The organism is Lysobacter sp. GX 14042, from assembly GCF_021390425.1.
Classification (GTDB): domain Bacteria; phylum Pseudomonadota; class Gammaproteobacteria; order Xanthomonadales; family Xanthomonadaceae; genus Novilysobacter.
On sequence record NZ_JAJUWY010000007.1, the window covers coordinates 56,769 to 158,880 of the forward strand.

Below are 102,112 nucleotides of genomic sequence, written 5' to 3' on the forward strand. Positions count from 1 at the left end.
GAAGGCATGGTCGGTGCCGGTGTCGGGTTCGAAACTGGCCATCGGTTGGGGTGCGCTGGCAACAGGGTGTTCCAAGGTCGCGGCGACCCCGTGAACGCGCCGCTTAATGATCGGCAACCTGGAGGCCGCCGGTGGGCGCGCAGCGCTTGGATTGTGGCGGGCGGCGCATACCTCTGTGGACAGGAGCGGACCAGCCGCTCAAGACGATATGAGGAGAAAGGCATGAACCAGATCAACCGCCAGCGGGGCAACTGGCCCCGCAGCCAGGATCCGATGGGCCAGCTGTTCGACCGCCTGTTCGACGGCAGCCTGTTCAACGACAGCAGCAGCGACGAGTCTTCCGTGGTGACCAGCCAGTGGGTGCCGCGGGTGGACATCAAGGAGGAGACCGGCCGTTTCGTCCTGTACGCCGACATCCCCGGGGTGGACCCGGCCGACATCGAGGTACAGATGGACAAGGGCCTGCTCACCATCAAGGGCGAGCGGACCAGCGCCAGCAAGGAAGAGGGTGAGCGCTTCTCGCGCGTCGAGCGCCGGCATGGCGTGTTCCACCGCCGCTTCGCGTTGCCCGACAGCGCCGATCCCGAGGGCATCACCGCCCACGGTGAGCACGGGGTGCTGGAGATCGTGATCCCGAAGCGCCCGGAGACCACGCCGCGGCGGATCCAGGTCGGGAATCGCGGCTGATTCCCTCCGGAGTCCACCCGGGTGCGGCCAAGGGTCTTGCCCGGGCCAGGCTCGATACCGCTCGACCCGCCAGTTGCCAAGGGCAGCCGGCGGGTTTTTCCTGTGGGCTTTACGGAGTGGTCACCGGGGCGGGTCGAGCATGGGCGTCCACCGTACAGGACCAACGCCATGGCCACGCCCCCTCCCACGCCGGGTGATCCGAAGTCCCGGCTGACCCAGCACGCTCCCGACGTGCCGCCCAATGACGACCGTGCCGACACCGGCCGCGACACGGGGCTGGAGGGCGGGGCCGACGCGGCCAGCCACACACTCGGTAGCACCAGCGGGGGCGAGCGTGCATCGGCAGGCCAGGCCGATGAAAACCGCTCCTCGCGCGACCATGGCAACTCGTTGCAGGAACACGACCCGGGAGGACTGTGATGAACGATCCACGTGAGCAGGACCACGATGCCGGCGGGCCCGGCGCCAGTGACCGGAAGCGCGCCTTCGATGCCGATGGCGTGCGCGAGGACGAGCCCACCGCCGAGCGCCTGTTGCGCGAGGCCGGGCGCGACACGCTGGGCGGTGGGGCAATCGACACCCCGGACGGCGAGCGCACCGAAACGCGGGACCAGCTCGAGGGACTGGGCGGCAGCGGCATCCCTGCAGTGGACGATGTGCGCAGTGACGTGCCCGACGACGAGTTGAGGGAGAACCGCTGAGCCATGAAGACCGTCCTGATCACCGGTGCCAACCGCGGCATCGGGCTCGCCCTGGCCCGGCAGTACATCGAGCGTGGCGACCGGGTCATCGGCGTGTGCCGCCACTCCAGTGACGAGCTGGAAGCCACCGGCGCGCGGGTCGAAGCCGGCGTTGACGTGACCGATGGCGCGGCGGTTGCCCGACTGGCCTCGCGGCTGGAAGGCGAGTCGATCGACGTGCTGCTGCTCAATGCCGGCGTGCTGGTGCGCGACGCCTTGGGCAGCCTGGACGAGGACGCCTTCGAGGCGATGCGGCTGCAGTTCGAGGTGAACACCATCGGCCCGTTGCGGGTGGTGCAGGCCTTGCTGGACCGGCTGCACGACGGCTCCAGCGTGGCGATCATCACCAGCCGCATGGGCTCCATGGCCGACAACGGGTCGGGCGGGTCCTACGGCTACCGTGCTTCCAAGGCGGCGGTCAATGCGGTCGGCAAATCGCTGGCGGTCGACCTGGCGCCGCGCGGGATCGCGGTACTGCTGCTGCACCCGGGCTACGTGGCCACCGACATGGTGGGTGGCAAGGGCGACGTGCAGCCGGCGCAGGCCGCCGCCGGGCTCATCGAGCGCATCGACGAGCTCGGGCTGGACGACAGCGGCAGCTTCTGGCACGCGAAGGGGGACCCGCTCCCCTGGTAGCTGGAGGCGCTGGTGGAACACTGTGTTGCGTGACAATGGGTGATCGGGTCGTTAGGGTTGCGTGATTCGCCGCGCCCTGATGCCGATGCTGCCGCCAGGCAGTGACCGGGGCGCTTTTCCGGCGCAAGACGATCCACCTGCCTGCGGCGCCAATGCGCGCGCCGCGTCCGACGCCCTTTTCCTGCGTCCCGTCGACCCCTGCCGTCGACTCCGGTCGGTTCGCCTGCGCCCTGCAGGCACCCATGCCTGCCCTGACCGGAGGACCCACTGCCCGTGGATGGTTTCTCGTTCTACCAGCTCCAGACCTCGACCGTGCTGTTGCTGCTGCTTGCGTTCTACGGCGGCACCTTCCTGTTGTCGATGCGGATCGGGCGCAAGAGCGAGAACGTCGACGGGTACATGAATTCCACCGGCGCGGTCGGCTTCGGCATCTCCGCCGCCAGCATGACCGCGACCTGGATCTGGGCCGCCTCGTTCTATGCCGCCGCCACCTCCGGCTACAAGTACGGCATCTCCGGGCCGATCCACTACGGGCTGTGGGGGGCGCTGATGATCCTGTTCATCTATCCCTTCGGCATGCGCTTCCGCAAGCTGGCGCCCGAGGCGCACACCTTGGCGGAGATCATCCACGCCCGCCACGGACGTTCCAGCCAGCTGATCCTCGCCGGCTCGAACATCGTCGGCAGCCTGATCAGCCTGATGGCCAACTTCACCGCCGCCGGCGCGCTGGTGGCGATGCTCTCGCCGCTGGAGTTCGTGCACGGGGTACTGATCGCCGGCGTCGGCACGCTCGCGTACACGCTGTGGTCCGGGTTCCGGGCCTCGGTGCTGACCGACGTGGTGCAGGTGGCGGCGATGCTGGGCGCGGCCGCGATCATCATTCCGGCGGTGTTCTTCAGTGCCGGCGGCACCGAGGTGGTCAGCCAGGGCTGGGACCGCTTCACCGCCGAGCAGGCCAGCCTGTTCTCGAAGACCGCGTTCCTGGAGCAGGGCGCACCGTACTTCGCCGCGGTGCTCGCCTATGCGATCGGCAACCAGACCATTGCCCAGCGGCTGTTCGCGGTGCGCGAGGACATGATCAAGCCGACCTTCATCTCGGCCACCATCTCCTACGGGGCGACGGTGATCGGCCTGGGCATGCTCGGCGTGGTCGCCTTGATGGTGGGCCTGGAGCCGGCCGGGGGCGACCACAACAACCTGATCCCGCAGATGGCCTCGAACTATCTCAGCCCGGTGCTGATCGGGGTGTTCTTCGTCATGGTCATCGGCTCGCTGTCCTCGACCGCGGACTCGGACCTGGCGGCGCTGTCGTCGATCGTCATGGCCGACATCTACGGCCGCAACCTGGCCCGAGGCCGGGTCGATCCCAGGGTCATGCTGTGGGTCGGCCGCCTGACCATGATCGCGGCGACCACCGCGGGCCTGGTGTTCGCCAGCTACCGCATCGACATCCTCGCGCTGCTGGTGTTCGTCGGCGCGCTGTGGGGCTCGATCGTGTTCCCGGTGATCGCCAGCCTGTACTGGCCGAAGGTCGACAACCGGGCATTCACCGTCTCGGTGCTGGTCTCGCTGGTGGTGTTCTGCGCGGTGCGTTTCGGGCTGGTGCCGCTGGACGGGACGGGCGCGCTGCTGCTGGAGGCGTTCGCGACCATCGGTGCCGGCGTGGTGCTGGGGCTGATGGCCTTCGGCTTCTTCGGCATCAGGGCCGGGCTGTTGGTCGGCATCGGTGCCGCGCTGGGCCTCGCCCCGTTCACCCTGGGCTTTCTGCGTGACTACACGGTGTTGCTGAGCTCGCTCAACGCCTACGGCGTGAGCACCGTGGTCTGCACCCTGCTGAGCATTCGCAGCAACGAGGACTTCGACTTCGACCTGATCCGCCGGCGGGTCACCGCCTTCCACGAGCAAGACCACGGCGCCGTTGAGCCGGGCATGGACGTGGCGCATGGCGCCGGCCAGCCCGGCCGCGCCTGAACCACACGACGGAGGACGACGAAATGAATGACATCCTGATGACCGCCTACATCCTGGTCTGGCCGATCCTGGTCGCGATCATGATGTTCGTCATGGGCCGGGCCGTCGTGCGCGATTTCCTGCGCGCCCGGCGGAACGGCGAGGACATGGTCTGACCCGGTGATCGCGGTGAGCTAACGCCCCCGGTGCAAGTCTGGACGCGAACCCTGATTGGAGGATCACGATGACCGGCCATGACAACGACCGCGAACGACAGGTAGACCGTGGCCGCAGTGGCCAGCCCGGCGGTGCGTACGCCGGCGGCGAGGCCAGCGGACACAAGCAGGGGCTCCACCAGCCCGACGACGACAAGCGGGTGGAGGACGCACTCGACACCGTGCGCCTGCGCGACAGTGGCGCGGCCGTCGAGGATCAGGTCCGCGACAAGCGCGGGAAGGGCGTGCGTGGCGGCTACGACGACTCCGTCGATAGCCAGGCGGGCGACGGCCCGGTGAGTGACGAACAGGTCGCCCGTTCCCCCCGCAACACCTGAGGCCCCGACTCCCGGATCGGCCTCAAGACTTTGCGCCTCGTGCCGTTAGGGTCCCGGGGTGTTCCCGACCGGGAACCTGCAGGAGGCGGGCGTGCGGCCGGTAAGCGCGGAAGAGGTCGAAATCGGCAAGCCGCTGCCGTGGTCGGTGTACGACCGCGACGGTGCCCTGCTGTTCGGGCAGGGCATGGTGGTCGCGGGCGAGGCGCACCTGGGCATCGTGCTTGCGCGCGGCATGATCGTCCCGGAAACCGCCACCAGCGCCGGCCAGCTGGAGCCCCCGACGGAGGATCTGCCGGACCCGGCGGCCACCAGCGACGGGGACCCGGCTGCGGCCGGGGATGACGATCAGGATGCCGGAGCCGATCCCGGGCCGGAAGCGGAACCGGAGGGCCTTGGGCTCCCCGGGCTACCGGAAGAACCCCGGCCACCGGTCTTCGCCACCCTGCAGCGCATGCGCGTGGAGCTGGAGCACCTGCACGCCGCGATCGCCGAGGGCCGTGGCGAGGATCTCGCCCTGCAGGTCCTGGACCTGGCCATCCGGCTGCGCGCGCTGGTCGGCCGCGACGCCGACGCGGCACTGGCGGCGATGCAGCTGGAAGTGGCCGACGATGCCCACAGCGCCCGGCTGCTGCACGCGGCCACGCTGTGCCAGATGCTGGTGCAGGCGCTGGAATGGGACGAGGACGAGTCACTCTCGCTGGTCGCTGCCGCACTGACCTTCGATGTCGCGCTCACGCCCATGGCGGCCACCCTCAACCGCCAGGAGTCGGCGCTCACGCCGGACCAGCGGGCCATGGTCGACGCCCACCCGCAGTTCGGGGTGGAGCTGTTGCGGGTCGCGGGGGTGGACGACGCGGTATGGCTGGAAGCAATCGCCCACCACCATGAGCGCCTGGACGGCAGCGGCTATCCCGGCGGCCTGCGCGATACCGCGATCTGCCGCGGCGCGCGGTTGCTGGCGATCGTCGACATCTACTCGGCCATGGTGCGTCCGCGCGCCTGGCGCGAGGCGGTGCATGCCCGCCTCGCCCTGCGCAGCCTGTTCCTTGAGCGTGGCCGGCTGGTGGACGAGTCGCTTGCCGCCCGGCTGGTGCGCGAGATCGGCGTGTTTCCGCCCGGCACCCCGGTGATGCTGGCCAACGGCGAGGTCGGGGTGGTCTGGCGCCGTGGCAGCAACGCGACCCACCCGGTGGTCGCCCGGCTGGTGAATGCCAACGGCACCCTTGCGGCGATTCCCGTACGCCGCGACACGGCGCTGGAGGCGTTCGCGATCACCGCCACGGTGCCGCCGCACAAATACCAGCTGCTGGTCTCCGGCGCGGCCCGGCTGTGGGAGTGAGCATGCCCCGCCGGTACCGGCGCCGCGCCTGAACAGCCCGCGGCCGCGGCGCGGTCCTTCACTGTTGTTTGCCCGGGCACGCCGGAGACTCTCCCTTCCCATCGAGAGTCCGGAGAATCCCATGAAGACGACCACCGCCACCCTGCTGGCCCTGTCGCTGGCCGTCGGCACCGGCATCGGCGCCGCGCAGGCACAGGAGCCGATGAACGAACAGACCGTCCGTAGCACCCTGACCGCCCAGGGCTACACCGGGGTCCACGACATCGAGTACAAGGGCGGCCTGTGGAAGGCCGATGCGCGCAGCGCGGACGGCAAACGGCTCGAGGTGAGCATCGACCCGGCCACCGGCAAGCTCTACCCCAGCACCGCGGTCGCCACGCTGGGTGCCCAGGACATCCGCGCACGGCTCGACGCGGCCGGCTACACCCGGGTCCGCGACGTGGAGTTCGACGACGGGCTCTGGGAGGCCGAGGCAGTGGACCCGCAGGGCCGGAAGGTCGAGCTGAAGCTGGATCCCGAGAGTGGCGAGGTGATCGGGAGCAAGCGCGACTGAGTGCCCCCGCCACGGTCCTCTCCCGCCGCGAGCGGGAGAGGGGAACGGCTTACTCGGCGTCCGCGGTCCCGGCTGCGGGGGTCAGGAAATACGGTTCGACCTTGCCCTTGACCTTCATCGTCATCGGCTGGCCGCGGCGGTCCAGCGCGCGGCCGGCGGCGACCCGCACCCAGCCTTCGCTGATGCAGTATTCCTCGACGTTGGTGCGCTCCTGGCCATTGAAGCGGATGCCGATGCCGCGGGCGAGCAGCGCCGGGTCGTGGTGCGGGCTGCCGGGATCGTTGGACAGCCGGTCGGGCGGGGTGTCGTGCTGGGTGTCGGTCATGGTGCTGGAAAGGGCTGCGGCCGTGGCCGCCGATGGGGCCAAGAATAGCCGCACCGGCGCGGCCGGGCAGGGCGGGTTTGCTGAACGTCGTGCCGGGTGCCGGAACCCGGCACTTGCAGCCGCGGCGCGGCCGGCCTATTGTGCAGGCCGCTGCTTGCCAGGGTCACCGTGAATCGTGGCCCGATGCCGCAGATCCCACGATCCGCATCATCGTTGCACCTCGCTTGTTCCTTGCAACCAGCACCATCGCCGCAGAATGCGGCATTCGTTACCTGTTACAAGGATCAAAAAGATGTCCAATCGCGAAACCGGAACCGTCAAGTGGTTCAACGATGCCAAGGGCTTTGGCTTCATCAGCCGTGAGAATGGCGAGGACGTGTTCGTTCACTTCCGCGCCATCCAGGGCAATGGCTTCAAGTCGCTGCAGGAAGGCCAGAAGGTCAGCTTCACCGTGACCCAGGGCCAGAAGGGCCTGCAGGCTGACGCCGTCGAGGCGCTGTAAGACGACTTCCGCGCCGCTTCAGGCGGCGCATGAAGACAGGAAAAACCCGGCTCCGGCCGGGTTTTTCTTTTTCCGCTGTTCCTTTCCGCGGCCCCTGCCTGCCGCGCTCAGGGCGGGTCGAGGCGCTCGATCCGGGCGATCTCGTCCAGCCAGAACTCGCGCTGGCTGGCGCCCACCGGGTCCATCGCCGGTTCCACCAGGCGCACCACCGCATTGGTGCCTTCCGCGCCGTCGGGATCGAAGAACAACTGGGCCTGCGGCCGGGCGCTGACCGTGCCCTGCTGGATGTCGCCGTCCTTCGTGGTCAGGCGCACGTAGGCGCCCTCGCACAATTCACCGATCTGGGCCTGCAGGTGCTCGATGTCGCCGGGGGCGGTGAAGACGCGTTTGGCGGTGCGGGTCATGCGATGTCCTCGGGGGCGGGGCTGCGGCCATGCTGGGGGCGCCGGCGGCAACCCGCGGTGAAAGGTTCAACACCCGCATCACATGCCGCTTCCAATACTGGATCGCCCGCCGCGGCGTCCAGGAGCCCCCATGGCCCGTCCCATCTGGTCAGGAACCCTCACCTTCGGCCTGCTCAACATCCCGGTCTCGCTGATGGCCGGCGAGCGCAAGACCGACATCTCGTTCCGGATGCTCGACTCGCGCAACAACCGGCCCATCCGCTACGAGCGGGTCAACTCCGAGACCGGCGAGGAAGTGGCCTGGAAGGACATCGTCAAGGCCTTCGAATACGACAAGGGCAGCTACGTCGTGCTCGAGCCGGGCGACATCAAGTCGGCCGCCCCGGAAAGCCATGACGCGATCGAGGTCGAGGCCTTCGTCGACGTCGACCAGATCGGACCGCAGTACTTCGAGAAGCCCTACGTCCTGGTACCGGCCAAGAAGGCCGAGAAGGGCTATGTGCTGCTGCGCGAGGCGCTGGAGCGCACCGGCAAGATCGGCATCGCGCGGGTGGTCATCCGCACCCGCGAGCACCTGTGCGCGGTCATGCCGCAGGGCGACGCGCTGATGCTGATGATGATGCGCTACCCGCAGGAGCTGGTGGACGTGGGCGAGTACCGCCTGCCGGAAGGCGAGAGCCGCGACTACCGCATCACCGACAAGGAGCTCGCGTTCTCCGAGCAGCTGATCCAGACCATGGCCGGCGAATGGGCCCCGGACGAGTACCGCGACGAGTTCCGCGAGCGCCTGCAGGACGTGATCGGCAGGCGCATGAAGGAACACGGCGTGGTTTCCGCCGCCGACCAGGAGCCGGAGGTCCACGACCATGCGGCCACCAACGTGGTCGACTTCATGGAACTGCTGCAGCAGAGCATCCAGAAGAACCAGCGCACCCCGGCGAAGAAGGTGCCTGCCGACGCGCCCGCGGAAAAACCGAAGAAGGCGGCGAAAAAGGCCGCGAAGGGCGCGGCGAAGAAGGCTCCCGCCAAGAAGGCCGCCACGAAGGGCACCGCGGCAAAGAAGGCGGCCGGCAAGGCGGCCAAGAAGACCGCGGCCAGGAAGAAGGCGGCCTAGCCCCGGCAGCCACCCTCCGCCTTACGCCGCCAGGGGACCGCAATGAGCCTTCGCGAGTACGCCCGCAAGCGCCGCTTCGACAAGACGCCCGAGCCCGACGCCGAGGCCGGCCGCGGCAGCGGCAGCGGGCACCGGCCGATCTTCGTCATCCAGCTGCACCACGCCAGCGTGCGCCACTACGACTTCCGCCTGGAGGCCGACGGCGTGCTCAAGAGCTGGTCGGTGCCCAAGGGGCCGTCGCTGCGGCCGGGCGAGAGGCGGCTGGCAGTGGAGGTCGAGGACCACCCGCTGGCGTACGCGGATTTCACCGGTGACATTCCCGAAGGCCATTACGGCGCCGGCCATGTGGACCTGTTCGACCGCGGGGTGTGGAGCAGTGACGGCGATCCGCTGGAGGCGATCGCCGCCGGCAAGCTGGACTTCGTACTGCACGGCGAGCGCCTGGGCGGTGGCTGGAAGCTGGTGCGCACCGGTGGACGGGCGAATGAACGGCGCAGCGGCAAGCCGCAGTGGCTGCTGATCAAGCGCAGCGACGACTTCGCCGCCGACACCGAGGCGGACGAGATCAATGACGCGCCCACCCCGGAAGGCTGGAAGGGGCGTCGCCCGTCGGGCGAGCCGAAGCCGTCCAGCAAGGGCAAGGCCGCGCCCGCCGCGCGGGTCGCGGGAGGAAAGAAGGCCGCCGGCAAGACCGCGGCCCGGAAGAAACCCGCCAGGGCGGGCGGTGGAAAAGACGACTGGGAGAAGCGCGCACAGGCGGTCGGCGGTTCCCGCGCATTGCGCGGCGAGGAGTGGATCGAGCCGCAGCTGGCCAGCCTGGTCGAGGCGCCTCCCGCCGGCGAGGACTGGCTCAACGAACTCAAGTGGGACGGCTACCGGATGCTCGCCCGGTTGCAGGGGGGCAGCGCGCAGCTGCGCTCGCGCAACGGCCTGGACTGGACCGCCGACCATCCCGACATCGTGCGCGCGCTGGAAGGCCTCGGGGCCGCGCAGGCACAGCTGGACGGCGAGCTGATCGCACTCGACAGCAAGGGCCGCAACAGTTTTTCCGAACTGCAGCGCACCCTGGAGGGCAGCTCCAGCGCCACCCTGCGCTACGTGGTCTTCGACCTGCTGTCACTGGCAGGCGTCGACCTGACCGGAGCCCGCCAGGACGACCGCAAGGCGCTGCTGGCCGCGTTGCTGGAGGGCGCCGAGGCCAACGGCGTGCTCGCCCTGAGCCGGCATATCGAAGGCCACGGCGCGGAGGTGTTCGCCGCCAGCCGGGGACAGGAGATGGAAGGCATCATCAGCAAGGCCGCGGGCGCCCCGTATGTGCCCGGACGCACCCGTGCCTGGCTGAAGGTGAAGCACGCGCAGATCGACGAGTTCGTGGTGGTGGGCTACACCGCGCCCAGGCGCTCGCGCGTCGGCTTCGGTTCGCTGCTGGTGGCCACCCGCGAGGCCGGCCGGCTCCGCTACGCCGGACGGGTGGGCACCGGCTTCGACGACAGCATGCTCCGACGGCTGACCCCGTCGCTGGAAGCCATCGCCCGCAAGGGCGAGACCGTCGCCTTGCCGGCCCATGTGCCGTTCGCCAAGCGCGAGGTGACCTGGGTGGAGCCGCGGATGGTGGTGGAACTGGCCTTCCGGGGCCTGGGCAAGGAGGGCCTGCTGCGGCAGGCGAGTTTCCAGCGGTTACGCGAGGACAAGGAGGCGGCCGACGTGGGTGAACAGGCGACCAGCAAACTGACCAGCCCGGACAAGCTGATCTATCCGGGGAAGAAGATCACCAAACAGCAGGTGGCCGATTACTATCGCGCCATCGCCGGGCGGCTGTTGCCGGAGGTCGTCCGGCGCCCGCTGTCGATGCTGCGTTGCCCGGAGGGCGCGGCCGGCACCTGCTTCTTCCAGAAGCACCACGCCGACACCCTCGGCGGCGCGGTCCACGCGGTGCCGATCCGCGAAAAGGACGGCGGCCACGAGGACTACGTGTACATCGAGGACGCCAACGGCCTGCTCGACCTGGTGCAGATGAACGTGTTGGAGCTGCACCCCTGGGGCTCCACGATCGACGACGTCGAGCACCCCGACCGGCTGGTGTTCGACCTCGATCCCGGCGAGGGCGTGGACTGGCGCGCGATCAAGGCCGCCGCGCGCGACGTCCGCGACCGGCTTGCCGAGGTGGGGCTGGAAAGCTTCCTGCGCCTGTCCGGCGGCAAGGGCCTGCACGTGGTGGTGCCGATCGCGCCGGGGCCGGAGTGGAGCCGGGCCAAGGCCTTCTGCGAGGCCTTTGCCGATGCCATGGCCACGCGCGCTCCCGAGCGCTACGTCGCCACCGCCTCCAAGGCCAGGCGCAAGGGCGTGATCTTCATCGACTGGCTGCGCAATGGCCGCGGCGCCACCAGCGTGGCCAGCTGGTCGCTGCGGGCGCGCGAGGCGGCCGGGGTGGCGATGCCGCTGCGCTGGGATGAACTGGGACGGACGAAGTCCGGGGCGGACTACGACCTGGAGCGCGCCCTGCGCCGCGATGCCAGCCTGCGCAACGACCCGTGGACCGGCTGGGAGAAGGCGTGCCGGCAGACGCTGCCCGACCTGGGCCACGAACCCCCGGCAGGCAAAAAGCGCGCGGCCCGGAAATGAGAAGGCGCCCCTTGGGGGCGCCTTCTTTGCCGCGGAGCGGGGAGCTACTCCTCCTCTTCTTCCTCCAGGCTGCGGCCCATGTTGCGCTGGCCGGACTCGCGGCTCTGGTCCTGGCCCACGTTCTGCTTGCCCTGTTCGTACTGGCTGCGGGTCTGGCGGCCCTGTTGCTGGCCCTCGCCGAACTGGCCCTGGTCGCGGTTCTGGTCGTTGCGGTTGTTCGCCATGTCGTTCCTCCTCGGATCGGATCCTGGTTGGACAGCGCGCTCCGGTGCATTGCCGTCGCGTCGCAGGGCCAGCGTCGCGCACGCCGCGTAAGGCGTGCGCGAAATCCAGGTAAAGCCGGACAGCGGCGGCTGAACCGCTCAGGTGGCGGCTTCACGCACCCACGTCGCCGGGGCAGGGAGCATCCCCCGCAACACTGGATGCGGAGCCGCACATGACCCGACCCCACCTGCCCGCCGGATCGCTGGTACTGGCCGCCTGCGCGGCGCTCACCCTGGCGCTGGCGCCCCCGCCACTGGCTGCGAGCGGCATGCGGCAGGCAGACGAGCCGTCCCCGGCCGCCACCGGAGAGGCAGAGCCGCCGGTCGGGGGAGGGAAAAACCTGGCGCGCGAGACCAACCGCGCCGGCAGCGGGACGGCGGACGTGGACGCGGCGGCGCCGGTCGTGCTCCGGGCGCAGGTCCTGCTGGACCGCGCGAACTTCTCGCCCGGCGAGATCGACGGCGCCTGGGGCAGCAACACCACCCGCGCCATCGAGGGCTTCCAGCAGCGCCATGGCCTCGAGGTGACCGGGAAGGTCGGCGCCGACACCTGGGACAAGCTGGCCCTGGACGGCGCCGACCCGCTGGTCGCCTACACGCTCACCGCCGCGGACCTGGACGGCCCGTTCGTGGACATCCCCGCCGACATGGAGGAAAAGGCGGCGCTGGAGCGCCTTGGGTACTCGTCGGCGCTGGAGGCGCTGGGCGAGAAATTCCACGCCAGCCCCGGGCTGCTGCGGCGGCTCAATCCCGAAGCAAAGCTCCAGGTTGGCGCGCGCTGGTGGGTGCCCAACGTGGCCGACGCACGGTTGCCGGAGGGCGCGAAGGTGGTGGTCGACCGGTCCGATTCGGTGGTCCGCCTGCTCGATGCCGCGGATACCGTCATCGGCCAGTGGCCGGCCACCATGGGCAGCGAGCACGACCCGTTGCCGCTGGGCGAATGGACCATCGAGGGCGTGGCCGAGGACCCGGTGTTCCACTACAACCCGGAGCTGTTCTGGGACGCCGACCCCTCGCACGCCAAGGCCGAGGTGCCGGCGGGCCCCAACAGTCCGGTTGGCACGGTGTGGATCGACCTGTCCAAGGAGCATTACGGCATCCACGGTACGCCGGAGCCCGCGAAGGTCGGCAAGACCGCTTCCCACGGCTGCATCCGCATGACCAACTGGAGCGCACTGGCGCTGGCCCGGGCGGTCGGCCCGGGCACCGTCGCAGTGCTGCAGGAGTAGCCGGTGAATCGCGGAGGGCGGGTCCTGGCGGGCGTGCTGCTGTTCGCAGCCGGCGTACTGGCCGGTGCGAACGCGGTGTATTTCTGGACGACCCGCGACACCGCCGACCCGGGCGCCGCACTGGCCTTCGACCGCGACCGCACCCAGCACGGCACCGACGCCCCGTCCCCGCCCCGTGGCCCGGCCCAGACCGGCGCCCGCACCCTCCCGCCCCGTAGCCCGGGCAAGGCCAGCGGCCGCACCCGGGAGCCCGTCGCCACCGCCGCCGCGCCATCACCGCCCGCCAAGGCCGTCCACCCTCCCGGCCCCGGGCCGGAATCCCGCACCACCGCCCCGACCCCCGACGCCAACGGCCTGATCGTCCCGGTCCAGGGCGTCTCCCGCCAAGCCCTCCACGACACCTTCCAGGACGCCCGCGGCAGCGATCGCAGCCACGAGGCGCTCGACATCATGGCTGCGCGCGGCACGCCGGTCGTGGCCGCCATTGACGGCCGCATCGAGAAACTGTTCGACAGCGTGCCTGGCGGGCTGACGATCTACCAGTTCGACCAGGCCGGCCGCCACGCCTACTACTACGCCCACCTGGACCGCTACGCCGCGGGCCTGGAAGAGGGCGACACCGTGGTCCAGGGCCAAGTGATCGGATATGTGGGCAGCACCGGCAACGCCAGCGACGACGCCCCGCACCTGCACTTCGCGATCTTCGTTCTGGGCCCGGAGAAGCACTGGTGGGAGGGCACGGCGGTCAACCCGTATCCCCTGCTCGCCGGCCGCGAAGCTCCGTAGAAGCGGCTCCGGCCGCGGCCTGCCCGGGTGCGCTTCACTTGCCCGGGATTCAATCCAGCATCGGCTCCAGCGCTTCCCACACATGCTCCAGCAGCCGCGGCTGCACCGCCGCCAGCGGGTGCAGGTTGTCGGCCTGGTAGGCGTCGGGATCCAAGGCGATCGGCTCGAGCAGGAACGGCAGCAGGGCCACGTCGAAGCGGTCCGCCAGCGTGCGGTAGTTGCCGGCAAACGCCCGGGTGTATTCCGCGCCGAGGTTGGGTGGCATCTGCATGCCGACCAGCAGCACCTCGGCGTGGGCGCCGTGGGCGGCGCCGATCATCCAGGCGAGGTTGGCGGCGGTGGAGGCCGTGGGCAGCCCGCGCAGCCCGTCGTTGGCGCCCAGCGCGATCACCACCACCTGCGGCCGGTGGCGTGCCAGTGCATCGATGATCCGCGAGCGGCCGCCTGCGGTGGTCTCGCCGCTGATGCTGGCATTCACCACGTTCCAGCGTGGCGTCCGGGTGGCCAGCCGATCGGCCAGCAGGGCCACCCAGCCTTCGGCGGCGGTCATCCCGTAGCCGGCCGAGAGTGAATCGCCCATCACCAGCACCGTCGGCCCCGCGTCCGCGGACGTGCGATCCTGCGCAGCCGCGGATGGTGCCCACGCCAGCAGGGCGGTCAGCATCAAGCCGATGGCACATTGCGCGGACCAGCGGACGGCCGCATACCTGGACGCGACGGAATCCCGTTGCTGCATCACCACCTCCTCCTGCAAGCGCCCCATGATGACCGATCCCGCCGCCCCTTCCGTGTCGACGTCCGCAACCGCCCCCATGCTGCTGGTCGAGTCCCTGGGCAAGCAGGTGCCGCTGCCCGGCGGCCCGCTGACCATCCTCGAGGACGTCGGCTTCTCCATCTGCCGTGGCGAAACGGTGGCGGTCGTCGGCGCCTCGGGCTCGGGCAAGAGCACGCTGCTGTCGCTGATGGCCGGGCTGGACGTGCCGACCCGCGGCCGGGTGCTGCTCGACGGGCACGAGCTGTCCGCGCTGGACGAGGACGGCCGGGCGCGGGTGCGCGGGGAGAAGGTCGGCTTCGTGTTCCAGAACTTCCAGCTGCTGCCTTCCCTGACGGCGCTGGAGAACGTGATGCTGCCGCTGGAACTGCGCGGCGACGGCGAGGTGGAGGCCCCGGCCCGGCAGATCCTGGCCCGGGTCGGACTCGGCGAGCGGCTGGACCACTACCCGCGTCAGCTGTCCGGCGGCGAGCAGCAGCGCGTGGCGCTCGCGCGTGCCTTCGTGACCGCCCCGGCGCTGCTGTTCGCCGACGAGCCCACCGGCAACCTCGACAGCCACACCGGCGAGGCGATCATCGGGCTGCTGTTCGAACTCAATGCCGCCGCCGGCACGACCCTGGTGCTGGTCACCCACGACGAGCAGCTCGCCGCGCGCTGCCACCACCGGTTGCGGCTCGATGCCGGGCGGTTGATGGATGACCGGGTGGCGAGCGCATGAGCGGCACCGGCGCCTGGCACGGCCTGGGGGCCGCAGGCGTGCTGCGGGCCGCATGGCGGCAGATGCGCCGTGACCTGAAGGCGGGCGACGTGCGGATCCTGCTGGCGGCGCTCACGCTGGCGGTGCTGGCGGTGACCTCGATCGGCTTCATCACCGACCGCGCGCAGCGGGCCTTGGCCATGGAGGCCAACCAGCTGCTGGGCGGCGATGCGGTGGTGCGCTCGGCGATGCCGATCGAAGGTGCGATCGCCGAAGCGGCCGCCGCGGACGGCCTGCGGCAGGCCCGCACCGTCGAGATGAACAGCATGATCCGGGTCGGGCGGGGCGAGTCGGCCCGCCTGCAGCTGGGCGAGCTGGTGGCGCTGGGCCAGGGCTTCCCGCTGCGTGGTGCGTTCACCCTTGGCGATGGCGCTGGAGTGGAGACGGCCGCGCCGGCGGTGCCGGCCCCCGGGACCGCCTGGCTCAGCCGCGCCGGCGCACAGGCTCTGGGGGCGTCGGTCGGCGACACCCTGGCGATCGGCGAACTCGAACTGCGGCTGGTCGCGCTGGTGGCCGCCGAGCCGGACGCCGCGCTGGATTACTTCAACATCGCCCCGCGGGTGTTCCTCAGTCTCGACGACCTGCCGGCCACCGGCCTGGTGCAGGAGGGCAGCCGGATGCAGCACCGGCTGGTGGTGGCCGGCGATGCCGCCGCGGTGGAACGCTTCACCACGGCCGCCAAGGCGGCACTGGGGCCACGCCAGCGCATCGAGACGATTGCCGATGCGCGTCCGGAAGTGCGTTCCGCGCTCGACCGCGCCGGCCGCTTCCTGCGCCTGGCGGCGCTGGTTTCGGTGTTGTTGGCCGCGGTGGCGGTGGCGATGGCGGCACGCCAGCACAGCGAGCGGCATCTTTCGGGCGCGGCGGTGATGCGCTGCCTGGGTACCAGCCAGGCCACCCTGGCCGGCATCCACCTGGGCGAGCTGCTGATGCTGGGCCTGCTGGCCGGAACCGCCGGGGTGGGACTTGCCTTCGTGCTGCAGTGGGCGGTCGGATTGTGGCTGGCGCCGGTGCTCGGGCTGGAAATCCCGCCGGCGGGCTGGCAGCCGGCGTTGGCCGGCTACGGCGTCGGCTTGCTGGTGCTGTTGGCCTTTGCCGCGCCACCGGTGCTCGCGTTGCGCAAGGTGCCGGCGCTGCGGGTGATCCGCCGCGACCTGGACCGCTCCGAGCCTTCCGCCTGGCTGGTCGCGCTGGCCGGGCTCGGTGGGCTCGCCGCGCTGCTGTGGTGGCAGGCCGGCTCGGTGGTGGTGGGCAGCGCCATGCTGGGCGGGTTTGCTGTCGCGTCCGCGGTGCTGGCGCTGCTGGCGTGGGGGCTGGTGGTGCTGGTCCGCAGGCTGCGCTCGCGCCTGCGCGGGCCGCTGCGCTACGGCCTGGCCAACGTCGGCCGGCGACCGGCCACCAGCATCGCCCAGGTCGCCTCGCTGGGGCTGGGGTTGATGGCCCTGCTGCTGCTGACCTTCGTGCGCACCGACCTGCTCGACCGCTGGCAGCTGCAGCTGGCTGCGGAGGCGCCGAACCGCTTCATCATCAACGTGCAGGACGACCAGGTCGATGCCGTGCGCGGATTCATCGCCAGCCAGGGGCTCGGCGAACCGGTGCTGTTCCCGATGGTCCGCGCCCGCCTGGCCGCCCGCAACGGCGAGCCGGTGTCGGGCGAGGACTACGCCGCCGACGACAGCACCGACGACGACGCCCTGCGTGCCCGCCGGCGCGCCGAGCGCGAGTTCAACCTGTCCACCGCCGGCGCCCTGGGTGATGACAACCGGGTGGTTGCCGGCGAGTACTGGGGCGAGCGGGCGCCGCCGGCCCCGGAGCTCTCGGTGGAAAAGGGCTACGCGCGGTCGCTGGGGTGGGAGCTGGGCGACACCATCGGCTTCGACATCGCCGGCCAGCAGCTGGACGCACGGCTGACCAGCCTGCGCGAGGTCGACTGGGAGAGCTTCCGCCCGAACTTCTTCGTGCTGGTCTCGCCCGGCGCGCTCGAGGGCTACCCGGCCAGCCACATCACCGCGGTCAGCGTGCCGCCGGAGCAGGGCGGCTTCACCGCCGCGCTGGTGGAGCGCTTCCCGAACCTGACGGTGATCGACATCGGCGCGGTGCTCGACCAGGTGCGCAGCACCGCCGACCAGGTTTCGGCCGTGGTCGAGGTGGTGTTCTGGTTCTCGATCGCGGCCGGCGTGCTGGTGCTGATGGCGGCGGTGACCGCCAGCCAGGACGAGCGCCTGCGCGAGGGCGGGGTGATGCGCACCCTGGGTGGCAGCCGCCGGCAGCTGCGGCTGGCGCAGGCCTCCGAGTTCGCCGCGATCGGCCTGCTGTCGGGGACGGTCGCCGCGCTGGGTGCCTCGGTGCTGGCCGGCGTGCTGGCCACCCGGGCCTTCGATCTGCCCTGGTCGCCAGACTGGGGCATGGCCGTGGCCGGCGCGCTCGCCGGGCTGGTGGCCGCGCTGGCGGCGGGGCTGTTCGCGACCCGCCGGGTGCTCGACGCGCCGCCCTCGGTGGTGCTGCGCGAACTGGACGCCTGACCGGCGTCAGCGTGCGTCGATGCCGCTGACCACGTCCTCGGCGGAGAACCGGCGGGCATAGTCGCGTTCGCCGGCGATGCGCGCGGCCTCTTCTTCGGGCAGGCCGGGCGCCGCGTAGACCACGTAGGCGATTTCGCCGCCGCTGCGCCCCACCTGGTACAGCCGGTAGCGCGGCTGGCCGCCGCCGGTGTTCTCGGGATAGTGGATCGGCGGCTCGCCGTCCATGTCCAGCTCGCTGTTGTCGATGGTGCCGCCGACGAAAAGTGCGCGCATGGCGTCCTCCTGGGTGGGTACGGCTCCAGCGTGGCCGCGCCGGCGTTGCCGGCCGATGAAACCGGTGTAGGCGGAACGCGGGCGACTCAGGCGTACAGCTTCTGGCAGTGGCCGCAGAAAAAGGCCCGGCGCTGCTTCTTCCCCAGCTTGGCGCGGTATTCGAGCCTGCGCCCGCAGCGCGGGCATTCGGTCCGGGTGTGCACCTGGTAGTGCTTCTTGAGCACGTAGTCCTTCTTCCAGCGGTAGAAGTCGAAGCTGTACTCGCGCGCCTGCGTCACCAGCTCCCCCAGCTTGCGCGGCGACAGCGAGCCGAGGGTGGACTCGGGGTGCACCCGGATCCGGAACAGCACCTCGTTCTTGATGATGTTGCCGACGCCGGCGAACACGTCTTGGTCGAGCAGCGCGTCGGCAACCAGGGTGTCGGGCATCGCCCGCAGTTTCTTCTTCGCCGCCGCCGGGTCCCAGGCGTCGGACATCACGTCGGCGGCCCAGTCATATGCCTCGTCGAGGTCGCCCTCGATGTACTTCAACGAACTGGAGTAGAAGTTGAGCTCGCCGTTGTCGAAGCGCAGCGACAGCCGTTCCTTGCCGTCGCCACGGCGCTCGTCGATGCGGTAGCTGCCCCACAGCAGGAAATGCACCCGCAGGGTGAAGCCGTCGAACGGGACCAGGAAGTGCTTGCCCCAGCTGCGCAGCGTGCCGGCGCGCTGCCCGGCCATGCGCTGGATGTCCATGCGGCTGTTGCCGCCAACCTCCTCCACGACCTGGCCGCCGAACTTTTCCGCCTGCTCGCGCAGGATGACGATGGAGGGACCCTCGGGCATGCCCGGCAGACTGCGCGAGGCCCGGTCAGCGGCGCGTGCAGGCCCGGCGGCTACACTGCCGCTCCTCCCCGCCATCCATTGCCGACGTGGCCGATACCGACGCCCTGCTTGAGACCCTGATGCTGCCGTTCGAGCGCGGCGAACTCGCCTGGCCCGTGGAAGGCGGGGCCGCGTTCCTGCATGCGCGCGCGGGCGCCGCGCTGTCCCGCCATGCGCTGCCGGGGCTGGTCTGCGAACAGGACTTCAGGCCCGAAGCCGAGGCCCTGGAGCGCGCCGGTTTGCCGCTTGCCGCCGGTCACGATGGGCAACGTCATCCGCTGGTGCTGGTGCTGCCCCCGCGCCAGCGCGAGCAGGCACGCGCACTGTATGCCCGGGCGCTCGATCGGGTGGCGCCGGGCGGCCGGGTGCTCGCCTGCGCCGCGAACAACGAGGGCGCGCGCTCGGCCGAGGACGACCTGCGACGGCTGGCCGGGCCGCTTTCGACATTGAGCAAGAACAAGGCGCGGGTGTTCTGGACCCGGCCGTTGCGCCTGGCCGAGGCCGCCGACCGGGTGGACCACACGCTGCTGGACGCGTGGCGGGAGCTGGACGCGCCGCGGCCGGTGGCCGGCGGGCGTTTCCGCAGCCGCCCCGGGGTGTTCGCCTGGGACCGGATCGATCCGGCCTCGGCGCTGTTGGCCGCGCACCTGCCGGCGACCCTCGCCGGGCGCGCCGCCGACCTGGGCGCGGGCTTCGGCTATCTGGCGGTGGAGCTGCTGGAGCGCTGCCCGCGGATCACCGCGCTGGACCTGTACGAGGCCGACGCGCGCGCGCTGGAACTGGCCCGCGACAACCTTGCCCCGTTTGCCGGGCGCGCAGCGCTGGGCTTCCACTGGCACGACGTCACCGCCGGTCTTCCGGAGCGCTACGAGGTGATCATCAGCAACCCGCCATTCCACGCCCAGGGCCGTGCCGAGCGCCCCGACATCGGCCGCGCCTTCATCGCCGCCGCGGCGGCCGCGTTGCAGCCGGGCGGCTCGCTGTGGCTGGTCGCCAACCGCCACCTGCCCTACGAGGCAGCGCTGGGCAGCGGCTTCGCGCAGGTCGAGACCGTCGCCCAGCAGGGCGGGTTCAAGGTGGTCCATGCACGCAGGAGTGCGCGATGAAGCTGCTCAGGCTGCTGGCGAACCTGGGCTACGGCAGCCGCAAGGAGGTCGCCTGGCTGTTCCGCGAGGGCCGGGTCACCGACCTCGACGGCGAGGTCCTGTACGCCGATGACCGGGTGCCGCATGGGCAGGTGCGCCTGGATGGCGAGCCGCTGGACCCGGCGCCCGGCCTGGTGCTGATGCTGCACAAGCCGGTCGGCTATACCTGCTCTACCCGTGATCCGGGCCGGGTGATCTACGACCTGCTGCCGCCGCGCTTCCGCCTGCGCAGCCCGATCCTGTCCAGTGTCGGCCGGCTGGACCGCGAGACCAGCGGCCTGCTGCTGATGACCGACGATGGCCAGCTGCTGCACCGCATCGTGTCGCCGAAGGCCGCCGTGGCCAAGACCTACGCGGCGGCCTTGGCCGAGGACCTGCGCGGCGACGAGGCCGCGAGCTTCGCCAGCGGCACGCTGATGCTCGACGGCGAGGACACCCCGTTGGCACCCGCGCAACTGGAGGTCACCGGTCCCCGCAGCGCCCGGCTCACCCTGACCGAAGGCCGCTACCACCAGGTCCGCCGGATGTTCGCCGCGGTCGGCAACCACGTCGAGGCGCTGCACCGCCCGCAGGTCGGCGCCCTGACGCTGGGCGACCTTCCGGAAGGGGCGTGGCGCCTGCTCGGCGAGGCCGACCTGGCCCGCGTGTTTTCCGAAGCCTAGGGATCGTCGGCCGCGAGGAGGGCGCGGTAGCCCGCCTGGCCGAGGCGTTCCATCGTGGCGATGTTCCGCTCCACGATCACTTCCGGGTCCGGGTAGGCCGCCACCGCCCGGTCGATGCTTTCCTCGCGCAGCAGGTGCAGCATCGGGTGGGGCGAACGGTTGGTCAGGTTTCCGGGATCGTCCGCCGCGGTCCCGGCGAAGCGGTAGTCGGGGTGGAAGCTCGCCACCTGGATCTCGCCCTCCAGGCCGAGTGCGTCGATCGCCGCGTCGGCCTGGTCGAGGAAGTCGTTGTAGTCGCCGAAGTCGCCCAGCACCCGCGGATGGATCAGCAGGGTGGTGTCGACCACCGCCGGGTCGGTGTCGGCCAGCCAGGCGAGCTCGTCGGCCAGTTCCTGCAGCAGGGCGTCGGGCGTGTCCGCCTCGCTGAGCACGAAGCGGACCTGGTCCTTGACGTGCACCGCCTTGGCGAACGGACACAGGTTCAGTCCGATCACCGCCCGCTCCAGCCAGCGGCGGGTGGCGGCGATCGGATCTGCGTCGTGATTCATCGGAGCTCAGTCACGGCGGGCCACGCCCTGGCGGCGCTCAGTCACGGAAATTCTCGAACTGCAGCGGCAGCTCGAATTCCTGCCCGCGCAGCAGGGCGATCGCCGCCTGCAGGTCGTCGCGCTTCTTGCCGTTGACCCGCAGCTTGTCGCCGTTGATCTGGCTGTCGACCTTGAGCTTGGCGTCCTTGAGGGCGGACTGGATCTTCCTGGCCAGTTCGCGCTCGATGCCTTGCTTGACGGTGATCTTCTGCCGCGCACCGGCCACGTTGGTTTCCACGTCGCCGAACTCCAGGCAGCGCACGTCGATGCCGCGGGCGATCAGCCGGGCGCGCAGGATGTCGGTCATCTGCTGGAGCTGGAAGTCGCTGGGCGCGGACTGGGTGATGACCTGCTCCTCCAGTTCGAAGCGTGCATCGACGCCCTTGAAGTCGAAGCGGTTGCCGAGTTCGCGGTTGGCCTGGTCCACGGCGTTGGTCAGTTCGTAGCTGTCCACTTCGGAGACGATGTCGAAGGAAGGCATGGGGGTCCCTGTATCTGCAGCAATGGTCTGGTGGCAAGGTTAGCCCACTGTTCCACCTGTCGCCCTTATGCTGGCCGGCCACGCTCCGCCCCGATCCTGATGCCGCTCGCCCCGCAGACCCGTGCCGCCTTGACCATGCTGCTGGCCGTGGCGGCCTTCGCGCTGATGGATGCCGGGCTCAAGCACCTGGCCGCCAGCTATCCGCCGATGCAGGTGGCGGCGTTGCGAGGTACCGCCTCGCTGCCCTTCATCCTGGCCTGGGTGGCCGCGAGCGGTGCGCTGCCGTCCCTGTGGCGGGTGCGTTGGGGCCTGCAGGTGTTCCGCGGGCTGGTCTCGGTGGGAATGATCGCCTGCTTCGCCTATGGCCTGGCGCGCATGCCGATGTCCACGGCCTATACCCTGTTCTTCGTCGCGCCATTGCTGATCACCGCGCTGTCGGTGCCGATCCTGGGCGAGAAGGTCGGTCCGCGCCGCTGGACTGCGATCGTGGTCGGCATGGTCGGCGTGATCGTGGTCATGCGCCCCACGGGAGAGGGTGCGCTCAGCCTGGCCGCGCTGGCGGTGGTCATCGCGGCGATCGGCTATTCGGTCAGCGCGATCACCGTGCGGGTGCTGGCGCGGACCGATTCGACCGCCTCGATGATCGTCTGGCTGCTGTTCTTCCTCGCGCTGGGCGCCGGGATCCTGGCCTGGCCGGACTGGGTCCCGATCCGCCGCGCCGACCTGTGGGTGATCGTCGGACTGGGGCTCGCCGGCGCCATTGGCCAGTACGCGCTGACCGAAGCATTCCGGGTCGGCGAGGCCTCGCTGCTGGCGCCCCTGGAATACACCGGGCTGGTCTGGAGCGTGCTGCTGGACCTGATGGTCTGGGGGGTTCTGCCCGACCCGGCGACCTGGACCGGCGCCGGAATCATCGTCGCCAGCGGCCTGTACCTGCTGCGCCGCGAGCGGATCGTCCATGCCGGTGATCCGGACCCGCCACCACCGCCGGGGACGCTGGGCTGATTGTTCCCTTGGGGGCGCGCGCCCGGACATACCGATGAACCGGGAACGGGAGTCCTCCCGTTCCCGGCTACCGCTCTCTACCGCTTAGAACCTGGCGCCAACACCCAGGCCGACGATGACCGGGCTGGTGTCGGCCTTGCCGACCTTTTCGCCGTCGAGCGACAGGTCCGAATCGCCGTGCAGGTAGCGCACGTCGCCACGGACGAACCAGCGGTCGCTGAGCTTGACGTCGGCGCCGACGGTGGCCATGGCGCCCTTGGCGGTTTCCACGCCCAGGCGCTGTCCGGCCAGCGGACCGGTCGCCTCGACGGTCTCGCCGTCGTAGTTCATCTCGTAGTAGCCAAGGCCGACGTACGGACGCACGGTCTGTTCGCTGGTGCCGAAGTGGTACTGGCCACTGAGCGCGTAGGGCTGCGCGTCGACGCTGCCGGCCTTGCCGTTCGGCCCGTTGACCCGGTGGCCGAACTTGTCGGTCCCCCAGGCCTCGATGGCGATGTTGTCGGTGGCGTACCAGCTGGCGCTCAGGGTGGCGGCGCCCTCGCCGTCGAGATCGGCCTTGCCGCCGGCGATGCTGGCATCGCCCGTGGGCTCGCTCAGGGCGTAGCCGCCAACCACGGCAAAGCGGTGGTCGGGGGCCTCCTGGGCCATGGCGGCGGGGACGATGGCGATGGCACCCAGCAGGGCAAGAGTGAGGTTGATGCGTTTCATGGGGGACCTCCGGAGATCGTTGTTTCTACTCGTGGACCGGTCACGGGGGTGACCGGCGCGGCCAACCTATCCGGCGTCGCCTGAACCGCGCTTGCCCGCCCCGTCGCCGGTGGGGGGGGCGGGGTTCACCGATGTTTCCATCGCGTCAACACGCCCGGATGCATGCTTGGCGCTCCCGCGGGCGGCGGCCCACAATAGGGGCCTCTCGTGCAAGGCAGACCCCACATGGCTGAGTTGAAGGAAGCGCGCGTTCCCGACATCGGGGACTTCGATGGCGTGCCGGTGATCGAGGTGCTGGTGCAGGTCGGTGACACCGTCACCGTCGACCAGGGGCTGGTCACGCTGGAATCCGACAAGGCCACGATGGAAGTGCCCGCGCCGTTCGCCGGCGTGGTGCGCGAGATCAAGGTCAAGGAGGGCGACGAGGTGGCCGAGGGCGCCGTGGTCGCGATGATCGAGCCGGCCGGCGGAGAGGCTGGCGGGGCACAGGCGGGCGCCGCCGACACGGCCGGCAAGGATGAGGCGAAGGCCGCGAAGCCGGTCGAGGAGGGCATCGGCGAGGCCGCGCCTGAGTCGCGCACCACCGAGCCGGACACCGCCGTGGAACCGGCCAACGTCGGCGAGCGCGACAAGCTCGCCCAGCGCGAAGTCGCGGCGCACCGTACCGGTGATGCCGACGCCGGGACCGACGCGACCTCGCGCCGCTCGCCGCCGGTGGCCTTCGACGCCAACGAGCTGCTGCCCGACAAGGTCCCGTATGCCAGTCCGGCGGTGCGCCTGTTCGCCCGCGAGCTGGGCGTGGACCTGGGCCAGGTCGGCGGCAGCGAGCGCGGCGGCCGGATCACCCGCGAGGACGTGCAGAAGTTCGTCAAGGGCGTGATGTCGGGCGGTGGCGCATCCCCGCGCGCGGGCGGCGGTGGCGGCGGGCTGGACCTGCTGCCGTGGCCGAAGGTCGACTTCGCAAAGTTCGGCCCGGTCGAGACCCGCGAGCTGACCCGCATCCAGAAGATCTCCGGCGCCAACCTGGCCCGCAACTGGGCAATGATCCCGCACGTCACCCAGTTCGAGGATGCCGACATCACCGGGCTGGAGGAGCTGCGCGTCCAACTCAACAAGGAAAACGAGAAGGCGATCGCCAAGGGCAAGGCGACCAAGCTCACCGTGCTGGCGTTCCTGATCAAGGCCAGCGTCGCGGCGCTGAAGAAGTTCCCGGAGTTCAACGCCTCGCTGGATGCGGCCGGCGAGAACCTGGTGCTCAAGCAGTACTTCCACATCGGCTTCGCCGCCGACACGCCCAATGGCCTGGTGGTCCCGGTGATCCGCGACTGCGACAGCAAGGGGGTGATGGAGATCGCCGCCGAGGCCGGGGAGCTGGCCGGCAAGGCGCGCGAGGGCAAGCTCGGCCCGGCGCAGATGAGCGGTGGCTGTTTTTCGATCAGCTCGCTGGGCGGGATCGGCGGCACCCAGTTCACCCCGATCATCAACGCCCCGGAAGTGGCGATCCTGGGTGTGTCGCGCGCCGACACCCGGCCGGTCTGGAACGGCGAGAAGTTCAAGCCGCGCCTGGTCCTGCCGCTGTCGCTGAGCTATGACCACCGGGTGATCGACGGCGCCGCCGCGGCCCGCTTCACCAGCTACCTGTCCCAGGTGCTCGGCGACATGCGCCGGGTCCTGCTGTGACCGGCGCGGACCGCAACTGAGGAGGCTGCATGGCACAGATCGAGGTCAAGGTTCCCGACATCGGCGATTTCGACGCCGTCCCGGTGATCGAAGTGCTGGTGTCGGTGGGCGACCGGGTCGAAGTCGACCAGGGCCTGGCGACGCTGGAATCCGACAAGGCGACGATGGAGGTGCCCTCCAGCGCCGCCGGGGTGGTGAAGGAGCTCAGGGTCAAGGTCGGCGACGAGATTGCCGAAGGCGCCGTGCTGGCGGTCTTGGAGACGGAAGCCGAAGGCAAGGACGAAACGTCCGCCGATGCGCCGCTCCCGCCAGCGGCAGAGGTCGACGCGCGCCGCGCGCCGCGGGAGGGCAGCGGGGAACCCTCGCCGCAGCCCTCTGCCGCAGGCGGGAGCGGGGATGAAAAGCGCGGGGCGCCGAAGGCCGGGGAAGCCACCGGCCGGCAGGCGGACGTCGAATGCACCATGCTCGTCCTCGGCGCCGGACCCGGTGGCTACACCGCCGCGTTCCGCGCCGCCGACCTGGGCCTGGACACCGTCCTGGTCGAGCGCTACCCGGACCTGGGTGGCGTCTGCCTCAACGTCGGCTGCATCCCGTCCAAGGCACTGCTGCATGCCGCCGGCGTGATCGGCGAGGCGGCGCAGGCGGCCGAGTACGGCGTCGATTTCGGCGAGCCGAAGATCGACCTGGACAGGCTGCGCGCCTACAAGGACAAGGTCGTCGGCCAGCTCACCAAGGGCCTGGCCGGCATGTCGAAGCAGCGCAGGGTGCGGGTGGTCACCGGCAGCGGCCGCTTCGTCTCCGCCCATGAGCTGGAGGTGGAGGGCGAAGGCGGGAAGAAGCTCATCCGTTTCGAGCAGTGCATCATCGCCGCCGGTTCGCAGGCGGTGAAGCTGCCGGGCTTCCCCTGGGACGACCCACGGGTGATGGATTCCACCGACGCGCTGGAGCTGGCCGAGGTGCCGAAGAAGCTGCTGGTGGTCGGCGGCGGCATCATCGGCCTGGAAATGGCGACCGTGTACCGGGCGCTGGGCAGCGAAGTCACCGTGGTCGAGTTCATGGACCAGCTGGTGCCGGGCGCCGACCGCGACCTGGTCAGGCCGCTGGCCGACCGGCTGAAGAAGCTGGGCGTGACCGTCCACCTCAAGGTCAAGGCAGCCGGTGTCGAGGCGCGGGAGAAGGGCCTGGAGGTCGGTTTCGAGCCGGCCGAAGAGGGCGGCAGCGCGCCGGAGGCGGCGCTGTTCGACCGGGTCCTGGTCGCCGTGGGTCGGGCGCCCAACGGCGGCAGGCTGGATGCGGAGAAGGCCGGCGTGGAGGTCACCGGTCGCGGCTTCATTCCGGTCGACCGGCAGATGCGCACCACCGCCGGGCACATCTTCGCCATCGGCGACCTGGTCGGGCAGCCGATGCTGGCCCACAAGGCGACCCACGAAGGCAAGCTCGCCGCCGAGGTGGCCGCGGGACAGAAGCGTGAATGGGTGGCGCGGGTGATCCCGTCGGTCGCGTACACCGATCCGGAGATCGCCTGGGTCGGCCTGTCGGAGGCCGAGGCGAAGGAGAAGGGCCTGAAGGTCGGGGTCGGCAAGTTCCCGTGGGCCGCTTCCGGCCGCGCGATCGGCGTCGGCCGCACCGAGGGCTTCACCAAGCTGGTGTTCGACGAGGCGACCGGGCGCGTGCTCGGTGGCGGAATCGTCGGCCTGCATGCCGGCGAGCTGATCGCCGAGCTCGCGCTGGCGATCGAGATGGGCGCGGAGGCGGCCGACATCGGCCACACCATCCATCCGCATCCGACGCTCAGCGAATCGGTGGCGATGGCCGCCGAAGCCTACGAAGGCACCATCACCGACCTGTACCTGCCGAAGAAGAAGTAGTCGCGCAAAAGGAGAAGCCCCGGCGGATCAGGCCGGGGCTTCAGGGGCCCGTCGCTGCGCTGGTACCCTGACGAGGAGAGAGAGTGCGGCGGGCAGGACGTCAGACCGCCGCCGGGAGCGAAGGTTCCACTCCGGTGCCTGCTGTTTTCAGGGATTCAGCCTTGTCGAGGCGTCGCGCCTCGCGGCGCTTCCAGAATTTCTCGTGGAAGTAGTACGCCACCGTATTGCAGGCCGGTTCGACCAGCGCCAGCGTCCCGCCGACCCAAGGGTTTCCGGTGAGGGCGGTGCCGACGCAGAAGGCGACCGTGAAGTGCACGGCGGCAAAGCTCGCTGTCTTCACCATGTCAGTGTCCTGTAGGGGTTCGGAAGCCAGTATCCGCCCTCCGCACGCTTGCCTCAAGTGATAATCATTATCATTTAGCCACGGTTGAACCTGCCTCCCCGTGTCCGGTTGCCGCCGCTGCCGGGGACCTTTATAATTCTGCGGCTTCACCGGGCGAGCACCTCCTGCGCCCGGCTTCCCAGACGACGAGTCCAGCGTGCACGATCCGACGTTCGCAGGCCGCCGGCTGGCGTTGCGCGCGACCGCCTGGCAGGCGGGCGCGACGGCGCTGCTGGCCCTTGCATTCATCGCCTTCAGCGTGCCGCAGGCGCTGGGTGCGCTGCTGGGCGGCCTGGCGGTCGCGGCGGGCGGTTGGCTGTCGGGGCGGGTTTCGCTCGGCGGGGGCGTGGCTCCTGCGGCTGGCGCGCTGGCGCGGCTGCTTGCAGGGGCGATGCTGAAGTGGGTCCTGGTGTTCGGCGTGCTTGCGCTGGGCATCGGCCTCGGCGGCCTGCCGCCGCTGGGGGTTCTGTCGGGCGTGCTGGTTGCGCTCGTCGTCCAGGTGCTGGCGCTGGCCAGCCGGTAGCTTTCATGCAGGGATTCAGACAAATGGCGGCCGAGGAACTCACTCCCACCAGCTACATCCAGCACCACCTGCAGAACCTGACCAGCCAGGTCGGGGACGGCGGTCCGTTCTGGGCGATCCACGTGGACACCCTGGTCAGCTCGGTCCTGATGGGCCTGCTGATGGTGTTCATGTTCTGGATGGCGACCCGCAAGCCGACCGCCGGGGTGCCGGGCAAGTGGCAGGCGTTCGTCGAGATCCTGCTCGAGTTCATCGACCGCCAGGCCAAGGACACCTATCGCGGCCCGAGCAAGCTGGTGACGCCGATCGCGATCACCCTGTTCTTCTGGATCCTGCTGATGAACATGCTCAAGTTCATCCCGGCCGACTTCATTTCCAAGCCGCTCGAGCTGGTGGGCGTGCACAACTGGAAGCCGGTGCCGACCGCCGACGTGAACGCCACGCTCGGCATGTCGATCAGCGTGTTCTTCCTGATGCTGTTCTTCGCGATCAGGTCGCAGGGCTTCGGCGGCTTCACCAAGGGCTTTCTGACCGCGCCCTTCGGCAAGTGGATGATGCCGTTCAACCTGATCCTCAACGTCGTCGAGTGGGTCAGCAAGCCGGTTTCGCTGGCGATGCGACTGTTCGGCAACATGTTCGGCGGCGAGATCGTGTTCCTGCTGATCTGGGTGCTTGGCGGTGCCAGCATCCTGGGCATGCTCGGCGGCGCGGTGTTCGGCTTGGGCTGGATGATCTTCCACATCCTGGTCGTGCCGCTGCAGGCGTTCATCTTCATGATGCTGTCGATCGTCTACCTGAGTCTGGTCGAAGACTCGCACTGAGTACCTGCTTCACCCTCCAACCCTTCGTTCAACCATCAAGCACCATCGCTCGGAGATAACCATGGAAACCATCCTCGCCACCCTCGCCCAGGTCCAGGCTTCGACCGCCCTCGGTGTCGGCCTCATGATCGGCCTCGCCGCGCTGGGCGCCGGCCTCGGCCTGGCCATCATGTCCGGCAAGTTCCTGGAGTCGGCCGCGCGCCAGCCGGAGCTGATCCCGGTGCTGCAGGTCCGCATGTTCATCACCGCCGGCCTGATCGACGCCGCGTTCATCATCTCGGTCGCGATCGGCCTGCTGTTCGCCTTCGCCAGCCCGTTCATCACCCCGCTGCTGGCCCAGGCGGGCGTCTGATCCACGCGTGAGACCCGGCCGGCGGCGGATGCCCCGGCCGGCGACCCCGGGCCCATGCCCACCCCACGCGAGAGATAGCGAAAGCCGATGAGCATCAATCTGACCCTAATCGCACAGGCGCTGGCCTTCGCCGCGCTGATCTGGCTGATCGCCACCTTTATCTGGCCGCCGTTGCTCAATGCCATCGAGGAGCGCCAGAAGAAGATCGCCGAGGGCCTGGCAGCTGCCGAACGCAGCCAGAAGGACCTCGCGCAGGCGCAGGAGCAGGTCGACGCGGCGATGCGCGACGCGCGCACCAAGGCCAACGAGGTGATCGACCAGGCACACCAGCGTGCCAGCCAGATCATCGAGCAGGCCCGCAACGAAGCCGTCGCCGAGGCCACCCGGCAGAAGGAACTGGCCCAGGCCGAGATCGACGTCGCCGCCAACCGTGCGCGCGAGCAGCTGCGCCAGCAGGTTGCCGTGCTCGCCGTCACCGGTGCCGAGAAGGTCCTGCGTCGCGAGATCGACGCCGGTGCCCACAAGGCGCTGCTGGACGAGCTGGCAGCCGAGATCTGAGCATGAGCGAAGCCCTGACCCTCGCCCGCCCCTACGCCCGCGCCGCCCATGCGGTGGCGCGCGACGCCGGCCACGCCGAGGCCTGGTCGCAGTCGCTGGCACTGGCCGCCCGCATCGCCGCCGACCCCGGCGTCGCGGTGCTGCTGGGTGACCCGCGGCTGCGTCCCCGGGACGCCCGTACGCTGCTGGCCGATGGCGCCGACGAGGCGTTCGGCCGCTTCGTCGACGAACTGGCCGACAACGGCCGCCTGGCGCTGCTGCCGGAGATCTCCGGGCTGTACGAGCAGCTGCGCGCCGACGCCGAGCAGGTGGTCAAGGCGCGCATCACCTCGGCCGCGGCGCTGGCGCCGGCGGAGCTCGAGGGCCTGGTCGCCGCCCTGCGCCGGCGCTTCGGCCGGGAGGTCGAGGTGGAGACCGCGGTCGACCCCGGGTTGATCGGCGGCGCGGTGATCGACGCCGGCGATACCGTCATCGACGGCTCGCTGCGCGGCAAGCTCCAGCGCATGCAGAACGCGCTCGCAAACTGATTGGCACTCACCCGGCGGGCCCCGCGCCTGCCGACCGTGATGGCGGGTCGCGGCCCGCCCTACATTGGAAACGAACATGGCAACCACGCAGCTCAACCCGTCCGAAATCAGCGAACTGATCAAGACCCGCATCGAGAAGGTCGGCCTGTCCGCCGAGGCGCGCAACGAGGGCACGGTGACCTCGGTCGCCGACGGCATCGTGCGCATCCACGGCCTGGCCGACGTGATGCAGGGCGAGATGATCGAGCTGCCCGCCACCGCGCAGGGCCACCCGACCTACGCCCTGGCGCTCAACCTGGAGCGCGACTCGGTCGGCGCCGTGGTCCTGGGTGACTACGAGCACCTGGGCGAGGGCGACACCGCCCGCACCACCGGCCGCATCCTCGAGGTGCCGGTCGGTCCGGAGCTGCTGGGCCGCGTGGTCAACGCCCTGGGCGAGCCGATCGACGGCAAGGGCCCGATCGGCACCGAGCTGACCGCGCCGGTGGAGCGCGTGGCGCCGGGCGTGATCTGGCGCAAGTCGGTCGACCAGCCGGTGCAGACCGGCTACAAGTCGGTCGACTCGATGATCCCGATCGGCCGCGGCCAGCGCGAGCTGGTCATCGGCGACCGCCAGACCGGCAAGACCGCGATGGCGATCGACGCGGTGATCAACCAGAAGGGCACCGGCATCAAGTGCGTGTACGTGGCGATCGGCCAGAAGGCCTCGACCGTCGCCAACATCGTGCGCAAGCTGGAAGAGAACGGGGCGATGGCGCACACCATCGTGGTCGCCGCCACGGCGTCGGAGTCGGCCGCGATGCAGTACATCAGCGCCTACGCCGGCTGCACCATGGGCGAGTACTTCATGGACCGCGGCCAGGACGCGCTGATCGTCTACGACGACCTGTCCAAGCAGGCCGTGGCCTACCGCCAGATCTCGCTGCTGCTGCGCCGCCCGCCGGGCCGCGAGGCGTACCCGGGCGACGTGTTCTACCTGCACTCCCGCCTGCTCGAGCGCGCCGCGCGCGTGTCCGAGGAGTACGTCGAGAAGTTCACCAACGGCGAGGTCAAGGGCCAGACCGGTTCGCTGACCGCGCTGCCGATCATCGAGACCCAGGCCGGCGACGTCTCCGCGTTCGTTCCAACCAACGTGATTTCGATCACCGACGGGCAGATCTTCCTGGAAACCGACCTGTTCAACGCCGGCATCCGCCCGGCCGTGAACGCCGGCATCTCGGTGTCGCGCGTCGGTGGCGCGGCCCAGACCAAGATCATCAAGAAGCTGTCCGGCGGCATCCGCATCGCGCTCGCCCAGTACCGTGAGCTGGCGGCGTTCGCCCAGTTCGCGTCCGACCTGGACGAGGCCACCCGCAAGCAGCTCGAGCGCGGCCAGCGGGTCACCGAGCTGATGAAGCAGAAGCAGTACGCGCCGCTGCCGATCGCGCTGCAGGCGGTGTCGATCTACGCCGTCAACGAGGGCTACCTCGACGACGTGCCGGTGAACAAGATCGGCGCCTTCGAGGAGGGCCTGCACGCCCACTTCGCCAATACCCAGGGCGGGCTGCTGGAGAAGATCAACACCAGCGGCGCGTGGAACGACGAGATCGAGGCCAGCTTCAAGGCCGGGATCGAGGACTTCAAGAAGACCGGCACCTGGTAAGCAGCAGCTCGGGTAGACGGGAGGAATAACATGGCCGGTGGCCGCGAAATCAAGACGAAGATCAAGAGCGTGCAGAACACCCGCAAGGTGACGCGCGCGCTCGAGATGGTCTCCGCCTCCAAGATCCGCAAGGCTCAGGAGCGCATGAAGACCTCGCGCCCCTACGCGCGGGTCATGAAGCAGGTCATCGGCCACCTCGCCCAGGCGAACACCGACTACCGCCATCCGTACATGGTCGAGCGCGGCTCGGTGAAGCGGGTCGGCTACGTGATCATCTCCTCCGACCGCGGCCTGGCCGGCGGGCTGAACAACAACATGTTCCGCCGCCTGCTGGGCGAGTTCGCCAAGTGGCAGGAGCAGGGGGTCGAGGTCGACTTGGTGACCATCGGCCAGAAGGCCTCGGTGTTCTTCCGCCGGGTCAAGGTCAACATCCGCGCCTCGGTCACCCACCTGGGCGACACCCCGAAGCTGGAGCAGCTGATCGGCGTCATCGGCACCGTGCTCGACGGCTACACCAGGGGCGAGATCGACCGGGTCTACCTCTGCTACAACGACTTCATCAACGCGATGACCCAGCGGCCGACCTTCGACCAGCTGCTGCCGCTGCCGCCGTCGGATGAAGCCGTCGCCCCGCACGACTGGGACTACCTGTACGAGCCGGACCCGGCCACCGTGCTCGACCACGTGCTCACCCGCTACATCGAGTCGCTGGTCTACCAGGCGGTGCTCGAGAACGTGGCGTCCGAGCATGCCGCGCGCATGGTCGCCATGAAGGCCGCCTCGGACAACGCCAACAAGCTGATCGACAACCTGCAGCTGGTCTACAACAAGGCCCGCCAGGCGGCGATCACCCAGGAAATCTCCGAGATCGTCGGCGGCGCCGCCGCGGTCTGATCCACATTTCGAGGAAACCACAATGAGCCAGGGCAAGATCGTCCAGATCATCGGTGCCGTCGTCGACGTCGAGTTCCCGCGTGACGCGGTGCCCAACGTGTACGACGCGCTGAAGGTCGAGAACACCGAAATCACGCTGGAAGTCCAGCAGCAGCTCGGCGACGGCGTGGTCCGTTCGATCGCACTGGGCTCGACCGACGGCCTCAAGCGCAACCTGGTGGCCAACAACACCGGCCGCGGCATCTCGGTGCCGGTCGGCACCGGCACCCTGGGCCGGATCATGGACGTGTTGGGCCGCCCGATCGACGAGGCCGGCCCGGTCGACGCCTCGGCCGAATGGGAGATCCACCGCGACGCGCCGTCCTACGAGGACCAGTCCGCGGCCAACGAGCTGCTGGAGACCGGCATCAAGGTCATCGACCTGATGTGCCCGTTCGCCAAGGGCGGCAAGGTCGGCCTGTTCGGCGGCGCCGGCGTGGGCAAGACCGTCAACATGATGGAGCTGATCAACAACATCGCCAAGGCGCACGAGGGCCTGTCGGTGTTCGCCGGGGTGGGCGAGCGGACCCGCGAGGGCAACGACTTCTACCACGAGATGAAGGACTCCAACGTCCTCGACAAGGTGGCGATGGTCTACGGCCAGATGAACGAGCCGCCGGGCAACCGCCTGCGCGTCGCGCTGACCGGCCTGACCATGGCCGAGTACTTCCGCGACGAGAAGGACGCCTCCGGCAAGGGCCGCGACGTGCTGCTGTTCGTCGACAACATCTACCGCTACACCCTGGCCGGCACCGAGGTGTCCGCGCTGCTGGGCCGCATGCCGTCGGCGGTGGGCTACCAGCCGACCCTGGCCGAGGAAATGGGCGTGCTGCAGGAGCGCATCACCTCGACCAAGACCGGTTCGATCACCTCGATCCAGGCCGTGTACGTGCCTGCGGACGACCTGACCGACCCGTCGCCGGCGACCACCTTCGCCCACCTCGACGCCACCGTCGTGCTGAGCCGCAACATCGCCTCGCTGGGCATCTACCCGGCGGTCGACCCGCTGGACTCCACCTCGCGCCAGCTCGACCCGAACGTGATCGGCACCGAGCACTACGAGGTCGCGCGCAAGGTCCAGTCGATCCTGCAGAAGTACAAGGAGCTCAAGGACATCATCGCGATCCTGGGCATGGACGAGCTGTCGGAAGAGGACAAGCAGGCCGTGTCGCGGGCGCGCAAGATCGAGCGCTTCTTCAGCCAGCCGTTCCACGTCGCCGAGGTCTTCACCGGCTCGCCGGGCAAGTACGTGTCGCTCAAGGACACCATCCGCGGCTTCAAGGGCATCGTCGAGGGCGAGTACGACCACCTGCCGGAGCAGGCGTTCTACATGGTCGGCAGCATCGAGGAAGCCGTCGAGAAGGCCAACAAGATGACCGAGAAGGCGTGATTGACCTTCCTTCTCCCGCTCGCGGGAGAAGGGGAATTGGACAGGAAAGCACATGGCCAGCACCACATTCCGTTGCGACATCGTCAGTGCCGAGGACGAGATCTTCCGTGGCGACGCCGAAATGCTCGTCGCCACCGGCGAGCTGGGTGAGCTGGGCATCGTCGCCCGCCACGCGCCGCTGATCACCCGCCTGAAGCCGGGCAAGGTCGTGGTCACCCTGCCGGGTGGCGAGCAGATCGACATCGCCGTCAGCGGCGGCATCCTCGAGGTGCAGCCGCAGGTGGTGACGGTCCTGGCCGACACCGCGGTGCGCGCCGACGAAATCGACGAGGCCGCGGTCCGCGCCGCCAAGGAAGAGGCCGAGCGCATCCTGGCCGGGCGTCCGGAGCCGATGGAGGCCGCCGAGGCCCAGGCCCGCATGGCCGAGGTCATGGCCCAGCTGCAGGCACTGGAGCGGCTGCGCCGCAACATGAAGCACTGATCGCGGCGCCTCCCGCCGTGGTACCTCGACGCCGGCCTTGTGCCGGCGTCGTTGTTTCCGGCATTCATTCCGGGAGATCGCTTGCACAGGCAGGGCGTGGCGCCTAGTTTCGCGTTTCCAGGGCTTGGGAGCGGGGCGATGGGCAGGTGCGCGACAGTGGCGGTGGCAGCCGTGGTGCTGGCGATGCTGGTGCCGGTGGCGGCGGCACGGTCCCCGGCCGGGACGCAGCATAGGCTGGAAGGCGAACGGCCGCGGGCGCGCGAGGCCGGGATCGTGATCGGCAGCCTGCCCACCGGCCCGCTCAATGCCTTGGTCGACGTGCGCGGCGTGGCCGTCGGCCACACCACGGTCATCGACGGTGGCGACATCCGCACCGGCGTCACCGCGATCCTCCCGCACGGCGGCGACCCGTACCGCGAGCGCGTGCCGGCGGCGATCCACGTCGGCAACGGCTACGGCAAGCTGCTCGGCGTCACCCAGGTACGTGAACTGGGCGAACTGGAAACACCGGTCCTGCTCACCGGCACCCTCAGCGTCTGGCGCGCCGCCGATGCGCTGGTGGACTGGATGCTGGCGCGGCCCGGCATGGAACAGGTGCGCTCGCTCAACCCGGTGGTGGGCGAGACCAACGACGGCTATCTCAGCGACATCCGCGCCCGGCCGATCACTCCGGCGCATGTGGTCGCCGCGCTGGAGGGTGCCAGCACCTCGAACGTGGACGAAGGCGCGATCGGAGCCGGGACCGGCACCGTCGCGTTCGGCTGGAAGGGCGGCATCGGCACCAGCTCGAGGGTGGTCCCGGGCGGCCACACCGTCGGGGTGCTGGTGCAGAGCAACTTCGGTGGCGAGCTGGTGGTCGGCGGACGCCCCGCGCGTGGACTGCTGCCGGATCCGGCCACCTGCGACGCCGGCGGCTGCCCCCCGCACGCGGGCGACGGCAGCATCATGATCGTGGTCGCCACCGACGCGCCGCTCGATGCCCGGGGGCTGGAAAGGCTCGCCTCACGTGCGCTGGTCGGCCTGGGACGCACCGGCTCCACGATGTCCAACGGCTCCGGCGATTACGTCATCGCCTTCAGTACCGCCGAATCTGCCCGGCTGCCGCTGGACCGGGAGCGCCACGCGCTGGAGCGGCTGTCCAACGGGGCGATGAGCCCGCTGTTCCAGGCCGTCGCCGAAGCCACCGAGGAGGCGATCCTCAACTCCATGTTCCGCGCCCGCACCGTCCACGGCCACCGCGGCACCGTGCACGCCCTGCCACTGGAGCCACTGCTGGCCGCGCGGCTCAGCGCCGGTAGACCCAGTGCCGGGAAACCATGAAGCCGAGCAGCCCCAGCGCGACCTCGACCAGCGGCTTGGCCAGCCATGCCCACTTCAGCCCCAGGTAGTCGTCGACGTTGCCGACCAGCCACGTGCTCAGGAGTGTGGTCGCCAGCCACAGCAGCGCGAAGCGCACGAACTGCACCCGGCCCAGCGCGGTGTCCTCACCGGCGAAGGTCACCCGGCCGTTGAGCCAGAAGCCGATCAGCGCGCCGCACACCCGCCCGGCCACGTTGGCCTGGCGGACCGGAATGCCGACGTGGCTGAGCGTGACCATCACCGCCCAGTCCAGCAGCCACTGGATGCCGCCGAACAACAGGTAGTGGCGGCCCTGGCGACCGAGGCTCACTGCGTGCCTCCCGCCAGGGGCGGCAGGCGATCACACGGCGCGGAGCGGGCATTGGGCAGGGTGGACGGCACCGGCGCATCCTAGCAGGGGCGCAGCCGGTAGAATCCACCTCCCGTCCTGCTGTTCGCCAACGCCATGTCGCTGCCACTGCACGTTGTCATCCTCGCCGCCGGCGAGGGCAAGCGGATGAAGTCCGCCCTGCCCAAGGTCCTGCAGAAGGTGGCCGGCAAGCCGATGCTTGGCCACGTGGTCGATGCCGCGCGCGAGCTGCAGCCGGGTGCCATCCACATCGTCTACGGCCATGGCGGGGATGCCGTGCGCGAGGCGTTTGCCGACCAGCCGGACCTGCAGTGGGCCGAGCAGCGCGAGCGCCTGGGTACCGGCCACGCGGTGCGGCAGGCGATGCGCCAGGTGCCGCAGGACGCGCGGGTGCTGGTGCTGTACGGCGACGTGCCGCTGATCCGGGCCGATACCCTGCGCCGGATGCTCGACGTGCCGGGCCGGCTGACCGTTCTGGTCGCCGACCTGGACGACCCTGCCGGATACGGCCGGGTCCTGCGCAATGCCGAAGGCAATGTCGCCCGGATCATCGAGGAAAAGGACGCCAGCGACGAGCAGAAGTCCATCAACACCGTCAACACCGGCATCCTGGTCGCCGACAGCGAGCCGCTGCGCCGCTGGCTGGACCACCTGGGCAACGACAATGCACAGGGCGAGTACTACCTGACCGACGTGTTCGCGGCCGCCGCGGACGAGTTCAATGCCGCCGAGATGGTCCACATCGACGATCCGGTGGAAACCGAGGGCGCCAACGATCCCTGGCAACTGGCCCAGCTCGAGCGCGAATGCCAGCGCCGCCTCGCGCGCCGCCTGTGCCTGGCCGGCGCGCGGCTGGCCGATCCGGCGCGGCTGGACGTGCGCGGCGAGGTCCGCGTCACCGGTGGCGATGTCGAGATCGACGTCGACGTGGTGCTCGAAGGCCACGTGGAGCTGGCCGAGGGCGTGCGGATCGGCCCGTTCTGCCGGCTACGCAACGTGAAGCTGGGCGCGGGCACCGAGGTCCGTGCGCACTGCGACCTGGACGGGGTGGTGGTGGAGGGCGCGGCGACCGTGGGCCCATTCGCCCGCCTGCGCCCGGGCACCGTGCTGGCCGACGGCGCCCACGTCGGCAACTTCGTCGAGACCAAGAACACCACCCTGGGCGTGGCCAGCAAGGCCAACCACCTGACCTACCTGGGCGATGCGGTGGTCGGTGCCAAGGTCAACATCGGCGCCGGCACCATCACCTGCAACTACGACGGGGTGAACAAGTCGCGCACCACGATCGAGGATGGCGCCTTCATCGGCTCCAACTCCTCGCTGGTGGCGCCGTTGACCATCGGCAAGGACGCGACGGTGGCCGCCGGCTCGGTGGTGACCCGCCCGGCGCCCGCGGGCCAGCTCACCGTCGCCCGCTCGCGCCAGAGCGTCGTCGAGGGTTGGACGCGCCCGCGCAAAAAGTAGGGCACAATAGCCACAGGCGTATTGCACCGGATGTCCGGACCCCGACCCGCCCTCAATCCGGCAGCACCACCGATACGCACAGCCCGCCGCCCTGGCGGTTGACCAGGGCGATGCGACCATCGTGGGCTTCGGCGATCTCGCGCGCCAGCGCCAGGCCCAGTCCGGTGCCGCTGCGCTTGGTGGAATAGAACGGCAGCAGCGCGTTCGACAGCACCGCCTCGTTCATGCCCGGCCCGCGGTCGAGCACGTCGATGCGCCAGCCATCCGCCGTGCGGCGCAGCTGCAGGATCACCTCGTCGGCCGGGGATCCGGACTCGTGCGCGTTGCGCAGCAGGTTGATCAGGGCCTGCTCCAGTTGCGCGGCATCGAAGCGGCCCTGCTCTCCGGGGTCGGGCAGCTCGCCGGCGAACCCGACCTGGCTGCGCAACTGGCGCAGGAAGCGCTCCCAGCAGACCGGCTCGCGACGGGGGGCGGGGAGCTTGGCGAAGCGCGCATAGTCGCGGATGAAGCCTTCCAGATGGCGTGCGCGTTCCTCGATGGTGGCCAGGGCATCGGGCAGGCGGTCGAGCCGGCCGCGTCGCAGCAGCTCGCCGCCGGAATGGGCCAGCGAGGCGATCGGCGCCAGCGAGTTGTTGAGCTCGTGGCTGATCACCCGGATCACCTTCTTCCAGGTCTGGACTTCCTGGCGGCGCAGTTCGGCGGTCAGTGTCCTCAGCAGGAGCAGCTCGTGCGGCCGGCCATTGAGGCGGAAGCGCCGACGCGAGAGATGGTAGATGTCCTCCTCGTCACCGTAGGCAACGCTGAACATGCCGTCCCCGCCCCGGGCCAAGGCCTCGCGCAGGGCCTCCGGGGTCTGCGCGGCGAGCGCATCGAAGTCGTGGCCCTCCAGCCGGCGTCCCCCGCCGAGCAGGCGCCGCGCGGCGAGGTTGCCGAGCACCACGCGATGCTGGGGATCCAGCAGCACCATCGCCACCGGAGTGTTCTGGACCACCGTGTCCAGCAGCAGTTCGCGCTGGACCAGAGTGTTGCGCTGGGCGCGCAACACGGTGCCCAGTTCATTGTGGGCCTCGACCAGTTCGCGCAGCTCGCCGCGGCCTTCCCAGCGGATGCTGAAGCTGTAGTCGCCGTCGCGGTAGCTGGTGACGGTGCCGGCCAATGCACGAAGCAGCGCCCGGACACCGGCCAGCTGGCGTTGCAGCAGAACGCCCAGCGGTGGCAGCAGCAGCGCCGCGGCGACCAGAACCGCGGCCCATGGCAGCAGCCAGGTCGTCAGCCACGCGGCCAGCAGGGCGCAGGCGGCGACGAACCCGGCGACCAGCAGGATCAGGCGGGTTCCCAGCGACAGCGGTGCCAGGCGCATCAGCCGCGGCGCATGCCGAGCTTGTCCATGCGCCGGTACAGCGCCTGGCGCGACAGCCCCAGGTCGGCCGCGGCCTGGGCCAGCACGCCGTCATGGCGCGCGAGCGCCGCCTCGATCTGCGCCGGATCGGGTTCCGTTGCGGCGCTGGTGCGGGGCGCCCCGGGCAATCCCAGGGCCGCCGCCTCGACCACACTGCCCGGCGAGAGCAGGGCGGCACGCTGCACCGCGTTGCGCAGCTCGCGCACGTTGCCCGGCCATGGATGCCGCAGCAGGGCCTGTTCGGCAGCCGGGCCCAGGCGCTTGCCCGCGGGCAGGAAGTGGCGGGCCAGCGGCAGGATGTCATCGGGCCGTTCGGCCAGCGCCGGCAGTTTCAGCTCGACCGCATTGAGCCGGTAGTACAGGTCCTCGCGGAACCGGCCCGCGGCGATCAGTGCCGGCAGGTCGGCGTTGGTCGCACTGACCACGCGTACCCGCACCTGGCGCTCGCGGCTGGAGCCCAGCCGTTCGAAGCGCCCGGTCTCCAGCACGCGCAGCAGCTTGACCTGGCCGGCCAGCGGAAGGTTGCCGATCTCGTCCAGGAACAGGGTCCCGCCGTCGGCGGCCTCGAACCTGCCCTCGCGGGCCCGGTTGGCCCCGGTGTAGGCGCCGGCCTCGGCCCCGAACAGCTCGGCCTCGATCAGCTCGGCCGGCAGGGCGCCGCAGTTGAGCGCCACGAACGGGCCCGTGCGCACCGCCGAGTTGGCGTGCACGATGGCCGCGATCTTCTCCTTGCCCGCGCCGTTGGGGCCGGTCACCAGCACCGGCAGCTCCGAGCGCGCGACCTGGACCGCCAGGCTCAGCAGGCGCCCGCTGGCCGGGTCGGCCCAGACCATTCCGCACAGCTCGTGGTCCCGCTCCAGAGCCTGCCGCTCGCGGTCCTCGCGGGCCCTGCGCCGACCCAGTTCGCGCCGGCTGGCCGACAGCTCCAGCAGGTTGCCGACCGTGGCCATGAGCTTGGCGTCGTCCCAGGGCTTGGCGAGGTAGTCGCTGGCACCGGCCTTGATCAGCCCGACCGCCGATTCCAGGTGTGTCCACGCGGTCAGCAGCACCACCGGCAGGTCCGGGTGGCGTGCATGGATCCGGCCGAACAGCGCCACGCCCTCGTCGCCGGAGGTGGTGTCGGCGTGGAAGTTCATGTCCTGCACCACCAGGTCGACCGGCACGCGGGCGAGCAGCTCCAGGCCGGCATCCGGCGAGTCGGCATGCAGGGTCTCGATGTCGTGCAGCGAGAACAGCACCTCCAGCGCGGTGGCGACCGCCGGGTTGTCGTCGATGACGAGGATGGTGGGCATCCTGCCTATCCTAGGCGCTGCGCGTGGCCACCGCCGGCGGCACCGCCGCGGCGCGCCGGGCCGGCCCGAGCACCGCCAACTGGCCGAGCAGCCACAGGGCCACTGCCCCGGCCGGCAGGTACAGCATCGGCAGTCGCGCCAGCTCGTAGCGCTCCATCAGCGCCAGGTTGATGGCGTAGGCCAGCACCATCCCCAGCACGATGCCGATCGTCGCCAGCAGGAAGTTCTCGGTCTGGAAGTAGCGCAGGATCTGGCTGCGGGTGGCGCCGAGTGCGCGGCGGATGCCGATCTGCTTGCTGCGCTGCTGGACCCAGAAACTGGCCAGGCCGACGATGCCCAGCGCGGTCACCACCAGCAGCGCCACGCAGACGACCAGCAACAGGCCGATCATCTCCCGGTCGCTGCGGAAGAAGCGCTCGCGGATTTCGCTGTAGCTGCGCTGGTCCAGGACCAGGCGATTGGGGTCGACCTGCTCCAGCGCCGCGACGGCGGCCTTGAGCACCTCCGCGCGCCGTGCCGGGTCATCGACCCTGAGCATGTAGAAGCCGCCGTTGTTGTAGTTGGGGCGGATCGGCAGGACGAAGGAATAGCTCATGTTCCCGCCATTGACCCCGTTGGGCCGGGTCAGCGTTTCCGCCACCCCGACCACGGTCAGGGGAATCGGGCCGAGATAGACGGTCCTGCCCACGGCGTCCCCGCCGGGAAACATCTTTTCCGCCACCGCGGCGGAGATGATGGCCGGACTGCTCAGTGCGCTGTAGTCGGTGGCCTGCTCCATGACACTCCCGTCGACATATTCCCCGGGCAGGAAGTCGCGCCCGGCCGACAGGCGGATGCCCAGCGTGTCGAGCATGCCGTCGTAGGCCATGTACTGGGCGGCGTTGAGCGTTGCGCGCTCCTGGTCGGGGGTGAGCGTGAGGCCGGAGTTCGACGAGTTGTTGTAGAACGGCAGCTGGTTGACCAGGGTCACGCCGGCCACGCCGGGAACCGCGCGCAGCGCCGCAAGGTCCTCGCGGGTGCGTGCATCGGCGTTGTCGGCCGGACCGATGCCGCTGAGGCGGACCTGCAGCAGTTGCTGCTCGGCGATGCCGCTGGGCCGGGACACGTTCTCGATGCGCTCGGTGATCAGGAACAACGCGTTGCAGACGATGGCGCAGCTGAACGCGATCTCCAGCACGATCAGCGCGGCGGCCGTCTTGTGGCGCAGCAGGGTGGAGAGGATGGGGCGGATTTCCATGGTTGTCCTCCGATGGCCTTACTGCGACTTGAGCTGGACGGCGGGGGTGATCTGCATCGCCCGCCAGGCCGGCAGGAGCCCGGCGACCAGGCTTGCGAACAGGGCCAGCGCGAAGGTGAACAGCAGCATCGGACCGTCCAGCTGCGCAAGCTCGGCATAGCCGGCGGGACGTTGCCGCACCGCCCACAATCCCAGCAGCGCCAGGCCCAGGCCGAGCACGCCGCCGGCCAGCCCGACGGTGCCGGCCTCGACCAGGCACTGGGCGAAGATCGCCCGGCGCGAGGCGCCCAGCGCCCGGCGTACGCCGATCTCGCCGCCGCGGCGCAGGAACTTGGCCAACAGCAGGCCGACGGTGTTGACCAGGCACACCAGCAGGAAGCCCAGCGCCAGCCACAGCTGCAGGCGCACGTCGCCGGGCACGACGTTGCGATGGTCCAGCCACGCCATGACGTTGCGCAGGCGGGTGTTGGGCTCGCGCTCGAACCGCCCGCCCGCCTTCTGCTGCGCGGAGTAGTTGTCCAGGTAGGCCTTGTAGTCGCGTGCCTGTCCCGCGTCCGCGAGCTCGACCCAGTACTGGATCCAGGCACAGGGTGCGTTGAGGTCGGAGGAATCGTTGACCGGGCTGTTGCCGAAGCAGTTGGTCGTCCCGCTGGTACCCAGCTCCAGCTCCATCGCGGTGGAGAAGGGAATGAAGACCTGCTCGTCGCGGCCATAGGCCCCGGTGCTCAGGTCGTAGAACTTCGGGCTGGGCGACCACTCGTCCAGCACCCCCACCACCCGCAGCGCATTGCCGTCGATCCGGATGCTCCGGCCGGTGCTGTCGGCGCCACCGAACAGCTTGTCGTTGAGGGCCGCGGAGATCACCGCCACCCGGCCACGGCCCTCGTCCTCCGTGGCGGACCAGCCCTGGCCGTGGCGGAAGGGAACCTCGAACATCGGAAAGAAATCGGCGGAGGTGTAGCGCGCGGTATCGATGAACGGCTTCAGCGTGCTCGCCTCGGGCTCGATGATCACCCCGCCGCCGACCATCATCGCCTGCCGCTCGCCACGGCCCTGCCGCAGCAGTTCCTCGGCATCGAAGCGGGTCAGCTGCTGCTCCGGCTCCTCGCCTGGCGTGTAGTAGGCCGCCGGCTCGGGATCGAGCTGCACCGCGAACAGCCGTTCGCTCTTTTGCGGGATCGGGTCGCCGGAAAGCACCCGGAACACCGTCAGCGTGGTCATGCTGGCCCCGATGCCCAGTGCGATCGCCAGCACCATCAGCGCGGTCAGCACCCGATTGCGGCGGAAGCTGCGCAGGGCGAGGTTGAGGTAGTAAGTGAACATCGTCGGTGCTCTCCGTAACGTTCAGGCGCTGCGCGTTGCCACAGCCGGCGGGACTGCCGCCGCGCGGCGGGCGGGGCCCAGCACGGCGGCTTGTCCGAGCAGCCACAGCGCGGCTCCGCCGACGGGCAGGTAATACAACGGGAGCCGGGCCAGTTCGTACTGGCTCATCAGCCACTGGTTGACGCCGTAGGCCAACAGCATCCCGGCCACGATGCCGGCGGTACTGAGCAGGAAGTTCTCGGCCTGGAAGTACCGCAGGATCTGCCTCCGGGTTGCCCCCAGTGCCCGGCGGATGCCGATCTGCCGGGTGCGTTGCTGGACCCAGAAGCTGGCCAAGCCGACGATGCCGAACGCGGTCACCGCGAGCAGCGAGACGCAGACCGCCATCAGCAGCCATACGACCGCACGGTCCCGGCTGTGGAAGTTCCGGCGCATCTGTTCGATCGTTTCCTGCTTGTGGATGAGCCGATTGGGATTGACCGAGCTCAATGCCACGGCCGCGGCCTGCAGCACGTCCTCGCGTCGATCCGGATCGGTGCGCAGGACGTACTGGCCCATGGCGGGCCTGATGGGGACGATGAAGGCCTGGTGCGCTTGCCTCGCCGTCCTTCCGGTACCGGGCGCGATCAGCTCATCGATCACGCCGACCACGCGGCTGGGCTCCGGCCCCCAGGCGGAAACCGTGTTTCCGACTGCGGACTGGCCGGGAAACAGCTCGTCTGCGAGCGCCCGGGTCAGGACGACCGAAGGGGTGACTTCCGCATAGATCGCCGTCATGTCCTGGTATTCGCCGGGCTCGAATCCGCGGCCCTCTACCACCCGCAGGCCCAGTGTCGGGAACAGGTTCCCGTCATCCAGGTATCCGGTCGCACCCTCCACCGAAACCGGGGGATCCGAAGGCCGTGAAACGCCCAGCGACCAGGACATGTCGCCGTAGGGCACCTGGTTGATGCTGGACGCAGACTTCACGCCGGGAACCGCCGCCAGTGCGGTGAGGTCTTCGATACGTGCCGCGTGGCCGTCGCCATCGTGGTCGATGCTGCTCACGCTCAGGTAGACCAGCTCGTCCTCGACCACGCCACTGGAGCGTTGCATGTGTTCCACGCGGCCGACGATCAGGAACACCGCGTTGCAGATGATTGCGCAGCTCAGCGCGATCTCCAGGACGATCAGCGTGGCCGCGGTCTTGTGGCGCAGGAGGGAGGAAAGGATCGGGCGGATGTTCATGGCGTCACTGGGATTTGAGTTGCAGCGCAGGGGGAATCCGCATGGCCCGCCAAGCGGGCAGGAGGCCCGCGAACAGGCTGGCCGCCAGGGCGAACGCGAGGGTGAGCAGCAACAGCGAACCGTCGAGCTGCGCCAACCGGGCGTAGTCGTCGGGTTGCTGGCGGACGATCCACAGCCCCATCGCGGTGGACCCCAGGCCCAGCACGCCCCCCGCGATCCCGATCACGCCGGCCTCGACCAGGCATTGCCGGAAGATCTCCGCCCGGCTCGCCCCCAGTGCCCGGCGCACCCCGATCTCGCCACTGCGACGCAGGAACTTGGCCAGCAACAGGCCCACGGTATTGACCAGGCACACCAGCAGGAAACCGAACGCCAGCCACATCTGCAGCCGCACGTCATTGGGGACGATCCGCTTGTGGTCCAGCCAATCCATCACGTCGTGCAGGCGGACGTCGACCGGGCGCTCGAAGCGGCCGGCTTCGCGCTGCTGCTGCGAGTACCGCTCCAGGTATTCGCGGTAGGCCGCGGCCTTCTGCACCGAATCCAGTTCCACCCAATAGCTGACCCAGGCGCACGGCGCGTTGAGGGCATGGGAGCCCTCGGCGTGCTCCTTGGTGTCGCCCCAACACGTCATCTCGCCGTTGGTTCCCAGCCGCAGCTCGCGCGAGGTGGAGAACGGCAGGAATACATCCTCGCCCTCGCCGAAGCGCTCGCCGAGGGCATAGAAGCGTGGGCCCAGGCGCCAGTCGTCCAGCACGCCGATGATCTCGAGCGTTCCCTGGGGGAGTTGCAACGTGCGGCCGACCGCGTCGTCGTCGCCGAACAGCGTGTCCGCCAGGCTGATGCTGATGACGGCTACCCGCGCCCGGGCCGCATCCTCCGCGGCAGTCCAGGCGCGGCCCTGGAGCAGGGGCGCGTCGAGCATGGGGAAGAAATCCGCAGAGGTGTACCGGGCTCCCATGAGGACCGGCAGGGCCAGCCGGTCGGACGGGAGGACCGTGACGCTGCCGCCCGCCATCAGTGCCTGGCGGTCGCCCCGCTTGTGTTCCAGCAGGGCTTCGGCGTCGAAACGGGTCAACTGGTCCGGCAATTCCACCCCGGCATCGGGGTTTTCGCGTTCGGGCAGCGGATCCATCCGTGGATGGAACAGCTGGCCGCTCTTGTGCGGGATCGGATCGCCGGAGAGCACGAAATAGACGCTGAGGGTGGTCATCGTCGCGCCGATCCCGACGGCGATGGTCAACACCATCAACGCAGTGAGCACCTTGTTGCGGCGGAAGCTGCGCAGGGCAAGGTTGAGGTAATAGCCCAGCACGTCGCGGCCCGTCTCAGGCGGTGGCGGCGGTCGGCGCGCCGCCCAGCGCGGACCCGCGCACCACGTCGGTGGCCATCCCGTCCACGATGTGCACGTTGCGCTGCGCGCGAGCGGCCAGCTCCGGGTCGTGCGTCACCATGACGATGGTGCTGCCCTGCTCGTGGATGGACTCCAGCAGTTCCATCACGCTGCGGGCCATCTGCGAGTCGAGGTTGCCGGTGGGCTCGTCGGCCAGCAGCAGCCGCGGGCTGCCGGCCAGCGCCCGGGCGATCGCCGCGCGCTGCTGCTGGCCGCCGGACAGTTCGGCCGGGAAGTGCTTGATGCGCGAACCCAGGCCTACCATGCCCAGCGCGTCCTCGATCCGCAGCTTGCGCTCGCTTGCCGGCATCCCGCGGTAACGCAGCGGCACGTCGCAGTTGTCGAACAGGTTCAGGTCCGGGATCAGGTTGAAGCTCTGGAAGATGAAACCGATCTTCTGGTTGCGCAGCCTGCTGCGCTGGTTGTCAGACAGGCCCTTGACGTTCTCGCCGTCGAGGGTGAACTCGCCATCGGTAAAGGTCTCCAGCAGGCCGGCGATGTTGAGGAAGGTGGTCTTGCCCGAACCCGACGGGCCGGTGACGGCGACGAACTCGCCTTCCTTCACGTGCAGGTCGAGCGAGCGCAGGGCATGGGTCTCGACCAGCTCGGTGCGGTAGACCTTGGAAACGGCTTGCATGTGCAGCATGGGAGGGCTCCGGAAAGGAAGGTTCAGGTGGGAAGCGGAAGGCGTGGGGCGGCGGTATGAAAGCGGCGGCAACCGGAGTCAGTCGCCCGAGACGCGGATGCGATCGGCGTTGTCGAACAGCTCGGAGCCGGCGACCACCACGCGCTCGCCAGGCTCCAGTCCGCTGATGACCTCGACCGAGCGAAGGCTGGTGGCGCCGGTCTGGATCGGGCGGCGCAGCGCGCTGCCGTCACGGACCACGTAGGCGTGGCGGCCACCGGACTGTTCGAGGAACGGGCCGCGCTCGACCATCACCACGTCGCGCCGGGTGTCGAGCAGGATCCGCGCGGACAGGCGCTGGTTCTGGCGCAGGCCGGGTGGCTGCTCGTCGCTGAAGCGCACGCGCGCGGCGACCTCGCCGTTGACCACTTCCGGCGACACCGCCGACACCTCGGCCGGGAACACCTCGTTGCCGCTGCGGATCTCCGCCGGCATGCCGATCGCCAGGTCGCGGGCGAAGCTCTCCGGGACCCGGATCTCCACCTCGAACACCGACAGGTCGACGACCGAGAGGATCGGCGAGTTGGCGGCGACATTGGTCGCCTGGGCCACCTGCACCTGGCCGACCTGGCCGTCGAACGGGGCACGCAGGGTCAGCGCCCCGACCTGGCGTTGCGCCTCGGCGACCACCGCGCGCTGGCGCTCGCTCAGCAACTGCTTGTTGCGCGCATCCAGTCCGGCGCCCTGGCCCTGCAGGCCGGCGTCCTCGCGCGCGGCGGCCAGGCCGATCTCGGCCTTCTTCAGGGTGTCCTCGGCCTTGGCCAGCTCCACCTGCGCCAGCACGCCGGCATCGTAGGCGCGCTGGTAGCGCTGCAGGTCGCGCTGGGCGGCGGTGCGCTCGATCTCGGCCTGGTCCACCAGCTTGCGCGCCTCGGCGCGTGCCATGCGGGCATCCAGGCCGGCACGGTCGGCCTCGGCCTGCAGGCTGGCCAGGGTCGACTCCTCCTGCACCAGCGTGCTGCGCAGTTCCGGGCTGTCGATCTCGGCCAGTACCTGGCCCTGCTTCACCACGTCGCCGGCGACCACCTGCAGCCGGACGGTGCCACCGGCGATCGCATACAGGGTGGGGCTGTTGGCGGCGATCACCCGGCCCTCGGCACTGATGTCGCGGACCAGGTCGCCACGGGTCACCTCGGCGATCCGCAGGCGGCCGGCATCAAAGGACCGGGCGCCCGCGCCCCAGCCGGCGACCACCCAGCCGATCGCCGCCATCAGAGCGACGCCGCCGACGGCCGGCAGCAGCCAGCGGCGAAGGCGACGGGTCGGTGACGGCGTGCGGCGCACGGCATCTTGGGCGGAGGTGTCTCGGATCGGGGCGGGGCGCGGCATCGGACGTGTTTATCGGGTGTGTGGCCAAGGTGAAGCAGGATGCGTGCCAACCTACAACTTGTTGATTTTAAATTGGAATTCTTCATCGGCCACCGTCCGCGGACACCGGGCGGACACCCGGTGGTGTCCGCCGCCCGCCATCACGGAGCGCGCCCGCGGCCGCGGGCCAACCGGCTAAACTGCACGGCTACCCAAACGAGCGTGCTGCCATGTGCGGAATCGTCGGTGCGATCGCCGATCGCGATGTCGTCCCGGTCCTGATCGAGGGCCTGAAGCGGCTGGAGTACCGCGGCTACGACTCGGCGGGCATCGCCGTGCTCGACGGCCGCGAGGTGCGCCGCGTGCGCCGCACCGGCCGGGTGCAGGAGCTGGAAACGGCGGCCGCGCAGGAGGATTTCCAGGCGGCGATCGGCATCGGCCACACCCGCTGGGCGACCCACGGCGGGGTGACCGAGGCCAATGCCCACCCGCACGCCAGCCATGGCGTGGCGCTGGTGCACAACGGCATCATCGAGAACCACGAGGCCCAGCGCGAGCGCCTGGAAGCGGCCGGCTACACCTTCGAGTCGCAGACCGACACCGAGGTCATCGCCCACCTCATCCACCACCACCTCAAGCAGGGCGCGGACCCCGGATCAAGTCCGGGGCAGGCTCTGCTGGGCGCGGTGCAGGCCTGCGTGCGCGAGCTCACCGGCGCGTATGCGATCGCGGTGGTCAGCCGGCAGGAGCCGGAGCGGCTGGTGGTGGCGCGCATGGGCTGCCCGCTGCTGGTCGGCCTGGGCGAAGGCGAGAACTTCGTCGCCAGCGACGTCTCGGCGATCATCCAGGCCACCCGCCGGGTGATCTTCCTGGAGGACGGCGACACTGCCGAGCTGACCCGCGACGCGGTGCGGGTGTTCGACGGACAGGGGCAGCCGGTCGAACGCGAGGTGCACCTGTCGGATGTCTCGCTGGCCTCGCTGGAACTGGGACCGTACAGCCACTTCATGCAGAAGGAGATCCATGAGCAGCCGCGGGCGATCTCCGACACCATCGAGGCGCTGATCGACAACGGCGTGTTCGGCCCGGAACTGTTCGGCGTCGATGCCGGCCCGGTGCTGGCGCAGGTCGAGGGCGTGAAGATCCTCGCCTGCGGCACCAGCTACTACGCCGGGCTGGTCGCCGGCTACTGGATCGAGTCGATCGCCGGTCTGCCGTGTTCGGTGGAGATCGCCAGCGAGTACCGCTACCGCGACGTGGTCCCGAACCCCAGGCACCTGGTGGTGACCATCTCCCAGTCCGGCGAGACCCTGGACACCATGGAGGCGCTCAAGTACGCCAAGTCACTGGGCCACGAGGCGACGCTGTCGATCTGCAACGTGCCCGAGAGCGCGATCCCGCGCGCCAGCCGGCTGGTCTACTACACCCGCGCCGGCGCCGAGATCGGCGTCGCCTCGACCAAGGCCTTCACCACCCAGCTGGTAGCGCTGTTCACCCTGGCCTGCACCCTGGCCAAGCTGCACGGCCGGCTGGACGAGGCGACCGAGGCCGAACACATCGAGGCGCTGCGCCACCTGCCCGGCAGCGTCCAGCATGCGCTGAACCTGGAGCCGCAGATCACCGCCTGGTCGGAGCGCTTCGCGCCCAAGGCCAACGCCCTGTTCCTCGGCCGCGGCGTGCACTATCCGATCGCCCTGGAAGGGGCGCTCAAGCTCAAGGAAATCTCCTACATCCACGCCGAGGCCTACCCGGCCGGCGAGCTCAAGCACGGCCCCTTGGCCCTGGTCGATGCCGACATGCCGGTGGTTGTGATCGCCCCCAACGACCGGCTGCTGGAGAAGGTGAAGTCCAACATGCAGGAGGTCCGCGCCCGCGGCGGCGAGCTGTACGTGTTCACCGACGAGGACAGCGAGTTCGGCCCGTCCGAGGGCGTGCACGTGATCCGCGCCCCACGCAACGTGGGCGTGCTCAGCCCGATCGTCCACACCATCCCGGTCCAGCTGCTGGCCTACCACGTGGCGCTGGCGCGCGGGACGGACGTGGACAAGCCGCGGAACCTGGCGAAGAGCGTGACCGTCGAGTAGCTAAATGGACTATCAGCTCGTGATCAAGTTCTGGAGGAAGTCGCTGGACAGCGAGGCCTTCCTGGAAACCCTGGAAGGCAAGCTCAGGGATGCCCTGGGTACCGCCGCGGTGCCCGACGGTTATGACGTCAGCCCCAGGGAGATCAACCTGTTCGTGCTGACGTCCGATCCGCGGCCTGCGTTCCGGCGTGCCAAGGACGTCCTGGAAAGCCTTGGGGTGCTGCACAGCGTCTCGGCCGGGTTCCGCCTGGTGGGTGGCGCGGGCTTCACCTCCATCTGGCCGCTGCGCACCACCCGCAAGTTCAGGCTCCCGTAGCCGGGCGCGCCGACCTCCCTTGTTCATCCGCGGACAAGTGCAACCAGCGCCAACAGCAGGAGGCTTTCCATCACCTCCGTGCTCGCGCCGAGGCAATCACCGGAAATGCCACCGAGGCGGCGGCGCCAGTAAAGGGCGATGAGCGGTGCCAGAGGTAACGCGAGCAACAGTGGGGGTGCCAGCCAGAGGGTGGGTAGGGCAAGGACAACGGCCCAGAGCCAGACGCCGGGCATGCCCAACTGCCATGAAAAACGCTCGGCCAGCCCGGGTTGCAGCGGTGGCAGGTGTCGGCTCCACCATAGCGTTGCCCAGCGTGCCCAAGCGGGCACTAGCACGATGCCCCAAGCCCATCGCCCGCCAGCCAGTTCGGACAGCAGGACCAGCTTCAACAGCAGTTGCATGACGATGGCCACGACGCCGAATACCCCGGTGTGCGGGTCCCTGAGGACCTCCATGAAACGTTCGGGATTACGGTGGGCTGCGCCGAATGCGTCGGCAACATCGGCCAGCCCGTCCAGGTGCAGGGCGCCGGTAACCCACACCCAAGCCAGCAGCGCCAGTACGGCCGCCAACCAGGGGCGGTGTTCGACACCCAGTAGGGGCAGTGCCAGCAGCGTTCCGATAAACGCGCCGACGAACGGGAAATAGACGGCGCACCGGTTCAGTTCCTGCGGCTGGAATTCGCCTACCTGCGGCGTGGGCAGACGGGTCAGGAACTGCGTTGCCAGGATCAGCCGGCGCAGGCTCATGGTTGCCGGAGCTCAATGAGCTCGCCCCACAGACCGTCACCGCCGAGCTCCACGCGCAGGCGCAGACGGGTGCCGTAATCGATGCGCAACGCCCATAGGGAGGGCAGGGCGAAGCCGCAGGTCAAGGACAGGGCCATCCGCAGCACGCCGGCGTGACTGACCACCAGCACCGGAGCGGCACCCGCAGGGGCGGCGTCGCAGTCTCGGGCGAGTGCCGCCAACGCGCTGCCGATCCGCGCCTGGAATGCCGGCCACGGTTCGCCGTCCGGTGGCGGGTGGCGTACCGGGTCACGATGAAAGGCAGCCAGGGCAGCCGGGTCAATGTCACTGCCGCGCAGGCCATCCCAGTCACCGAAGTCCAGTTCGGCCCAGTCGGAGTCCATCTCGATCGGCAGGTCGCGGGGAGTCGCCAGGGCTCTTGCGGTGCCCAAGGCGCGGATGCGGGGCGAGGTGATCGCCCGCGACCATGCCAAGGCGTGGCATGCCCCGCCGAGTGCGTCCGTGGCCTGTGCCAACAGCGGCGGATCGCCCCGTCCGTCCAGGTGGCCGGCCCGGCCGGTGGAGGCATGTCTCACCAGGTCCAGGATCATGCCGGCCGGGCGTCGTCGTTTACGGACACAGCGGCCTGTTCGAAGGTGGCCATGTCGTTGTGCAGTGCGCACGCAAGGCGCAGCAAAGGAATGGCCAAGGCCGCTCCGCTGCCTTCGCCCAGTCGCAGGTCCAGTTGCAGCAGGGTGTCGGCTCCCAACACGTCCAGCACACAGGCGTGGCCGCGTTCGGCAGATCGGTGTGAGAACAACAACCAGGGCCGTGCACCAGGGTTCAGCCGTACTGCCACCATTGCGGCCACCGAGACGATGAACCCGTCTACCAGAACCGGCACGCCACGCTGCGCGGCGGCGATGATCGCTCCGGCCAACGCGGCGATTTCCAGGCCGCCCACCCGACCCAGTGCCTCCAGGGCTGGCGTCGGGGATCGGGAGATCGCGCCGCCATGCAGTGCCAGTGCGCGTTCGACTACGTCTTGCTTGTGGCGGATGCGTACAGCGTCCAGCCCGGTACCGGCACCGACCAGGGCAGTGCTGGCCAGTCCGGCGAGCGCGCAGGCGAGGGTGCTGGCAGCAGCGGTGTTGCCGATTCCCATCTCGCCCAGCACCAGTACGTCCACCCCCGGCCGTGTCGTCTTTTCCACGGCACGCCGGCCAGCTTCCAGAGCGTGGTCGCGCTCGTTCGCAGTCATGGCCGGCGCGACGCTGAAGTCGGCGGTACCAAGGCAAGGCTTGTCGGTGCGCACGCCGGGGATCGGGCGGGTGGCGAGGGTGCCGGCATCGACCACGTACAGGGGTGATCCGAGTTCGCGGGCGAGTACCGAAATCGCCGCGCCCCCGCCCCCGAAGTTGTGCAGCATCTGTACCGTGACCTCCGTCGGGTAAGCCGACACACCCCGGACCGAAACGCCGTGGTCGCCTGCAAACACGATCACCGGCACGCGAGCGGCCTGCGGGCGGTCGCGGCCCTGCAGCGCGGCCAGCTCCGCGGCCAGGGTTTCCAGCCGTCCCAGCGCTCCCCGCGGCTTGGTTAGCTGTTGCTGGCGCAGCCAGGCACGCTGCCCGTGCTGTAGCGACGGGGCGCGGCACGGCCGTGCGGTCCAATGTGGGGTCACTCGCTGGCTGTCCGTGGGCGGTGCGGCCGCTCATTCTACTTGGCCCGCCCCACGGTGCCGGCACGCTGCTGGGCGGAGCGCTGTGGCTTTGCCGGCACCCCCGCCATGGCGTAGAATTCGCGGGCTTTCAGGTGACCTTTGGGCGCTCCCGCCCAAGGTTGAAACGGGAAGCCGGTGACCTCCCTTCGGGATATGGGGGAGCATTCCGGCGCTGCCCCCGCAACGGTAAGCGAGAAGAGTCGAGGCACATCGCCACTGTGCGCTGCATGGGAAGGCGCCTCGACGGCAACACGGCCCAGGTCGTGTTGCACTGCGAGCCCGGAGACCGGCCTGGAAGTCGACTGGTTGCGACGCGGTGGGCGTGGCGGCGGCATGCCGTCGTCTGTACGGCATTTCGCGGCCTTCTGCTTCGTCCAGCTCCCCCTTCCAGCCTGCGCGGGCGCGCGCTGGCCCCAGGAGTTTGATGACATGCCGCAGTTCCGAATCCTTTCCCTGGCCATCGCACTGGCGATGCCGGGTGCCGCCCTCGCCCAGAGCACCGGTATCGACTCTGCGACCGACCTGGACGAAGTCGTGGTCACCGCTACCCGCACCCCGATCGCACTCGGCGAGGCGATCGCACCGACCCAGGTCGTCGATCGCGAGATGATCGAGCGCAGCCAGGCCACCTCGCTGCAGGACCTGCTGCGCGGCCGCGCCGGCATCAACCTGGGCAACTCCGGCGGCCCGGGCAAGCAGACTTCGCTGTTCATGCGGGGCACCAACTCCAGCCACACGCTGGTGCTGATCGATGGTGTGCGGGTCAACTCGGCCGACTTCGCCGCTGCCGCATTCCAGGACATTCCGGTCGAGCAGATCGAACGCATCGAGATCGTGCGCGGCCCGGCGTCCAGCCTGTACGGCTCGGAGGCGATCGGCGGGGTGATCCAGATCTTCACCCGCCGCGACAAGGGAGGCTTCGCGCCGCACTTCCAACTGGGCGGCGGCAGCAACGGTCTGCGCGAAGCCAGCGGCGGCTTTGGCGGCAATGGCGAGCGCGGCTGGTTCGGCACCGACATCGCCTACCAGCGCACCGACGGCATCAACGCCTGCCGCGGCTCGGAGGCGCTGGGGCAGGGCTGCTACGCCGACGAACCCGACCGCGACGGTTACCGCAACCTCTCCCTCAGCCTGCGCGGCGGCTACGAGCTCGCCGACACGCTGAGCGTGGAAGGCAGCGCGCTGCGCGCCGAGGCCGAGAACGAGTACGACGGCTTCTACAACTATTCCGAAACCGTGCAGCAGGTCATCAATGGGAAGTTGCGCTATGCGCCGAACCAGCGCGTGGCGGTGACCATCGATGCCGGCCGCAGCGACAGCGAGTCGGACAACTACAGTGATGGGGTCTACGCCAGCACCAGCAACAGCCATCGCGACACCGCCTCCGTGCAGGCCGATATCGCCGTTGCCGCCGGCCAGGTGCTCACCGCCGGCGCGGACTGGTACCAGGACCACCTCGACAGCAGCACCGAGTATCTGGTGGACAGCCGCGACAACACCGCGGTGTTCGTCCAGTACCAGGGCGCGTTCGGCGGGCACCAACTGCAGGCCGGCCTGCGCAATGACGACAATGAGCAGTTCGGCAACCACACCACCGGCACGCTCGGCTGGGGCATGGCGCTGGGCAACGGGCTCAAGTTCTCGGCGACCTACGGCACTGCCTTCAAGGCGCCGACCTTCAGCGACCTTTACGACCCGTGGAGCGGCGTGCCCGACCTGCGGCCGGAGGAGTCGGAGAGCCTGAACCTCGGCATCGCCCAGGCGGCGGCACACTGGAACTGGGCGCTGGACATGTACGAGACGCGCATCGACGACCTGATCACCTACGACTCGACCACCTGGATGATGAGCCAAGTCGAGCGGGCGCGGATCCGGGGTGCGGAGTTCACCTTCGCCACCGCCGTAGCCGGCTGGGACCTGTCGACGCAGTTCAGCCACGTCGATCCACGCAACCATTCCCCGGGCGCGCAGTACGACAACCAGCTGGCACGGCGCGCGCGCAACACCGCCCGGGTCGACCTGGACCGCGGCTTCGGCGACTGGCGCATCGGCAGCACGCTCAATGCGGCGGGCGAACGCTTCGACGACGCGGCCAACGACCTGCGGCTGGGTGGGTACGCGACGCTGGACCTGCGGTTGGAATACGCGTTCGGCCCCGAATGGTCACTGCAGGCACGTGCCACCAACGTGTTCGACCGCGACTACGAAACCGTGGCCTGGTACAACCAGCCCGGCCGGGAATATGGCCTGCGCCTGAAGTACCAGCCAGCGGTACGCTGAGCGGGATCGCCGGTGCCGCCACGACCCGCAGTGCGGGAGCGTGGCGGCACCGGTTTACTTCTCCGGCGTACCGGCGGGCTGCGGCTGCGGCTGCGGTGCGACGGTGTCGGCCACGTGCACGGTGGTGTGCACCGGGCCGGCGAGCTGCGGATCGGAAGGGTCCACCGGACCCTGGCTGGCATGCTCCACGTCCGCTGCCAGCTCTTCGCGCCGCTCGCGCGGCAGTGACTGCCAGTGCCGGTCCTGCAACGCGCCTTCCAGCGCGTACAGCAGGTTGAGGGTCGGCTTGAAGCCGGCGCGGCGCACGCGCATGAAGGCTTCGACCGCCCCGGCCTGGCGCAGGTCGTCGTGGCTGCGCAACCCGACCTGGCGCAGCCAGGCGGCCGACTTGGGGCCGATGTTGCGCAGACCGGAGGTCACCGCAGCGAGTCCAGGAAGATGCCCGCGATGGTTTCCAGCCCCTGCTGGTCGTCGGCGTCGAAACGGCCCGGGCGCGGACTGTCGATGTCGAACACACCCAGCAACTGGCCGTCCAGTTCCAGCGGCACCACCAGCTCCGAGCGCGAGGCCGAGTCGCAGGCGATGTGGCCGGGGAACGCGTCCACGTCCTCCACCCGCTGGGTCTGTCGGCTGCTGGCGGCGGCACCGCATACCCCGCGGTCGAGCGGAATGCGTACGCAGGCGGGCAGGCCCTGGAAGGGCCCGACCACCAGTTCGGTGCCGTCGAAGAAGTAGAACCCGACCCAATTGAGGTCGGGCAGGGCGTGATGGACGAGGGCGGACAGGTTGGCCGCGTTGGCGATGCGGTCGCGCTCGCCGGCGAGCAGGGCGCGCGCCTGTTCGGCGAGTTGGGCGTACTGCTCGGGCTTGCTGCCGCTGAGTGACGATGTGGTGAACATTGCGGCAGTCTAGCAGCGGCGCGGGGCCTGGCCCGGGTACGCGAAGCGCACCCGGGTCGGACCTCAGTGTTCCGCACCCTCCGCCATGAAGCGCGGGTCCTCGAACAGCTTCGTGTAATCCTCCACCGCCGCCCGCATGTCCGCCACCGGCGCCACGGCCGACGGATCCGCCTCCAGGTCGCGGGTGCCGGCCATCAGCCGTGCCAGCAGGCCGTGCAGGGCGATGTCGGGTTCCGGCTCCAGGCTGCAGTTGGCGAACATGTAGGCGATCGCCTCGTCGACCTCGCCGGCCAGTGTCAGCACCTGCTCGTCCGCCAGGTGGCCCATCTCGTGGTGGCGGAGGGTGTCGACCGCCGTGCCGACCCGGCGCATGCCGGCCATCAGCGGGGCGTCCGGCTCCCACCGGACGTGGTCGGCCGGGATCTCCATCGCACCGTGGTGCGCGGCGTGGTGCTCCGGATCGTGCTGGTCGGCACCGTGCGCGGCGTGGGCCTGGTGCGCGGCATGGTCCGCCGGGGCGGAATGCGCGGCGTGCGCATCGTGGTCGCCATGGCCGTGGCCGTCCTGGGCCAGGGCGTTGCCTCCGCCAAGGACCAGGGCCAGGGCGGCGATGAGGGGCAGGGTCTTCATTCGGGTTCCTTGGTGGCGGATGTCAGGGGCGGGCGAAGATCACCGTGGCATTGGTGCCGCCGAAGCCGAAGCTGTTGGACATCACCGTGTCCAGCCTGGCCTCCCGGCTCTCGCGCAGGATCGGGAAGCCCTCGGCCTTCGGGTCCAGCTGCTGGATGTTGGCCGAGCCGGCGACGAAGCCGTCCTGCATCATCAGCAGGCAGTAGATCGCCTCGTGCACGCTGGCCGCGCCGAGCGAGTGGCCGGTCAGGGCCTTGGTCGAGGACAGCGGTGGCACGTCGTTGCCGAACACCTCGCGCACTGCCTGCAACTCGACCACGTCGCCGACCGGGGTCGAGGTGCCGTGGGTGTTGAGGTAGTCCACGGACCCGACCGACCGGCCGTCCACACCGGCCAGCGCCATCTGCATGCAGCGCACCGCGCCTTCGCCGGAAGGGGCGACCATGTCGACGCCGTCGCTGGTCACGCCATAGCCGACCAGCTCGGCGATGATGTTGGCGCCGCGCGCCCTGGCATGCCCGTATTCCTCCAGCACCAGCATCCCGCCGCCGCCGGCGATGACGAAGCCGTCGCGTCCGGCGTCGTAGGGGCGCGAGGCGGTTTCCGGGGTGTCGTTGTACTTCGTCGACAGCGCGCCCATGGCGTCGAACTGCGAGCTCATGCCCCAGTGCAGTTCCTCGCCGCCGCCGGCCAGCATCACGTCCTGGGCGCCGTGGCGGATCAGGTCGGCGGCCGCGCCGATGCAGTGGGCGGAGGTCGCGCAGGCGGCGGAGATCGAGTAGCTCAGGCCGCGGATGCCGAAGGCGGTCGACAGCGCCGCCGAGACCGTCGAGCCCATCGTGCGCGGGACCATGTAGGGCCCGACCTTGCGCACGCCCTTGTTGCGCAGCAGGTCGCCGGTCTCGATCTGCCATTGCGGCGAGCCGCCGCCGGAGCCGGCGATCAGCCCGGTGCGGACACTGTGGACGGTGTCCTCGTCTAGCCCGGCATCGGCGATCGCCTCGCGCATGGCGACCCAGGCGTAGCCGGCGGCATCGCCCATGAAGCGCTTGAGCTTGCGGTCGATCTCCGCGGTGAGGTCGATGTCCGGCGCGCCGGCGACCTGGCTGCGCAGGCCCAGCTCGGCGTATTCGGGGATGAAGCGGATGCCCGGGCGCAGTTCACGCAGCGAGGCGCCGACCGCGGCGCGGTCGTTGCCGATGCACGAGACCACGCCCAGGCCGGTGACGACCACGCGCCGGTCAGCGGCGGAGCCGCCGGAAGCCGCAACCATCTCAGAAGCCCTCGGTGGAGGTGAACAGTCCGACCCGCAGGTCGGAGGCGGTGTAGATCTCGCGCCCGTCGACCAGGGTGCGTCCATCGCCGATGACCAGGGCCAGCTTGCCGCGCATCACCCGGCGGATGTCGATCTCATAGGTGACCAGTTTCGCGCCGGGGAGTATCTGCCCGGTGAACTTGACCTGCCCCACCCCGAGCGCACGGCCCCGGCCGGGCTCGCCCAGCCACGGCAGGTAGAAGCCGCACAGCTGCCACATCGCGTCCACGCCCAGGCAGCCGGGCATCACCGGGTCGCCCTCGAAGTGGCACTCGAAGAACCACAGGTCCGGGCGGATGTCGAGCTCGGCGCGGATGACGCCCTTGCCGTACTTGCCGCCTTCGGTGGAGATCTCGGTGATCCGGTCGAACATCAGCATCGGCGGCGCGGGCAGGCGGGCGTTGCCGGGGCCGAACATCTCGCCGCGGGCACAGGCCAGCAGCTGGTCGCGATCAAAGGAGGACGGTCGGGTCATCACGGAGGTACTGGGGGACATGAGCCCACCATTCTGCCGTTTTTCGCCAGCGGGGGACGTTGACGTCCGTCAAGCGCCACCGGCAGCACAGCAGCGGCACCGCTGAACGCGCCTTCACATTGGCCATCGGGAATGGAAGGCAGGCTCGTCGTCCCGACCACCCTGGCCGGCGCGCGCCGGCCTCCACGACAGCGGAGTGCCGATGAGAATCATCACCGGGTACCTCTTTGCCGCGCTCGCGGCCACTGCCCTGATGCTGGCCGGCTGCAATGCCGAACGGACCGGCGATGGACGTTCGTCCGCCAGCGACCGCGACAGCGCCGACAGCGCCCGTGGCAGCACCGGCGGCTCGCGCCGCGGGGATTTCGGCCCGCCCCAGGGCAAGCCGGTGCGTGCGGTGACCACCTCGCCGCCCAACGTGCCCCCGGCGACCGGTCGTGACTACCCGGCCAAGGTGGTGGTGGAAATGGACGTGGTGGAGAAGGTGATGCCGATCTCCGAAGGCGTGGACTACACCTTCTGGACCTTCGACGGCACGGTGCCGGGCAGCTTCATCCGGGTGCGCCAGGGCGACACCATCGAGTTCCACCTGCGCAACATGCCCGACAGCAAGATGCCCCACAACATCGACCTGCACGGGGTCACCGGGCCGGGTGGCGGCGCCAGCAGCAGCTTCACCGCGCCGGGGCACGTGACCCGCTTCAGCTTCAAGGCCCTCAATGCCGGGTTGTACATCTATCACTGCGCCACCGCCCCGGTGACCATGCACGTGGCCAACGGCATGTACGGGCTGATCCTGGTCGAACCGCCGGAGGGCCTGCCGGAGGTCGACAAGGAGTACTACGTGGTGCAGGGCGACTTCTACACCACCGGCAAGTACCGCGAGAAGGGCCTGCAGAATTTCGATTTCGACAAGGCCATCGACGAGCGTGCGACCTACGTGGTGTTCAACGGCATGGAGGGCTCGCTGACCGGCGACAACGCGCTGACCGCCAGCGTCGGCGAAACCGTGCGCCTGTACGTGGGCAATGCCGGCCCGAACCTGGTGTCCAGCTTCCACGTGATCGGCGAGATCTTCGACAAGGTCTGGTACGAGGGCGGCACCAATTACCAGGAGAACGTGCAGACCACGCTCATTCCCGCCGGTGGCGCGGCGATGATGGAGTTCCACATGGAGGTGCCGGGCAGCTACGTGCTGGTCGACCACGCGCTGGCGCGGTCCTTCAACAAGGGCGCGCTGGGGATCCTGCTGGCGGACGGCCCGGAGAACCCCGCGATCTACTCCGGCCAGGAGGTCGATGCGGTCTACTTGGGCGACCGCGCGCAACCGAACATGGACGCGGTCAGCGCCGCCGCCGAGTCCGCCAGCACCGGTGACCTGACCCTGGAGCAGCAGGTCGCCGCGGGCGAGGCGCTGTTCATGGGCACCTGCTCGACCTGCCACCAGGCCAATGGCGCCGGGCTGGAGGGCGTGTTCCCGCCGCTGGCGGCTTCGGACTACGTCGCCGCGCACCCCGAACTGCTTCCGCAGATCATCCTCCACGGCATCCAGGGTCCGGTCACCGTGAACGGCGTGGACTACAACTCGATCATGCCGCCGATGACCCAGTTGACCGACGACGAGGTCGCCAACATCGCCACCTACGTGCTCAACAGCTGGGGCAATCCGGGTGGCCGGGTGACCAAGGCGGAGGCCGCGGCGGCACGTGCCACCAACCCCGCCTTTGCCTCCCAGGGCCACTGAGGTGCGGACGCTGTTGATGGCCGTCGGCGTGCTCGCCGCTTCCGCCGCGCCGGCGGCGGAAGCGGAGTACGTGCGCATCCCGGCGGGCAGCTTCGCCAGCGCGCTGGCCTACGAGGACGTACCGGGCGAGGTGGAGGTCGCGGCCTTCGAGCTGATGGAGCGGCCGGTGACCAATGCCGAGTTCCTGGCTTTCGTCCGCGAGCACCCGCAATGGCGCCGCGACCGGGTGCCGCAGGTGATGGCCGAGCCGCGCTACCTCTCGCACTGGCCGGGACCGCTGGACACGGGCGGGGCCCCCGCCGATGCGCGCCCGGTGGTGCAGGTCAGCTGGTTCGCCGCCGACGCCTATTGCCGCGCCCAGGACGCGCGGCTGCCGGGCTGGAACGAGTGGGAGTACGTGGCGGCTGCCGACGAGACCCGGCAGGACGCCCGCGCCGACCCGGTCTGGCGCGAACGCATCCTGGGCTGGTACTCGCGCCCCTCCGACCAGCCGCTGGTCAGGGCCGGTGCACAGGTGGCCAACGTCTATGGGGTGCGCGACATGCACGGGCTGGTATGGGAATGGACGGAGGATTTCTCCTCGCTGCTGGTGGACGCCGACGACCGCCTGCAGGGCGACCCGGACGGCGCGCGCTTCTGCGGCGCCGGGGCGCTGTCGATGGACGACCGCGAGAACTACGCCGTGCTGATGCGGGTGGCGATGCTGTCCTCGCTGCAGGCCGGCCACACCACCGGGAACCTCGGTTTCCGCTGTGCCAGGAGCCTGCCATGAAGATCCTGATGTCCCTGCTGCTGGCCGCCGCGCTGGTCCCCGCCGTCGCCGTGGCAGCCGATGACGCGGAGTTGCCGCGCGATTCGCTCTACCGGCTCCCGGTGGGCCTGGTCGACCAGGACGGCCGCGAGCTGGAGTGGTCCGCGCTGCGGGGAAGGCCGCAGGTGGTGGGCATGTTCTATACCTCCTGCCAGTTCATCTGCCCGTTGATCGTCGACAGCGGCAAGGCGCTGGAACGCCAGCTCGGTGCCGATGCCGCGGGCTTGGGCGTGCTCCTGGTCAGCATCGACCCGGAGCGCGATGATCCGGCCGCGCTGCGCAAGGTCGTCGACCAGCGCGGGCTCGACACCACGCGCTGGACGCTGGCCGCGCCACCCGCCGGGCAGGTGCGGGCGGTGGCCGGGGCACTCGGGGTGCGCTACCGCCGCCTGGCCGACGGAGAGTTCAACCACAACAGCCCGCTGGTCCTGCTGGATGCGCAGGGGCGGGAGCTGGCCCGGACCGAGAAGATCGGCAGCCGGCTGGATCCGGAATTCGTCGAGGCAGTGCGCCAGGCGCTGCGGTGAAGGAGGCCCGGCCCGCCGGAGTCGTGCCGCCGCATCGCCCCTCGGCTGTCCAATGGCTGAACGCGGGACCCGCGGGACAGGCGTGGAGACCCGGCTTCCCATGCCGGAAACGGTGCCGTGGTTTATGCTGGCGGGTGCGCGGTCGTGGCACCTTTGTGCCGCGGCGGTTGCATCGACCGGGCCCAGTCAGCGCCTGCCCCACGTTCCATCCCGCCCCGTGGCCTGGCCCCCGGCAGGGACGATTTGATCCAGATCAAGCGGACCGGTCGTGCCGGCCCGGACAATAACCCGCAACTATCCTGAAGGTCTGCCCATGACTGTCCAAGATGCCGCCGTGGCGGCCGGTTCCGTGCCCGCCGGGCGTGGATCGGGGGTCGCTGCCGCCGACACCGGCTTCTACAACGACAAGATCGTCCACTGGTTCACCATCGCCACGGTGTTCTGGGGGATCGTCGGCATGGGCGTGGGCGTGCTGATCGCCGCCCAGCTGTACTGGCCGGCGCTCAACTTCGACACCCCCTGGCTGAGCTACGGACGGCTGCGCCCGCTGCACACCAACGGCGTGGTGTTCGCCTTCGGCGCGACCTCGCTGATCGCCACCAGCCTGTACGTGGTCCAGCGCACCTGCCACACCCGGCTGATCTCCGACAAGCTGGCGACCTTCGTCTTCTGCGGCTGGAACCTGGCCATGGTCGGCGCGGTGATCACCCTGCCGCTGGGCATCACCCAGGGCAAGGAATACGCCGAGCTGGAGTGGCCGATCGACCTGCTGATCCTGGTCACCTGGGTGGCCTACGGCGTGCTGTTCTTCGGCACCGTGGCCAAGCGCAAGGTGCAGCACATCTACGTCGCCAACTGGTTCTATGCCGCGTTCATCATCGGCGTGGGCCTGCTGCACATCGTCAACAACCTGGCCATCCCGGCCGGCATGTGGAAGTCCTACCCGGTCTACAGCGGCGCCGTGGATGCGATGGCCCAGTGGTGGTACGGCCACAACGCGGTGGCGTTCCTGCTGACCGTCGGCTTCCTGGCGATGATGTACTACTACGTGCCCAAGCAGGCGCAGCGCCCGATCTACTCCTACCGGCTGTCGATCGTGCACTTCTGGGCGCTGATCTCGCTGTACATGTGGGCCGGCCCGCACCACCTGCACTACACCGCGCTGCCGGACTGGGCGCAGTCGGTGGGCATGGTGTTCTCGGTGGTGCTGCTGGCGCCGTCCTGGGGTGGCGCGATGAACGGCATCCTCACCCTGTCGGGGGTGTGGCACAAGCTGCGCACCGACCCGATCCTGAAGTTCCTGATCGTAGCCATCAGCTTCTACATGATCGCCACCTTCGAAGGCCCGCTGCTGTCGATCAAGACGGTCAACTCGCTGTCGCACTACACCGACTGGACCGTGGGCCACGTCCACGCCGGCACCCTGGGCTGGGTGGCGATGATCGTGGTCGGCTCGATCTACTCGATGTACCCGCGCCTGATAGGCGCCGCCGGGATGTACTCGACGAAGCTGATCGACGTGCACTTCTGGATGCACACCCTGGGCGTGGTGTTCTACATCGTCTCGATGTGGATCGCCGGTATCTCGCAGGGCCTGATGTGGCGCGCCACCAACGCCGACGGCACGCTGACCTACAGCTTCGTCGAGGGCCTGGTGGTCACCTATCCGTACTACCTGGGGCGCCTGCTGGGCGGGGTGCTGATCCTCGGCGGCATGGTGCTGATGGCCTGGCACGTGTGGAAGACGTACAAGTCGGTCGAGGCGCCGGCGGCCAACCCGGTGCTGGCCCCGCATCCCGACACCGCCCGCGCCTGAGGACCGGAAGGAAGCATCGATGAGCATTGCACACGAGAAACTCGAGAAGAACATCGGCATCCTCGCTGTCCTGGTCGCCATCGCGGTGTCGCTGGGCGGTCTGGCCGAGATCGTGCCGCTGATGTACCAGGCCGAGGCGATCAAGCCGCTGCCGGGCATGAAGCCGTACCCGGCGCTGGAGCTGGCCGGCCGTGACATCTACGTGCGCGAGGGCTGCTACAACTGCCACTCGCAGATGGTCCGCACGCTGCGTTTCGAGACCGAGCGCTACGGTCATTACTCGCTGGCCGGCGAGTCGGTCTATGACCGGCCGTTCCAGTGGGGCTCCAAACGCACCGGGCCGGACCTGGCGCGCGTGGGTGGCCGCTACTCCGACGACTGGCACCGGGTGCACCTGACCGACCCGCGCGCGGTGGTCCCGGAGTCGAACATGCCGGCCTTCCCCTGGCTGCAGGAGAACACGGTGGACGGACCGACGGTACAGCTGCGCATGAGCCGCCTGCAGAAGCTCGGCGACCCGTACAGCGACGAGGAGATCGAGGCCGCCGCGGCCGAGGTCGAGGGCAGGAGCGAGCTGGACGCGGTGGTGGCCTACCTGCAGGGCCTGGGTCGTTACGCGCCACGCGGGAGCTGAGCCATGCTGTCGGGAATCATCACCACTTTCATGCTGCTGCTGTTCCTGGCCATCGTGGCCTGGGCCTGGCAGCCGCGGAACAGGAAGAGCTTCGACGCCACCGCCCGGCTGGCGGTCGAGGAGCCGGAAGAAAACCAGGGCCGGAACGCCGGCGGCGCGAAGCGCGAGACCAAGAAGGGGACGCGGGCATGAGCATGGGCTGGAACTGGTACATCATCGCCCTGACCGCGCTGAACCTGCTCGGCGTGGCCTGGCTGCTGTGGTGGACGTCCAAGCGGCGTCCCGGTGATCCGCGCCCGGAAGAGACCAGCCACTACTGGGACGAGGACATCACCGAGTACAACAAGCCGATGCCGCGCTGGTGGATCACCGGCTTCTTCATCGCGATCGCTTTCGGCATCGGCTACCTGGTCTGGTTCGGCGGCATGGGCTCGATCCCGGGCACCAGCGGCTGGAGCTCGCAGCAGGAGCACGCGCTGGCCAAGTCGGCGGCCGACGCCCGGCTCGAGGAGACCTTCCGCCCGTACCAGAACGTCCCGCTGCCCGCGCTGGCCGGTGATCCGGTGGCCATGCAGCTGGGCCGCTCGATCTTCGCCAACACCTGCGCCACCTGCCATGGCTCCTCGGCCCAGGGCGCGATCGGCTACCCGAACCTGACCGACGACATCTGGCACTGGGGCGGCGAGCCCGAGCAGGTCCTGCAGACCGTGCTCGACGGCCGCGAAGGCATCATGCCCGAGTGGGGCACCGTGCTCACCGGCATGGGTGGCGAGAACGCGGTCGATTACGTGATCGCCTACGTGCGCACCCTCTCGCATCCCGAGCTGGGCGTCGGCAGCGACTTCCTCGCCGCCCGCGGCAAGAAGCTCTACGAGGGCGTGTGCGTGGCCTGCCACGGCATCGACGGCAAGGGCAACCAGGCAATGGGTGCGCCCGACCTGACCGATGACTACTGGATGTACGGCGACAGCAAGGAAAGCCTGTACGAAACCATTGCCCACGGCCGCCACGGCATCATGCCGGCGCACCGCGAGCTGCTGGGCGAAACCCGCGCCCGGCTGGTCGCCGCCTGGGTCTGGTCGCTGTCCAACCGGTCCGGCGGCGATGGCGCCGCCGGGGGGGCGCAGTGACGCGCACTCCCGCCTCGCAACGGCTGGACCACCCGCCCCGACCGCTCGCGCAGCGGATCGGGGCGATCGCGTGGCCGAGCTTCTTCGCCGCGGGCGTGGCGACGATGGTGTTCTTCGCCTTCGTCGACCCGCTGGAGCTGCGGGACCTGACCTTCCCGGGCGTGGAGATCACCCGCTCGATGGGCTACACGATCGCGTTCTTCATGTTCTGGCTGGCGACCGCGTCGTCGAGCCTGTTCACCTGGTGGCTGCTGCGTCCCGCCAGCCGCTTCAACCGCACGCTGCCCCGCGAGGGTGGCAAGTAAGGAAAAAGTGAGCAAGAAGATCGACATCGACCTGCTCGACGGCGGCGGCGACTCGCTGTACGTCAAGGAGCGCAAGGTCTATCCCCGCGACGTCCATGGAAAACTGGATCGCCTGCGCCGCCTCGCCGTGTGGTGGCTGCTGGGCATGTTCTACGTCTTCCCGTGGCTGCGCTGGGACGACCGCCAGGCGGTGTTGTTTGACCTGCCCGCGCGCCAGTTCCATGTCTTCGGGCTGACCTTCTGGCCGCAGGACTTCAGCTTCCTGGCGCTGCTGCTGATCATCTTGGCGCTGACCCTGTTCTTCGTCACCGCCGTGGCCGGGCGCCTGTGGTGCGGCTTCGCCTGCCCGCAGACGGTCTGGACCGAGGTGTTCCTGTGGATGGAGCGCTGGACCGAGGGCGACCGCGCCAAGCGGATGAAGCTCGACGCCGGTCCCTGGAACCGCGAGAAGCTCCTGCGCAAGGGCGCCAAGCACCTGCTGTGGGTGGTGTTCGCGCTGTGGACCGGCTTCACCTTCGTCGGCTTCTTCACCCCGATCACCGGCCTGGCGGCACGGGTGTGGCCGTTCGCCTGGAACGGCTGGGAAACCTTCTGGGTGCTGTTCTACGGCCTGGCGACCCTGGGCAACGCCGGTTTCCTGCGCGAGCAGGTGTGCAAGTACATGTGCCCGTATGCGCGCTTCCAGAGCGCGATGTTCGACCGCGACACCCTGATCATCGCCTACGACCCGATGCGCGGCGAGCCGCGTGGCCCGCGTCGCCGCGGCGTGGGCAGCGTGGCCCAGCGCGGCCGCGCGCTGCTCGAGAAGTTCACCGCCTACGACTACGTGTTCCGTGCCGCCAAGCATCCCAGCGCGGCCGACTCGCGGGCCCAGGCGCGCGGCACCATCACCTTCGACGTCGCCTCCGAGGAGGCCGCGCCGCTGCCCAGGTTCGCGCCCGAGGAGCTGGGCGACTGCATCGACTGCACCATGTGCGTGCAGGTCTGCCCGGTCGGCATCGACATCCGCAACGGCCTGCAGTACGAGTGCATCGCCTGTGGCCTGTGCGTGGACGCCTGCAACGACGTCATGGACAAGATGGGCTACGAGCGCGGCCTGATCCGCTACACCTCGCAGAACGCGATCGACGGCGAGCCGACCCGGGTGCTGCGCCCGCGCATCCTGGTCTACGGCGCCCTGCTGCTGGCGCTGATCGTCGCCTTCGCCTGGGGGATCGGCACCCGCAGCACGCTGATCGCCGACGTGCTGCGCGATCGCAACGCGCTGTACCGGGTGGTCGGCGACAGCGTGGACAACGTCTATACCCTCAAGCTCGTAAACAAGACCGATGCCGCCCGGCAGTACCGGGTCACGGTCGAATCGGCCAATGCGGCGATCACCCTGCGTGGCGGGGACAGCCAGCAGGTGCAGGCCGGGCCGTCGCAGGTGCTGTCGGTACCGCTCGAGCTGACCGCCCCGGGTGACACCCGCGGCCGCCATGACGTGACCTTCGTGATCGAGAGCGCCGATGGCAGCGCCCGCGAGACGGTCGACAGCAGCTTCTTCGGACCGATGTGATGATTGACAACAACGACCAGGCTCCAGAGCAGAAATCCTCCCCGTGGCGCCAGCCGGTGATGTGGCTGGTGATCGGGCTGCCGATGGCGGTGGTGATCGCGGGCATCGTGATGATCATCCTTGCCGGCGGGCAGGGGGCGACCGATGTCGTGCCCGACGACGTCCGCCGCACGGCGCAGATCCAGACCGCCGACCTGGGGCCCGACCAGCGCGCCCACGACCTGCGCCTGAGCGCGATCGCCCGCATCGACCTGGAGGGCGGCTTCGTCGAGGTGCTGCCGGTCAATGGCGACTTCGACCGCGGGGCGCCGCTGCGCCTGCAGCTGCTGCACCCGGCACTGGAGGACGGCGACCTCGGCTTCGAGTTGCAGCCGACCGACACCGGCTGGCGCGCCGATGCCGCCCCGGGCGTGGACCACGCCTGGCGGGTACGGCTGGAACCGCTCGACGGCCAGTGGCGCCTGCAGGGCCGGATGCCGGCCGGGCAGCAGGCGGTGAGCCTGCGGCCGACGATGGACCTGGGCGCCCCGGAAGGCGCCACCGGCGAGCCGCCCGTGCCCGGACAGGCGCAGTAGGCGCATGCGATGTCGGCAACGCTGCTACAGGCTGACCGGGGGGCCGCCGCCGCGGTGACCGCCGCCATGGCCTGCCACCACTGTGGCGAGCCGCTGCCGGCCAGCCCCTCGCTGCACCGCATCGACGGCGTCGAGCAGCGCTTCTGCTGCGAAGGCTGCGCGGCGGCGGCGCAGTGGATCGACGAGGCCGGGCTGGACGACTATTACCGGCTGCGCAGCGAGCATGCCGGGCGCGTCGGCACCGAGGCGGTCGACCTGTCGGTCTGGGACCGCAGCGAGATCCATGCCGAGCACGCCCGCGAGATTCCCGGCGGCCGCGAGATCACCCTGCTGACCGACGGCATGCGCTGCGCCGCCTGCGCCTGGCTGATCGACCGCGCGCTGGTGCGCGAGCCGGGCGTGATCGAGGCCAGCGCCAATGCGGTCACCGGGCGCATCCGGCTGGCTTGGGACCCCGGGAAGACGGTCCTGTCGCGCCCGCTGCAACGCCTGCTGGCACTGGGCTACAAGCCCTGGCTGGCGGGTGGCGAAGAGCGCGAGAAGGCCCGCCGCGCCGACCGCAACCGCGACCTGGTCCGCATCGGCATCGCCGGGCTGGCCTCGATGCAGGCGATGATGGTCGCCGAGGCGCTGTACTTGGACTTCGGCAACACCATGTCGGTGCCGGCGCGCGACTTCCTGCGCTGGATCACCTTCCTGCTCTCGACCCCGGTGGTGTTCTGGTCCGGCTGGCCGTTCCTGTCCGGCGCCTGGCGCGAACTGCGCCACCGCCAGCTGGGCATGGATACGCTGATCGCCAGCTCGACCCTGCTGGCCTACTTCGCCAGCGTCGTCGCCACCATCCAGGGCCTCGCGCACGTGTGGTACGACGCGGCGGTGATGTTCGTGTTCCTGCTGCTGGCGGCGCGGATGCTGGAAAAGCGTGCCCGCGCGACCGCCTCGGCGCAGGTCGATGCCCTGGCCCGCGCGCGGCCGGCTTTCGCCACCCGGGAACGTGCCGATGGCAGCCGCGAGTCGGTGCCGCTGGCGGCGCTGGAGGTCGGCGACGTGGCCTGCGTGGCGGTCGGCGAGGTGGTGCCCGCCGATGGCCGGCTGCTCGAGCCGGCGCGGCTGGAGGAGGCGCTGCTGACCGGCGAGTCGGCCCCCGTCGAACGCGCGGCCGGCGAGACCGCCTATGCCGGCACCGTCTGCCGCGAACGCCCGACCCGGCTGCGGGTCCTGGCCACCGGTGCCGGCACCCGCTTGGCCGAGCTGTCGCACCTGGTCGAGCAGGCGCAGTCGCAGCGCCCGGCGCTGGCACGCACCGCCGGGCGGATCGCCCACCACTTCGTCGCCGGCCTGCTGGTCGCGACCCTGCTGGTGTACCTGGGCTGGCGCCTGTACGACCCTTCGCGCGCCTTCGAGGTCACCCTTTCGCTGCTGGTGATCAGCTGCCCCTGCGCGCTGTCGCTGGCGGTTCCCTCGGCGCTGGCCTCGGCGCATGGCGCGCTGGCCCGGCTGGGGGTGCTGGCGGTACGCGGCAATGCGATGGAGACCCTGGCCGGCGCCACCGACATCATCTTCGACAAGACCGGCACGCTCAGCGACGGGCACCCGGAACTGGTCGAGGTCGAGCTGCTGGATGCCGGGCTGGACCGCGAGGCGGTGCTGCGGATCGCCGCGGCGCTGGAGCGCGACAGCGGCCACCCGATCGCCGCGGCCTTCGCCCGGGTCACCGGGGCGCCGGAGGCCAGCGGGGTCGAGGCGGTGCCGGGGCACGGCATCGGTGGCACGGTGGACGGCGTCGGCTGGCGCCTGGGGCGTGCCGGGTTCGCGACCGGCGGACGCGCGCAGGACGATGCGCGCATCTGGCTGGGTGACGGCGGTCGCGCGGTGGCGCGCTTCCGCCTGGCCGAGGCGGAGCGCCCGGATGCCGCCGCCGCGGTCGCCGCGCTGCGTGCGTTGGGGCTGCGGGTGCACCTGGCCAGCGGCGATGCCGCCGAGCCGGTGGCACGCTTTGCCGCCCGGGTCGGGATCGACGACCCGCGTGCCCGGCAGACGCCGGAGGACAAGCTTGCCCTGGCCCGCAGCCTGCAGGCGCAGGGGCGAGTGGTGGCGATGGTCGGCGACGGCCTCAACGACGCCCCGGTGCTGGCCGGCGCGGACGTGTCGATCGCCATCGGCGAGGGCGCCGCGCTTGCCCAGCGGGCCGCCGACCTGGTGCTGACCGGGTCGTCGCTGTCGCGCATCCCGCAGGCGGTCGCGGTGTCCCGCGATACCCAGCGGATCATCCGCCAGAACCTGGCCTGGGCCACCGGCTACAACGTCCTGGCCATCCCGCTGGCCGCCGCCGGCCTGGTCACGCCGTGGCTGGCGGCGCTGGGCATGGCGCTGTCCTCGCTGGTGGTGACCGTCAACGCGCTGCGCCTGAGCCGGGCCGGCAGAGGGCCGGGCAGCGCATCCGTGGGGGCGACCGCATGAACATCCTGCTGTTCATGATCCCGCTGGCCCTGGTGCTGCTGGTGGTGGCGATCTGGGCTTTCGTCTGGGCGGTGCGCCGTGGCCAGTTCGAGGACCTGGACACCCCGGCGATCGACATCCTGCGCGAGGACGCCACCGAGCGCGCGACCCGTGCCCGCGTGGAGCGCCGGCGGCAGGCGGCCGCCGGAGGCTCCGCTGCGGAGGAAACCGGCAGGCCCCGGCAGGACCACGATGCCGATTGACTGGCTCACCCTGGGCGCCGCGCTGCTGACCGGCCTGCTGGGGGGGGTGCACTGCGTGGCCATGTGCGGCGGCATCGCCACCGGCTTCTCGGCCATGGCGCCGCGGGGTGGCTGGTGGGTCGCGCTGCAGCCGAACCTGGGGCGGGTCGGGGGCTACGCGCTCGCCGGGCTGGTCGCCGGTGGCATCGGCCGCGGCATCGTCGAGGTCGCCCGGCTCGACGTGCTGGGCTGGGGCCTGCGGATGGCGGTCGGCCTGGTCCTGGTGGTCGCCGCGCTGCGGCTGCTCGACCGCAAGGGCCGGCTCGGCTTCCTGCCGCGCCCCGGCGCGGGGCTCTGGCAGTGGCTGCGGCCCTTGCAGCGGCGGATGCTGCCGGCCAACACGCCCGCGCGGCGGATCGGCCTGGGGATGCTGTGGGGCTGGATGCCCTGCGGCCTGAGCACGACGATGCTGGCGGCCGCCTGGCTGCAGGCCGATGCCCGCAACGGCGCGCTGACCATGGCGGCCTTCGGACTGGGGACGCTGCCGGTGATGCTGCCGCTCACATGGGCCGGCGCGCGGCTGGGCCAGCGCCTGCAGCGTGGCGGCCTGCGTACCGCGGCCGGCATGCTGATCCTGCTGGCCGGCGTGCTGACGATCCTCTCGCCGTGGCTGATGCAGGTTCCCGGGCTGCACGGGCTGCTGGCCGCCCTGGGCTGCCTGCCGCCCCAGCCGGGCTGAGGCTCAGGCGATGTCGCGGCGCCGTGCCGGCGCGGCCTCGCTCCCGTGGGCCAGTCGTTCCAGGGCGGACGCGTCCAGGATCTCGACGCGCCGTCCGGACACCCGGATCACCCCTTCTTCCTGCAAGCGGCTGAAGCCACGGCTGACCGTCTCCAGCGCCAGGCCGAGGAAACGGGCGATGTCGTCGCGGCTCATCGGCAGCACCAGGGAGGTGTCCGAGCCGCCGGCCTGCGCCACCCGGTGCGAGACCCCGTGCAGGAACAGCGCGATGCGCTCGCCCGCCTGGCGCCGCACCAGCATGCCGACGTGGTCCTGCTCGCGTTCCAGGCGCTGGCCGATGACCCGCAGCAGGTGCTGCTGCAACTGCGGCAGCTGCGCCGCGACCGAGGCCAGGCGCTCGTACGGGACTTCGCAGACGCTGGCCTCGGTGAGTGCCACCGCTTCGCAGCGGTGCTGGCCGCTGCCCAGCGCATCCAGGCCGATCAGCTCGCCGGGCAGGTGGAAGCCGAGTACCTGCTCGTCGCCGTCCTCGGTCACCAGCACCGTCTTGAACGCGCCCTCGCGGCCCACGTACAGCGACCCGAGCGCATCGCCGGCGTGGAACAGCCGCTCGCCGCGGGCGACCGGGCGGCGCCGGCGGACCACGTCCTCCAGCCGCGCGAGTTCGTCGGCGCCGATACCGGCGGGCCGGCACAGCTCCTGTAGCGAGCAGCGCGCACAGCTGCGCCGCAGGCGCTCCAGGTCGAGGCGCCTGGGATCGTTGGAGGGGAGCGTGTCCATCACCGGCCATGGTGCCATGCGCGGCCAGCGGACACATGTGCGGGAGCAGCCGATGGCGGCGATACAATGCGCCGGATGGAAATCTTCAAGACATTCACCCTCGAGGCCGCGCACCGCCTGCCGAACGTCCCGGAGGGGCACAAGTGCGCCCGGCTGCACGGCCACTCGTTCCGGATTGAGGTCCACGTCGCCGGCGAGCCGGGCCCGGACACCGGGTGGGTGATGGACTTCGCTGACCTCAAGCGTGCCTTCCAGCCGCTCTACGACCGCCTCGACCACCACTACCTGAACGAGATCGAAGGCCTGGAGAACCCCACCAGCGAACGCCTGGCGATGTGGATCTGGGAGCGGCTGAAACCGGTCCTGCCGGAGCTGTCGGAGATCGCGGTGCACGAGACCTGCACCTCCGGGTGCCGCTACCGCGGCTGAGCGGGGCCGCATTCCGGCGGGCGTTGACCTGGGTCAGGGCACCGTACGGCGCCGGGACCGATCATGGTGTTCCCTGGGAAGCGCCGACGGTGGCCACGTGTGGCAGCGACATGCACTGGCAGGCGTGCGGACCGCCATTGACCGGATCGATGCCGCGCAGCTGGCGTTGCTGGCTGCCCGCGGCCGCCTGGCCGGGTACGCGGGCCGCCTGAAGCGGCAGCTGGGCCTGCCGGTGCGGGATCCGGCCCGCGAACGCCGGGTCCATGCGCGGAGCCGGGAACTGGCCGTGCAGTTCGGATTGGCACCCGACACTGCGCGCAGGGCGACCGCGCTGGCGGTCGAGGACGCATGCCGGCGCCAGCAACTGCCGCCGGGACCCGCGCATGATCTGGATCAAGGCCGCACCGGCGCAGTTGGCGGGATCATCGCGTCCACCATGCACACCGTCCCGGACTCACCTCATCCGCATCCTGGCCGTCCCGGGATCCACGCCGCCCTGCGCCTGCTCCCGCCGCCGGCGAGGTGGGCGCCGCTGCTGCGGGCGATGCCGGCCGGGGTGCACCACCGCCTGCTCTCGGCGGCGATGGCCCGGGTGCTCTCGGCGCCGCTGGCCGACGGCACGCTGGACTTCATGCGCGGCCGGCGACTGCGCATCCGGGTCACCGACCTCGGGCTGCAGTGGGTGGTCGAAATGCGCGACGGCGTGCTCGCGGTGGTCGACGGCGAAGCCGAGGCCAGCGTGCGTGGCACCGCGACCGACCTGCTGCTGATGGCCAGCCGGCTGGAAGACGCCGACACGCTGTTCTTCCAGCGGCGTCTGGAGCTGACCGGTGACACCGAGCTGGGACTGACGGTGCGCAACCTGCTCGACCGCCTGCCGTGGGAGTCGATCCCGCTGGGGCTGCGGATCGGCTTGAACCGGGGAGCGCGGCTGGCGCGGGCGGCACGGACGGCGTATCAGGGTTCCATGCCCGGCTCGCCGTGCCAGTAGCCGTTGCGCGCGCCGATCCGCGGCGGCGGCGTGGGTGAATGACGCGCCAGGTCGAAGTGCTCGACCACTTCGCGGCAGCCGGTGGCCTGCGGGTAGATCCGCAGCACGTCGACGCCCAACGCGCGCAGCTCCGGCAGCTCCGGCCCCAGGTCGGTGACTTCCCCGCCCTGCACCTGGATGCCGTTGATGCGCAGGAACGACCTGCCCTCGCGGGTCGCCAGCGGCAGGCCGTCGGGGTAGTCGATGCAGCGGAAGCCGCACTGGTCCTTGGGCACGTCGAGCGCGCGGGCGGTGAAGCAGCGTGCCGAGAACGACAGCGGCAGCCGGCCCCAGGCGATCACCTCCAGTTCGGGCATGGACGCGCCGCCGGCGAGCATCGCCCCGCGCAGTTCGGTGATCAGCGTGCGGCCCTGCTCGACGCCCGGTACCCAGCGCCGCAGCCCGTCCTGCACCAGCATCGCCAGCGCGTGGTGGTTGTAGATGTTGAGGGTCGGCCCGGCGACGAAGGGCAGGCCGGCGGTGCGGCAGGCCTGCACCGCGGACAGGTCGTTGGCTTCCAGCCAGAACTGGCCGTCGGCGACCAGCCGCTCAAGCACGCCGAGCTCGGATTCGGCCTCGATCAGCGCCAGGCTCGAGAGCACCACCTGCTTGCCGCCGGCGGCCAGTTCGCGGGCCAGCTCCAGCCAGTCGGCGGTGCCCAGCTCGCGGCGCTTGCTGCACACCGTTTCCCCCAGGTAGACGATGTCCAGCGGCCAGCCCGCGGCCTCGCGATAGAACGCCAGCGTGCGCTCGCGTGGCCAGAAGTACTGCAGCGGGCCGAGGGCCAGCTTCATCGATGCGCGCATGTCGGGCCTCAGTGCCAGGCGCGGTGGTAGGGACCGAGGGTGGTCTGGTGGCCCTCGGCGTGAGCCGACAGCGACTGCTGCCATTCCGGCCTTGGCTGCCAGGCGGCCGCGTCGGGGCGCAGGCTGTCGATCGCCGCGCGCCAGGTCCGGGCCACCCCGCGCACGTAGGCCAGGCCACGCTGGCGGCCCTCGATCTTCACCGCGGCCACGCCGGCCTGCGCCAGGCGTGGCAGCAGCTCCAGGGTATTCAGGCTGGTCGGCTCCTCCAGTGCGTGGAAGACCTCGCCCCCGACCTCGAAGCGGCCCTTGCAGACCGTCGGGTAGCCCGCCGGCTCGGCCGGCTGGAAGCGGTCGATCAGCACCTCGTTGAGCCGCGCGGTGCGGCTGCCGTCGTCGAACTCGTCCCAGCGCACGAACTTCGCCGGCGAGCACACCCCGTGGCGGTTGGGCGAGGCACCGGTGACGTAGCTGGAGAGCTGGCAGCGGCCCTCGACCATGATGCACAGGCTGCCGAAGGCGAACACTTCGATCGCGACCGGCGAGCGCTCGCACAGCCGCTCCACCTGCTGGATCGACAGCACCCGCGGCAGTACCGCGCGGGCGATGCCGAAGCGCTCGAAGGCGTAGCGCAGGGCCGGCTCGGTGGTCGCCGACCCCTGCACCGACAGGTGCCGCGGCAGCGAGGGATGGGTGCGGGCGGCGTAGTCGAGCACCGCCATCTCGGCGGCGATGATCGCGTCGGCGCCCAGCTCCGCGGCCTTGTCCACCGCGGCATGCCACAACGCCAGCCGCGCGCTGTCGGGATAGGTGTTGAGCGCCAGGTAGACCCTGGCCCCCTTGGCGTGTGCGTAGCGGATGCCGGCGCGCAGTTCCGCGTCGGAGAAGTTCAGCCCCGGGAACGCGCGTGCATTGGTCTGGTCGCGGAAGCCCGCGTAGACCGCGTCGGCCCCGGCGTCGACCGCGGCCTGCAGGGCCGGCAGGTTGCCGGCGGGACATACCAGTTGCATGTGCTTCCCCAATGGAACGACCGGCGAATGCTCGCCCCCGCCCGCCGTGGCCGTCGTTGACCTGGGTCATGCCGGGGCCGCTCCGGCCGGTGCGGCACCGGGCATGGCACCCCCGCAAGCGGCTCAGTAGGCGTATTGCAGCTGCAGCCAGAGCTTCCGGGTGTCCACCGTCAGCGCGCGGTCGCCGCTGTCGTAGCGGGCGTACTTGAGCAGCGCGTCCAGTCCCTTCACCGCGGGAATGGCACGTGCGTACCAGAGGTCCAGCTCGGTGCCATAGGATGCACCGCCGCGTTCGGCGCGGAAGTCGTGGTACCAGCCCTGCAGGGTGCCGCCGGCGAGTGGCACGACCGCGCCGGCATAGCGGTCGTCGATGCCGCCGGCCGGCGTGGTGCCGAACAGATCGGCCCAGCCCTGGAACTGGTGCTTGGTGGCGAGCGGTGTCTGGAACGCGCGGTTGCCCGGTCCGCCGGCCCCGCCGAGCACCTCCCGGCCGGCCTTGAACTGGACCGCCCCGGCGCGGTATCCCAGTTCGACCAGGCGGTAGCGGCTGTCCAGCTCCCACGGGTTGCCGCCGCGATCGCCTTGGCGGGCGTACTCGAGCGCGTAGCCGAAGCGGTCGAGCGCGCCGTCCAGGCGCAGGCCGGTGGTGGTGCTCGACAGCGTGCCGGGCGGCGCGGTGGGGGTGACCGCCAGATCGCCCAGGTCCAGCCGGTACTGGTAGGCGGTGGCCACCAACTGCGGTGCGAGCGTGTAGCGCAGGTTGAGCAGGTGGCTGTCGCCCTCGGCATTCGCCCGGTTCGCGGCGTTGGCGTGCGGGCCGTCTTCCGGACCGAACACGGTGTTGACCTGGCCCAGCCAGGCCCACGTCAGCCCCAGTGACTCCGTCGGGGTGAGCCGCAGCGCCACGCCATCGTAGGTCTGCTCGTTCTGCCGCCAGCCGACCCCGCCGACGAAACGCTGGTTGTCCAGGTTGAGACGCTGGCGGCCGGCGGTCACTTCGCCATGCGCGGTGCTGTAGCGCAGCAGCGCCTGGTTGACCTCGCTGTAGGCGGGATCGGCGACCAGCGCGTGGCTGTTGCGACCGTTGCGGGTGTCGTTGTAGGTCCCGCCCAGGCGGGTGACGTTGTCCACTTCGACCAGGGCCGACCAGCCGTTCCAGCTGCCGGTGCGATAACCCAGGCGGGTGCGCAGGGTGTTGGCGTTGGCGTCGTGCAGCGCGTTGTCCTGCTCGACGTGTTCATGGCGGTAGCGCAGGTCAAGGATGGGGGTGCCGTCGGCGAACAGGGCGCCGACGCCGGGATCGGCCAGGGCGAGGGCAGGCAGCATCAGCAGTGGCAGCGCGGACCAGCGCACACGGAGGGCTTGCATCGGGATTTCCCGGGTCGTTGAAGATGCGCCGACGATAGGAGCGCGGCCCGCCGCGCGCGTTGATGGGCGTCAAGCCGGGGCCGGAAACAGCGTGGTCCACAGCGCATCGACGCGGCGCTCGACGTCCGGGTCGGGCTGGATCGGCCGGCTCCAGCTGCGGCTGGTCTCGCCGGGCCACTTGTTGGTGGCGTCGATGCCGAGCTTGGAGCCGAGGCCGGCCACCGGAGTGGCGAAGTCCAGGTAGTCGATCGGGGTGTTCTCCACCAGCAGGGTGTCGCGTGCCGGATCGACCCGGGTGGACAGCGCCCAGATCACTTGCGGCCAGTCGCGCACGTCGATGTCGTCATCGGTGACGATCACGAACTTGGTGTAGGTGAACTGCCGCAGGTAGGACCACACCGCCATCATGATCCGCCGGGCGTGGCCGGCGTACTGCTTGCGGATCGACACCACCGCGATGCGGTAGGAGCACGCCTCCGGCGGCAAGTGGAAGTCGGCGATCTCCGGGAAGACCTTCTGCAGGATCGGCACGAACACGTCGTTGAGCGCCATCGCCAGCACCGAGGGCTCGTCGAAAGGCGCCCGCCCCATGTAGCTGCCCTGGTAGATCGCGCCATGTCGCATGCGCAGGCGCTCGATGCTGAGCACCGGAAAGTGGTCGGCCGCGTTGTAGTAGCCGGTGTGGTCGCCGAACGGCCCCTCCAGCGCCGTGTCGCCGGGGTGGATCACGCCCTCGATCAGCATCTCCGCGCCGGCCGGCGCGTCCAGCCCGGTGCGCGCGCTGTGCCAGGTGCGGGTGCGCTGGCCACGCAGCAAGCCGGCGAACTCGAACTCCGACAGCGTGTCCGGCACCGGCGCGACCGCCGCCAGGGTGGTCGCCGGATCGGCGCCGATCGCCACCAGCACCGGGAACGGCTCGCCGGGATGCGCGGCCTGCCAGTCGGCGAAATCCAGCGCGCCGCCGCGGTGCGGCAGCCAGCGCATGATCACCCGGTCCGCGCCGATCACCTGCATGCGGTAGATGCCGATGTTCTGCCGCGGCTTGCGGGTGCCGCGGGTGACCACCAGGCCCAGGGTGATCAGCCGGCCGGCATCCCCCGGCCAGCAGCGCTGGACCGGCAGCCGCGCCAGGTCGATGTCGCCCGGGCCCAGCACCTCCTCGTTGAAGGCGGCATCGGCGACCCGGCGCGGCGCGACATGGGCCAGCTGCGCCAGTTCCGGCCAGCTGGCCAGCGCCTGGCGCAGGTTCGAAGGCCAGCGTGGCTCCTTGATCGCCGCCAGCAGCGCGCCCAGCTCGCGCAGGCTCGACAGCGGCCGTCCGGCCAAGGCCGCCTCGATCCGATCGCGGTGGCCGAACAGGTTGCCCAGCATCGCGTGCGGCGAGTCGCCCACCTGCTCCATCAGCAGCGCCGGCCCGCCTTCGCGCAGGGCGCGCAGGCACAGCGCGGTGGTTTCCAGGTCCGGGTCGACGCGTTCGCCGACGCGCCGTAGCCGGCCATCTTGCTCGAGCCGGCACAGGAACGAGCGCAGGTCGTGGAAGCTCAAGGCGGGCACCGGTGGAGGCGGGGCCGTCAGCGTCGCGGCTGTAACGCGGGAGGGTCTTGATGCCGGTCAAGTCAGGCGCCTTGTCGGCGCCGGACCACTAATGCCTGAGCTTTCGCGCGCTGCAGTCAGCGCGAAGGCAGCGCCTGCCACTCTCCGCTGGCCAGCGTCCCGCGCAGCGCGGCCTCCGCCGGTGCCGGGTCCAGGCCGTTGCGGCGCAGCCAGTCCGGGCAGTACAGGGTCTGGTCGTAGCGCTCGCCGGGGTCGCACAGCAGGCTGACGATGCTGCCTTCCTCGCCGCGCTCGCGCATGCGGGTGGCCAGTTGCAGGCAGGCCACCAGGTTGGTGCCGGAGGAACCGCCGTAGCGCCGGCCCAGCTGCTCTTCCAGCAGCTTCATCGCCGCGATCGAGGCCACGTCGGGCACCTCGATGACCTCGTCGACGACCTCGAACAGGAAGCCGGGCTCGACCCGGCAGCGGCCGATGCCCTCGATGATCGCCGGGCGCTCGACGGTGGCACTGCGGTCGCGCGTGCGCCAGCCCACGGCGAAAGCGGCGCCTTCCGGCTCGGCCACGCACAGCCGGGTCTGCAGGCCGCGGTAGCGCAGGTAGCGGCCGATGGTGGCCGAGGTGCCGCCGGTGCCCGCGCCGCAGACGATCCAGGCCGGATCCGGATGCGGCTCGGCGGCGAGCTGGCCGATGATCGACTCGGCGATGTTGTTGTTGCCGCGCCAGTCGGTGGCGCGCTCGGCCTGGCCGAACTGGTCCAGGTGGCAGGCGCCCTGCGCGGCGTGCCAGGCGGCGCGCTCGTAGACCTCACCCGGGTTGTCGACCAGGTCGACATGGCCGCCGAGGTCTTCCACGTCGGTGATCTTGCGCGGCGCGGTGGCCCGCGGCATCACCGCGGTGAACCGCAGCCCCAGCAGGCGCGCGAACCAGGCCTCGGAGATCGCCGTGCTGCCCGAGGAAGCATCGACCACGGGCTGGCCCGGGCGCAGCTTGCCGTTGCACAGCGCATACAGGTACAGCGAGCGCGCCAGCCGGTGCTTGAGGCTGCCGGTCGGGTGCGCGGCCTCGTCCTTGAAATAGAACTCGATGCCCGGGAAGCCGGGCAGGTCGATGCGCAGCAGGTGGGTGTCGGCGGAACGGGCGGCCTCGCGGCGCAGCTTGCCCAATGCGTCGGCCACCCATGCGCGCAGGGCGGTATCGTCGGCGGGCGTCATGCCGGCAGCGCGCGGATGCGCTGGCCGAGGAACTCCAGGTAACGGTCGATGTAGCTGATGCCGTTGGCGTGGTCGACGAGGTAGGGGTTCATGAGCGTGTGGCGGAGGATCAGCAGATGATCATCATCGCCCTCGCCGTTGGCGTCCAGTGTCGAAGGGTCCAGGCCGCCGGTAGGGTGGCGGTGGCAGCGGCTCAGCCAAGGGCCCCATACAGGATCCCCAGCGGGTGATGGGCGCGGGCGATGGTGTAGACGAAGCCGAACACCGCCAGCGCGCCGATGTAGCAGCCGATGCGCACCGCGCGCGGGCGACCGCGGCGCATCGCGAAGACGCCCAGCCCGACGTAGACCACCAGCAGCACCAGCTTGGTGGTCAGCCAGCCGTTGGCGAAGAACGCCCCCGGCAGGATGCTCAGCAGCATCAGCGCCGCCGTCAGCAACCCGGTGTCGATGATGTAGCTGGTGATGCGCACCGCGGTCCAGTGCGGCCAGCGCATGCCGGCGATCGCCGACAGCCCGCGGATCGCGAATACCGTGCCGCTCAGGAGCGCCAAGGCGATGTGGGCGTGCTTGATCTGGGGGTAGAACTCGATCATGGGGGCGAGAAGCGAGGAACGAGTGGAGAGGAGTGAGGAACGAGAGAAAAGCGAAAGCAAAGCCAGCAGCCCGTACCGAACGGTTCCGGGCTATCCCGGCCGGCCGTCCGCGCGCGGGCTGAGGTAGATCCGTCCCAGCCGGACCACCCAGGGCAGGAAGGCCACCAGCCAGCCCAGCGCGGCCACTGCGTGCCAGGCCATCATGTCCGGGAGGGCCTCGGCGAGCACCCGGGTGGCGGCGACCACCTGGATCGCCACGAACGCGAACCAGGCGGCCGCCGGCATGTACAGCTCCTGCCCGGCATGGCCCTGGGTGACCCGGGTGACCATGGCCACCAGCACGCTGCCGAAGAAGCCGATGAACAGTGCGTGGGCCGGTCCGCGGCCCAGCCAGTACACCCCGGTCGCCTCGTAGGCGACCGACTGCGCGGTGTACAGGGCGAACGCCAGCGGCAGCCAGGCCATGCCGATGAACAGCACGGTCAGCAGGCCGGGCTTGTCGCCGCGTGGCCACCAACGCCACAGCATGGTGGCGGTGAGCAGCAGCAGTGGCAGGTCGACCAGCCACAACCAGCCGTAGGCATGGAACAGCTCCAGCACCAGGTGCGCGAGCACCAGCGGCCACATCGCCGCCAGCAGCCAGAACGGGCGCCAGGTGGCATAGCCGGGCACCACCCGGCTGGCGAAGAACGGGAACATGCGGTGGGCGACGGTGAAGTACACCGGCAGCAGCAGCCCGAAGGTGCCGATCTTGATGCTCGCCATCACCCACATGGGACTGGCTCCCAGCATCGCCGTGAGCCAGGCCAGCAGCCCCAGCACGCCCAGGACCAGTGCCGCCAGGCAGGAGCGTGCATGCCAAGTGGTGCCGGCCTCGCGCCAGGTCAGCGGGGCCAGCGTGGCGACCCCGGCGACCCAGCCGGCGAGGGTCATCCACAGGCCCACGGTCAGGCCGGCTTCCCAGCCGACCGCGCCCAGCAGCGTGGCCAGCTGGCCGCCGAGCAGGCCCAGTCCGACCGGCGCATAGCGCCAGCGCTCGAACTCGGGCTGCCCCATCCACTTCGGGAAGGTGGTCAACAGGAAGCCGAAGATGAAGCTGGGCAACATCTGGTACTGCATCACGAAGGCGTGCAGCCAGCCGGCGTAGGGCTGCGGCTGGTGCATCTGCAGCACCGCCGGCCAGCGTGCCGACACCAGCCAGGCGGCCCACCAGGCCATGGCCAGCAGGAGGTTGCTGGCACCGACGAAGAACATCAGCCGGTGCGGGGCCGCGCCCAGCAGGCGGGGCGATGGACGTCCATGCGGAAGGGCGCTGTTCATGCGGGGCAGTGTCGCAACGCAGGGGTGACCACGGCATTGATCCAGGTCAGGGCAGGGGCCGGGGGTGGCAACGAAAAGGGGCGGCCCGAAGGCCGCCCCCGCATCATCCGGGGTGGCGTGCCACCCCGCGTCCCGTGCCGGCCCGTGGGCCTCAGCCCGGCTCCTGGCCGCGCCGGCGCGCCAGGTTGCGCTGCTGCGCCGAGGATTCGCTGACCGGGCGCGGGCCCAGCCACAGCGAGACCACGAACAGCGCCACCAGGAAGGCACCGATCGCCAGCACCGAATCACCCGGTACCCGCAGCCACACCAGCACGTCGATGATCGGCCGGCCCATGAACTCGGCCGAACGTGCGTACCAGTAACCGTGGGTCAGGTTCGCCTCCAGCTGCAGCACGCCCATCGGCAGCAGCGTGAGCACGGTCATCAGCGCCAGGCCGATGTTGAAGCTCCAGAACGCGCCGCTGAGCAGGCCGTTGATCCAGCGCCGTTCCGGGCGCATGCCGCGCAGGCAGTACAGCATCAGGCCGATGCCGAGCATGCCGTACACGCCGAACAGCGCGGTGTGGCCGTGGGCCGCGGTCAGGTTGGTGCCCTGCATGTAGAACAGCGCCAGCGGGGTGTTGATCAGGAAGCCGAGCAGGCCGGCGCCCACCAGGTTCCAGAAGCTGACCGCCAGGAAGAACAGGATCGGCCACTTGTAGCGCTGCATCCACGGCGTGGCGCGGCCGTTGCTCCAGGTGTCGTACGCCTCCAGGCCGATCAGCGCCAGCGGCACCACCTCCAGCGCCGAGATGCTCGCACCCAGGGCGATGACGCCCGTGGTGACGCCGGCGAAGTACAGGTGGTGGAACATGCCCAGCACGCCGCCGGCCATGAACACGATGGTGGCGAACAGCACGTTGATGGTGGCCGACTTGCCGCGCACCAGGCCCAGCTTGACGAAGATGAAGCTGATCACCGCGACCGCGAAGACCTCGAAGAAGCCCTCCACCCACAGGTGCACGATCCAGAAGCGCCAGTAGGTGATGATCGAGATGTGGGTGTGCTCGCTCCACATCAGGCCGGCGCCGAACAGCAGCGCGATGGCCACCGTGGACAGGAAGAACAGCGCGGCGATCGAGGTGATCTGGTCGCGGCGCTTGAGCGCCGGCCACAGCGCGCGCCCCATCAGCAGCAGCCACAGCAGCAGGCCGATGAACAGGAAGATCTGCCAGAAGCGGCCGATGTCGGTGTATTCCCAGCCCTGGTGCCCGAACCAGAAGTTGTTGGCCAGGCCCAGCTTCTGCATCACCGCGAACCATTGGCCGGTGAATGCACCCACCACGATGATGATCAGGCAGGCGAACAGGAAGTTGACCCCGAGCCGCTGGAACTTCGGTTCATGCCCGGAGATCGCCGGCGCCAGGTACAGGCCGGTGGCCAGCCAGGCGACCGCGATCCACAGGATCGCCAGCTGGGTGTGCCAGGTGCGGGTGATCGCGTAGGGCAGCACCTCGGCCAGCGCCAGGCCGTAGGCCTCCTGTCCCTCGACCTGGTAATGGGCGGTGGTCGCGCCCAGAAGGATCTGGGTCAGGAACAGCGCCATCACCAGCCAGAAGTACTTGCCGATCGCGCGCATCGAAGGCGTCACCACGATGCTCAGCGAGGGGTCTTCCAGCGGCGGCTCGATGCGGGGTTCCTTGCCGTGCCAGACCGCGTAGTGCCAGGTCAGCAGGCCGATGCCGGCGATCATGAACAGGATCGAGAACATCGACCACATGAAGCTGCTGGCGCTGGGCGTGTTGCCGATCAGCGGCTCGTGCGGGAAGTTGTGGGTGTAGGTCAGGCCGGTGCCGTCGCCACGATCGGTTCCGGTCGCCCAGGCGGCCCAGAAGAAGAATGCGGTCATCGCCCGGCGGTGTTCCATGTCCGGCACCGGGTTCTCGCGCAGGGCATAGGCTTCGCGCAGCTCGGCGGTCGCCGGGTCGTTGGAGAACACGCTCATGTAGTGCGCGGCGACCTGGTCGATCGCAACCCCGCGCTCGTCGGACACGGTGATGGTGCCGGTGGACGGATCGTAGGTGTTGGTGCGGAAGGTCGAGCGCAGCTGGGTTTCCAGGCGTGCCTTCTCCGCATCGTCCAGGTCCTCGTAGGCGCTGCCGTACTGCTCACGCGCGCGGATGTCGAGGATCGCCACCAGTTCGCGGTGCAGCCACTCCGCCGACCAGTCCGGGGCGAGCAGTGCGCCATGGCCCCAGATCGAACCGTTGTGGTGGCCGCCGATGCTCTGCCAGACCTGCCGCCCGGTGTCGATGTCCGCGCGGGTATAGACCACCACGCCGCTCTCGGTCACCACCTGCTCGGGAACCGGCGGGGCCGTCTGGTAGAGGTCCCGGCCGATCCACAACATGATGCCGAAACTGACTACCAGCAGGGCCGCCAGCCCTATCCACAACCGCTTCGTCGTATCCATGGGTGAGGCATTCTCCTGGAGGGTGCGGGAAGTCTGGGCGGACGCGCGCGCAGCAATGCTGACCTGGGTCAAGTCAGTCTGCGTTTAGGGTTTGCGACGGTCCCCGCAAGCGCCGCGCGATGCGGAGTCAGGGTGTGTTCGCCTACGTGGACACCACGTGAAACACGGCTCGACCGGGACCGGCAGGTCGGCCTCAGCTGCGCAGCACCGGCCCGGCCAGTTCCTCAACCCGCTCGCGGTCCAGCAGCTCGAGATCGCGCCGGTCCACCGCGACCAGCCCGTCGCGCTGGAAGCGCTTGAGCACCCGGCTGACGGTCTCCGGGGCCAGCCGCAGGTAGTTGGCGATGTCGGTGCGCGGCATGGTCAACTGGAAGCGGTTGGGGGAGAAGCCGCGGGCGGCGAGCCGGCGCGAGAGGCCGATCAGGAACGCCGCCATCCGCTGGTCGGCGCTCCAGTCCCCGGCCAGCAGGGCGGCCCGGCCGATGTCGCGGCTCAGCAGCCGGAACAGGTGCCGCTGCAGGCCCGGCAGCTGGGTGGCCAGCACCGAGATCTTCGGGAACGAGAACCGGCACAGCATGGTCGTGTCCAGCGCGACGGCATTGACCGGGTAGCGGTCGCCGTCGATCCCGTCCAGGCCGATCACCTCGCCGGGCAGGAAGAAGCCGAGCACGTGCTCGCGGCCGTCGCGGTCGACCATGTAGGTCTTGACCGTGCCGGCGCGGACCGCGGCGATCGCCTCGAACGGGTCGCCCTCGCGGAAGATGTGGTCGCCGGCATGGAACGGGCCGGTGTGCTCGACCAGCATGTGCAGGTCGCGCAGCCCGCTCTTGTCCATGCCTTCGTCCAGGCAGGCCTGGGAGAAGGCGCAGGTCGAGCAGAAGCGGAACTCGTCGCCGTCGTCGGCGAGCGTGGTCGCGTCCTGGCGCGGGAACGGGGTCAGACCCACGGGCGGGCTCCCGGCGGACTCAGATCGAGCGCGAGAAACGTGGGGTCGGATCCGCTGCGGGCGGTGCAAGGTAGGCGTCGAAGCACATCGCAATGTTACGCAGTAACAGCCGCCCGCGCGAGGAGGCGCGGATGGCACCGCCCTCGAACCGGACCAGCCCGTCGTCCACCAGTGGCTGCAGCCGGGAAAGGGCATCGGCGAAGTAGTCGTTGAAGTCGACCAGGTAGCGCCGCTCCAGTGCCGACACCGGGATCTCGCCCTGGCACATCAGCCGCTGGATCAGGTCGGCGCGCAGCTGGTCGTCCTCGCTCAGGCGCATGCCGCGGAACACCGGCAGCCGGCCCTCGTCCAGGGCGATCTGCCAGCTGGGCAGGTCGCGCGGGTTCTGGCTGAAGCTGTCGCCGATGTGGCTGATCGCGCTCACCCCCATGCCCACCAGGTCGGTGTCGGCGTGGGTGGTGTAGCCCATGAAGTTGCGGTGCAGCCCGCCCCGTTCCTGGGCCCGGGCCAGGTCGTCGTCGGGCAGGGCGAAGTGGTCCATGCCGATGTAGACGTAGCCGGCGTCGGTCAGCTTTTCGATCGCCAGCTGCAGCAGGCCGAGCTTCTCGACCGCGCTCGGCAGTTCCGCTTCGTTGATCTGGCGCTGGGCCTTGAACATGTGTGGCAGGTGGGCGTAGCTGTAGACCGCCAGCCGGTCCGGGCGGGCCTCCAGAACGGTGTCCAGGGTGCGGGCGAAGCCATCGCGGGTCTGCCGCGGCAGGCCGTAGATCAGGTCGACGTTGATCGAGCGGAAGCCGCCCTCGCGGCAGGCGCGGAGCACGTCCAGGGTCTGCTCGACCGACTGGATGCGGTTGACCGCCTCCTGCACCGCCGGGTCGAAGTCCTGCACCCCGAGGCTGGCGCGGTTGAAGCCGATCGCCCCCAGTTCGGCCACCTCGTCCGGGTTGACGAAGCGCGGGTCCAGCTCGATCGAGATGTCGCGGTCCGACGAGCCGGAGAAATTGAAGTTGTGCCGCAGGCTGTCGACCAGTTCACCAAGCTGGGCCGGCGAGAGGAAGTTCGGCGTGCCCCCGCCGAAGTGCAGCTGGATCACCTCGCGGTCGCGGTCGAACAGCGGCGCGGTCAGCGCGATCTCCCGGTACAGGCGCAGCAGGTAGGTCTCCCCGCGCGACAGGTCGCGGGTGATGATCCGGTTGCAGCCGCAGTAGAAGCACGGGCTCATGCAGAACGGCACGTGCAGGTACAGCGACAGCCGGCGCGGGATCGGGTCGCCGTTGCTGGCCGCGGCGGCCTGGCGCAGCGCCTCCTCGCCGAAGTCCGCATTGAACTGCGGGGCGGTGGGGTAGGAGGTGTAGCGCGGACCGGGGCGGTCGTAGCGCTGCAGCAGCTCGGCGTCGAAGGCGGGTTGGCTGGGCATGGCGTGCAAGGTACGGCGTGCCTGCGGCCAGCGCCTTGACCCGGATCAACACGGCCCTGGTGCGGGATCGGCGGCCGCCTTTTCCTGCCGGGCGTGCTCGGCCACCTGCTCGGCGGCGGACGCCTCGCGGGTGCCGACGACCATCTCGGTCAACCAGTTCACCAGCACGTCGGTATAGGCCTGCTGCGCGGTGCGCCCGGTCAGCGCGTGGTCGGCCCGCGGCAGCACGCGCGAGGTCAGCGAACGCGCCCCGGCCAGCGCCCGGCGGTAGTTCTCCAGCACCGCGTGGGGGACGATACGGTCGTTCTCCGCCTCCACCACCAGCGCATGCCCGCGGTAGTCCGCGCATGCGGCCAGGGCGCGGTTGCTGGACGGCTCCGCCGCGGCGGAGCGGAATGCGGCGATGTCGTGGATGCGGTGCAGCTCGACCTTGGGCAGGTCCCAGCCGGTGTCCGGATACAGCGCCGGCGAGCGCAGCGCCAGCCAGCGTACCGGCCGCAGGGCACTGAGCACAGCGGCCAGATAGCCGCCGTAGCTGATGCCGACCACCGCGATCGAACCGGGGTCCACTTCCGGGTGGGCGGCGAGCCAGTCGTAGGCCACCAGCAGGTCTTGCAGGTTGTCCCCGCGGGTGACGGTTTCCTTCTGCGCCTCGTTGGCCTCGTGGCCGCGCAGGTCGAAGGTCAGGCAGACGGCGCCAAGGCCGGCGACCTCCCGCGCACGCACCAGGTCGTGGCGCTGGGTACCGTTCCAGCCGTGCACGAACAGCACCCCCGGCAGGCGGGTCGCGGGTGACAGCGCCGTGGCGCAGATGGCGTCTCCGTCGACCTGCAGTTCGAACGAATCAAGACGCGTGTCCATTCCCCTCCACCATGGCGTACTTCACCAGTCGGCCCACCCGCGGGTCCTCCTCGTCGTAGTGCACCACGGCGCCCGGTGGCGGCCGTCCGCCGTAGGACTCGTGGCACGAGACCCGGATGCGCTGCAGCGACCGGTCCGCGGCGAAGTGCTCCATGGCCAGGATCTCCGCCGGGCTGGCGCCGCCGATTCGCCAGGACTGCTCCAGCACGCCTGAGCACGGGCGTCCGGCGGCGTCCACTCCGGCCACCACGTCGTAGTTCCGGCGCGAGGCGTGGAAGCCCTCGAAGGCCTCGTCCATCCTGGCATCGTAGCGCCGCACCTGGTCCAGGATCGGGGCGAGCTCCGCAGGCAGGCCGGCCACGCCGAGGGCATCGAAGCCGCCGCGCACGACCTCCAGCGTGGAGCCTCCGTAGGCCTCGGCGCCGTCGTGGCGGCGCGTGGTGCGCTGGACGCCGGTGTAGGCGATCGCGTGGCGCCCGCACTCGGCCGTGCCGATGCTGTAGGTCGTCGCCTGCTCCAGGTTCTGCTCCAGGCTGGCGCCGTGGGCCGCCAGCTCGCCCGCGGGCAGCGCGCCCAGCACCCGCTCCAGGGTGGCAGCGTCATGCACCACCCACTGGCCATCGCCGCCGATGCCGCGCGCCAGCTTCAGGCGCACCGGTCCCAGCGGCACCAGCTGCTGGAACGCCGCGTGGGCCTCGTCGGCGCCGAAGACCGAGAAACCCGGCAGCACGGTGCCTTCCAGCGCCGCGCCCAGCCCATGCACCCAGCCCCCGGGAACCGCGGCGTGCCGGCCTACCGCCGGATGGCTGACCAGCTTGGTGCCCACGAAGGCATGGGGTACCACGCCGCCGAACAGGTCGTCCGGGTGCTCCACGCCGGCGGCGCGGGCCTCTTCGCGCTCAAGGGTGCACTGCGGCACCAGGTAGGGCCGCAGGCCAGCCTCCCCGCCAGGCGACTCGCCGCCCCACGCCCATCCGTTGAGTTCCGCCAGGCGCCGCGCCAGCGCGAGCAACGTGCCGTGTTCGTGTCCGCCGCGGCGCATCCGGGGTCCACCCCAGGCGCGTACCCGCCGGGCCGGGAGGTCCCCGCCGCGCCGTTTCAGATCCTGTGCCAGTGCCGCCATGCCGCTGTTCCGATCCGCGAACGGACAGGGTCGCGGAGTGCGTGGCAGGCGGCCGTGAATCCGGACGCGACACGGCGCCGGGGCGTTCAGCGTAGAACCGGTCAGCGCGGGACCAGGGTGTCCCCGGGTACGCGCACGTGCCCTTCCATCAGTACCCGTGCGCTGCGGCTCATCACCGCTTTCGTCACCGTCCAGCGCCCGTCAACCTGCCGGGCCTCGGCCCCGACCCGCAGCGTGCCGGAGGGATGGCCGAAGGTGACCGCATTGCGCTCGCCACCGCCGGCGGCCAGGTTGACCAGGGTGCCCGGCACCGCGGCTGCGGTGGCGATCGCGACCGCGCAAGTGCCCATCATGGCGTGGTGCAGCTTGCCCATGGACATGGCGCGTACGTTGAGGTCGATGTCCCCGGCGGCGACGGTCTTGCCGCTGGAGGCGACGTAGCCCTCCGGCGCTGCGACGAAGGCGACCTTGGGCGTGTGCTGGCGGCTGGCGGCCTCATCGGGAGTGTTGATCAGGCCCATGCGCAGGGCGCCGGCCACCCGGGTCGCCTCCAGCCGGGCCAGCGCATCCGGGTCGGCATTGATGGCCGGCTGCAGCTCGGTGCCGGTGTAGCCGATGTCGGCGGCGTTGACGAACACCGTCGGGATGCCGGCGGAGACCATCGTCGCCGGCAGCGTGCCCACGCCGGGCACCTCCAGCGCGTCAACCAGGTTTCCGGTGGGAAACATCGCACCGCCGTCCCCGCCGTCGTCGGAGGGCTCCATGAACTCGACCACGAGCTCGGCCGCCGGGAAAGCCACCCCGTCGAGTTCGAAATCGCCGGTCTCCTGCACCTCGCCGCCGGTGACCGGCACGTGCACTACGATGGTCTTGCCGATGTTGGCCTGCCACACCCGCACCGCGACCGTGCCGTCGCGCGGGATGCGCGCGGGGTCGATGAAGCCGTTGGCCACCGCGAACGGGCCCACCGCGGTGCTGAGGTTGCCGCAGTTGCCCGACCAGTCCACGAAGGCGCTGTCGATCGATACCTGCCCGTAGAGATAGTCGACGTCGTGGCCGGGCTTTGATGACTTCGAAATGATCACGCACTTGCTGGTCGATGAGGTCGCCCCGCCCATGCCGTCGGTGTGCTTGCCGTAGGGGTCGGGCGAGCCGATCACCCGCATCAGCAGCGCGTCGCGCGTCGGGCCGGGGACCTGCGCGGCCTCGGGCAGGTCCTGCAGCCGGAAGAACACGCCCTTGGAGGTGCCGCCGCGCATGTAGGTGGCGGGAATGCGGAGCTGGGGAAGGTGGGACATCGGATGATCCTGCTTTTTGCTCCCTCTCCCGCTTGCGGGAGAGGGCTGGGGTGAGGGCCGCGAGGGATGGGTTGAGAGCCTGCCTCAGAACAGGCTGGCCTGCGAAGCCCGCGCCGCCGCCGGCCCCAGTGGCCAGCGGCCAAGGGTTTCGTAGTGGTACGGGGCACCGCCGCCAACAACCAGTTCAAGGCTGTCGACAGCCCAGTCCACCCGCCTCATCGGTTGCCGCGGCGGGAGCTCCCCGTGGAAGCCGTAGCTGAGCGTGACGTGTGGTGTGTGCCCACCACCCGGCGGAAGACCCTGCTCTTCCACGGAGGCATTGACCGACGCGATCAGCAGATCCAGTTCCCCGGAACCACGACGCTCCCGGGCATCGACATTGAAGCTCCCGCGCCTGTTCCTTGCCGCCCTGACCTGGTCCAGTTCAAGCGTGAAGCCGCGTGCCTGGATCCCCGCCCCGGCCGCCAGCAGGCGCTCGCGGATGTCCGGTCGATCGGCGTAGCGATCCGATACCGACTGGTGCCAGAGCCCGGGCGGAAACGCGCTGTTGCCCAGTGCCGCGGTTACACCCGCGGCCGCGACCGCGTCCGCCAGCGCCGCCCGCACCTGTGCGCTGGGCCGGAGGATGAAGAGCAGGCGGTTGCCGTGGCCCGGCCACCCTGCATCTTCAATCGGTGCCAGTGATGGCTTCTGGATGGTGCCGGTCATGGCGCGCGTTCTCATCCACGGGCCGTGCCTTCCACGAAATCCTGCGCGAACCGCTGCAGGATGCCGCCGGCGGAATAGACCGACAGTTCCTCGGCGGTATCCAGCCGGCAGGTCACCGGGACTTCCAGGCGCTCGCCGTCGCGGCGGTGGATCACCAGCGTCAGGGTCGCGCCGGGGGCCGGCTCGCCGAGCACGTCGAAGCTCTCGCTGCCGTCGATGCCCAGGGTCCGGCGGGTGATGCCGGTTTCGAACTGCAGTGGCAGCACGCCCATGCCGACCAGGTTGGTGCGGTGGATGCGTTCGAAGCCTTCGGCGACGATCGCCTCCACGCCGGCCAGGCGCACGCCCTTGGCGGCCCAGTCGCGCGAGCTGCCCTGGCCGTAGTCGGCGCCGGCGATGATGATCAGCGGCTGGCGGCGCTGCATGTAGGTCTCGATCGCGTCCCACATGCGCATGACCTCGCCCTCCGGCTCCAGCCGGGTGAGCGAGCCCTGCTTCACCTCGTCGTCGACCACCGCCATCTCGTTGACCAGCTTCGGGTTGGCGAAGGTCGCGCGCTGCGCGGTGAGGTGGTCGCCGCGGTGGGTGGCGTAGGAGTTGAAGTCCTCCTCGGGCACGTCCATCGAGGCCAGGTACTCGCCGGCGGCGCTGGAGGCCATGATCGCGTTGGACGGCGAGATGTGGTCGGTGGTGATGTTGTCGCCCAGCACCGCCAGCGGGCGCATGCCGGTGAGCGCGGGCTGGCCGGCCAGCGCACCCTCCCAGTAGGGCGGGCGGCGGATGTAGGTGCTCGTCGGGCGCCAGTCGTACAGCGGGTCGACCTTCGGCCCGCGCAGTCCGGCCGGGAGGAACATCGGCTCGTAGACCTGGCGGAAGTGCTCGGGCTTCACGTGCGCGGCGACCATCGCGTCGATCTCCCCGTCGTCCGGCCACAGGTCCCTGAGGGTCACCTCGTTGCCCTCGGCGTCGACCCCCAGCACGTCCTTCTCGATGTCGAAGCGCACGGTGCCGGCGATCGCATAGGCGATCACCAGCGGCGGCGAGGCCAGGAAGGCCTGCTTGGCGTAGGGATGGATGCGGCCGTCGAAGTTGCGGTTGCCGCTGAGCACCGCGACCGCGTACAGGTCGCGGTCGATGACCTCCTGCTGGATGGCCGGGTCGAGCGCGCCGCTCATGCCGTTGCAGGTGGTGCAGGCGAAACCGACGATGCCGAAGCCGAGCTTTTCCAGCTCGTCCAGCAGCCCGGCGTCCTGCAGGTACAGCTCGACCGCCCTGGAGCCCGGTGCCAGCGAGGACTTCACCCACGGCTTGCGCATCAGCCCGCGGGCGTTGGCGTTGCGCGCCATCAGTCCGGCGGCGATCACGTTGCGCGGGTTGGAGGTGTTGGTGCAGCTGGTGATGGCGGCGATGATCACCGCGCCATCGGGCATCAGGCCCTCGGCTTCCTGGGCGCGCGCGGCGGCGAGGTCGCCGGCGATCCCGCGCTCGGCCAGGTCGGCGGTGCCGACCCGGCGATGCGGGTTGGAGGGGCCGGCCATGTTGCGGCCCACCGAGGACAGGTCGAAGTGCAGGGTGCGCTCGTACTCGGCCGTGGCCAGTGCATCGGCCCACAGGCCGGTGTGCTTCGCGTAGGTCTCCACCAGCGCGATCTGCCCTTCCTCGCGGCCGGTCAGGCGCAGGTAGTCCAGGGTGTTGTCGTCGATGAAGAACATCGCTGCGGTGGCGCCGTACTCCGGGGCCATGTTGGAGATGGTGGCGCGGTCGCCGAGGGTCAGCGCCGCTGCGCCGGGGCCGCGGAATTCCAGGTAGGCGCCGACCACCCGCTGCTGGCGCAGGAACTCGGTCAGTGCCAGCACGATGTCGGTCGCGGTGATGCCCGGTTGCGGCCTGCCGGACAGCTCGACGGCGACGATGTCGGGCAGGCGCATCCACGAGGCGCGGCCCAGCATCACGCTCTCGGCTTCCAGCCCGCCCACGCCGATGGCGATCACGCCCAGCGCGTCCACGTGCGGGGTGTGGCTGTCGGTGCCCACGCAGGTATCGGGGAAGGCCACCCCGCCGTCGACGTAGACCACCGGCGACATCTTCTCCAGGTTGATCTGGTGCATGATCCCGTTGCCCGGCGGGATCACCTCGACGTTCTCGAAGGCCTTCGCGGTCCAGTTGATGAAGTCGAAGCGGTCGGCGTTGCGGCGCTCCTCGACCTCGCGGTTGCGGTTGAACGCCGCCGGGTCCGAGCCGTCGTACTCCACCGCCAGCGAGTGGTCGACGATCAGCTGCACCGGGACCACCGGGTTGACCCTCGCCGGGTCGCCGCCCTGTTCGGCGATGGCATCGCGCAGGCCGGCCAGGTCGACCAGCGCGGTCTGGCCGAGGATGTCGTGGCAGACCACCCGCGCCGGGAACCACGGGAAGTCCAGGTCGCGGCGACGCTCGACCAGCTGGCCCAGGTAGGCCTCGACCATCGACGGCTCGGCGCGGCGAACGATGTTCTCGGCATGCACCCGCGCGGTGTAGGGCAGGCGGTCCCAGGCGCCGGGTTGCAGGCGGTCGACCGCCTCGCGGGCATCGAAGTAGTCGAGCGGGGTGCCGGGGAGCGGCTTGCGGTACTGGCTGTTCATGGCGGACCTGGACGCGTTGCGGGTGGACCCCGCGGGCGCCGGGCGCGCCGCGGATCAGCCGGCCATTCTACCGGCTGGCGTCGCGGCGGCCGCCCGGTGCCAGCGCCAGGCACTGGCGAGGATTGGTTCCAGCTCCGGATGGGCCGGGGTCCAGCCCAGGTCGCGCCGCCCCCGTTCGCTGGAGGCGACCAGCACCGAGGGGTCCCCCGGCCGCCGCGCCTCCACCGTGTGCGCGATCCGCTGCCCGCACACCCGCTCCGCCGCGGCGATCACCTCGCGCACGGAGAACCCGGCGCCATTCCCGAGGTTGAAGGCGTGGGCGCCCGGGTGGTCCTCCATGTAGTCCAGCGCCAGGCGGTGCGCCTGCGCCAGGTCGTCGACGTGCACGTAGTCGCGGATGCAGGTGCCGTCAGGGGTCGGGTAATCGTCGCCGAACACCCGCAACGCCGGCCCCAGGCCGAGGGCGGCGCGCAGCACGTTCGGGATCAGGTGGGTCTCCGGCTCGTGGCACTCGCCCACAGTGCCGTCGGGCGCTGCGCCAGCGGCATTGAAGTAGCGCAGCGCCACCGAACGCAGGCCGCAGGCGCCCGCCGCGTCAGCCAGGATGCGCTCGACCATCAGCTTGCTGGCGCCATAGGGATTGATCGGCTGCCGCGGGTGGTCCTCGTCGATCCGTGCCGCCACTGGCTGGCCGAACACCGCCGCGGTCGACGAGAACACCAGACGCTCCACGCCGTGGCGCTGCATCGCCTGCAGCAGGTTGAGGGTGCCGGCCACGTTGTTGGCGTAATAGTCGTAAGGCTGGTGCACCGACTCGCCGACCAGCGAACGCGCGCAGAAATGCATCACCGCATCGAAGCGCCGTCCGTGGAACGCTGCCTCGAGCGCCCGCGCATCGAGCACATCGGCGACCACCAGCTCGCCCCAGCGAACCGCCTCGCGGTGCCCGGTCGAGAGGTTGTCGAGCACCGTCACCTTGTCGCCGCCGAGCGCCAGTTGCCGGGCCATGTGGCTGCCGATGTAGCCGGCGCCGCCGCAGACGAGCACGTGCATCACCACTCCTCCATGGCGGACCGGGGCCGCCCGTGGAGCGACGTTCATGCCGTCGTGGTGCAGCCGGGGTGATATCCGGCCATCGCCTTGTTCATCGGACTGAACGAAGGCTGAGCACTTCTTCACCTTGTCGGAAGGTCGCGACCGGGAACACTCGAGGCCCGTGACGAGTTGGATGGCCGAGATGGCAGGTGCAATGGAAGGGCCGCGTGTACGCGTGCAGGGCAGGCTGGACTCCTCGGCAGGCGCAGGCCTGCATGCCCCCGCGGGACGCGGAGGAGGCGCCGCGCGGCGTTCCCGGGTGCCCGGGCCGGCCCCCGGGGGTGCGGAACTCCGCTTTCCCCTCATCGTGCACTGCCACCTGCGCTGGGATTTCGTCTGGCAGCGGCCGCAGCAGATCTTCTCGCGGCTGGCGGCCGACCACCCGGTGCTGTTCGTCGAGGACCCGGTCGCCGGCGATGGCGAACCGCAGCTGGAGTTGTCGGAGCCGTTCGCCAACGTGGTGCGGATGGTCCCGCGCCTGCCGCACGGCGCCCCGGCGGATGTCGACGACCAGTGGCGCCTGCTGCTCCCGCTGATGGAGCAGGCGCTGCAAAACCACCCCCTGCTCGCCGGCAGGTTCCACGCCCCGGTGCAGTGGTTCTACTCGCCCATGAGCGCCCCGGTGCTGCTCGGCCGCTTCGGCGCCCGCGGCACGGTGTACGACTGCATGGACGAGTTGGCCAACTTCCGCTTCGCTCCCTCCGACATCACCGACCGCGAGCGCTTCCTGCTCTCGCGCGCCGACGTGGTGTTCACCGGTGGCTACCAGCTCTACGAGTCCAAGTCGCGCCACCACCCGACCGTGCACTTCCATGGCTGCGGGGTGGACGTGGGCCATTTCGGCCGCGCGCGCCTGGCCTCGACGGTGGTGCCGGCGCGGGTGGCGGAACTGCCCGGGCCGGTGTTCGGCTATGTCGGGGTGGTGGACGAGCGGCTCGACTACCCGCTGGTCGAGGCCCTGGCGCGGGAGTTCCCCGACGCCTCGGTGGTGATGGCCGGGCCGCTGGCCAAGGTCGAGCAGGCGGACCTGCCGGACCTGCCCAACCTCCATTGGCTGGGCCAGCAGTCCTACGAGTCACTGCCGGCGCTGGTGAAGGGCTTCGATGTCTGCCTGATGCCGTTCGCGCTCAACGACGCCACCCGCTACATCAACCCGACCAAGACCCTGGAGTACATGGCCGCCGGCAAGCCGGTGGTGTCCACCGCGGTGGCCGACGTGGTGCGCAACTTCACCCCGGTGGTGGAGGTGGCGCGGACCACCGGCGAGTTCCTGGACGCGGTGGCGCACGCCGCGCGCGAGCCCGACCCGGCGCTGCTGCGCGAAGGCATCGCGCGGGCCATGGAGGCGTCCTGGGAATCCACCGTCGCGACGATGCGCGGCGAGCTGCTCGACGCGGTGCTGCCGGTCCGCGCCGCGCAGGCGGGTGCGCTGTGAAGACCGACGTACTGGTGGTCGGTGCCGGGTTCTCCGGCGCGGTGGTGGCAAGACAGCTGGCCGCCCAGGGATTGCAGGTGCTGGTGATCGACAAGCGCACCCACATCGGCGGCAACGCCCACGACCGCACCGACGCCCACGGCGTGCTGGTGCACCCGTACGGGCCGCACATCTTCCACACCAACAGCCTGCGGATCTTCGACTTCCTGTCGCAGTTCACCGCCTGGCGGCCGTACGAACACCGGGTGCTGGCCAGCGTGGACGGCCAGCTGGTGCCGCTGCCGATCAACATCGACACCGTCAACCGGCTGTACGGCCTGGACCTCGACGAGACCACGATCCAGGACTTCTTCGACCGGGTACGCGAGCCCCGCGACCCGGTCGCCACCAGCGAGGACGTGGTGGTCAATGCGGTCGGGCGGGACCTCTACGAGACGTTCTTCCGCAACTACACCCGCAAGCAGTGGGGGCTGGATCCGTCGGAACTTTCGGCATCGGTGGCGGCCCGGGTGCCCGCGCGCACCAACCACGACGACCGCTACTTCACCGACCGCTACCAGTACATGCCGCGCGACGGGTACACCGCGCTGTTCGAGCGGATGCTCTCGCACCCGAACATCCGGGTGGAGGTCGGCATGGACTTCTTCCGCCACCGCGGGCGGTTGAAGGCCCGGCACATCGCCTACACCGGCCCGGTGGACGCCTTCTTCGACCATTGCCACGGCAGGCTGCCGTACCGCTCGCTGCGCTTCGAGCACGAACACCTGCCCGACACCCCGCGGTTCCAGCCGGTCGGCGCGGTGAACTACCCCAACGAACACGCGTTCACCCGCATCACCGAGTTCCGGCACATCACCGGCCAGGCACATTCCGGGACTTCGATCGTGCGCGAGTACCCGCAGGACGAGGGCGACCCGTACTACCCCGTCCCGCGCCCGGAGAACGAGCGGCTGTTCAAGCGCTACGACGCGCTGGCCCGCCAGGAGCACGATGCGACCTTCGTCGGCCGCCTGGCGCAGTACCGCTACTACAACATGGACCAGTGCGTCGGCGCGGCGCTGAAGGCAGCCGAATACGTGCTGGCCGCGCTCGGCCGGGATGCCATGGACACGGCGCCGGACGCGCCGGTCCAGCCCGCCGCCGCATCGGGAATGTAGATGGAGCGTGGCCCTGCCACCCGCTCCGGGACCGGTGCGCCGGTCCCGGAGCTGTGGGGCGGCGTGGAATGCACCATCAACCGGGTGGGCGAGGATTACTTCAGCCAGCTCGAGCGCAGCGGGCACCTGCAGCGCATAACGGATCTCGATGCCATCGCCGGGCTTGGCATCCGCGCGGTGCGCCAGCCGGTGCTCTGGGAACAGGTGGCGCCCGATGGCCTGCCGCGGGCCGGCTGGGACTGGGTCGATCAGCGACTGCTGCGGCTGCGCGAACTGGCCCTGGAGCCAATCGTCGGCCTGGTCCATCACGGCAGCGGCCCGCGCGACACCAGCCTGGTGGCGCCGTGTTTCCCCGAAAAACTGGCGGCCTATGCCGGCGCGGTGGCCGCGCGCCACCCGTGGGTGCGGTACTACACGCCGGTCAACGAACCCTTGACCACCGCGCGCTTCAGCGGCCTGTACGGGCACTGGTATCCGCACGGGCGCGACGGGCCGACCTTCTGGCGCGCGCTGTACACCCAGTGCCGCGCCACGGTGCTCGCGATGCGGGCGATCCGGCGCAGCCAGCCCGCGGCGCGCCTGGTGCAGACCGACGACCTGGGGCGCACATGGTCGACGCCGCGGCTGGCCTACCAGGCGGACTTCAACAACCACCTGCGCTGGCTTTCCTGGGACCTGCTGTGCGGACGGGTGGACCGGTCCCATGCACTGTGGGGCTGGCTGGTGGACTGCTGCGGCGCGGACCCGGACGAGGTCCTCTGGTTCACGGGCAACCCCTGTCCGCCCGACATCGTCGGGATCAACCATTACGTCACCAGCGAGCGTTTCATCGACGAGCGCCTGGAGCGCTACCCGGCTTCCAGCCACGGCGGCAACGGACGCGAGCGCTATGCCGATGTCGAGGCGGTGCGGGCCCTGGCTTCGCCGACCGGCGGCATCGGCCCCCTGCTGCAGGAGGCGTGGGCGCGCTACCGCCTACCGCTGGCAATCACCGAGGTGCACCTGCACGCCCCGCGCGAGGACCAGTTGCGCTGGCTGGCGGAAACCTGGCTGGCGGCCTGCGCCGCGTTGCGCAGCGGGGTCGACCTGCGGGCGGTCACCGTCTGGGCCCTGCTGGGCAGCCATGACTGGCATTGCCTGCTCACCCGGTGCGATGGCCATTACGAGCCCGGTGCCTTCGAGGTGCGTGGCGGAACCCTGCGGCCGACAGCAGTGGCGCGGATGGCATCGCAGCTGGCCGCGGGACGACCGCCGGCGCACCCGGTGCTGTCAGGCGCCGGCTGGTGGCGGCGCCCGGACCGGCTGCTGCATCCGCCCGTCGAGCTCCCGGTCGCTTGCCCGCCCCGGCCCGCAACCGGCGAACACCGCGCCCCCATCCTGATCACCGGCGCGACCGGCACCCTCGGCCGCGCGTTCGCACGCATCTGCGTCGAGCGCGGGCTCGACCACCGGCTGCTGCACCGCGGCGAGCTGGACATCGCCGACCCGGCCTCGGTGCGCGAGGCCCTGGCCCACCACCGGCCATGGGCGGTGGTGAACGCCGCCGGCTATGTCCGCGTGGACGAGGCCGAGAACGACCACGCCCGCTGCTTCCGCGAGAACACCGACGGCCCGGCCCACCTCGCCGCCGAATGCGCCCGCACCGGCACCGCGCTGGTGACCTTCTCCACCGACCTGGTGTTCGACGGCGCACACCGCGAGCCGTACCTGGAAGACGCCGCGGTGGCTCCGCTGAACGTGTACGGGCTGAGCAAAGCGCGCGCGGAGGAACTGGTCCTCGAGCGCCACCCCGGCGCACTGGTGGTGCGCACCAGCGCCTTCTTCGGCCCCTGGGACCGGCACAACTTCATCACCTGCGCGCTGCAGGCGCTGCGCGCCGGCGAGCCATTCCACGCCGCCAGCGACCTGACCATCTCGCCCACCTACGTCCCCGACCTGGTCCACGCCTGCCTGGACCTGCTGGTGGACGGCGAATCCGGCGTCTGGCACCTCACCAACGGCGATGCCATCACCTGGGCCGACCTCGCCCGGCGGGCGGCGAAGGTGGCGCGGACCGGCACCGCCAGCCTGCGCCCGTGTCCGGTGGCGCACCTGCGGCTGGCCGCGCGGCGACCGGGCTACAGCGCATTGGGGAGCGGGCATGCCTTCGCGATGCCGACGCTGGACGATGCGCTGGCGCGGTGCCTGGGGATGGGGGAGGGCGCCGCCGCACCGGCGCCTCATTGAAAAGTCCCGGCGCCTGAACGTGCGAGCCGGGGCGCTGCGGTGAATCGCGTCCACTAACACGGCCCGGATACATAACACGGCCGTGATTCATACCTTGGTCGTGGTAGCATCGGCCCATGATTGCTCCTTCGCCTCGTGGAAGCGTTATGGCCGGCCCATTGAGAACCTTGATGGAGGCGCGCGGCTGGGCGGTCGATAGCGAAGCTGCAATAGAGCCGTTCCGCCCCGCCCTGATCGCCCGTAAAGGACCGTTGCGGTACGCCGTGGAACTGAAATCCGTGGTCGAGGGGCGCCCTGATCGCGTGCTCCCACTGCTGGCGCAAGCCATCCTCCAGGCGAGCCGCTATGCCGCCGAGCTCGACATGCGACCGCTGGCGGTGGTGCTGGTGGGGCGCGCCTCCGCCTCGCTGATGCAGAAGGTGGAGCGTTTCCAGCGCGACTATGCGCCGGATGTAGCCGTGGGCCTGATATCGGAAGCTGGCGGAAGCCTGTTCATCGGCCCGGGGCTTGAGAGCCTCAACCGGGAGCAACCGCGCGCGCGTGGAATCGGTAAACCGGTGCGGCCGCGCAAGGCCTCGAACCTCTTCTCCGACCTCAACCAATGGATACTCAAGGTACTGCTGGCGCCGGAGTTGCCGGAGCAACTGCTGAGCGCACCCAGGGGCGAGTACGCCACGGGGTCGGATCTTGCGGACGCAGCCGGGATTTCCGCCATGAGCGCGTCCCGGTTCGTGCGGCGGATGCAGGAAGAAGGCTTCCTGGATGGTTCGGGGCGGGCACTGCGCCTGGTGCGACGCGGGGAACTGTTCCGCCGCTGGCAGGCCGCGGCGCTGCGGTCCTCGCCCGAGCTGCGCATGGCCTACCTGATCCCCGCCGGCGGGGCGCGGCAGTTGCACAAAGCCGTCTCGAAACTGGAGGGCTGCGTAGGCCTGTTTGCCGCGGCGGACCTGCTGGGGCTGGGCCATGTGAGCGGGGCGGTACCGCAGGTGTACGTGCGCCGGCTGGTGCCACCGCAGGGAGCAGACTGGCCGGGGCTGGTACCGTCCGCGCCCGGCGAACCACCGCAGCTGATCCTCAAGCAGGCGAATGCGCCGGAATCACTGTTCCGCGGTGCGGTCCGGATTGGGGACGTAATGGTGGCCGACGTACTGCAGGTCTGGCTGGACGCGTCCGCACATCCATCCCGCGGCGCCGAGCAGGCGGACTTCCTGCGCCACGGCGTGCTTGCCGGTGTGTTGGGCGAGCAGGCATGAACGATCATCAGGCGTTCGCCCGGCTTGTGGGTGCACTGGCTCCCTGGGGCTCCAGGCTGCTGTTCATCGGTGGCTGGGCGCATCGCCTGTATCGCCTGCATCCGGACGCCGCCTCACCAACGTACCGGCCCTTGGCCACGCTGGACGCCGATGTCGCATTCGCACAGCACGAGCGGCTGGAAGGCGATATCCGCGCCAACCTGCAACTGGCGGGCTTCGAGCAGGAGTTGACCGGCAGCCACCGCCCGCCGGTGTCTCGCTACACGCTGGGCGAGGACGGGCCGGCCGGCTTCTATGCCGAGTTCCTGACGCCACTGGTCGGGCGCGCGCAGGCGCGCGACGGCACGCCGCTGGCGACGCAGGCACAGGCCGGTGTCACTGCGCAGCGTCTGCGCTACCTGGAGTTGCTGTTCGTCGCACCATGGTCGGTCACGTTGGACGAGGACTGGAGTGCCGATGTGCCTATCCCGGTTCGAATCCCCAACCCCGTGGCCTTCATCGTGCAAAAGCTGTTGATCCACCACGACCGCGCCGCCAGCAAGCAGTCGCAGGATCTGCTCTACATCCACGATACGCTTGCGTTGTTTGCAGCCGAGCTGGACGCCCTGGGCACGCTTTGGCGCGACGAGGTCCGGCCTGCCATGGACGCAGCCTGGGTGCGCCGGCTGGAGCGGGCGCCGGATGATGTGTTTGGAACCACCAACGACCGGATCCGCGATGCGGCGCGGATCCCGCAGGATCGCGACCTCGATCAGGAAAGGATGCGGGCCATGTGCCGGGCAGCACTAGGGGAAATGCTGGAGCGACCATGACGAACGAAGAATTCAAGCGCACCCTCTAGGAGGCGGCGGACAAGCTGCGCGGCTCCGTCGCCGCGGCCACGTACAAGTACCCGGTGCTGGGACTGGTGTTCCTGAAGTACGTGTCGGACATGTTCGATGCGCAGGGGCGGGTGATCGGGAAGAGCCTGGCCGAGCCGACGTCCGAGTACTACGTCGAGGACGAGGCCGCCCGCGCCGGGCTGGCCGAGCAGTTCGCCGCTGACAAGACCTTCTACGACGCCGACAACGTGTTCTGGGTGCCGCCGAACGCGCACTTCAACGCCCTGCTGGCCCAGGCCACCGCACCGGACCTGGCCCAGCGCCTGGACAAGGCCCTGGGCGAGATAGAGGCCGAGAACCCCAGCCTGAAGGGCGTGCTGTACCGCGAGTTCTCCCGCCTGGAGCTGGAGCCCGGCAAGCTGGGCGAACTGATGCAGCTGCTGGCCCGACTCAGCTTCGACCCGGAACGACACGGCAGCCGCGACGTCTTCGGCGAGGTGTACGAGTACTTCCTCGGCCAGTTCGCGCTCAAGGAAGGCGCCCGCGCCGGCGAGTTCTACACGCCCAAGAGCGTGGTCAACCTGCTGGTGGAGATCCTGGCCCCGTTCAAGGGCACCATCTACGACCCGGCCTGCGGCTCGGGCGGCATGTTCGTGCAGTCGGCGAAGTTCAAGGACGCCCACGCCGCCAAGCTGAAGAAGAAGGGCGACCTGGCCATCCATGGCCAGGAAATGATGGCCGCCACCCGCCGCCTGGCGCTGATGAACCTGGCCGTGCACGGCCTGCACGGCGACCTGGGCACGACCTACGGCGACACCTTCAGCAACGACCAGCACAAGACTCTGCGCGCCGACTACGTACTGGCCAACCCGCCGTTCAACATCTCCGACTGGGGCGGCGACAAGCTCGCCGACGACCCGCGCTGGGTGTACGGCATCCCGCCGAAGGGCAACGCCAACTTCGCCTGGTTGCAGCACATGCTGGCGCGGCTGTCATCGCGTGGGCGCGCGGGCATCGTGCTTGCCAACGGCTCCATGAGCTCGCAGCAGAGCGGAGAGGGCGAGATCCGCCGCGGCATGGTCCAGGACGACGTGGTCGAGTGCATGGTGGCCTTGCCGGGTCAGCTGTTCTCCAACACCCAGATTCCGGCGTGCCTGTGGTTCCTCAGCCGGGACAAGAAGTCGGGACACAACGGCAGCGTGGACCGCAGCGGCCAGATCCTCTTCATCGACGCCCGCAAGGCCGCCAGCGGCCGCATCAGCCGCACCCAGATCGAATTCACCGACGAGGACATGCAGCGCATTACGCAGACGTACCACCGCTGGCGCGGCACTGAGTTCAGCGACGGCGGGGAATACGCCGATGAGCCGGGGTTCTGCTTCAGCGCCACGCTGGAGGAAGTGGAGAAGCATGGTTTCGTGCTGACGCCCGGGCGCTATGTCGGCGCGCAGGTGGAAGAGGACGATGACGAGGCGTTCAACGAGAAGATGGAGCGGTTGACCGCGCAGCTGGCCGAGCAGATGGCGAAGGGTGCGGAGCTGGATGCGGTGATCAGGGAAAGGCTGGGGGCTTTGGGTTATGGGGTCTGAGCTCACCAGATTCCGCGACGTTCTTGAGTATGCAATCGGCGGAGGCTGGGGTAAGGAGACGCCGGATGCCAAGCATACTGTCGCAGTGACAGTTGTTCGCGGAACCGATTTTTCCAAGCTTCGGGGTGGCGACCTCGACGAGGTGCCTCGTCGCTACGAAGGGGACTCGAAGGTACCGAAGCGGACGTTAGAAATTGGCGACATCATCTTGGAGGTGTCCGGCGGCAGTCCTGCGCGAGGCCAGACAACCGGGCGCACTTGCTATATCGATGATGTGGTTCTAGAGAGGCTGCATCAGCCGATAATCCCTGCGAGCTTTTGCCGCCTCGTGCGAGTAGACCGCAGCAAGGTGGTTCCTCGATTTGCTTA

General features: G+C 70.1%; 100 protein-coding genes, 1 pseudogene and 1 riboswitch (1 of these 102 running past the window's edge). Of the genes and pseudogenes, 56 read left to right on the plus strand and 45 right to left on the minus strand.

The genetic code is table 11. The features are described from left to right. Positions 1-42, minus strand: the 5' portion of a protein-coding gene (locus tag LY625_RS10475; RefSeq protein ID WP_233740151.1) for an alpha/beta hydrolase-fold protein. 750 nt of this gene lie to the left of the window's left edge; 42 of the gene's 792 nt are visible here — the first part of the coding sequence; the start codon lies at positions 40-42; its stop codon lies beyond the left edge, outside the window. Between the two features lie 231 nt (positions 43-273). On the opposite strand from LY625_RS10475, the gene LY625_RS10480 reads away from it, so the two are divergent. From LY625_RS10480 to LY625_RS10520, 9 genes are all read left to right on the plus strand, one after another. Further along, positions 274-687 (plus strand): Hsp20/alpha crystallin family protein, encoded by a 414-nt coding sequence (locus tag LY625_RS10480; protein ID WP_233740249.1) that lies wholly within the window; start codon positions 274-276, stop codon positions 685-687. 168 nt (positions 688-855) lie between these two features. Further along, the gene (locus LY625_RS10485) at positions 856-1,107 is read left to right on the plus strand and encodes a hypothetical protein (RefSeq protein WP_233740152.1); all 252 of its coding nucleotides are present in this window, start codon (positions 856-858) and stop codon (positions 1,105-1,107) included. Further along, a complete protein-coding gene (locus tag LY625_RS10490) occupies positions 1,107-1,388 on the plus strand; it encodes a hypothetical protein (RefSeq protein ID WP_233740153.1) in 282 nt (93 codons plus the stop codon). Before LY625_RS10485 ends, LY625_RS10490 begins: the two co-directional genes overlap by 1 nt. A 3-nt stretch (positions 1,389-1,391) precedes the next feature. After that, positions 1,392-2,063 (plus strand): SDR family oxidoreductase, encoded by a 672-nt coding sequence (locus LY625_RS10495; protein ID WP_233740154.1) that lies wholly within the window; start codon positions 1,392-1,394, stop codon positions 2,061-2,063. 273 nt (positions 2,064-2,336) lie between these two features. After that, on the plus strand, positions 2,337-4,034 hold the full coding sequence (locus LY625_RS10500) for a sodium:solute symporter family protein (protein WP_233740155.1): 1,698 nt from the start codon (positions 2,337-2,339) through the stop codon (positions 4,032-4,034). A 23-nt stretch (positions 4,035-4,057) separates the two neighbouring features. Continuing rightward, positions 4,058-4,189, plus strand: coding sequence for a putative transporter small subunit (locus LY625_RS10505; protein WP_233740156.1), 132 nt, complete (start codon positions 4,058-4,060; stop codon positions 4,187-4,189). 68 nt (positions 4,190-4,257) lie between these two features. Continuing rightward, positions 4,258-4,566, plus strand: a complete 309-nt coding sequence (locus LY625_RS10510) for a hypothetical protein (protein WP_233740157.1) — start codon at positions 4,258-4,260, stop codon at positions 4,564-4,566. A gap of 58 nt (positions 4,567-4,624) precedes the next feature. Continuing rightward, the gene (locus LY625_RS13525) at positions 4,625-5,905 is read left to right on the plus strand and encodes an HD domain-containing phosphohydrolase (protein ID WP_233740158.1); all 1,281 of its coding nucleotides are present in this window, start codon (positions 4,625-4,627) and stop codon (positions 5,903-5,905) included. Between the two features lie 121 nt (positions 5,906-6,026). After that, the gene (locus tag LY625_RS10520; protein ID WP_233740159.1) at positions 6,027-6,458 is read left to right on the plus strand and encodes a PepSY domain-containing protein; all 432 of its coding nucleotides are present in this window, start codon (positions 6,027-6,029) and stop codon (positions 6,456-6,458) included. Between the two features lie 49 nt (positions 6,459-6,507). On the opposite strand, the gene LY625_RS10525 is transcribed toward LY625_RS10520, so the two are convergent. Continuing rightward, complete coding sequence (locus LY625_RS10525) at positions 6,508-6,783, minus strand: DUF3297 family protein (protein ID WP_233740160.1); 276 nt, start codon at positions 6,781-6,783, stop codon at positions 6,508-6,510. Between the two features lie 292 nt (positions 6,784-7,075). Between LY625_RS10525 and LY625_RS10530 the strand changes: the two genes are divergently transcribed. Next, positions 7,076-7,285, plus strand: coding sequence for a cold-shock protein (locus tag LY625_RS10530; protein ID WP_233740161.1), 210 nt, complete (start codon positions 7,076-7,078; stop codon positions 7,283-7,285). Between the two features lie 107 nt (positions 7,286-7,392). On the opposite strand, the gene LY625_RS10535 is transcribed toward LY625_RS10530, so the two are convergent. Further along, positions 7,393-7,689 (minus strand): DUF3247 family protein, encoded by a 297-nt coding sequence (locus LY625_RS10535; protein WP_233740162.1) that lies wholly within the window; start codon positions 7,687-7,689, stop codon positions 7,393-7,395. Positions 7,690-7,819: 130 nt separating this feature from the next. Between LY625_RS10535 and LY625_RS10540 the strand changes: the two genes are divergently transcribed. Together LY625_RS10540 and ligD are read left to right on the plus strand one after the other, a co-directional pair. Further along, complete coding sequence (locus LY625_RS10540; RefSeq protein WP_233740163.1) at positions 7,820-8,803, plus strand: Ku protein; 984 nt, start codon at positions 7,820-7,822, stop codon at positions 8,801-8,803. A 42-nt stretch (positions 8,804-8,845) separates the two neighbouring features. After that, positions 8,846-11,425 carry a DNA ligase D gene (ligD, locus tag LY625_RS10545; protein ID WP_233740164.1) on the plus strand — a complete coding sequence of 860 codons (2,580 nt, stop codon included), beginning with the start codon at positions 8,846-8,848 and terminating at the stop codon, positions 11,423-11,425. Positions 11,426-11,469: 44 nt separating this feature from the next. Here ligD and LY625_RS10550 read toward each other — a convergent pair whose 3' ends face one another. Continuing rightward, positions 11,470-11,649 carry a hypothetical protein gene (locus tag LY625_RS10550; protein ID WP_233740165.1) on the minus strand — a complete coding sequence of 60 codons (180 nt, stop codon included), beginning with the start codon at positions 11,647-11,649 and terminating at the stop codon, positions 11,470-11,472. Between the two features lie 308 nt (positions 11,650-11,957). Here LY625_RS10550 and LY625_RS10555 point away from each other — a divergent pair, with 308 nt between their 5' ends. Further along, complete coding sequence (locus LY625_RS10555; protein ID WP_233740250.1) at positions 11,958-12,917, plus strand: L,D-transpeptidase; 960 nt, start codon at positions 11,958-11,960, stop codon at positions 12,915-12,917. Positions 12,918-12,920: 3 nt separating this feature from the next. Continuing rightward, positions 12,921-13,703 (plus strand): M23 family metallopeptidase, encoded by a 783-nt coding sequence (locus LY625_RS10560; RefSeq protein WP_233740166.1) that lies wholly within the window; start codon positions 12,921-12,923, stop codon positions 13,701-13,703. A gap of 49 nt (positions 13,704-13,752) precedes the next feature. On the opposite strand, the gene LY625_RS10565 is transcribed toward LY625_RS10560, so the two are convergent. Next, positions 13,753-14,367, minus strand: a complete 615-nt coding sequence (locus tag LY625_RS10565; RefSeq protein ID WP_233740167.1) for an arylesterase — start codon at positions 14,365-14,367, stop codon at positions 13,753-13,755. Positions 14,368-14,515: 148 nt separating this feature from the next. On the opposite strand from LY625_RS10565, the gene LY625_RS10570 reads away from it, so the two are divergent. Both LY625_RS10570 and LY625_RS10575 read left to right on the plus strand, forming a co-directional pair. Continuing rightward, positions 14,516-15,193, plus strand: a complete 678-nt coding sequence (locus LY625_RS10570) for an ABC transporter ATP-binding protein (protein ID WP_305067673.1) — start codon at positions 14,516-14,518, stop codon at positions 15,191-15,193. Next, positions 15,190-17,754, plus strand: a complete 2,565-nt coding sequence (locus LY625_RS10575; RefSeq protein ID WP_233740169.1) for an FtsX-like permease family protein — start codon at positions 15,190-15,192, stop codon at positions 17,752-17,754. The genes LY625_RS10570 and LY625_RS10575 overlap by 4 nt, the downstream gene beginning before the upstream one ends. Positions 17,755-17,760: 6 nt before the next feature. Here LY625_RS10575 and LY625_RS10580 read toward each other — a convergent pair whose 3' ends face one another. Continuing rightward, positions 17,761-18,027: a hypothetical protein gene (locus LY625_RS10580; RefSeq protein ID WP_233740170.1), complete on the minus strand. Its 267-nt coding sequence runs from the start codon at positions 18,025-18,027 to the stop codon at positions 17,761-17,763. Positions 18,028-18,113: 86 nt separating this feature from the next. Then, complete coding sequence (locus tag LY625_RS10585) at positions 18,114-18,851, minus strand: DNA-formamidopyrimidine glycosylase family protein (protein ID WP_233740171.1); 738 nt, start codon at positions 18,849-18,851, stop codon at positions 18,114-18,116. A 119-nt stretch (positions 18,852-18,970) separates the two neighbouring features. Between LY625_RS10585 and LY625_RS10590 the strand changes: the two genes are divergently transcribed. Together LY625_RS10590 and LY625_RS10595 are read left to right on the plus strand one after the other, a co-directional pair. Then, positions 18,971-19,996 (plus strand): class I SAM-dependent methyltransferase, encoded by a 1,026-nt coding sequence (locus LY625_RS10590; protein WP_233740251.1) that lies wholly within the window; start codon positions 18,971-18,973, stop codon positions 19,994-19,996. Continuing rightward, a complete protein-coding gene (locus tag LY625_RS10595; RefSeq protein ID WP_233740172.1) occupies positions 19,993-20,697 on the plus strand; it encodes a pseudouridine synthase in 705 nt (234 codons plus the stop codon). Before LY625_RS10590 ends, LY625_RS10595 begins: the two co-directional genes overlap by 4 nt. Here LY625_RS10595 and LY625_RS10600 read toward each other — a convergent pair. Continuing rightward, complete coding sequence (locus tag LY625_RS10600; RefSeq protein WP_233740173.1) at positions 20,694-21,245, minus strand: DUF1415 domain-containing protein; 552 nt, start codon at positions 21,243-21,245, stop codon at positions 20,694-20,696. The two genes, LY625_RS10595 and LY625_RS10600, sit on opposite strands and share 4 nt — an antisense overlap. Before the next feature lie 37 nt (positions 21,246-21,282). Then, a complete protein-coding gene (locus tag LY625_RS10605; RefSeq protein ID WP_233740174.1) occupies positions 21,283-21,765 on the minus strand; it encodes a YajQ family cyclic di-GMP-binding protein in 483 nt (160 codons plus the stop codon). A gap of 99 nt (positions 21,766-21,864) precedes the next feature. On the opposite strand from LY625_RS10605, the gene LY625_RS10610 reads away from it, so the two are divergent. Further along, positions 21,865-22,770, plus strand: a complete 906-nt coding sequence (locus LY625_RS10610; RefSeq protein ID WP_233740175.1) for a DMT family transporter — start codon at positions 21,865-21,867, stop codon at positions 22,768-22,770. Between the two features lie 84 nt (positions 22,771-22,854). Here the strand turns inward: LY625_RS10610 and LY625_RS10615 are convergent, their stop codons facing one another. Next, positions 22,855-23,478 carry an OmpW family outer membrane protein gene (locus tag LY625_RS10615; protein ID WP_233740176.1) on the minus strand — a complete coding sequence of 208 codons (624 nt, stop codon included), beginning with the start codon at positions 23,476-23,478 and terminating at the stop codon, positions 22,855-22,857. Positions 23,479-23,703: 225 nt separating this feature from the next. Between LY625_RS10615 and LY625_RS10620 the strand changes: the two genes are divergently transcribed. Continuing rightward, positions 23,704-25,158 carry a dihydrolipoyllysine-residue acetyltransferase gene (locus tag LY625_RS10620; protein ID WP_233740177.1) on the plus strand — a complete coding sequence of 485 codons (1,455 nt, stop codon included), beginning with the start codon at positions 23,704-23,706 and terminating at the stop codon, positions 25,156-25,158. A 29-nt stretch (positions 25,159-25,187) separates the two neighbouring features. Beyond that, positions 25,188-27,026, plus strand: a complete 1,839-nt coding sequence (gene lpdA / locus LY625_RS10625) for a dihydrolipoyl dehydrogenase (RefSeq protein WP_233740178.1) — start codon at positions 25,188-25,190, stop codon at positions 27,024-27,026. Positions 27,027-27,126: 100 nt separating this feature from the next. Here lpdA and LY625_RS10630 read toward each other — a convergent pair whose 3' ends face one another. Continuing rightward, positions 27,127-27,369 carry a DUF2061 domain-containing protein gene (locus tag LY625_RS10630; protein ID WP_233740179.1) on the minus strand — a complete coding sequence of 81 codons (243 nt, stop codon included), beginning with the start codon at positions 27,367-27,369 and terminating at the stop codon, positions 27,127-27,129. A 196-nt stretch (positions 27,370-27,565) separates the two neighbouring features. On the opposite strand from LY625_RS10630, the gene LY625_RS10635 reads away from it, so the two are divergent. The 10 genes from LY625_RS10635 (at position 27,566) to LY625_RS10680 (ending at position 35,955) form a co-directional block, all read left to right on the plus strand. Further along, positions 27,566-27,931 carry an ATP synthase subunit I gene (locus LY625_RS10635; protein WP_233740180.1) on the plus strand — a complete coding sequence of 122 codons (366 nt, stop codon included), beginning with the start codon at positions 27,566-27,568 and terminating at the stop codon, positions 27,929-27,931. A 23-nt stretch (positions 27,932-27,954) separates the two neighbouring features. Beyond that, positions 27,955-28,752: a F0F1 ATP synthase subunit A gene (gene atpB, locus LY625_RS10640; RefSeq protein WP_233740181.1), complete on the plus strand. Its 798-nt coding sequence runs from the start codon at positions 27,955-27,957 to the stop codon at positions 28,750-28,752. 61 nt (positions 28,753-28,813) lie between these two features. Beyond that, the gene (atpE, locus tag LY625_RS10645) at positions 28,814-29,104 is read left to right on the plus strand and encodes a F0F1 ATP synthase subunit C (RefSeq protein ID WP_233740182.1); all 291 of its coding nucleotides are present in this window, start codon (positions 28,814-28,816) and stop codon (positions 29,102-29,104) included. Between the two features lie 87 nt (positions 29,105-29,191). Next, positions 29,192-29,662 (plus strand): F0F1 ATP synthase subunit B, encoded by a 471-nt coding sequence (locus LY625_RS10650; protein ID WP_233740183.1) that lies wholly within the window; start codon positions 29,192-29,194, stop codon positions 29,660-29,662. Between the two features lie 2 nt (positions 29,663-29,664). Beyond that, a complete protein-coding gene (locus tag LY625_RS10655; protein ID WP_233740184.1) occupies positions 29,665-30,189 on the plus strand; it encodes a F0F1 ATP synthase subunit delta in 525 nt (174 codons plus the stop codon). A gap of 76 nt (positions 30,190-30,265) precedes the next feature. Then, on the plus strand, positions 30,266-31,831 hold the full coding sequence (gene atpA / locus LY625_RS10660; protein ID WP_233740185.1) for a F0F1 ATP synthase subunit alpha: 1,566 nt from the start codon (positions 30,266-30,268) through the stop codon (positions 31,829-31,831). Positions 31,832-31,861: 30 nt separating this feature from the next. Then, positions 31,862-32,725, plus strand: a complete 864-nt coding sequence (gene atpG, locus LY625_RS10665) for a F0F1 ATP synthase subunit gamma (protein WP_233740186.1) — start codon at positions 31,862-31,864, stop codon at positions 32,723-32,725. A gap of 22 nt (positions 32,726-32,747) precedes the next feature. Next, positions 32,748-34,154 carry a F0F1 ATP synthase subunit beta gene (gene atpD, locus LY625_RS10670; protein ID WP_233740187.1) on the plus strand — a complete coding sequence of 469 codons (1,407 nt, stop codon included), beginning with the start codon at positions 32,748-32,750 and terminating at the stop codon, positions 34,152-34,154. Positions 34,155-34,206: 52 nt separating this feature from the next. Further along, complete coding sequence (locus LY625_RS10675) at positions 34,207-34,635, plus strand: F0F1 ATP synthase subunit epsilon (RefSeq protein WP_233740188.1); 429 nt, start codon at positions 34,207-34,209, stop codon at positions 34,633-34,635. A gap of 156 nt (positions 34,636-34,791) precedes the next feature. After that, the gene (locus LY625_RS10680; protein ID WP_233740189.1) at positions 34,792-35,955 is read left to right on the plus strand and encodes a P1 family peptidase; all 1,164 of its coding nucleotides are present in this window, start codon (positions 34,792-34,794) and stop codon (positions 35,953-35,955) included. Here the strand turns inward: LY625_RS10680 and LY625_RS10685 are convergent. Then, positions 35,921-36,304, minus strand: coding sequence for a GtrA family protein (locus LY625_RS10685; RefSeq protein ID WP_233740190.1), 384 nt, complete (start codon positions 36,302-36,304; stop codon positions 35,921-35,923). The two genes, LY625_RS10680 and LY625_RS10685, sit on opposite strands and share 35 nt — an antisense overlap. A 135-nt stretch (positions 36,305-36,439) precedes the next feature. Here LY625_RS10685 and glmU point away from each other — a divergent pair, with 135 nt between their 5' ends. Continuing rightward, entirely contained in the window at positions 36,440-37,807 is a 1,368-nt protein-coding gene (gene glmU / locus LY625_RS10690) for a bifunctional UDP-N-acetylglucosamine diphosphorylase/glucosamine-1-phosphate N-acetyltransferase GlmU (protein ID WP_233740191.1), read from the plus strand. 52 nt (positions 37,808-37,859) lie between these two features. Here glmU and LY625_RS10695 read toward each other — a convergent pair. The 8 genes and pseudogenes from LY625_RS10695 to LY625_RS10735 all read right to left on the minus strand — a co-directional run. Beyond that, positions 37,860-39,236: pseudogene (locus LY625_RS10695) on the minus strand (HAMP domain-containing sensor histidine kinase); the annotation flags it as partial. After that, positions 39,167-40,498, minus strand: coding sequence for a sigma-54 dependent transcriptional regulator (locus LY625_RS10705; RefSeq protein ID WP_343223484.1), 1,332 nt, complete (start codon positions 40,496-40,498; stop codon positions 39,167-39,169). The gene LY625_RS10705 and the pseudogene LY625_RS10695, both read right to left, overlap by 70 nt. 10 nt (positions 40,499-40,508) lie before the next feature. Further along, a complete protein-coding gene (locus LY625_RS10710) occupies positions 40,509-41,735 on the minus strand; it encodes an FtsX-like permease family protein (RefSeq protein WP_233740193.1) in 1,227 nt (408 codons plus the stop codon). An 18-nt stretch (positions 41,736-41,753) separates the two neighbouring features. Continuing rightward, complete coding sequence (locus LY625_RS10715) at positions 41,754-43,058, minus strand: ABC transporter permease (protein WP_233740194.1); 1,305 nt, start codon at positions 43,056-43,058, stop codon at positions 41,754-41,756. Between the two features lie 21 nt (positions 43,059-43,079). After that, the gene (locus LY625_RS10720; RefSeq protein WP_233740195.1) at positions 43,080-44,285 is read right to left on the minus strand and encodes an FtsX-like permease family protein; all 1,206 of its coding nucleotides are present in this window, start codon (positions 44,283-44,285) and stop codon (positions 43,080-43,082) included. Between the two features lie 4 nt (positions 44,286-44,289). Then, positions 44,290-45,600 carry an ABC transporter permease gene (locus LY625_RS10725; RefSeq protein ID WP_233740196.1) on the minus strand — a complete coding sequence of 437 codons (1,311 nt, stop codon included), beginning with the start codon at positions 45,598-45,600 and terminating at the stop codon, positions 44,290-44,292. 13 nt (positions 45,601-45,613) lie between these two features. Next, on the minus strand, positions 45,614-46,324 hold the full coding sequence (locus LY625_RS10730) for an ABC transporter ATP-binding protein (protein ID WP_233740197.1): 711 nt from the start codon (positions 46,322-46,324) through the stop codon (positions 45,614-45,616). Between the two features lie 78 nt (positions 46,325-46,402). Beyond that, positions 46,403-47,692 (minus strand): efflux RND transporter periplasmic adaptor subunit, encoded by a 1,290-nt coding sequence (locus tag LY625_RS10735; protein ID WP_233740198.1) that lies wholly within the window; start codon positions 47,690-47,692, stop codon positions 46,403-46,405. A 209-nt stretch (positions 47,693-47,901) separates the two neighbouring features. Between LY625_RS10735 and glmS the strand changes: the two genes are divergently transcribed. Together glmS and LY625_RS10745 are read left to right on the plus strand one after the other, a co-directional pair. After that, the gene (glmS, locus tag LY625_RS10740) at positions 47,902-49,755 is read left to right on the plus strand and encodes a glutamine--fructose-6-phosphate transaminase (isomerizing) (protein ID WP_233740199.1); all 1,854 of its coding nucleotides are present in this window, start codon (positions 47,902-47,904) and stop codon (positions 49,753-49,755) included. Positions 49,756-49,759: 4 nt separating this feature from the next. Beyond that, positions 49,760-50,071 carry a hypothetical protein gene (locus tag LY625_RS10745; protein ID WP_233740200.1) on the plus strand — a complete coding sequence of 104 codons (312 nt, stop codon included), beginning with the start codon at positions 49,760-49,762 and terminating at the stop codon, positions 50,069-50,071. A 23-nt stretch (positions 50,072-50,094) separates the two neighbouring features. On the opposite strand, the gene cobS is transcribed toward LY625_RS10745, so the two are convergent. Genes cobS through cobT form a run of 3 tightly spaced genes read right to left on the minus strand, consistent with a single transcriptional unit; the run spans position 50,095 to position 52,483 of the window. After that, a complete protein-coding gene (cobS, locus tag LY625_RS10750; protein ID WP_233740201.1) occupies positions 50,095-50,820 on the minus strand; it encodes an adenosylcobinamide-GDP ribazoletransferase in 726 nt (241 codons plus the stop codon). Next, positions 50,817-51,410 (minus strand): histidine phosphatase family protein, encoded by a 594-nt coding sequence (locus tag LY625_RS10755; RefSeq protein WP_233740202.1) that lies wholly within the window; start codon positions 51,408-51,410, stop codon positions 50,817-50,819. Before LY625_RS10755 ends, cobS begins: the two co-directional genes overlap by 4 nt. Further along, positions 51,407-52,483 carry a nicotinate-nucleotide--dimethylbenzimidazole phosphoribosyltransferase gene (cobT, locus tag LY625_RS10760; RefSeq protein ID WP_233740203.1) on the minus strand — a complete coding sequence of 359 codons (1,077 nt, stop codon included), beginning with the start codon at positions 52,481-52,483 and terminating at the stop codon, positions 51,407-51,409. Before cobT ends, LY625_RS10755 begins: the two co-directional genes overlap by 4 nt. A 112-nt stretch (positions 52,484-52,595) precedes the next feature. Beyond that, positions 52,596-52,832: riboswitch (cobalamin riboswitch) on the plus strand. A 119-nt stretch (positions 52,833-52,951) separates the two neighbouring features. Between cobT and btuB the strand changes: the two genes are divergently transcribed. Further along, positions 52,952-54,802: a TonB-dependent vitamin B12 receptor gene (gene btuB, locus LY625_RS10765; RefSeq protein WP_233740204.1), complete on the plus strand. Its 1,851-nt coding sequence runs from the start codon at positions 52,952-52,954 to the stop codon at positions 54,800-54,802. A 54-nt stretch (positions 54,803-54,856) separates the two neighbouring features. Here the strand turns inward: btuB and LY625_RS10770 are convergent, their stop codons facing one another. The 5 genes from LY625_RS10770 to fabA all read right to left on the minus strand — a co-directional run bounded on the left by LY625_RS10770 (position 54,857) and on the right by fabA (position 58,121). After that, the gene (locus tag LY625_RS10770) at positions 54,857-55,222 is read right to left on the minus strand and encodes a TfoX/Sxy family protein (RefSeq protein ID WP_233740205.1); all 366 of its coding nucleotides are present in this window, start codon (positions 55,220-55,222) and stop codon (positions 54,857-54,859) included. Then, complete coding sequence (locus tag LY625_RS10775) at positions 55,219-55,701, minus strand: GAF domain-containing protein (protein WP_233740206.1); 483 nt, start codon at positions 55,699-55,701, stop codon at positions 55,219-55,221. The genes LY625_RS10770 and LY625_RS10775 overlap by 4 nt, the downstream gene beginning before the upstream one ends. 63 nt (positions 55,702-55,764) lie before the next feature. Continuing rightward, positions 55,765-56,331 (minus strand): DnrO protein, encoded by a 567-nt coding sequence (locus LY625_RS10780; protein ID WP_233740207.1) that lies wholly within the window; start codon positions 56,329-56,331, stop codon positions 55,765-55,767. A gap of 22 nt (positions 56,332-56,353) precedes the next feature. Then, entirely contained in the window at positions 56,354-57,604 is a 1,251-nt protein-coding gene (gene fabB, locus LY625_RS10785; RefSeq protein ID WP_233740208.1) for a beta-ketoacyl-ACP synthase I, read from the minus strand. A 1-nt stretch (position 57,605) separates the two neighbouring features. After that, positions 57,606-58,121 carry a 3-hydroxyacyl-[acyl-carrier-protein] dehydratase FabA gene (gene fabA, locus LY625_RS10790; protein WP_233740209.1) on the minus strand — a complete coding sequence of 172 codons (516 nt, stop codon included), beginning with the start codon at positions 58,119-58,121 and terminating at the stop codon, positions 57,606-57,608. A gap of 202 nt (positions 58,122-58,323) precedes the next feature. Between fabA and nirK the strand changes: the two genes are divergently transcribed. The 13 genes from nirK to LY625_RS10855 all read left to right on the plus strand — a co-directional run bounded on the left by nirK (position 58,324) and on the right by LY625_RS10855 (position 70,641). Beyond that, on the plus strand, positions 58,324-59,865 hold the full coding sequence (gene nirK, locus LY625_RS10795; protein ID WP_233740210.1) for a copper-containing nitrite reductase: 1,542 nt from the start codon (positions 58,324-58,326) through the stop codon (positions 59,863-59,865). A 16-nt stretch (positions 59,866-59,881) separates the two neighbouring features. Beyond that, a complete protein-coding gene (locus LY625_RS10800; RefSeq protein ID WP_233740211.1) occupies positions 59,882-60,637 on the plus strand; it encodes a formylglycine-generating enzyme family protein in 756 nt (251 codons plus the stop codon). Continuing rightward, the gene (locus LY625_RS10805; protein ID WP_233740212.1) at positions 60,634-61,203 is read left to right on the plus strand and encodes an SCO family protein; all 570 of its coding nucleotides are present in this window, start codon (positions 60,634-60,636) and stop codon (positions 61,201-61,203) included. Before LY625_RS10800 ends, LY625_RS10805 begins: the two co-directional genes overlap by 4 nt. 313 nt (positions 61,204-61,516) lie before the next feature. Further along, a complete protein-coding gene (gene ccoN / locus LY625_RS10810) occupies positions 61,517-63,019 on the plus strand; it encodes a cytochrome-c oxidase, cbb3-type subunit I (protein WP_255703485.1) in 1,503 nt (500 codons plus the stop codon). 19 nt (positions 63,020-63,038) lie between these two features. After that, positions 63,039-63,653, plus strand: coding sequence for a cytochrome-c oxidase, cbb3-type subunit II (gene ccoO / locus LY625_RS10815; protein WP_233740213.1), 615 nt, complete (start codon positions 63,039-63,041; stop codon positions 63,651-63,653). A gap of 3 nt (positions 63,654-63,656) precedes the next feature. Continuing rightward, positions 63,657-63,845: a cbb3-type cytochrome c oxidase subunit 3 gene (locus LY625_RS10820; protein WP_233740214.1), complete on the plus strand. Its 189-nt coding sequence runs from the start codon at positions 63,657-63,659 to the stop codon at positions 63,843-63,845. Continuing rightward, the gene (gene ccoP, locus LY625_RS10825) at positions 63,842-64,783 is read left to right on the plus strand and encodes a cytochrome-c oxidase, cbb3-type subunit III (protein ID WP_233740215.1); all 942 of its coding nucleotides are present in this window, start codon (positions 63,842-63,844) and stop codon (positions 64,781-64,783) included. The genes LY625_RS10820 and ccoP overlap by 4 nt, the downstream gene beginning before the upstream one ends. Before the next feature lie 23 nt (positions 64,784-64,806). Continuing rightward, complete coding sequence (locus LY625_RS10830) at positions 64,807-65,088, plus strand: hypothetical protein (protein ID WP_233740253.1); 282 nt, start codon at positions 64,807-64,809, stop codon at positions 65,086-65,088. 7 nt (positions 65,089-65,095) lie between these two features. Then, positions 65,096-66,646, plus strand: a complete 1,551-nt coding sequence (locus LY625_RS10835) for a 4Fe-4S dicluster domain-containing protein (protein WP_233740216.1) — start codon at positions 65,096-65,098, stop codon at positions 66,644-66,646. Beyond that, positions 66,646-67,221 carry a FixH family protein gene (locus LY625_RS10840; RefSeq protein ID WP_233740217.1) on the plus strand — a complete coding sequence of 192 codons (576 nt, stop codon included), beginning with the start codon at positions 66,646-66,648 and terminating at the stop codon, positions 67,219-67,221. The genes LY625_RS10835 and LY625_RS10840 overlap by 1 nt, the downstream gene beginning before the upstream one ends. 9 nt (positions 67,222-67,230) lie before the next feature. Continuing rightward, positions 67,231-69,681 (plus strand): heavy metal translocating P-type ATPase, encoded by a 2,451-nt coding sequence (locus LY625_RS10845; protein WP_233740218.1) that lies wholly within the window; start codon positions 67,231-67,233, stop codon positions 69,679-69,681. Continuing rightward, positions 69,678-69,923 (plus strand): cbb3-type cytochrome oxidase assembly protein CcoS, encoded by a 246-nt coding sequence (ccoS, locus tag LY625_RS10850; RefSeq protein ID WP_233740219.1) that lies wholly within the window; start codon positions 69,678-69,680, stop codon positions 69,921-69,923. Before LY625_RS10845 ends, ccoS begins: the two co-directional genes overlap by 4 nt. Then, positions 69,913-70,641 (plus strand): sulfite exporter TauE/SafE family protein, encoded by a 729-nt coding sequence (locus LY625_RS10855; RefSeq protein WP_233740220.1) that lies wholly within the window; start codon positions 69,913-69,915, stop codon positions 70,639-70,641. Before ccoS ends, LY625_RS10855 begins: the two co-directional genes overlap by 11 nt. Before the next feature lie 3 nt (positions 70,642-70,644). Here LY625_RS10855 and LY625_RS10860 read toward each other — a convergent pair whose 3' ends face one another. Continuing rightward, positions 70,645-71,421: a helix-turn-helix domain-containing protein gene (locus LY625_RS10860; protein WP_233740221.1), complete on the minus strand. Its 777-nt coding sequence runs from the start codon at positions 71,419-71,421 to the stop codon at positions 70,645-70,647. A 75-nt stretch (positions 71,422-71,496) separates the two neighbouring features. Between LY625_RS10860 and queD the strand changes: the two genes are divergently transcribed. Together queD and LY625_RS10870 are read left to right on the plus strand one after the other, a co-directional pair. Continuing rightward, positions 71,497-71,850 (plus strand): 6-carboxytetrahydropterin synthase QueD, encoded by a 354-nt coding sequence (gene queD, locus LY625_RS10865; protein ID WP_233740222.1) that lies wholly within the window; start codon positions 71,497-71,499, stop codon positions 71,848-71,850. A 124-nt stretch (positions 71,851-71,974) separates the two neighbouring features. Beyond that, positions 71,975-72,841 (plus strand): SCP2 sterol-binding domain-containing protein, encoded by an 867-nt coding sequence (locus LY625_RS10870; protein WP_233740223.1) that lies wholly within the window; start codon positions 71,975-71,977, stop codon positions 72,839-72,841. On the opposite strand, the gene LY625_RS10875 is transcribed toward LY625_RS10870, so the two are convergent. From LY625_RS10875 to galE, 16 genes are all read right to left on the minus strand, one after another. Further along, positions 72,808-73,686, minus strand: coding sequence for a U32 family peptidase (locus tag LY625_RS10875; RefSeq protein ID WP_233740224.1), 879 nt, complete (start codon positions 73,684-73,686; stop codon positions 72,808-72,810). The two genes, LY625_RS10870 and LY625_RS10875, sit on opposite strands and share 34 nt — an antisense overlap. A gap of 8 nt (positions 73,687-73,694) precedes the next feature. Continuing rightward, positions 73,695-74,693 carry a peptidase U32 family protein gene (locus LY625_RS10880; RefSeq protein WP_233740225.1) on the minus strand — a complete coding sequence of 333 codons (999 nt, stop codon included), beginning with the start codon at positions 74,691-74,693 and terminating at the stop codon, positions 73,695-73,697. A 123-nt stretch (positions 74,694-74,816) separates the two neighbouring features. Then, complete coding sequence (locus tag LY625_RS10885) at positions 74,817-76,061, minus strand: alginate export family protein (protein WP_233740226.1); 1,245 nt, start codon at positions 76,059-76,061, stop codon at positions 74,817-74,819. 69 nt (positions 76,062-76,130) lie between these two features. Continuing rightward, the gene (locus tag LY625_RS10890) at positions 76,131-77,606 is read right to left on the minus strand and encodes a UbiD family decarboxylase (protein ID WP_233740227.1); all 1,476 of its coding nucleotides are present in this window, start codon (positions 77,604-77,606) and stop codon (positions 76,131-76,133) included. Between the two features lie 125 nt (positions 77,607-77,731). Beyond that, positions 77,732-78,826: a PLP-dependent cysteine synthase family protein gene (locus LY625_RS10895; RefSeq protein ID WP_233740228.1), complete on the minus strand. Its 1,095-nt coding sequence runs from the start codon at positions 78,824-78,826 to the stop codon at positions 77,732-77,734. Positions 78,827-79,019: 193 nt separating this feature from the next. Further along, positions 79,020-79,421 (minus strand): SirB2 family protein, encoded by a 402-nt coding sequence (locus LY625_RS10900; RefSeq protein WP_233740229.1) that lies wholly within the window; start codon positions 79,419-79,421, stop codon positions 79,020-79,022. 90 nt (positions 79,422-79,511) lie between these two features. Then, positions 79,512-80,741, minus strand: a complete 1,230-nt coding sequence (locus LY625_RS10905; RefSeq protein ID WP_233740230.1) for an NnrS family protein — start codon at positions 80,739-80,741, stop codon at positions 79,512-79,514. Positions 80,742-80,892: 151 nt separating this feature from the next. Beyond that, on the minus strand, positions 80,893-83,193 hold the full coding sequence (locus LY625_RS10910; RefSeq protein WP_233740231.1) for a nitric-oxide reductase large subunit: 2,301 nt from the start codon (positions 83,191-83,193) through the stop codon (positions 80,893-80,895). Positions 83,194-83,386: 193 nt separating this feature from the next. After that, positions 83,387-84,139: a helix-turn-helix domain-containing protein gene (locus LY625_RS10915; protein WP_233740232.1), complete on the minus strand. Its 753-nt coding sequence runs from the start codon at positions 84,137-84,139 to the stop codon at positions 83,387-83,389. A gap of 19 nt (positions 84,140-84,158) precedes the next feature. After that, a complete protein-coding gene (hemN, locus tag LY625_RS10920) occupies positions 84,159-85,556 on the minus strand; it encodes an oxygen-independent coproporphyrinogen III oxidase (RefSeq protein ID WP_233740233.1) in 1,398 nt (465 codons plus the stop codon). Between the two features lie 45 nt (positions 85,557-85,601). Then, positions 85,602-86,417 carry an alpha/beta hydrolase gene (locus LY625_RS10925; RefSeq protein WP_233740234.1) on the minus strand — a complete coding sequence of 272 codons (816 nt, stop codon included), beginning with the start codon at positions 86,415-86,417 and terminating at the stop codon, positions 85,602-85,604. Next, positions 86,401-87,540, minus strand: a complete 1,140-nt coding sequence (locus LY625_RS10930; RefSeq protein WP_233740235.1) for a DUF3182 family protein — start codon at positions 87,538-87,540, stop codon at positions 86,401-86,403. Before LY625_RS10930 ends, LY625_RS10925 begins: the two co-directional genes overlap by 17 nt. Positions 87,541-87,641: 101 nt before the next feature. Beyond that, positions 87,642-88,838 (minus strand): 2-methylaconitate cis-trans isomerase PrpF, encoded by a 1,197-nt coding sequence (gene prpF / locus LY625_RS10935; protein WP_233740236.1) that lies wholly within the window; start codon positions 88,836-88,838, stop codon positions 87,642-87,644. An 84-nt stretch (positions 88,839-88,922) separates the two neighbouring features. Continuing rightward, positions 88,923-89,546: a hypothetical protein gene (locus tag LY625_RS10940; protein WP_233740237.1), complete on the minus strand. Its 624-nt coding sequence runs from the start codon at positions 89,544-89,546 to the stop codon at positions 88,923-88,925. Positions 89,547-89,557: 11 nt separating this feature from the next. After that, positions 89,558-92,167: a Fe/S-dependent 2-methylisocitrate dehydratase AcnD gene (acnD, locus tag LY625_RS10945; RefSeq protein WP_233740238.1), complete on the minus strand. Its 2,610-nt coding sequence runs from the start codon at positions 92,165-92,167 to the stop codon at positions 89,558-89,560. Between the two features lie 54 nt (positions 92,168-92,221). Then, on the minus strand, positions 92,222-93,220 hold the full coding sequence (gene galE / locus LY625_RS10950; protein WP_233740239.1) for a UDP-glucose 4-epimerase GalE: 999 nt from the start codon (positions 93,218-93,220) through the stop codon (positions 92,222-92,224). A gap of 349 nt (positions 93,221-93,569) precedes the next feature. Between galE and LY625_RS10955 the strand changes: the two genes are divergently transcribed. The 6 genes from LY625_RS10955 to LY625_RS10980 all read left to right on the plus strand — a co-directional run bounded on the left by LY625_RS10955 (position 93,570) and on the right by LY625_RS10980 (position 101,743). Then, positions 93,570-94,697 carry a glycosyltransferase gene (locus tag LY625_RS10955; protein WP_233740240.1) on the plus strand — a complete coding sequence of 376 codons (1,128 nt, stop codon included), beginning with the start codon at positions 93,570-93,572 and terminating at the stop codon, positions 94,695-94,697. Next, entirely contained in the window at positions 94,694-95,854 is a 1,161-nt protein-coding gene (glf, locus tag LY625_RS10960) for a UDP-galactopyranose mutase (RefSeq protein ID WP_233740241.1), read from the plus strand. Before LY625_RS10955 ends, glf begins: the two co-directional genes overlap by 4 nt. Beyond that, the gene (locus LY625_RS10965) at positions 95,855-98,080 is read left to right on the plus strand and encodes a sugar nucleotide-binding protein (protein ID WP_233740242.1); all 2,226 of its coding nucleotides are present in this window, start codon (positions 95,855-95,857) and stop codon (positions 98,078-98,080) included. It abuts the gene before it with no gap. A gap of 170 nt (positions 98,081-98,250) precedes the next feature. Then, entirely contained in the window at positions 98,251-99,333 is a 1,083-nt protein-coding gene (locus LY625_RS10970; protein WP_233740243.1) for a hypothetical protein, read from the plus strand. After that, positions 99,330-100,145: a GSU2403 family nucleotidyltransferase fold protein gene (locus LY625_RS10975; RefSeq protein ID WP_233740244.1), complete on the plus strand. Its 816-nt coding sequence runs from the start codon at positions 99,330-99,332 to the stop codon at positions 100,143-100,145. The genes LY625_RS10970 and LY625_RS10975 overlap by 4 nt, the downstream gene beginning before the upstream one ends. 44 nt (positions 100,146-100,189) lie before the next feature. Continuing rightward, complete coding sequence (locus LY625_RS10980; protein WP_255703501.1) at positions 100,190-101,743, plus strand: class I SAM-dependent DNA methyltransferase; 1,554 nt, start codon at positions 100,190-100,192, stop codon at positions 101,741-101,743. Positions 101,744-102,112: the final 369 nt, after the last annotated feature.

Coding starts and splice junctions, on each gene's coding strand:
- LY625_RS10610 (WP_233740175.1), top strand. CDS start 21,865: ATGCCGCTCGCCCCGCAGACCCGTGCCGCCTTGACCATGCTGCTGGCC.
- atpE (WP_233740182.1), top strand. CDS start 28,814: ATGGAAACCATCCTCGCCACCCTCGCCCAGGTCCAGGCTTCGACCGCC.
- LY625_RS10705 (WP_343223484.1), bottom strand. CDS start 40,498: ATGCCCACCATCCTCGTCATCGACGACAACCCGGCGGTCGCCACCGCG.
- LY625_RS10735 (WP_233740198.1), bottom strand. CDS start 47,692: ATGCCGCGCCCCGCCCCGATCCGAGACACCTCCGCCCAAGATGCCGTG.
- LY625_RS10480 (WP_233740249.1), top strand. CDS start 274: ATGGGCCAGCTGTTCGACCGCCTGTTCGACGGCAGCCTGTTCAACGAC.
- LY625_RS10780 (WP_233740207.1), bottom strand. CDS start 56,331: ATGAAGACCCTGCCCCTCATCGCCGCCCTGGCCCTGGTCCTTGGCGGA.
- LY625_RS10900 (WP_233740229.1), bottom strand. CDS start 79,421: ATGATCGAGTTCTACCCCCAGATCAAGCACGCCCACATCGCCTTGGCG.
- LY625_RS10575 (WP_233740169.1), top strand. CDS start 15,190: ATGAGCGGCACCGGCGCCTGGCACGGCCTGGGGGCCGCAGGCGTGCTG.
- fabA (WP_233740209.1), bottom strand. CDS start 58,121: ATGACCCGACCGTCCTCCTTTGATCGCGACCAGCTGCTGGCCTGTGCC.
- LY625_RS10530 (WP_233740161.1), top strand. CDS start 7,076: ATGTCCAATCGCGAAACCGGAACCGTCAAGTGGTTCAACGATGCCAAG.
- LY625_RS10620 (WP_233740177.1), top strand. CDS start 23,704: ATGGCTGAGTTGAAGGAAGCGCGCGTTCCCGACATCGGGGACTTCGAT.
- LY625_RS10595 (WP_233740172.1), top strand. CDS start 19,993: ATGAAGCTGCTCAGGCTGCTGGCGAACCTGGGCTACGGCAGCCGCAAG.
- acnD (WP_233740238.1), bottom strand. CDS start 92,167: ATGAACAGCCAGTACCGCAAGCCGCTCCCCGGCACCCCGCTCGACTAC.
- LY625_RS10965 (WP_233740242.1), top strand. CDS start 95,855: ATGGAGCGTGGCCCTGCCACCCGCTCCGGGACCGGTGCGCCGGTCCCG.
- LY625_RS10605 (WP_233740174.1), bottom strand. CDS start 21,765: ATGCCTTCCTTCGACATCGTCTCCGAAGTGGACAGCTACGAACTGACC.
- LY625_RS10650 (WP_233740183.1), top strand. CDS start 29,192: ATGAGCATCAATCTGACCCTAATCGCACAGGCGCTGGCCTTCGCCGCG.
- hemN (WP_233740233.1), bottom strand. CDS start 85,556: ATGCCCAGCCAACCCGCCTTCGACGCCGAGCTGCTGCAGCGCTACGAC.
- LY625_RS10975 (WP_233740244.1), top strand. CDS start 99,330: ATGAACGATCATCAGGCGTTCGCCCGGCTTGTGGGTGCACTGGCTCCC.
- LY625_RS10535 (WP_233740162.1), bottom strand. CDS start 7,689: ATGACCCGCACCGCCAAACGCGTCTTCACCGCCCCCGGCGACATCGAG.
- prpF (WP_233740236.1), bottom strand. CDS start 88,838: ATGTCCCACCTTCCCCAGCTCCGCATTCCCGCCACCTACATGCGCGGC.
- LY625_RS10580 (WP_233740170.1), bottom strand. CDS start 18,027: ATGCGCGCACTTTTCGTCGGCGGCACCATCGACAACAGCGAGCTGGAC.
- ligD (WP_233740164.1), top strand. CDS start 8,846: ATGAGCCTTCGCGAGTACGCCCGCAAGCGCCGCTTCGACAAGACGCCC.
- LY625_RS10845 (WP_233740218.1), top strand. CDS start 67,231: ATGTCGGCAACGCTGCTACAGGCTGACCGGGGGGCCGCCGCCGCGGTG.
- LY625_RS10925 (WP_233740234.1), bottom strand. CDS start 86,417: ATGGACACGCGTCTTGATTCGTTCGAACTGCAGGTCGACGGAGACGCC.
- LY625_RS10840 (WP_233740217.1), top strand. CDS start 66,646: ATGATTGACAACAACGACCAGGCTCCAGAGCAGAAATCCTCCCCGTGG.
- LY625_RS10600 (WP_233740173.1), bottom strand. CDS start 21,245: ATGAATCACGACGCAGATCCGATCGCCGCCACCCGCCGCTGGCTGGAG.
- atpG (WP_233740186.1), top strand. CDS start 31,862: ATGGCCGGTGGCCGCGAAATCAAGACGAAGATCAAGAGCGTGCAGAAC.
- LY625_RS10885 (WP_233740226.1), bottom strand. CDS start 76,061: ATGCAAGCCCTCCGTGTGCGCTGGTCCGCGCTGCCACTGCTGATGCTG.
- LY625_RS10800 (WP_233740211.1), top strand. CDS start 59,882: ATGGCCGTCGGCGTGCTCGCCGCTTCCGCCGCGCCGGCGGCGGAAGCG.
- LY625_RS10585 (WP_233740171.1), bottom strand. CDS start 18,851: ATGCCCGAGGGTCCCTCCATCGTCATCCTGCGCGAGCAGGCGGAAAAG.
- ccoN (WP_255703485.1), top strand. CDS start 61,517: ATGACTGTCCAAGATGCCGCCGTGGCGGCCGGTTCCGTGCCCGCCGGG.
- LY625_RS10555 (WP_233740250.1), top strand. CDS start 11,958: ATGCGGCAGGCAGACGAGCCGTCCCCGGCCGCCACCGGAGAGGCAGAG.
- LY625_RS10490 (WP_233740153.1), top strand. CDS start 1,107: ATGAACGATCCACGTGAGCAGGACCACGATGCCGGCGGGCCCGGCGCC.
- fabB (WP_233740208.1), bottom strand. CDS start 57,604: ATGGTTGCGGCTTCCGGCGGCTCCGCCGCTGACCGGCGCGTGGTCGTC.
- LY625_RS10675 (WP_233740188.1), top strand. CDS start 34,207: ATGGCCAGCACCACATTCCGTTGCGACATCGTCAGTGCCGAGGACGAG.
- LY625_RS10550 (WP_233740165.1), bottom strand. CDS start 11,649: ATGGCGAACAACCGCAACGACCAGAACCGCGACCAGGGCCAGTTCGGC.
- LY625_RS10655 (WP_233740184.1), top strand. CDS start 29,665: ATGAGCGAAGCCCTGACCCTCGCCCGCCCCTACGCCCGCGCCGCCCAT.
- LY625_RS10495 (WP_233740154.1), top strand. CDS start 1,392: ATGAAGACCGTCCTGATCACCGGTGCCAACCGCGGCATCGGGCTCGCC.
- LY625_RS10720 (WP_233740195.1), bottom strand. CDS start 44,285: ATGAACATCCGCCCGATCCTTTCCTCCCTCCTGCGCCACAAGACCGCG.
- LY625_RS10805 (WP_233740212.1), top strand. CDS start 60,634: ATGAAGATCCTGATGTCCCTGCTGCTGGCCGCCGCGCTGGTCCCCGCC.
- LY625_RS10510 (WP_233740157.1), top strand. CDS start 4,258: ATGACCGGCCATGACAACGACCGCGAACGACAGGTAGACCGTGGCCGC.
- btuB (WP_233740204.1), top strand. CDS start 52,952: ATGCCGCAGTTCCGAATCCTTTCCCTGGCCATCGCACTGGCGATGCCG.
- ccoP (WP_233740215.1), top strand. CDS start 63,842: ATGAGCATGGGCTGGAACTGGTACATCATCGCCCTGACCGCGCTGAAC.
- LY625_RS10940 (WP_233740237.1), bottom strand. CDS start 89,546: ATGACCGGCACCATCCAGAAGCCATCACTGGCACCGATTGAAGATGCA.
- LY625_RS10485 (WP_233740152.1), top strand. CDS start 856: ATGGCCACGCCCCCTCCCACGCCGGGTGATCCGAAGTCCCGGCTGACC.
- LY625_RS10730 (WP_233740197.1), bottom strand. CDS start 46,324: ATGCTGCACATGCAAGCCGTTTCCAAGGTCTACCGCACCGAGCTGGTC.
- LY625_RS10755 (WP_233740202.1), bottom strand. CDS start 51,410: ATGATCCTGGACCTGGTGAGACATGCCTCCACCGGCCGGGCCGGCCAC.
- LY625_RS10820 (WP_233740214.1), top strand. CDS start 63,657: ATGCTGTCGGGAATCATCACCACTTTCATGCTGCTGCTGTTCCTGGCC.
- LY625_RS10930 (WP_233740235.1), bottom strand. CDS start 87,540: ATGGCGGCACTGGCACAGGATCTGAAACGGCGCGGCGGGGACCTCCCG.
- LY625_RS10525 (WP_233740160.1), bottom strand. CDS start 6,783: ATGACCGACACCCAGCACGACACCCCGCCCGACCGGCTGTCCAACGAT.
- LY625_RS10910 (WP_233740231.1), bottom strand. CDS start 83,193: ATGGATACGACGAAGCGGTTGTGGATAGGGCTGGCGGCCCTGCTGGTA.
- ccoO (WP_233740213.1), top strand. CDS start 63,039: ATGAGCATTGCACACGAGAAACTCGAGAAGAACATCGGCATCCTCGCT.
- LY625_RS10570 (WP_305067673.1), top strand. CDS start 14,516: ATGCTGCTGGTCGAGTCCCTGGGCAAGCAGGTGCCGCTGCCCGGCGGC.
- LY625_RS10895 (WP_233740228.1), bottom strand. CDS start 78,826: ATGACGCCCGCCGACGATACCGCCCTGCGCGCATGGGTGGCCGACGCA.
- LY625_RS10615 (WP_233740176.1), bottom strand. CDS start 23,478: ATGAAACGCATCAACCTCACTCTTGCCCTGCTGGGTGCCATCGCCATC.
- queD (WP_233740222.1), top strand. CDS start 71,497: ATGGAAATCTTCAAGACATTCACCCTCGAGGCCGCGCACCGCCTGCCG.
- galE (WP_233740239.1), bottom strand. CDS start 93,220: ATGCACGTGCTCGTCTGCGGCGGCGCCGGCTACATCGGCAGCCACATG.
- LY625_RS10505 (WP_233740156.1), top strand. CDS start 4,058: ATGAATGACATCCTGATGACCGCCTACATCCTGGTCTGGCCGATCCTG.
- LY625_RS10565 (WP_233740167.1), bottom strand. CDS start 14,367: ATGCTGACCGCCCTGCTGGCGTGGGCACCATCCGCGGCTGCGCAGGAT.
- LY625_RS10630 (WP_233740179.1), bottom strand. CDS start 27,369: ATGGTGAAGACAGCGAGCTTTGCCGCCGTGCACTTCACGGTCGCCTTC.
- LY625_RS10520 (WP_233740159.1), top strand. CDS start 6,027: ATGAAGACGACCACCGCCACCCTGCTGGCCCTGTCGCTGGCCGTCGGC.
- LY625_RS10860 (WP_233740221.1), bottom strand. CDS start 71,421: ATGGACACGCTCCCCTCCAACGATCCCAGGCGCCTCGACCTGGAGCGC.
- atpD (WP_233740187.1), top strand. CDS start 32,748: ATGAGCCAGGGCAAGATCGTCCAGATCATCGGTGCCGTCGTCGACGTC.
- LY625_RS10875 (WP_233740224.1), bottom strand. CDS start 73,686: ATGCGCGCATCGATGAAGCTGGCCCTCGGCCCGCTGCAGTACTTCTGG.
- LY625_RS10855 (WP_233740220.1), top strand. CDS start 69,913: ATGCCGATTGACTGGCTCACCCTGGGCGCCGCGCTGCTGACCGGCCTG.
- LY625_RS10590 (WP_233740251.1), top strand. CDS start 18,971: ATGCTGCCGTTCGAGCGCGGCGAACTCGCCTGGCCCGTGGAAGGCGGG.
- atpA (WP_233740185.1), top strand. CDS start 30,266: ATGGCAACCACGCAGCTCAACCCGTCCGAAATCAGCGAACTGATCAAG.
- LY625_RS10775 (WP_233740206.1), bottom strand. CDS start 55,701: ATGTTCACCACATCGTCACTCAGCGGCAGCAAGCCCGAGCAGTACGCC.
- nirK (WP_233740210.1), top strand. CDS start 58,324: ATGAGAATCATCACCGGGTACCTCTTTGCCGCGCTCGCGGCCACTGCC.
- LY625_RS10970 (WP_233740243.1), top strand. CDS start 98,251: ATGGAGGCGCGCGGCTGGGCGGTCGATAGCGAAGCTGCAATAGAGCCG.
- LY625_RS10540 (WP_233740163.1), top strand. CDS start 7,820: ATGGCCCGTCCCATCTGGTCAGGAACCCTCACCTTCGGCCTGCTCAAC.
- LY625_RS10745 (WP_233740200.1), top strand. CDS start 49,760: ATGGACTATCAGCTCGTGATCAAGTTCTGGAGGAAGTCGCTGGACAGC.
- ccoS (WP_233740219.1), top strand. CDS start 69,678: ATGAACATCCTGCTGTTCATGATCCCGCTGGCCCTGGTGCTGCTGGTG.
- cobS (WP_233740201.1), bottom strand. CDS start 50,820: ATGAGCCTGCGCCGGCTGATCCTGGCAACGCAGTTCCTGACCCGTCTG.
- atpB (WP_233740181.1), top strand. CDS start 27,955: ATGGCGGCCGAGGAACTCACTCCCACCAGCTACATCCAGCACCACCTG.
- glmS (WP_233740199.1), top strand. CDS start 47,902: ATGTGCGGAATCGTCGGTGCGATCGCCGATCGCGATGTCGTCCCGGTC.
- LY625_RS10880 (WP_233740225.1), bottom strand. CDS start 74,693: ATGCAACTGGTATGTCCCGCCGGCAACCTGCCGGCCCTGCAGGCCGCG.
- LY625_RS10710 (WP_233740193.1), bottom strand. CDS start 41,735: ATGGAAATCCGCCCCATCCTCTCCACCCTGCTGCGCCACAAGACGGCC.
- LY625_RS10715 (WP_233740194.1), bottom strand. CDS start 43,058: ATGTTCACTTACTACCTCAACCTCGCCCTGCGCAGCTTCCGCCGCAAT.
- glmU (WP_233740191.1), top strand. CDS start 36,440: ATGTCGCTGCCACTGCACGTTGTCATCCTCGCCGCCGGCGAGGGCAAG.
- lpdA (WP_233740178.1), top strand. CDS start 25,188: ATGGCACAGATCGAGGTCAAGGTTCCCGACATCGGCGATTTCGACGCC.
- LY625_RS10905 (WP_233740230.1), bottom strand. CDS start 80,741: ATGAACAGCGCCCTTCCGCATGGACGTCCATCGCCCCGCCTGCTGGGC.